Genomic DNA, 90,605 nt, shown 5'->3' with positions numbered 1-90,605 from the left:
GTCACTCGTCCCCGACTCGCCCTCACTCGTCCCCGACTCGCTCTCACTCGCTCCCGGACCGCCCTCACTCATACCCGATGCGCCCGCTTCTGTCCCACGCCGCTCGCCCTCACCCGCCGAGCCGATATAGACTCTGCGCTTGACGGCGGCTGTGAGCACACGCGTCGGCTCATCGTCGCTCGCCCTGCGCGTGTCGCCCAGATAGGTGGACAAGCTGATCGTCTCGGCGTTGCTCCCTTGCTCCCGCAGATACTGACGCACCAGCGCATGGGAACCGAAGGTCGGCGAGAGCAGCGCCACACAGCGCAGGGAGGCGAGGAGCTCGGGCTGCAGCTCTGCCAGCACAGGCAGATAGGCATCGGCAGTCACTGCCAGCAGCAGCGTATCCCAGCTGCCCCGGGCTGTCGCGTATCCAGCGAAGCACCCGTCGAGACGACATTCGCCCGCCAGCGCTGTCAGCGTCGGCTTGCCTGCCTCGGCGGACAGCAGGTTGCCGTTATGCTCGAGCGCTTCGAAAAACGGCGCGGACCGGACGGATTGTCGTCCGACGATCGCGACGGAGCTGCCATGCCAACGCTTGAGCAAGACAGCGAGCTGGACGGCTGCCGGTCCAGTGCCGGCGATGAGTACGCGCGTCAGTACGCTCATCGGCTCGCCCTATCTCCGGCTATCGCCGACACTACGGCCCTCCGATAGAGCGCGACATCGAATACATGCTCCGGCCTTGCCGTCGTCTCGACGAGCTGCCACTTGGACGCGTCAGTCTGTTCCATCGGGTAGTTGAACGCAGACTTCAAGCCGTCGCCGAAGCGCATGATGACGACCGCATCCGGGTGCGCAACGCTATGCAGCCCGTCCAGCAGCTCGTACTTCACAGCTACCGTGGAGCTGAAAATAATATGCGATGCCTCGCCAATACTCTCCAGCCGGTCCAGCGTCGTGTGCTCCAGACGGATCGGCAGCTCGGGTCCGAGGCGGGCGATGATCTGCCGCCCCAGCTCGACCGACTCGCCGTCGATATCGATGCCGACGACGCGGGCTCCCGTGCGCCGGGCGATCAGCAGCGGCGTCATCGGAAAGGCGCCTGAGCCGACGAGCACGACCTCGGAGATGGGGGAGCGGGCGAAGCGTCCGAACTCTTCCTCGATCGAAGCCTCGATGTTGGCGAAATAGTCGCGTTTGGCGTCGCCGCCTTGCAGCAGCTTGCGCGCGCGGATCTTTTCCAGCTCGGCTACGCAACGGGCGGACACCTCGCGCAGCTCCAGGATCGACGGCTGCAGCTGCGCGAGCTGACCCGGCTCCAGCGCTTGCCAGGCATGGCGATGCTCTGCCCGGGTTACGAAGTCGGCGAAGCCATCGAGCAGACGCTGCAGCATGTCTTCCCGCGCAGGATCATGGCTCGCAGAGGCGGAAGCCTGTCGGAAACGCTCCAGATAAGAAAGCAAAGGGGAGTGGATATTCATAGTCGTCACAATATTCCTCCTGACAGTAGTGGGTAGTGGACGCTTGGGCGAACATAAGCAGTCCCTGTGGCTACGATACTGACGCGACTCTTGATGTGAACCGAGACGAGGCGCTGGCCGGTACAAGCGACAGTGACGCCGATCGTCCCGCCGGGCTGCTCGAGGTCGAGCTGGACGGGGGCCTCCTCACGCCAGGCCAGATAGCTGCCGAGCGAGGCGGAGCCGGAGCCGCAGCCTTGCTCCCAGATCAGGCTATCCAGCGCGGGGAGATAGATGAGCGGCGTCATCTCGCGCGTCGCTAGCTGGTAGAGCATGACGCCGACCAGCGCTTCGCCTGAGGCGACGCCCAGCAGTCTGGCCAGACGCTCGGCTGCCGGCAGATCGAGCGGGCAACGCTCGAGATCGACGACGAGGTGGAACGAGCCGCAGTAACGGACGATGCCGACCTCAAGACTGCGCCCCTCGAACGGAAGGGAGACTTGCTCGATGGCCCGGGGGAGCGGCATGACAGCTTCGCATACATAGTCGACCTCCGTTCTCTCGACCCGGCAGGCGATGGGGGCTGCTGCACCGGTTACCTCTATCGCCAGCTCCCATGGGTCGCCCGGAGGCAGCTGTCGCTCGGAGGCGAGGCAAGCAGCGAGCGAGAGTGCCGCATTGCCGCAAAACTCGCCGCCCGCCATCGACAGTCTGGCGCTGACCCCGGGTTGCGTCGATGCAGAGACGAAGCCGACTTGCTCCGCGTGGAGGTGAGCGTACGCCATCATCTGTGCAGCGACGGGGGCATGCTGCTCTTGCGGCAGCTCGCTCAGGACGAGGATGGTCATATTGCTCGCGGGAGAGCATTTGACGAACGTAACAGCTTCCATCGGAAGAGGCACCTCCATAGAGGGAATGTTGTGTTTATACGTAATTATTACGAATAAACACGGTTCCATCATAGTAATATATTGTAAGTTCGTCAACTGTTTTTTCTGGCGGTTAGGATAGGGAGGCAAACCACGAAAAAATCATTGACAAATGATAATAGTTATTATTACTATTAAGTGGTCTTGGTTTCGATTTCTATTCTTGGAAGAGGAGTGCAATCATCAATGAACAGAAAAAAAGCGGTCCAACTGCTGACGCTCGTGCTCGCTATCGTGTGGATAGCAGGCTGCAGCGGCACAGGAGAAGGCAGCAATAACGGGGGAGCCGGCAACAACGCCGCAGCGAGCGGCGCCGAAGGCAAGAGCGGCGTTGCTGGCGAGAGCAACAACGGAGAGGAGTCTGGCAAGCCGTCGGAGCTGATCTATGCGGTAGCCAAGGATACGAACGATATGAATCCGCATCTGTACCCCGGCTCGATGCCGGCGCAAGGCATGGTCTACGAGTCGCTCGTGGAAAACACGGCAGACGGACTCAAGCCGCTGCTGGCCGAATCCTGGGACATCTCCGAGGATGGCAAAACCTACACGTTCCACCTGAGGCAAGGGGTGACGTTCCACGATGGGGAGCCGTTTAACGCCGAGGCGGTCAAGCTGAACCTCGAAGCGGTGCAGGCCAATGCCGAGAAGCACGCGTGGATCAAGCTGTCGACGCAGCTGGAGCAGGTGACGGCGCTCGATGAATACACGGTCGAGCTCAAGCTGAAGGAAACCTACTATCCGACGCTGCTGGAGCTGTCCATGACGCGGCCTTACGTCTTCCTCTCGCCCAAGGACTTCAAGGACGGCGGCACAAAGGATGGCGTCAATGGCTATCACGGCACTGGTCCCTACAAGCTGGTCGAGCAGGTGACCGATCAGTTCGCGCGTTTCGAGGCCAATGACGCTTACTGGGGCGGGGCGCCGCAGGTGAAGCAGATCACCGCGAAGGTACTGCCGGCAGGAGAGACGACCTATCTGGCGCTGCAGAAGGGCGAGGTGAACTTCGTCTTCACAGATGACCGGGGCACCGACAGCATCGATATCGACGCGATGCAGCGGCTCGTCGATTCCGGCGACTATCAGATCGTCCGCAGCGAGCCGATGAATACGAAGCTGCTGGTAGCGAACAGCAGCAACACCGCCAGCCCGGTTAGCGACAAGGCGGTGCGACAGGCGATTTGGCAGTTGATCGACCGCGAGACGATCAGCAAGACGATCTTCAGCGGCACAGAGACGCCCGCAGAGACGTTGTTCTCGCGTAATGTGCCGTACGCAGACATCGAGCTGACGCCGCGCGCCTATGACCCGGCGGCAGCTCAAGCGCTGCTGGAGGAAGCAGGATGGACGAGCGGCGGCTCGGATGGCATCCGCGCCAAGGACGGCAAGCCGCTCGCGATCAAGGTCTACTATGACGTCAACTCCTCCTCGCAGAAGACGCAAGCTGAGATGCTGCAAAGCGAGGCGCTCGCAGCCGGCATGAAGCTGGAGCTGGTTGGCGAGGAATCGCCATCGATCGCCAATCGCCGCTCTACGGGCGACTATGAGCTGCTGTTCAACCAGACTTGGGGGCTTGCTTACGACCCGCAGAGCACGGTGACCGCATTTGCCGCCGCCTCTTCCTACCGGTATACGACGAGCGGCATCCCGCAAGCGGAGGAGCTGTACCGGATGATCGAAGAAGTGATGATCTCCACCGACGAGGCGACGCGCAAGCAGCTGTACAAGGACATTTTGACGATCGTGCATGACGAGGCGCTGTTCATCCCGCTGACGAACGGAGCGGTGACCGTCGTGGCGCCCGCCAATCTGGCAGGCATCGCCTTCAAGCAGACCCAGTTCGAGCTGCCATTTGAGCGGATGAGCTTCAAGTAAAGGAGAGGAGCCGCCATGCTCTCATATATGATCAAAAGGGTCGGCGTGGCGTTGCCGCTCTTGGTCGTCATCTCGTTCCTGACCTTCGGCCTCAATCAGCTCTCGCCGATGGACCCGGCCGAGGTCGTGCTGCATGCGCAGGAGATACCGGCCATCACGGAGGAGCTGATCGCCCAGACCCGCGCCGAGCTCGGGTTGGATCGTCCATTTCTTGCCCGTTATGGGGATTGGCTGCTGAGCAGTCTGCAGCTCGACTTCGGCGAGTCTTACATTACGGGCAAGCCGGTCTGGTCGCTCCTCGGACCAGCGCTGGTCAATACGGTGAAGCTGACCTTGATCTCCTCCTTCATCATTATCCTGCTCTCGATCGGATTGGGCGTGCTGTGCGCGCTTCGAGAGGGCAAGCCGGTCGATCTCGCTGTACGAGGACTGTCGTTTCTGTTGACGTCGATGCCCTCGTACTGGCTGGCCGCGCTCATGGTCTGGTATTTCGCGGTGAAGCTGGATCTGTTCCCGACGAGCGGCATGTCCTCGGCGAGCAGCTACGTACTGCCTGTATCGGTGCTGGTCATCGGCTATGCCGGCATCTACTTCCGCACCGTCCGCAGCTCGATGCTGAGCAACCTGCATGCGGATTATGCGCTCTATGGCCGGGCGTGCGGGCTGTCCGAGCGACAGGTGACGATGCGCGTGCTGCGCAACTCGCTGCAGGTGTCCGTGTCGGTATTCGGATTGGCGATTCCGATCATCCTGGGCAGCACGGTCGTCGTGGAGAATATTTTCGCATGGCCAGGTCTCGGCACGCTTACCGTCAACTCGATCCTCGGCCGCGACTTTCCGATTATCCAGGCGTATGTGCTCGTGCTGGCGGTGTCGTTTGTGCTGTTCAATACGTTGTCCGATCTGATCAATGCGGCCTTGAACCCAAGGCTGAGGAAGGAGTTATAGATGCGCTTGCTCCACCGTTTGTTGCAAGACAGACTGGCCGCACTCTCCCTGATCGTCGTCGCAGCGACGATGCTGATCGGCCTGGCCGCGCCGCTGATCGCGCCGCATCCGCCCAATCTGGTCAATATGGAGCTGCGATTCGCCGGCGCTTCCTGGTCATACTGGCTCGGCAACGATCACCTCGGCCGCTGCGTGCTCTCGCGACTCATCTACGGCATCCGGCCCAGCGTGCTATGGGTGCTCGTGGCGTTGCTCGCCTCGGCCGGACTCGGCGCATGCGTCGGCTTCCTCTCCGGCTACTATCGCGGTCGGCTCGATGTCTGGCTGATGCGGCTATGCGATGTGATGCTATCCTTCCCCGGCTATGTGATGACGCTGGCGATCGTCGGTATCCTTGGCGCGGGGATGACCAACATCCTGGCCGCCTTTGTGCTCATGAAGTGGGCATGGTTCGCCCGAGTGACGCGGACGGCAGTGATGCAGGTTGCCGACGCCGACTATGTCAAGTTCGCCAAGCTGACGGGCGCCAGCGGTCTCCGCATCATGACCCGCTATATCGCGCCGGTCGCGACTCCCGATCTGGCGGTGATCGCCAGCAGCACCTATGGCTCGATGATCCTGCAGATCTCGGGGCTCTCCTTCCTCGGCCTTGGCATCCAGGCGCCGCATGCGGAGTGGGGGATGATGATGAATGAAGCCAGATCGGTCATGTTCACCCGCCCGGAGCTGATGCTCGTGCCGGGCGTAGCGGTGATCCTGCTTGTCTCGGCGGTTAATTTTTTGTCGGACTCCTTGCAAAAGGCGCTCGATCCGAAGCTGATGCGCGCGATGCGAAGCGCCGAATCGGGCTTAGGCAAATGGCTGAGAGGACGAGTAAGGAAGGAGGCGGCATAAGCTGATGAATGTACTGGAGGTCGAACAGCTGCGGATATGGCAGGCCGCTGGCGGCCAGGCGCTCGTGTCCGGCAGTTCCTTTGCAGTGAAGCAAGGTCAATGTGTGGCGATCGTCGGCGAGAGCGGCAGCGGCAAGTCGCTCACTTGCAAGGCGATCATGCGGTTGAATGGCAGATCGCTCCGGCAATCGGGGCGAATCCTGCTCGGCGACGTCGATCTCGGCGAACTGCCGCTCCAGGACATGCGTCGCTATCGGGGCAAGCGGCTCTGTATGATCATGCAGAACGGTATGAGCGCCTTCGACCCTTCCCAATCGGTCGGAGCGTTCCTGCAATCGGTGCTGCAGGTGCACTATGACTGGCCGCGCAGCCAGATGCAGGAGAGTCTCGCAGTGGCATTGCTGAGCGTCGGCTTGCGCGAGCCGCTTGCTGTCTTGAGGCGTTATCCGCATGAGCTGTCCGGCGGCATGCTGCAGCGTCTCATGATCGCGCTGGCGATCGTGCTCGAGCCGGACGTGATCATCGCGGATGAGCCGACGACGGCGCTCGACGCCGTGACGGCTTACGAGGTCGTAGAGCAGTTCGTCCAGCTGCGCGAGCGGGCAGGCGGAGCGATGATCTTCGTGTCGCATGATCTGGGCGTCGTCCGGCGGCTCGCTGACGAGATCCTCGTCATGAAGGATGGCGAGATCGTCGAGCGCGGGGACACGAAGCATATATTCAGCGCAGCTCGCCACCCGTACACCCGGTATCTCGTCTCGTCCAAGGAGGAACTGAGCCGACACTACACGCAACTGATGGGAGGGCGGACCGATGCTCAAGGTTGAAGGCGTCAGCCATAGCTATCATAAGCAAGGCTGGCTGACCCGCGGCGGACAACAGGTGCTGCATGACATCAGCTTCGAATGGCGCCGGGGCGAATCTCTGGGCATCATCGGCGAGAGCGGCAGCGGCAAATCGACGCTCGGCCGGCTGCTGCTCGGGATCGAAAAGCCGAATGCGGGGACGGTACGCTATGGCGGTATGCCCGTCACCCGCCGAGCGGTCCGACGCGGCGCGATCAGCGCGGTGTTCCAGGATTATCGCTCGTCGATCCATCCGTTCTACACGGTGCAGGAGGCGCTCATGGAGCCATTGCGTCTGCTGAAGCTGGATGCCTCGCCGCGCCGTCTGGCTGAGTTGCTCCATCAGGTAGGGCTGGCTAGCTCCTACCTTGCCAAGTATCCGCATGAGCTATCGGGCGGGGAGGCGCAGCGCGTCTGCATCGCCAGAGCTGTCGCGGCCCAGCCGCAATGTCTCCTGCTCGACGAGGCGATCAGCTCGCTGGACGGTTCGGTGCAGATGCAGGTGCTGCGTCTGCTGCAGGAGCTGAGGTCGACGCTGGATCTTGGCTACATCTTCATCACGCATGATATCCAGGCCGCAGCTTATCTGTGCGACCGAGTGATGATCATCCGACAAGGCCGGATCGTCGAGTTGGTTGAGACAGCGAAGCTGCCGCATGTCCGCTCTCCATATGCGCGGGAGCTGCTGCGCAAGGTGGTGGATTAAAGAGGCAGGTGGTCGAGAGGAGGGAGTCCGAGTAGAGGCTCCCGTCTCCAATGAAAGGAGAGCTGGCCGTGAAAGGCGCATTATCGTGGCCGTTTCTGCGGCTGTACGCGTTGACGCTGCTGTACTTTAGCGCCAACGCAATTTTGAATGTGATGATCCCTCTGAAGGGCGAGGCGATGGGCGCATCCAATACGACGATCGGCGTCGTCATGGGCGCGTATCTGCTGACGACGATGCTCTTCCGGCCGTGGGCCGGACAAGTCATCCAGCGTCATGGACCGATCCGGGTGCTGCGTATTATTTTGGTCGTCAATGGCGTAGCATTGCTGCTCTATGCGTGGACGGGCCTGGGGGGCTATGTGCTGGCGCGCGTGCTGCAGGGCGTCTGTACGGCCTTTTTCTCCATGGCGCTGCAGCTCGGCATCATCGACGCCTTGCCGGAGGAGGACCGCTCGCAGGGCATCTCGATGTACTCGCTATGCTCCTATCTGCCCGGCATCTTCGGACCGCTGCTGGCGATCGGCATGTGGCAGAGCGAGCTCGACCTGTTCGCCGTCTCGATGATCGCGATCGCCGTGCTGACTGGGGCCGTCGGGTATACGGCCCGCATCGAGCGCCAGCCGGAGGGGCAGAGTCTGGAGCAATCGGGGGAGGCGGGAAGCGGTAGAACAGGTCGTCCAGCCGCCGCGATGTGGCGTTCGATGACGCGACTGGCGACCCATCCGGAGCTGAGACGCTGCAGCCTTATCATGCTTGGCGCCTCGATCGTGTTCGGCGCGGTGACGACGTTCGTGCCGCTGTATGCGACTCAGGTGCAGGGCGGCAGCGCCGCGCTCTATCTCGGGCTCCAGGCTGCGGTCGTCGTCGCGGCCCGCTTCACGCTGAAGGGGCGTATCCCGTCCGATGGCCGGTGGCGGCCGCGCTTCGTCGGCGGGACGCTGGCGATGATGACCGCCTCGGCGCTGGCGATTGGTCTCGCAGACCAGGGCGGGGTGTGGCTGTTCTATGCAGCTGCCGTGTTAATGGGGATCGCCCAGGCGCTCGTCTACCCGACGCTGACGACGCATCTGAGCTTCGTGCTGCCCAAGGCGGAGCGCAACGTGCTGATCGGCTTGTTCATCGCGACCGCTGACCTCGGCGTATCGCTTGGCAGCATCGTCATGGGCCCGGTGGCGGACATGACCGGCTATGCTGCGATGTATCTGATCTGTGCGGGGATCGGCGCAGCAGTGATGGGGGTCGCTTTGCTGCGAGCCGGATCGGCCCGGCCCGCTGCGGAGCCGGGGCCCGGCGGGGGGAGCGTATTGTAGGGAGGCTGGAGGGAGTCTTCTTGCCGGACAGTTGGTCGTCTGAACGTCGTCATGCTGCCGGCCCCACACACTGGCAATTGGTCCTGACCGAGAGGATACCCCCGTGTTCAAGCGTATGGCCGGATCGGTCATACGTTTTTGGGCTGTCATTTCTTTTTTGACAAGCTGGCTGCGATTATTCTACGCTGGAGGGGAAACCATCGGAAGCAGGCAGGCTGCTTCCCGGGAGGAGATTAACATGGGCAAACTTATCTTCGTCGTCGGCGCTGCGGGCGCGGGCAAGACGTCCGTTGCGCGGGCGCTGGTCAGCCGTCGTCCGGCCGCCTTCCTCGATATGGATACCCTGCTGCGTCCGGCTGCGGAAGCGATCATGACGATGGCTGGGCTCGATCCGATGGATCGCGACTCGCCGCTCTACAAGGCGCGCTGCCGCGACCTCGGCTATCGCATCACGATGGACGCGGCGCTGGAGAATGTGGCGCTTGGGCTAGATGCCGTCGTGATCGGGCCATTCACTCGGGAGACGTCGGAGGCGGACTGGCTTGACGCCGAGCTCGCCCGCATCGGCGCGCCGCGCGAAGCGGTGCGGGTGATCGTCGTGACGCTGCCGGATACGGCGAGCTATGAAGCCCGCATCCGGCAGCGCGGCTTGACGCTCGATGACTGGAAGCTGGAGCATTGGGAGACGTTCAAGACAACGCTCGCCGAGCGCCAGATCCGCTGGCCGCTGCCGCCGTCTGCGATCCTGCGCTACGACAACGCCGGCCCGCTCGACGAGCAGGCGCTGGAGCGGCTGGAGCGCTTCGTATGGGGCGGATGAGCGGCTTGGCGTCGAGGGCGACGAAATTGGCGCCGTAGGGCAAGAAAGTTTTGTTGAAGCACTGTCGGAGGCGCAAAACGTCGCCGTAGGGAAAGAAAGTTTCGTTGGAGCGTCGTTGGCGGGATGGATTGGCGCCGTAGGGAAAGAAAGTTTCGTTGGAGCGTCGTTGGCGGGGTGAATTGGCACCGTAGGGAAAGAAAGTTTCGTTGGAGCGTCGTTGGCGGGATAGATTGGCGCCGTAGGGAAAGAAAGTTTCGTTAGAGCGCCGTCGGGGGCACAAATCGGCGTCGTAGCACAAACAAGTTTCGTTGAAGTTGTGTAACAGTACGGTATTTTAACGTGATAAAAAGATTGAAATGAGTAGATTAGTCTGGTACTATTTTCTTGAAAAGTACATAATTTTAACGCGCGTGAAGCACACGCCGCACATTTCCAGTGGAGATGGTGCGGCTTTTTTGCGTCTAGCGGGTGAGAGGAGGCGGACAAGTGGAGTCATTTGAAGAGGCTTACGAGAGTTTTCTGAAAGAACAGAAAAGCAGAGCAACTGGTGCTCGTCTCGAGCGATTAAACAAGGTCGGAGCGGGCGAGAAGCGATTGTTAAAAGAAGTAGTTTGGCCAATTTTCAAGTCATTTTCAGGTTTTCATTTGGAGTATGAACGACTAGGAGTAAACGGCGTAAAGCTTTATTTGGACGTTTTTTACGAGCCGCTTGGCATTGTTTTTGAATGCGATGGTTTTGTGGTGCATGCGGAGCTGATTACAAGGGAGCGCTTTACGTTTGAAAGAGCACGTGTGCGCAGTATGGCTATGCAAGGGTATATCTATCTACCTTTTAGTTATGACGAGTTGGACCAACGTTCCGAGGGCTGCCGCAGATGCGTATATGAACTGCTCGGACGGCTCGGTTCAAGTCCAACTGCAGCATACCAGGCACTGGGTGTACAGGAAAGGGAGATTTTGCGGCATGCCAACGTTTTACAGCGATCCTTCACACTATCCGATGTGTCCAGATGTCTGCATCGAAGTCACGTTACATGCCGCAAATACTTGTACAAACTGATGGAAAAGCAACTCATCTCACCGGTGGGTAGGGCTACGAAAAGGCACCGCTACTACGAGTTGAGCGACCGGGCTCGTGAATTATTGTGCGCGATTCAATAGGGCACAGAGTCTCACGAGCGCAGGGGATATTAACGCTTCGCCATAGCAAACGCAGCGACTGTTAACGCCCCGCTTCGCCATAGCAAACGCAGCGACTGTTAACGCTCCGCTCCGCCGACTGCCTGAGGCAGCTCCACCTCGAAGAGCTGCTCAGGGAGCGGGATGCGGACATCCGTCTTGGCCGCGCCTTCTTCGCCGGAGAAGAGCTGCGGCGTGAAGATGAGGCGGGTGGCGGAGGCATCCGGCAGCGCGTAACGGTAGTGGCTATGCTTCGCCATCGATGTTCCGCCAAGCACCTGGAGCGGCTGACCGTCCTGATCCGTCGCCTCGAACCGGATATCGTAGGTGGAGCCGCCGAGATGCCGGTAATTGAGTTGCACGGATAGAGGGGTCCAGGTGAGACTGTCGATCTCGAACAGCCCGTCGCCCAGCTCGATCCGGTGGCCGATTGGTACAGTGGTCGTTGCAGCGGCAAGCTGCTCCGCCGAGCTGGCTATGGTGAACGCCCACTGCCCGTGAATCGTGGTTCCGTCTGCTGCGCTCAGCCGACGGTAGACGACGGTCAGCTCCAGCTCGCCACTCGGCTCGTAGGTCCCGAGGTCGAGCGTAGCGATCGAGGACATCGCCCCCTCCGGCGTCTTATAGACATCACCGCCACCGCCCGGCGTATAGATCTGCTCGCCATCGATATAGATCGCGTCGGGCCAGAGCGGCACAGGCGCCAGCGCATGCGACTCCGAGGCGGCTGTTGTCGTCACGACAAGTCTGCCGTTATCGAGCAACACCTCGTCGAGCCGGATCGAGACCCCCTCGTCGGTGACGGTCTCGCCGACCGTCGTCTTGAACTCGCTGAGCACCGGCTCGGGCACATGGAGGTACGTCTCCATGAGCTGGCCGACGCCAGGCAGCTTGGCGAGCAACGGCATGGCAGCCGTCACTGCCCGCTCCAATGGCAGGAGGCCTGTACTCATCCCGAGCCCGACGGCGATTACGCCGATAAGAGCAGCATGTCTGAGCCGTCTGCCTCGCGGCTGACGTCGGAGGCGCAGACGTCGCTGCAGCTGGCGGCGTTCTCCCGCGCCCAGCGGCTCCTCTTCGTACAATCGGAGATCGATATCCGCTCCGTTCAACAGCTTATACAGCTCTTTATTCATCCTCGTACACACCCTTCATTTCAACTCGCTGAATCTAATCTCGCAGATGACCTAGCAGCGCCCGCAGTCGCTTCCTGCCTCGAGAGAGGCGGTTGTAGATCCAGGAGTGCTTGACTCCTCTGGCTGCCGCCAGCTCCTGGACGCTGCGGTCCCGGACATAGTGCTGGATGAACAGCTCCTTGTCCTCCGGGCTGAGATGATCCAGCAGCCCGTCCCACTCCTGTTCGCTCATGGCGTCATCTGCGGCAGTATGCTCCAGCTCGGAAGCATCGTACAGGAGACGGGCATTCCGTCTGGCGTAGCTGCGCTGATAGTCGATCGCTTTGTATTTGGCGACGGCGGCGATCCAGTTGACGAGTGTGTTTTTGCTGGCGTCGTAGCTGTCGATATGCGTCCAGACCGCCATGAGCACGTCGCCCATACATTCGTCGGCGGCGTGGCGATCCTGCAGATGATAGCGGATGATGCTGCGGATCAACGCGCCATAGCGCTCGATGACGAGCTGCAGCGCCGACTCCTGCCTTCTGAGCAGGCGCTCGACCAGCGCCGCTTCCTGTTCCTTCATTTTATTATCCCCTCATTTCCCGCAGCGGCATGGCGTCCGCAGGCTTACTATAGGATTATACGACGCAACCCTCGCACTTTCTCTCACTCCCCCACAAATAAAAGAACTGCCCCGGGAGCCAAGGCGGCCCAGAAGCAGTCCTATTTGTCACCTATAACTTCTTACGACGATTGATCTTCAACCCCCTGCGACCGATACTCCGAGGGCGTCATGCCCGTCACCTTTTTGAACACCTGGGTGAAGTAGCGCGGGTCCTGGTAGCCAACGAGCGGGGCGAGCTGGTACACCTTGACCTCGGTGTTGGCGAGGATGTAGCGGGCCTTGTCGATGCGGCAGCGGGTCAGGTATTCGAGGAAGGTGAGACCCGACACTTGCTTGAAGAGCGCGCAAAAATGGCTCGTGCTCAGACCGACAAAATCCGACACCTCGTCGATGCCGAGGTCGTTGCGATAGTGGTTGTCGATATAACGCTGCGCCTTGCCGATCAGCGCGGTGCCGTCCTCTTGCTCGCGGGACTTGAGCTGCTGCTCCGTCCAGTCGCGATAGGCGTCCTTGAGCGCCAGGATCGCCGCCTCCAGCGTATCGGCCTCCTCCATCTGCTGCAGCGTCTCGTCGAGCGGCAGCTCGCTGCCGAGCTGGAGCTGGGCGAACTCGCGATGGGAAATGACGGCGATTTCCGTCATGAAGCGCAGCAGCGCCTCGCGTGTCATACCGCTGCTCTCCAGCTCGTCATGCAGCTGGTCGAGCAGACCAAGCAAGCGGAACAGATCGAGCGCGCGGATCGCCTGCATCAGCTCGTCCTCGATCCATCGCGGATAGGCGAGATGATCGGCGTCGCCGCTCGTCTCCTCGTCGCCAGGAAGATCGGCGAACACCGCCTGCTGGCCGGCGAAGAACCGCTGATACAGCGCGCGCTGCGCGCTGCGGTAAGCGGCATTGAGCTGATCGAGCCCCCGCACCGGTCGACTGAAGCCAACCGAGCAGGAGAGCTTGGCGTACGTATCGAGGTGACGGACGATCTCCTCGCCGAGACGGCCCTTGCGGGCGTCGGCATCGGCAGGGAAGAGCAGGATCCACTCGCCGCTATGGAAGGGGAACATCGCGAGCGCTTCGTTTTGCCCGGACCATTCCTCCAAGATGTTGCGCACGGCGAACAGCCACAGTCGCTTCTCGTCCGGGGTCCATTGCTTGTTGACCGACGAGAATCGGTCGAGCTGGACGATCGCCATCTGATAGGGCTGCTCCAGCAGGCTCATCTCAAGCCACTTCAGATGCTGCAGCGGACGCGAGCTGCCCTCGGTGAGCTCGGCCAGCAGCCGCTCGCGGGCGAGCAGCGACAATGCCTGGACCGAGTGCATGAGCTGGTCGCTCTCCTCGCGGGCCCGGCGCTCGGCGTCCAGCTTGGCGACCGACTTGCGGATGATCGCGGTGAGCTCGTCATGATCGATCGGCTTCAGCAGGTAGTCCGAGGCGCCCTCGCGGATCGCCCGCCGAGCATATTCAAAGTCCCCGTACCCGCTGATGACGATGAAGATGAGGCGGGCGTCGCAGCTGCGCACTTCGGACATGAGGGCGATCCCGTCAATGGAGGGCATGCGGATGTCGCTGATGATCATATCGGGCTTACGCTCGTGATAGAGCTGTAGCGCCTCCTCGCCGTTGCGCGCCTTGCCGACGATCCGGACGCCCAGCTCCTCCCACGGCACGGCGGCCTCCAGCGAACGCAGGATGATCGGCTCGTCATCGACGAGCAGGACAGTGTATGGCGTCTGGTTCATCTCGTATCTCCCCCTGTACTGTTTCGTAGCTGCCAGTAGGCCCGGGAGGCAGCGTCGAGCAACTGCAGCGCCTCCTCCGGCTCGATGGCTAGACTGAGAAGTTGGTCATTGATCGTCAGGAAGGTCCGTCTCACCTCCGGCGACAGGACGTTGTCGTAGGCGATGAACATCGGCGGGTTGTCTTCCATCAAGCGATGCAACTGGGCAAATACCGGACCGGTCCGCGCCGGATCGAAGGCGATCGGCATCGATGGCAGCCGCAGCCCCTCATAGACGATACGCTGCTGCACCTCCTCCGTATACAGCCTGCGCATCAGCTCGAGCGCCAGCTCCTGCCGGATGCCCGTAAGCTCGGAGGAGAGGCCGATGCCGATCGAATAGCCGCCCGTGATGCTGCGCGGCCCGCCGGTCCGCAGCGCCGGGAACGGCATGACGCCGATCTCCGAGGCGTTCAGCTTCGCACCCGGTGCAGTCAGCAGCGTAATGTCCCAGTTGCCGTTCAGATACATCGCTGCTTGACCGCTGGTGAAGAGGGCGATCGCCTCCTCCGTCGAGACGCCGTCAGGCTGGGCGTTAAACGCGCCGCGGCGAGCCCAGTCCTGCAGACGCGTCAGCGCGTCGAGGTAGGCGGGGTTCGTAAATTGCACGCCGTCCTTTCCTTGCGTCAGCTCGTCGATCAGGTCAGGGCCCGCTAGTCGATCCATCAGGTAATGCGTATAGATCGCGCCCGGCCATTGCTCTTCGTTGCCCAGCGCGAAGGGGATGATGCCGCTCTCCAGCAGCTTGTCGATGACGCTATCCAGTTCCTCCAGCGTGGCGGGCGGTGTCAGGCCAAGCTCGCGGAATATGGCGCGATTATAATAAAAGGGCTCCGCATGCCCTTCGATAGGCAAGCCATAGATGCGGTCGTCGAGCGTCCACAGGCTGAGGTCGCGGAAGACGAGGCCTTGATCGTCGACAAACGCAGTCAGATCCATCAGTCGCTCCGAGCGGGCATAAGGCTCGAACTCGGCGCCACCGAACAGGATGAACAGATCCGGCGGCGTGCCGGTGACCATCTCGCTTTTGAGCTTTTGCTCGCGATGGATCGTCTGATCGATCCCTTCAAAATTCACCTTGACGTTGGCATGCTGCTGCTCGAACGTCCGCACGGCATCCTCGAAGATCGCCAGGATCGGTCGATCATGCTCCTTGGTCCAGAAGTGGCGGAACGTCAGCGTCACCTTCTCGGGATCGGCGACGACCGGTTGCTCCCGACCGCCGGTGAAGCTATAGAGGATGACGGCGACGAGCGCCAGACTGTAGAGCGCGAACAGCAGAATCTTGTTGCGGGTTTGGACCGTCATTGTCTTCCTCCTCACGGGCTGATCTTCGGGACGCGGATGCGGATGATCGATCCTGCGCCAGGGGAGGAGCAGACCATCATGCCATACGGCGCGCCAAAGCGAATACGGAGACGTTCATGAACATTGCGCAGTCCGACGCCGCTGTCCTGATGCTTGGCATCTGTCCTTGCGGGCTCCCGCTGTCCCAGCCGCAGCAGGACGTCGGTGTCGAAGCCGGGACCATTGTCCGATACTTCGATCCAGATCTCCTCCGGTCCTTCGTAGGCCCGGATATGGATGATGCCCTTCTGCTTCATCGGTTCGATCGCATGGTAGAGCGCATTTTCGACGATCGGCTGGACGATCAGCTTCTGGGTCAGATAGTGCTCGAGATGCTCCGGCAGCTCCAGCGTATAGTCGAATTGGTCCTCAAAACGGAATTTCTGGATGTTCAGATAATGCTTGACATGCTCGAATTCGGTGCGGATCGGGATCAGCTCCTTGTTCTCGCTGATGCTGATCCGCAGCAGACGTCCGAGCGAGATGACCATCCGGCTAATATCCTTGTTGCCCTGGAGGACGGCCATCGAGTTGATCGACTCCAGCGAATTGTAGATAAAGTGCGGGTTGATCTGGGCGACGAGCGCCTGCAGCTCGGCTTCCTTCTTGAGCTGCTGCTCGGCCTCGACCTGAGCGAGCAGGTCGCGGATCTGGCCGCTCATCCGGTTGAAGCCATGCACGAGCATGTCCGACTCGTCGCTCGGCGCGCCTCGGCTCTGGATCGGCTTGAAGCTGCGCTGCTCGACCCGGGACATGCCGCTGACGGTATCGCTGATGCTGCGGACGAGCCGCCGCACGAAGAAGCGGTCGAACATAAAGGCCGTCAGCAACGAGAACGCGCCGAGCAGCAGCGCCGTATTGCGGATCGGCACCGACTCGGCTTGCAGGGCAGTGGTAGGCGTAATCGCGATCAGATACCACTGCGGGTGATGCGACGGCAGATAGGTGATGAGCGAGCGTACGCCTTGGTATTCGTCGATATAGTAGCTCTTGCCGTCATGCTCCGCGTCCTGAAGGAAGGGGAAGTCGACGCGCTCGCCGATATGCTCCCCGGACTTGTCGTAGACGATCTGACCTGCCCGATTGACGAGCAGCACGTCGCCTTGCTCAAGCGTCGCCGTCTCCCAGAATACCTGATCGAGCAGCTCGGGCTTGATCGTCAAGACGAGCGCGCCGATATTCTCGAGCGAGTAGTAGTCCTTGATCACGCGCGCGTGGACGAGTACAGGCGTGCCGCCGCTGATCGAGCCGTTCTCCCCTGGACCGGACCAGACGGGCCGCCCGGCCTCGAGGTTCATCTCGTCATACCAAGGCTCCTCCTGCAAGGGGAACGTCACGTCCGGCAGATTATAGCCATAGACCGGCTGATCCTTCGCATAGAGCGCGTACGACTGGATCATCGGATGATGGATGAGCAGATTGTTGATCTCCTGCCTGCGGTCGTAATCCGGCGGGGAGGCGGGGTCCTTGAGCGTCTGCTGGATGACCGGCTGCGTGATGGCGGAGCTAGAGATCGTCGTCACTTCGCTGAGCGCGAACTTGAGCTTGCGGTCGGTCTCCAGGAGCGAGATCGAGTAGAAGTGGCTGGACTTGGTCTCGATGACGTCCGAGAATCGGAAGTACGAGATCGCGCCCATGACGATAACCGGAATAAAGACAAGCAGGATGTTGGCGAGCATAATATTGTGGCGCAGCTTCAGTAGGGTCAACTCCCTTATAACCTAGTGAAAAGAGGGCCTGCGGGTAGTGGATCGAATCCTCCGACACATTCGTGGGCGTCTGCCTCTACTATTCCTCCAACCGCGCTGCTTGTCAATAGATTCCTGAAATGGGTGCTAGAATCCGAAGCTAGCTCTTGACCGCCCCTGAGGTCAGACCTGCGATGAACCAGCGGCTGAAGCCGAGGAAGACGAGCAGCAGCGGCAGCGTCGCCATGAAGGTAGCGGACATGATCATGCCGTAGTCCAGGCCGTCCCGGGTGGTGAACAGCTGCTGCAGGGCGATCTGGATCGTATAGTTGCTGCGTTCCTTGAGGACGACGAGCGGCCAGAAGAAGTCGTTCCAGATGTTCATGAACGTAAAGATGCCCAGCGTCGCCAGCGCCGGCGTAATGATCGGCACGACAACGGTCGTGAAGATTCGCAGATGGCCAGCCCCGTCGATCCGCCCCGCCTCCAGCAGCTCGGCATGCACCGAGGTGGCGATATACTGACGCATCCAGAAGATGCCGAAGGCATTGACCATCGCCGGTACGATCAGCGCCTTGAACGAGTTGATCCACTCCAGCTTCGTCATGATGACATAGGTCGGCAGGATGCTGAGCTGCTGCGGCACGAACAAGGTGCAGAGCACGAAGAAGAACAGGAAGTGCTTGAACGGGAAGTCGTACTTGGCAAAAGCGTACCCGGCGAGCGAGCAGAAAAACAGCACCGATATCGTAACGGCTGAGGAGACGAACAGCGAATTGCCGAGCGCCGTCCAAAAATCCATCATCCCTGTCGCCCGGGTGAAATTCGGCAGGAACTGGTCGCTGATCGTAATCGTCGGCGGGATCTTGGAAGCTGCGCCGCGCGGGTTGGAGGCGATGACGAACATCCAGTAAAAAGGAAAAATCGAGATAAAGGCACCAAGCCCAAGGAAAATATAATAGCCGATCTTGCTCGGCAGGCTTGGCTGATCGCCAATGCTCCTCATAGCGCACCTCCATCCGTATCGCCGCTCATGCGCCGCGACGCCCAAATATTAAACATCGAGAAGATAATAGTGAACAGCAGCAGCAATACGGCGGTAGCGGAAGCAGTGCCGAAGAAGCTGTTGCCAAACGCTTCGGTATACAAGTAGACGACCATCGTCAGACCTTCTTGGCGAGTCGAGCTGGTGCCGCCCTGACCGAGGAAGACGAAGGGCTCCGTAAACAATTGCAGCGAGCCGATCGTAGACATGAGCACTGTAAATACAATAAACGGCTTGAGCAGCGGCAATGTAATGCTCAGGAGCTGCTGGAAGCGGCTCGCGCCATCGATGCGGGCGGCTTCGTACAGATCGGTCGGGATACTTTGCAGGCCGGACAGATAGATAATCGTGTTGTAGCCGGTCCATCGCCACATGACCATCGTTGCGATGGCGAGCTTGACGCCCCACCAGTCCGAATTCCAGGCCATCGGATCGATGCCGAGTTGTCCCAGCAGCCAGTTGGCCATGCCGCCATTGCTGAAGAGCGCGCTGAACACAAGCGTAACCGCGACGATCGACGTAATATTGGGCATGAAGTAGAGGACGCGCAGCGTCTTCTTGAACTTCGTAATCGACGAGTTGAGGAAGACTGCGAGCAAGAGCGCCAGGATGAGCTGTGGGATCGTCCCCATCGCGCTGATTAGCAACGTATTCGTAAAGGAAGTCCAGAACAGCGGGTCCTCCGTGACAAAGCGATAATTCTGGAAGCCAACAAAGCTCATCGGGCTTAGCGCGTCCCACTTGTAGAAGGACAGATAGACCGTAAACAAAATCGGGTACAAGCCAAAGATGGCGAACAGTAGAAAAAATGGCGAGATGAACAGATAGGCGGTCAAGCTGCTGCGTCTGCGTTCCGTGAGCCAGCCTTGCTTGCGGACGGCTGCGCCGCGAGCGGGGGCAGCGGGTTGGGACTGGGGCATGAGACACCTCCATACGATTTCAGTACGATTTCAATGCGGCGAGTCCGCAGGATAAATATCCCGCGAACTCGCACTTGTGCTGCTATAATTGAAGTTCAATACGTTCGCAGACGACGATGACTCTAGCTGCGAGCGACGATGCGTTCGATTTTCTCGATGGCCGTGTTCCACTCTTTCTCGGGATCGGCATTTTGCTCCTGGACGTTCTGGAGCGCTTCCTTGATGATCGCGTCAGTCTGATCGTGCAGCGGTCCGTAGTAGACCGGTTTTACGCGACCTGCTGCTGTAGCGAACTGGGAGGCCGATGCCTGACCGCCGAGGAACTCATCGGTGAAGCTTGTGAACTCGGACTCTTCGAACAGGGCAGGGATCGAAGGCATCAGACCTTTTTCCACGAACGATTTCATCTGATTTTCCTTGTTCAGCATCCAGCTGATGAAGGCGAATGCTTCCTCCGGATGCTTGCCTTCCTTCGGCAGCGACAGGAACGATCCGCCCCAGTTGCCGGCGCCTTCAGGAAGCTGGGCGATCCGCCATTTGCCCCCGGTATCCGGGCCATTGCTCTTGATGTTGCCGAGCATCCAGGCCGGTCCAGGCATGACGGCAAATCCGCCATCGTTAATCGATTGCGACCACTCCGGAATCCAGAGGGCGTTGCTCGCTACCCAGCCTTCCTGGATGCCTTTGACGGTGAAGTCATACGCTTTTTTGACTTGTGGATTTGTAGCTCCGATAAACGAGCCGTCGTTTTTGTCATAGTAGATTTGTCCGTCGGCTTGGTCGCGCAACGCGTTGTAGATCAGATCGCGCGAATCGACGAATGTCTTGCCGGTTTTGTCCTTGAACTGTTTGGCTACGGTAGCGAATTTGTCCCACGAATCGATGGCTGCCGTGAACGCGTCCGGATCGGTCGGCAGGCCGGCTTCCTCGGCGAGATCGACGCGGTAGTAAGCGACGGTTGGCGCAATATCGGTCGGCAGGCCGATTTGGAAGGCGCCGTCGGTGGAAGAGGCTTGCTGCCATTTCCAGTCCAGGTACGTGTCCTTCAGATCGGCTGCGCCGAGATCGTTCAGATTGTGGAATTTGTCCTGGGCGTTGATGAACCGCTCCATGAAGCCGATCTCGAGCTGGAAGATGTCCGGCGCGCCGGAGTTGGCGGAGAGGGCGGTCGTCAGATTGTTATGATGCGCCGTCTGGTCGCCGGTGTTTTGGATCGTGATTTTGATGTTCGAGTGCTCGGCCATGTATTCCTTGGCGAGCTCCTCGTAGTTGACGTTGCCGAGCGTCCAGAAGCTAAGCTCGATCGTTTCTTCTTTGGATGTGGCTGGCGGATCATTTTGTTTTGTCGGCTCGGTGCCGCCGGTTTCTACCGGATCTGTAGTTGCGGGCTTGTTGTTGCCGCTGCTGCAAGCAGCGAGGAGGACGAGCAGCACGCTCAAGGCGAGCAGCATCCATGGTTTGGACTTGCGGATAGACATAGTGGTAAGACCCCTTTCGATTCGATGAATGGTTACATCTCCCACTATATAAGAGCGCAGCGCAATTGAAGAGGCGACAGACTTCTGATTTGAGGTTGAAATTATTCTGAATTAGGAAAAAAGAGGAAAAACCCTGAGGCCAAATGCGGCATCAGGGCGAGTGGATCAATGGGTCTTAAGCGTTGTCGGTGACGCCGGTGTAGATGAGAATGGCATCCCGAAGGAACTGAGCGGTCCCTGGCTGGTCCTTGTCATAATAGGCGGTGAAGCGCTCGTCCTCGACATACATCCGTGCTACGCCGGCATGCGCTTCCTTGGTGTATTGGCCCCAGTAGCCGCTAAGCCATTGCCGATGCAGGTCGGCGGCGCGCTGCGCCAGCTCGGAGGCAGGGTCGCCCGCAGCGACTGCTTGCGCGAGCGTCTCGTTTAATTCGGCGTTCAGTCGTTCATGAGCCTCGTGCTGCTCCGGCGTCATGTTCAGGAGCGCCAGATTGGCGCGATCGACCCTTTTTTCGCCGTATTTGGCACGGATTTCCTCGCCGTATTTACGCTCGTTTTCGGCGATCATTTCTTGTTTGAAGCCTTCGAATTTTTGCTGATCGGTCATAGTCATTCTTCCTTCCTGTTGGGCTATCGTATGCTCTACGGTATGGATGAGCAGATCCAGTTGCTTGCGTTTGGCCAGCAGTTGTTTGTGATGCGTCTGCAGCGCCTGCCGCCCGTCAAAGGATGGGGAGGTGACGATCGACTTGATCTCCTCCAGGGGCAGACCAAGCTCGCGGTAAAACAAAATTTGCTGCAGTAAATCGACCTCGGCTTGTCCATAGATCCGGTATCCCGATGTGTTGACGCGGAGCGGCTTGAGCAAATCGATCTCATCGTAATAACGCAGCGTGCGGGTGCTGATGCCGGCCAGTCGCCCCAGCTTTTGCACGGTGTATTCCATGGGCTACGCCTCCTTGCTTGCTGTGCACAGCAGCTTTGTTGTCGGCTGCAACTGTAGTCTACACCTTTACGCAACGTCAATGTCAAGCGGTTATATTTACGTTGACCGTTAGTGTTACGCAAGGTAATATTTGGGGTAATGGCTATGGGGACAATCGTATCCCGCGATATGGACAGCTATAGAGGAGGAGTAGGGTCATGGAGGAAGAGAACAAAGTTGCGATGCCGATCCTTGGCGCGCTTGTGGCAGCGCTGGTAGGCGGGGCGTTGTGGGCGACCGTGACGGTGATGAGCGAGCGGGAGTGGGGGCTTGTAGCCTGGGCGATCGGCGGGTTGACCGGCTATGCCGTCGGATTTCTGGCAGATCGCCGGGCGACGCAGCTGCATCAGATCATCGCTGTTGTCGCCAGCTTGATCGGCATTATGCTGGGCAAGTTTTTTGCCTTCGGCTATATCGTCAATAACGGTATGTCCGGCATGTTCGATTCCTACGTCGTGTCGATGTTTATGGAATTGCTGCCTGAGATGTTCTCGATGTTCGATATTTTGTTCGTGCTGTTCGCGGTCGTGACCGCCTGGCGTCTGCCGGCAGCGATGACGGCTAAGGCGCAGCAGGAACAGACGCCACAGCCCATCACCCCTGTAAATGATCGGGAGAACTTGTAGAGTCAAACGTTGAAGCCTAACACCGCTATCACGCGCGAGCAGTTCGCGCTTTATTCGGGGTTAAGAGCGATTGCACAACGGGCATCGATCCCGCTTCGGTCCAGCACCGAAAAGAAGGCACCGTATCCGCTTGATCAAGCGGGCACGGTGCCTTCTATTTATTATAGTAGCGTAGCGGGTCATTTAGCGGGTCAGAATGTCTGCCGGTCAGCACCGCGAGGGTGCGCGGCCTGAATCGCGTTTCGCGCGACTCCTGACAACGTTCGTTGTAGGAGAACCTGCCTTCGAGCTGGCGCCACGCACCGTCGACCTGCATCGACTCCGGCTTAGGCGGTCGGTGCCTCGAGGCCCAGACCTTCGGCGACCAGTCTGCCGTACTCGGGATCGGCCTTGTAGAAGTGTGCGATCTGCCGCAGCTTGATCTCCTCGCGCTCGACCGGAGCCATCGCCCCGACGATGTTGCGGACGAGACGCTGGCGTTCCTCGGCGCTCATCAGCCGATACAGATCGCCGGCTTGCGTGTAATGGTCGTCAGCGTCATAGGCGACGCTATCTGCGACGCCGTCAACCGCATACGGTGTGGTACGGTCGGCTGGCGATTCCTGCGGTCCGCCGTAGCTGTTGGGTTCATAGTAGACCGAGCCGCCGCCATTGCCATCGGACCGCATCTGCCCGTCGCGCTGGTAATGATGCACCGGCGACTGCGGCCGATTGATCGGCAACGTATTGTGATTGGCGCCTACCCGGTAGCGATGGGCGTCGGAGTAAGCGAACAGCCGACCCTGCAGCATCTTGTCCGGCGACGCTTCGATACCTGGCACGAACGAGCCAGGCGAGAAGGTTGCCTGCTCGACCTCGGCAAAGTAGTTGTCCGGATTGCGGTTCAGCACCATCCGGCCAAGCTCGATGAGCGGATAGTCCTTCTGGGACCAGACCTTGGTCACGTCGAACGGGTCGAAGCGATACGTATCGGCATCGGCCTCCGGCATAATCTGCACATAGAGCTTCCAGGCGGGGAAGTCGCCGGTGTCGATCGCTTTGAACAGATCCTCGATGTGATAGTCCGGCTGCTCGCCGGCCAGCTTGGCCGCCAGCTCGACGTCGAGGTTGCGGATGCCCTGCTCAGTTTTGAAGTGATACTTGACCCAGACGGCTTGACCTTCGGCATTGACCCACTTGAACGTGTGGCTGCCGAAGCCATGCATATGGCGCAGCGTCGCCGGGATGCCGCGGTCAGACATGAGGATGGTCACTTGGTGCAGCGATTCGGGAGAGAGCGACCAGAAGTCCCAGACGGCGTTCGGATTTTTCAGATGGGTCTGGGGATGACGCTTCTGCGTATGGATGAAGTCCGGGAATTTGATAGCATCGCGGATGAAGAAGACGGGCGTATTGTTGCCGACCAGGTCATAATTGCCCTCGTTGGTATAGAACTTGACGGCGAAGCCGCGCGGGTCGCGGACGGTATCCGACGAGCCAAGCTCGCCTGCCACCGTGGAGAAGCGGATAAACATCGGCGTTCGCTTGCCGATCTCGGAGAGGAAGTCGGCTTTCGTATAGCGGCTCAGGTCCTGCGTAACCTCGAAGTAGCCGTGCGCGCCTGCGCCCTTGGCATGGACGACCCGCTCAGGCACACGTTCGCGGTTGAAGTGGGCCAGCTTCTCGAGCAGATGCACGTCCTGGATCAGTGTCGGCCCGCGCCGTCCGGCCGTCATCGAGTGCTGGTTGTCGCCAACCGGGGCGCCCCAGCTTGTCGTTAGTTTGTTCTTTTCGCTCATTGTTGTCCACCTCGCTACAGATTCGTTTGTCTGCTATTTACTATAAACGAAGCCTAATTGAAAATCAATACTAAATTATAATTATTATAAATAAAGAGCCCCATCCAATAAATGACGGGGCCAATGGTTATAAAATAAAACTACCCTCAAACAACTACTTGAACGCCGTGAACGGCACCGGGAACTGCGGGATGCCCTCGGCGTAGGCGGTGTAATCGTAGACGCCGAAGTAGACGACAAGTGCGTCATGCTTCAAGAAAAAGCGCTGCTCAGCAGGATCGATCGAGGTGAATGGCTCCATGAACGTATACGCGCCTGCAGCAAGCTGACGCTCGATCGCGTCGTTGATAATGTCGACATAGTTGGCGTTGCCCTCGGCGGCCTGCTGCAGCGTCAGCTGTTCGCCGGTCGTCAGATCGAAGGTGTATGCGACGCGGTCTGTGATGCCATGCGCGCCGCCGGTATACAGATAATAGTCCACATAAAGGCTAAGCTTGTCTTGCTCGTTATAGGTGATGAGGTACGTCCCGTCAAATGTCGAGGCGGGTACGCTCAGGTCGGGGCTCTCCGCCTCGAGCTGGGCATTGTCCGCTTCGGCAGTCGCGAGATCGCCGGCACCGGCTTCGGCCCGCTCCTCGGCTTGCTGCTTCAGGAAGTCGTTGATGCGCGCTTGCGCCTCGGCGTTGGCATAACCGGAGATCTGCGGATAGTGTACGAGCAGAGACGGCTCGCCCTCGGCGGACTCGATCTTGGCGGTCTCGATCGTCAGGTCGTTCTCGACGATCTTGGTGATGCTGACGGTACGGCTAGGAGCGTCATATCCGATGCCGTAGCCCATCCGTTCGAGCAGGAAGCGCACCGGCATATAAGTCGTGCCGTCCTGGATGATGGGAGGTTCGCCGTACATCGTCTGACCGTTCAGCGTGTAGGTCGTCGCGTAGGTGTCCGAGAGCTCGACGGTCATCGTACGCTTGTTGCCCTCTACGGTAACTACACGTGTGGTCGGACTCCAGTTGGTCGTCAGGCCGAGCTGGTTATTGAGCGAGCGCAGACCGATGTAGGTTGAGCCGTCGACATTGATCGTCGGCAGCTCGACATGTGTGCCGTCGACCGTATAAGCCTGCGTGATGACACGGTGCTGCGTCGTCTCTTGAGCAGCAGCCTGAGGGATTGGCGCAGCCACTAAGGGAACGGAGAGCGCTATGGCAGTAGCCAGGGCAATCACCGGAGTTTTTTTGTTGCGTTTTTTGAAAGGTACGTGTTTCATCATGGGGAAATCATCCTTTCGTTTGTAGGTTCATTCGGACTGACGGTTCGCTTCGAAGGTGTAGACATTCTTCCAGCTTGCCCCGCCGTCATCGGACGTATAGAGGCGGGCAGGCGCATCGGCGTCATTGGTCAACAGCCATACATGGTCGGCATCCGCCGCAGCGATCAGCTGCGTGCCATAGCCTGGCCATGCGTCGTCCAGTTCGGTCCAGGTCGCGCCGCCGTCGGTCGTCTTGCCGACCGAATTGGCGTCGTCGCAAGCCAGGCACTGGCCGCCCATCCAGGCCGTCTGCGGATCGACGACATAGAGCGCGCCCGGTGAGGTGCCGCTGCCTTTAGGTACGTCCGGCTTGTCGCCGATCGCATAACCTGGGGCAGGACCGGATCCTGCTCCGTCGTGGGCGAGCACCGGCAGCCATTTGCCGTCCTGGCCGAGATGGAACAGCGAGTAGGAGGTTTGCGTCATGCCGCTGTCGCCGATCAGTTGCACCCAGGCATCGTCCTTGCCGGCTGAGCGGATCAATGCGCCGTTCAGCGGCGCATCGGAGTCGCGGGACATGACGACATGCCACGATTGACCGCCATCGGTCGTACGGATGATATCAAAGCTGCCCTCGTGTTCGGCCGTTACCGCCCAGCCATGATTCTTGTCATGGAAGTAAGGGGCGCCAACCGTCGATTTGGGCACCGGGAACATCGTCCACGTTTTGCCGCCGTCCACAGTATGCGCATTGTCGCTGAAGCCTTCCTTGGCCGACACGAAGTGGAAAAATTCAGAAAACGGCACCGTGCCTGTCTCCGTCCAGCTCTTGCCGCCGTCTGTACTGTGCATCAGCTTGAGCGGTTGATCGTCGCCGGTGCGCAACGACGCCCACACTTCCCGTTCGTTCAGCGCGAACAGTTGATCAACTGCAAAGCGCGTCTCCAACTGGGTGCGCCATGTCGCGCCGCCGTCGTCGGTTCGTGCGATCCAGCCCTCGCCGCCGATCCAGCCGATCTTGTCATCGGCGAGCCGCAGAGCCGTTACCGGTCCGTGGATGGCATCGTTCTCAGACGCCGCAGCTGACTCGGAGGCCGGTTCGTTACTGGTGGTCGGCTCGTCGTCATTGGATTCGCTGGCCGCAGCAGTCCCGTGACCGATGTCCGGGGTCGACGTTGCGTCACCGACGCCGCTGGAATACCCCTTGTCCGGCCCGCTGACGGCACATCCGGAAGCAGCCAGCGCGACCAAAACAATCAGCAGCGCGCACCAGATTCTCGTTTGCTTGCGCATGGGGGAACACTTCCTCTCTCACTGAATAAGACGGCGCTCAGACGGTTTAGGTTGTATGCTCTGTGACGTCCTCTACGTATCTTTCACCGAATTGGGGGGAATTCAAGCAATAAAAAAAACGGCCCAGGGTGCGCGGGCCTTATAAATGCGGTTGATGTCGAGGGTCAATAGATGGGAGCAAAAAAATGCGAAAAAAATTTTAGCGATTTTTCTTTAGACGAGTCATGAAGAGGAAAGTGGTTGCCCCGATAGCGGCCATGACTGCTATCAATCCGAAGATGGGATAAATGCCCGGGAGGAGGACAGAAAGTCCAACAAGAATGCCGCCGAGCATGAGGCTGCGGGATGCAAAGGAACCGATCTGCTGTTGCAGACGAGGGTCGTCTTTGCGAGAGCCCAAGCCTAAAAGATAAAGCTCTCCCAAAAAATTCAAGCCAAGAAGCTTCATTTTGAGTACCGTTACAACTACAGCCCAGGGCTTATCCTGGTCGGGAGCAGATTTTTTCTGAAGCATACTGCGTTGCAGGCGCGGAAAGTAATTTCCGACGAGCATCAAATAAATCGCAAACATCAGCGCGACAAGCTTAACAACTGTATCCTGGTCGCTCAACGACAGGTTCCCATTCGAAGGCAGCTCCAGCATGAACGCATGGATAACCAACAGGAAGCCCAGTAAAAAAATAAGCCACCAATCGAAAAGTCTTTTTATCCGCTGCATATCAAAATAATTGCGCCCAACGAATGAAGCCAATCGGAACATGGCAAAAATAAAGAGCATGACGAGCGGAATAAAGGCGGCGACAACGGTTTTCTGCGTCATCCAATCTACATCGCTAAACGTGTCCAACCGTTCAGGCAATGCAGGATAGGCCCAAAAGCTCATCCCGATCGTAATCAGAATTAAAGCGAACGGAATCCATAGTCCGCTCCATGCCTGTTGCTGTCTGGCGTTCTCCATACGTATCACTTCTCCTTTTCGGATTGAAAGTTAAGGATCCATTGCAGTACGTCCTGAAAAACAGTGGTGTTCAGCGAATAAATGATAAAATTTGCTTTTCGTTCATCCCATACCAGCTCAGCTTCCTTTAAGATATTGAGATGGCGTGAAATACTCGGCTTGCTCATGTCGAAATGATCGGCGATTTCGCCGGCGGTTAAGTCCTGTTTCTTTAACAGGTCCAATATTTTCCGCCTTGTCGGATCGGCTAAAGCTTTAAATGCTTTGTTAATAGACATCAGCAACCCCGCCTAAAATAATTAATTTCTGTATTTAGCTAATTAGCTAAATACAATATAACATGGACGTTGGCAGATTGTCAAAACGAGGAGCGACAGGAAAGGGCAGCCAGCGTCCATCGTGTGATGAACGAAAGCTGCCCTGAACCTGACCTGTCTACATCTTAAACTTGCCAGCCGTCTCCTTCATCGCGGCAGCCATCTCGTCAAGTCTGGCTGCCGCCGCTGCGATATCCTCCATGACGGCCAACTGCTCCTCGCTGGAGGCTGACACCGATTGGGCGGCGCCAGAGGTGTGAGAGGCGAGTCGCTCCATCTCCTGCAGCGAAGCCGCGATCTGCTGGGAGCTGGCCGACATCTGCTCCGCCGCCGCAGAGGCTTCCTCGACCTGGTGAGCGACGCTGCGCGTCGCCTCCAGGATGCGGCCGAACGCTTCGCCCGTCTCGTGAATCGAGGCCGAGCCGGAGGCGACCTCCTCCTTGCTCAGGCCCATCGAGACGACGGCGCGGTTGATATCCTGGGTGATACTCTCCAGCAGATCGGCGATCTGCCCGGACTGTTGGGCCGATTGCTCAGCGAGCTTGCGGATCTCGGAGGCGACGACGGCGAAGCCTCGGCCATGCTCGCCGGCTCTGGAAGCCTCGATCGCGGCATTAAGCGCGAGCAGGTTGGTCTGGCTGGCGATGCCGGTGATTGCTTCGACGATCCGGCTGATCGAGACGGACCGTTCGCCGAGCTGATTGACGATCCCATCGAGCTCATCGACGGTGCGGCTGACCGAGCTCATCTGTTCCTCGGACCTGCGGATCAGCTGAGCGCCTCGCTCGGCCTGCTCGAGCGTGTCCGTCGAGGATTCGTAAGCCTGCGAGGAGGTGCTGGCGATTCGCTGGATGCCGCCCGCCATCTCTTCCATCGCTCGCGAGCTCTCCTCGATGCTGCTGGCCTGGGTCTCGGCGTTGGCGGATACCTCGGCCACCGCCTGCGAGGTCTGCTGGATCGCGGCCGTCGTCTCGCCGATGATGCCGGAGAGGCTGCGCGATGAGGCCGAGAGCGAGCCGGCGCTCAGCATCTGATTGCCCGCGAGGTCTCTCAGATTGCGCAGCAGATGGTTAAACGAACGGGCCAACACGCCGAGCTCATCCTTGCGCTCGGCGCTGAGCTCCTCGCCGGAGAGGTCGCCGTCCGCCATCTGCTCGGCTCGACGGGACATCGCGACGATCGGTCTGGCGATATGTCGAGAGAACAGATAGACCGTGACCAGACCGGCGACGACGCAGAGGGCCAGCGTCAGCAGCATCTGCTCGAGGATGCGTTCCTGCCCACTCGTAAAGTCGTCCATATAGGAGCTGGCGGAGATGATCCAGCCCCATACCGGTGCCTCTTGTGCATAAGCGACCTTTAGCGCCATTTTGTCCGAGTTCGGCAGTGCAGCCTTATAGTAGAGAATGCCTCCGCCATCGATTCCTGTATCGATAATCCTCTGTATGTAGTTGTCGCTGCTGCCCGCCTGATTCTCGAGCGCATTTTGGCCTTCGATGTTAGGATGAGCGAGCATCTTGCCCTGGGCGTCCAGAGCGAAAAAGTAGCCGTTCGGGCCTAAGTCCAATGCCTTGTTAATCGGACGAGTGCCGTCGCCCTGCAGCGGTCCGAGCAGCATGATGCGGAAGGTTTCCTGAGCTGCCTCAAGGGTGAGCGTTCCGCTCTGGACCGAGCGGTCCAACGCGACCATCGTCTCGATCGCCATATTAACATTGGTTCGGAGTCCGTTTTCGATCAGTTTGTCCGTCTCCTGGCGAGCCGTTTGGTACCCGACAAGCCCCATGACGATGATAGGTACAGTTAGCAGCAAGATGGACATCCACATCAGTTTTTTTCGTATAGTGAGTTTTAGCATGAGCGCTCCCGCCTTTCGACATGATTCGATAGTATGTACATCTTTAAGACTAATACTTTTGAACCAGAAAATCAAAAAAGTGACGTTTCCTGTGATGTTCATCCAACTAATATGTGTCGGAAGTGTGAACGCAGGACTGTCGACGGCGGGACCAGACAACAAAAAAAGCCTTCAAGAGCGAGGGCTCTCAAAGGCTAAAATGACATAATGGCAGGCGTTGCTCAGGATTGGCTAAGTCTGTTGATGCGGTCGTCGAGATCCGGGTGCGAGGAGAACAGCTTCATCGCTTTGGGCGTAGTGCTGATCTTCATCGTGTTGAGCGAGGTCTGGCTCGTGTCGACCTGATTGATCGTCCGCTTCAGCGACTGGAGCGCGTGGATCATCTTGTCCTTGCCGGCATAAGCGGCCGCGCCAGCGTCGGCATGGTACTCGCGGTAACGGGAGAAGGCCATAACGACCAGACTGCCGAGGATCGAGAAGACGATCTGGAAGACGATGATGCAGGCGAAATGTACGATATGACGCATGCTATCACTTTTCACGAGGTTGGAGACAATATATGCAGCGATACGCGACAGGAAGACGACGAAGGTATTGATCACGCCTTGCAGCAGGGTCATCGTCACCATATCGCCGTTGGCGATGTGGGCGATCTCATGGGCGATTACGCCTTCGACGGCCGCATCGTCCATCTGCTCAAGCAAACCGGTGGACAAGGCGACGAGCGAGCGTTTTTTGGTCGGGCCGGTGGCGAAGGCATTGACCTCAGGCGAGTGATAGATACCGACCTCGGGCATATCCGTCAGTCCGGCCGTGCGGCTGATGCGATGGACAGTCTCGACGATCCGACGCTCGTAATCGTTGAGCGGTCCGTCCGGATTAAGCACCTGGACGTTCATTGCCTTTTTGGCCATCCAGCGGGACATAGCAAGCGAGATCAAGGCTCCGGTGAAGCCGATAATCGCGCTGAAGATGAGCAGCGCTGTAAAGTCGATGCCGCCTTCCTCGCGGATGTACCCCTGGATACCGAAGATCGAGAAAATAATGGAAATGGTAGTGATGACCAGGACGTTGGTCAGGATGAACAGCATAATTCGTTTGAACAACCGATATTCCCCCTCCAATGAAAAGTTCGTGTGTGCCACTTCCTGTATCTATAGCTTAGCATTCGCAAGCCGCCGCGTCCAACCGTCAGACGTGAAAAAAACAGGTTTGTCCGCATCTCTTTATTCATATGTCGTGTTTCCCCTATGTATTCGCCAGGTTTGACCTATCTTCTTTCGATTGAACCCGTTTACAATGAAGGGAAGCAAGGTGTGCCTCAATTAATCAAGGGAGTGGAGAATGAATGGAAATGCAGTGGCAGGCCCAGTGGATCTGGGGCGGCGAAGAAGAAAGCCCGCGCAACGAGTGGCGGTGCTTCCGCAGGGTAGTCGACGTGCCGGAAACGGGCTGGCAGGATGCGGAGCTGACGATCACGGCGGATGCAAGGTATCAACTGACGGTGAACGGCGTCCCAGTCGGCAGAGGGCCCGTCCGCTCGTGGCCAGAGGAGCTGGCCTATGATACTCATCGTATCGGCCATCTGCTGGAGCCGGGCAAGCCGGCGACCGTCGCCGTATTCGTCAATCATTACGGTATCACGAACTTCTATTACTTGCTTGGTCGGGCCGGGCTGCTGGCGCAGCTCGATCTGCTGGACGGGGACGGCGGCCGGCAGACGCTGCTCGCAACCGACGCCTCGTGGCGGACCTCGCGCCATCTCGGCTACCATCGTCGCTCGCAGCGGATGTCCTGCCAGCAGGGCTTCGCCGAGTACGTCGATGCGTCCGTCTGGGACGATGCGTGGAAGCAGCCTGCCTATGCAGATGACGCATGGGAGCAGGCGCGCGCGTTAGGGCCGGCGGGCATGGAGCCATGGCCGCGTCTGCAGCCTCGCGATATCCCGCCGCTGACGGAGGAGACGATCTGGCCGGTGCGGGTGGAGTCGCTCAAGCAGGTGCGCTCGCTGAGCTGGTCGACGACGGTGGATATGCGCACGCTCATGGACCCCGAGAGCATCCATCATGCCAATCCTACCGGCCACACCGGCTATGTGGCGACGGTGCTGCACGCCTCGCAGGCTGCCCAGGCGACGCTCGTGTTCACCCATGCCCAAGAGATGTTCCGCGCTTGCTCGATCAACGGTCAGCTTATCGAGGCGTCTGCCTATTACGGGACGGAGCCGGAGAAGCGGGTAGAGGTCGCGCTGCAGGCCGGAGACAATCTGCTGTTGATCGACACCTCGGGCGGCTCGCATGTGGGCAAGCTGCATCTGGGCATCGACTGCGCAGTCGAGCTGGAGATCCGCAGCCCGCTCGACGGCTCGACAGAGGCGCCGCTTACGGCGATCGGTCCGTTCTCGACGACGGTCCATATCGACCATCAGCCCCAGCAGCATCTGGACTTCGAGGACCCGGCCTATACTGAGGTGATCCGCCAGGTCGCGAAGCCGGAGGATCTGGCTGCGCTCGGCTCGCGTGTGCGCCCGATCGATCCGTTGTTCGTCAGCGAGGCGGATGTGCTCAGCCTGTCGATCTATCGGGGAGCGGAGCAGCCGCATCCGGTGCCGGAGCAGCTGCAGCAGCTGGTAATGCCGCACGCGCTGCCTGGCGAGCTGCCGCAATACGAAGGCTGGGATACGGAGATCGTCATCGATTTTGGCAAGGAATGGTCCGGTTATCTGGCCTTCGAGCTCGAGGCGGCCGCAGGCACGGTCATCGATCTGTACGGCTACGAGTACCAGATGGGCGAGTACCGGCAGGATACGTACGGCCTCGACAATACGATCCGGTATGTGTGCAAGGGGGGCAGGCAGCGCTACGAGTCGCCGATCCGCCGCGGCTTCCGCTACGTGATGATGACGGTGCGCGAGGCATCGGCGCCGGTCCGCGTCTACGGCATGCAGGTGATCCAGAGCAACTACCCGGTCGCCGAGGTCGGCAGATTCCAATGCTCCGACGCGCTCCTCAGCGAGATCTGGGAGATCAGCCGCCATACGACGCGTCTGTGCATGGAGGATACGTTCGTCGACTGCCCGGCCTATGAGCAGGTGTTCTGGGTCGGCGACAGCCGCAACGAGGCGCTCGTCAGCAACTATGTATTCGGCGTCACCGATATTATCAAGCGTTGTCTGCGTCTCGTGCCGGGCTCGCGCGGCCAGACGCCGCTCTATGCGGATCAGGTGCCGAGCGGCTGGAGCAGCGTCATCCCGAACTGGACGTTCTTCTGGGCGATCGCTTGTCAGGAGTACTATGACCAGACGGCCGATCTGGACTTTGCGGTCGAGATGTATCCGCATATCGCCTATACGCTGGAGCATTATATGCACTATCTGAACGCCGACGGTCTGCTCGACATCAAGGGCTGGAATCTGCTGGACTGGTCGCCGATGGATCAGCCGGGCGAGGGTGTCGTCACGCATCAGAATATGTTCCTGGCCAAGACGCTGCGCGTCGCCGCCGAGCTGGCGGAGCTGTCCGGCGAGGGCGAGGCTGCGAAGCGGTGGCAGACAGCGGCAGATACGCTCTCGGACGCGATCAACGCGCATCTGTGGGACGAGGAAAAAGAGGCGTATCTCGACTGCATCCATACCGGCGGTCGCCGCTCCGACATCTACAGCATGCAGACGCAGGTCGTGGCGCATCTGACCGGCGTCGCCCAGGGCGAGCGCAGAGAGCGGCTGTCGGGCTACATGCTGACGCCGCCGCGCGAGTTCGTGCAGATCGGATCGCCGTTCATGTCCTTCTTCTATTACGAGACGCTGGCTGCTGGCGGCCAGACGGCGCGCATCCTCGACGATATCCGGGCGAACTTCGGCGAGATGGTACGTTACGACGCGACGACCTGCTGGGAGATGTACCCAAGCTTCCGCGAGAATCGCGCCAATCCCGACATGCTGACGCGCAGTCACTGCCATGCCTGGTCGGCTGCGCCGGCGTACTTCCTCGGCACGCAGGTGCTGGGCGTGCAGCGGACCGCGCCGGGCTGGCAGAGCGCGCTTGTAGCGCCGCAGCCATGCGGGCTTGCCTGGGCGAGGGGATCGGTGCCGCTGCCGGGCCGCGGACGCATCGAGGTCGATTGGAAGCTGACGGGCGAAGCCGGGGACGAGCTGCGGATCAAGGTCAAGCATCCGAAGGATGTCCGTATCGAGGTGAAGCTGCCTGAAGGGTACACTGGCGACATCGAGATGATCGCGATCTGACAGCCAGCCTAGCAGGATGATGCTTTCGTTCCTTAACCCGACATGTAAGCTGTGCTATAATGGATTGATATGGCACGCTTAGCGGCATTGAGGTAAGGAGGGGTTACGATGGTTGCTGCTACAGCCGACAGAAGTCCCAAGGAAGAGCGCTTCGTCGCCAGATGGAGCTCTATTCGCGAGCGGGGCAAAGGCAGATATATCGTCCTGCGGGGCGTTGTGGGCGGTCTGCTGCTCTTCGCGATCTGGTTTGGCGTGAGCCTGCTGGAGATTCGTCTGTCCGAGTTCAAATCCGCGCTTTTTACCTGGCCTGATTTTCTGAATCGCAGCTTGATCTGGCTTGTCTGTTATCAGTTGATCGGTTTTTCGCTTGCTTTCTCCGCATGGAGGGCCAAGGAAAATCGCTACGACGATCTCACTTGACGGCAAGCCCGTCCGGCATTACAGGGTCGCTCCCCGGTCATCTTTAGGATGATTGGAGGAGCGACTTTTGCTTTGCGCGGGCAGGATGCGGTTTTCTTTCCAGCGCCGATTCATTATACTGATAGATATGAACGTCGCACGCAGCAAGCGTGACGGCGCATAGAGACAGGAGTGGACTGCAGCATGAGCTACAAGATTGTATTTTTCGATATCGACGGAACCTTGGTCAATGAGGACAAGGTCGTGCCCGAGGACGCCAAACGCGCGGTCGCGGAGCTGAAGGCGACTGGCGTCGAGCCGGTCATCGCGACAGGACGCGCGCCTTACTTCATCCAGCCGCTGCTCGAGGAGTTGAACATCGAGTCGTATATTTGCCTCAATGGCGCATATGTGGTCTACAAGGGGGAGCCGCTGCTAAAGCGCGAGATCGCCAAGGCGAGCGTAGAGGCGCTCGTCCGCATGGCTCGCGAGCACGGGCATAGTCTCGTGTTCCAGGGGGAGCACGGGTACTATGCGACCCATCAGGATCATCCGTTCGTCACGCGTGCAGTGGATTCGCTGAAGGTTGCGCAGCCCGGCTACGATCCGGACTTCTGGGAAAAGGAGCACGTATACCAGGTATTCCTGCTCTGCGAGAGCGGCGACGAGCATCTGTACCAAGGTCGACTCGGCGAGCTGAAGCTGATCCGTTGGCATGAGCATGCGATGGATGTGCTGCCCGAGAGTGGGTCCAAGGCGCTCGGCATCGCCGCGCTGCTGGAGAAGCTGGGGCTGACGGCAGCCGATGCCGTAGCCTTCGGCGATAATCTCAACGACAAGGAAATGCTGGACTTCGTCGGGCTCGGCATCGCGATGGGCAACTCGCATCCGGAGCTGCTGCCGTATGCGGACTATGTGACCGCGCATGTCGATGAGGCCGGTATCCGCCGCGGACTCGAGTACGCCGGACTGTTGCCTGTACAGCCGGCAGTAACCGGTTAGCGCAGCGAGCACCCTCGGGAAGGAGGAGGTGAATCAGCTTGAAGGATGACGACAAGGAGCGGGGCGCAGAGGAGGAGACGGCAGCTTCTGCCGCTGGCGATGCTGCCGACTCGGACCAAGAGCGCGGTGAGTCGCCCGGCGAAGGACCGAGCGCCGGAGGCGAGGCGGACAAAGGCGAGCCATCGGCAGACGCTCCCTCCGCTGAAAAGGGAGACGCGCCGGCTCGCAGATGGGCCGATGCGGCAACGCCGAGCCCGACTGGCGCAACGGATGCGCCTGAGCGAGGCGCCCAGGCGGGGACGCGCTCGGCCAAGGTGGTGCCGATGATCCGGCGTCTCCCTGCCGATCGTCAGTCGGGCGAGCCCGAGCGGCAAGCGGGCGAGTCGGCCCGAACGGCGCGAGCGGACAGTGGACGCGGCGAGTCTGCAGGCGGCAAGGTGGTGCAGCTGCGGCCGAGGACTGCGGAGACGACGGCCCCTTCGGAGGGGCGGGACCGCCGGGAGGCATCGCTCGACCCGGAGTCGGAGGCATTCTGGGAAGAGGCGGATGAGGATGACGGGGAACTGGCCGAGGAGCAGAAGCGTCGCGGCAGACGCTTCAAGCGGATCATCCTCAGCTTGCTGGCGTTGGCGCTGGTCGCCAACATCGTCGCCTTCTGGCCGAGGATCTACAATATGGAGACATTGCCCTTCCTGTTCACCTCGCGAGAGTTGTCCAAGGATGAGCAGATCCAGGCCTACAAGGAAGCGGTCGTCCTCATCAGCACGGATCGCGGCAAGGGCACGGGTTTCTACATCCCGGAGGGCTACATCGTCACCAATCATCATGTCGTCGAGGGTCGGATGCTGCAGAACGTACAGTTCCTCTCGATGAGCCAGACCTACTCGGCGACCATCGTCGCTTCCGATGCCTCGTCGGATCTTGCGATCCTCAAGCTAAGCGGCGACTACCCGGACGATCTGCCGACGCTGCCGCTGAGCGAGGGAGAGTGGCAGGAGGCGATGCCGGTGACGATTATCGGCAATCCGCTCAACTTCAGCGAGATCGTCGGCCAGGGGACGGTGATCGGAGAGATGCAGCTGAACGGCTGGACGCGCCCGGTGCTGGCGCTCGATGTGCCGGTCTTCAAGGGCAACAGCGGCAGTCCGGTGCTCGACGAGAGCGGGAGCGTGATGGCCGTCGTCTTCGCGACGACGGAGATGCGTGACGGAGAGCAGACCAAGACGATCGGTCTGGCGATCCCCGTCGAGCGGGTGCATCGGCTGCTGGAGCGGCTGTAGAGGCGTTCGGAGACGATTTTTTTTGGGAAAGCAGGGAGAGGTATGGGGGTTGACCTTCAACGGGTTGCCGACAGCTTGGCTTATCAAGCCTATGAGATTGCGACCGTTCATCGGCTGGTGATCCAGCCGGACAGCCAGCTCCTCCAATACAGGACGGCATTGCACGGGTATTTGTTCGTTGTGCGGGGCCGGGCGCGGATGACCTTGAATCGCGAGGTTTATCGTCTGCAGCCCGGCTCTATTCTTCATGTCCCTCCCGGGACACATATCGATTCGATCGTGGAAGGGACCTCAGAGCTGGAATATTACACGGTCATGTACAAGCCGCTGTTATGCAGCGGAGGGGACGCTTGGACACAGGACGAGGTATTCGTGCTGGAGCCGGGCGAGTTGCCCGAGATTGTCGAGAAGCTAAGCTTGCTGCATCAGGCGGTCCGACGGACGGATCGCCTGCGTGCGCTGCGCGCCAAAGCAATCTTCCTGACGCTGATGGAACAGGCGTTGACAGCCTGCGTATTGCGGCAGCAGAGTCAACAGAGTCCGCATGAAGGCATCGACGCGGTCATCGATTACGTGCATAGTCATTACATGGATGCGCTGACGCTGGAGGGCTTGGCCTTACGATGCGATATGTCGGCCAGGCAGTTCTCCTATTATTTTCACAAACGTACAGGCTACCGTCCGATCGATTACGTCATCCATTATCGGCTGGAGCGAGCCAGGGAGCTGCTGATGTCCGGGCACTATGCGATCCGGGATGTCGCGGCGAGCGTAGGCTACGCCAACCCGCTGTATTTCAGTCGCGCCTTCAAGCGCAAATACGGCTCGGCGCCTACCTCGTACAGAGAACGATAGACAATTGTCCATGCCCGTTTGGAGATTTGTGCATTTCGTTGCGGCGCCGTTCCTGTTACACTGTTATTGATAATAATAATCATTGTCGATAACATTGACTTATCGTGCAACTTGGGAAAGGTAGATTAAGGTGATCGAAGCAAGAAAGCTGTGTATCGGGTTGTCCCTGTCCTCCACCTGGCTGAAAGGCGACAATTGGCGCAGGCCTGAGAGTAGAGTCGAAGAGCTTTACAGCAGCGATCTGTATGCGGACCTGGCTGTGAAGGCCGAGCGCGCCAAGCTTGACTTTGTCTTCAAGCCTGACGCGTTGCATCTGAATATCGAAGCGCTTGATCAATCGGCAGGGTTTGGCAGTCTCGATCCGACCGTGTTGATGGCGACCATCGCCAGGGAAACTCAGCGGATCGGTCTGATCACGACCGCCTCCACCAGCTTCAACGCTCCTTATCTGGTCGCGCGGCAGCTCCAGTCCCTCCATTGGGCGAGCAACGGTCGCGCCGGCTTGAACATCGTCACGTCGATGGACGGCGCCGCCAACTTCGGCGACAGGCCGCTGCCTCCCTCAGAGGCTCGCTATGCGGGGGCGGCCGAGTTCGTCGAGGTGGTGCGCAGGCTGTGGGACAGCTATCCGCATGAGACACTGCGGCTCGATCGGGCGTCCGGACGCTTCGGCGACAGCTCCGGCGTGCATCCGATCGACTATCGGGGAGAGCACTATCATGTACGCGGACCGCTTAATGTCCCGTCTCACCCCGCAGGAGGTCCGCCGCTGCTACAGGCCGGAGCCTCTCCGGCAGGCCGCGCATTCGCGGCAGCGACAGCGGATGCGGTGTTCGCAGCCAGTCCAGACTCTGCAGCCGGCATCGAGCTTAGGCGCGATCTGCGACAGCGAGCAGCTGATGCCGGTCGTCGACCCGATGAGGTGCGTGTGCTGCCGGGACTTTATTTTTTCTTGGCGCGCACCCGCGCCGAGGCGATGGAGCTGCACCGGGAGGCGCATGTCCATCTGGACGAGGAGCGCAGATATGCGTCGGTCGAGAGGCTGCTCGGCATCGATCTGCGCGAGACTCCGCCGGATCGGCCGGTCACCGAGGCGATGCTGGACGATCCGTCTGCGGCGCGGCCCGTATGGAGCCGTACGCATGCCGAGCAGCTGCGGGCGCTCGTGCGGCGCGAGCAGCCGACGGTGCGGGCATTGCTGTCGCGTCCGGAGGTGGTCGGCTCGGGCCACTGGGTCGTGGCGGGGACGCCGGAAGATGCGCTGGAGGCGATCGTCGCGCGTCGCGAAGCAGGCGCGCTGGACGGCCTGATCGCGCTGCCCGGAGGCTCGCTGTCGTCACTGGACCTGTTCCTGGAGGAGGTAGTGCCGATGCTGGCGGAGCGGGGGATGTTCCGAGATGCCTACACCGGCACGACCTTGCGCGAGCATCTGGACATGGGATAGGCCAACTGCCAACAAGAATATCATATTAGGAAAATGAGGGATAACGATGTCTACAGAAATTATGGATGTAACGATTATCGGCGGCGGACCTGCGGGTCTGTATGCCGCTTTTTATAGCGGCTTGCGGGAGCTGAAGGCGAAAATTATCGAATACCAGCCCTTCCTGGGCGGCAAAGTGCATGTCTATCCCGAGAAGATGATCTGGGATGTCGGCGGCCTGACGCCCGTGCCTGGCGCCAAGCTGATCGAGCAGCTAGTGACGCAGGCGATGACGTTCCAGCCCGAGGTCGTCCTCGGAGAGAAGGTCGAATCGATCGCAAGAGACGCCGAGGGCATCTTCCTGCTGCATACGGCCTCCGGAGCCATCCATCGCTCCCGCACCGTCATCCTCGCGGTCGGCGGCGGGATTCTGAAGCCGATCAAGCTCGATATCGAGGGGGCCGATCGCTACGAGGTGACCAATCTTCATTATACGGTCAAGTCGCTTGCCCGCTTCAAGGGCAAGACGGTGCTTATCTCGGGCGGAGGCAATTCAGCGGTGGATTGGGCCAACGAGCTGGCTCCGATCGCAGACAAAGTATACTTGACCTACCGCAGCGATGCGCTCAAGGGCCATGAGGCCGAAATATCCAAGCTTGGCAAGAGCGGGGTTGAGGTGCTGCTCAATACGACGATCACGACGCTGGTCGCGGACAAGGATCAGGGCCGTGTCGCCTCGGTGACGCTTGCTCGCACGGAGGACGCGGCTACGATGCAGCTTGCGGTGGATGAGGTGATCATCAATCACGGCTACGAACGGGACAAGGAGCTGCTCGCCAACAGCGAAGTGCAGATCGAGATGAAGGACTTCCGTGTCGCGGGCACGCCGACAAGCGCGACCTCGGTGCCAGGCATCTACGCTGCCGGAGACGTGCTCTATCATGAAGGCAAGCTGCACCTGATCGCGGGCGCCTTCCAGGACGCGGCGAACGCCGTCAACGAAGCCAAGCAGTTCATCACGCCGGAAGCTCACGCCTATGGCATGGTGTCCTCCCACAATGAACTGTTCGCCAACAAAAACCGCGAGCTCATGAAGGAGTTATATACGAAATAGAGGAGATAACAAATGAAAAAGAGACGTAATGAGCTAAGCGTGCCTATACTCATCCTGGCATTCGCCCTGGCGTTGAGCGGCTGCGGCGGCGCAGCCGACAAGGGGGAAGCGCCCAAACAAGCGCAAGCAGCGGAAAACAGCAGCAACGCGAAGGATGCGACTGCGGCTGCGCAAGGAAGCGATAATGCCGAGCCCGAGATGACGGACGGTTGGCCGCGCACGATCGTCGATGCTGCCGGTATCGAGACCGTGCTGGAGGCCAAGCCCGAACGGATCGCTGTGCTGCATCCGCTCTATCTGGATTACTTTTTTGCGCTCGGGCAGCCGCCTGTCGCATCCGCGAGTGCTGGAGAAGCGCTAGCCGAGTTCGTCACGCTGCAGCCGTATGCAGCAGGGGCGGATATCCTCGATCTGGGCAGCGGCCGCGATCTCAATCTGGAGACGATCATGGAGGCCGATCCCGATGTGATCGTCACCTTCCAGGGACACATCGATGCCATTTACGACGACTTGGTTCGTATTGCTCCCGTCATCCAGATCGGCTATAGCGACGATTGGCAGGATGCTACCCGGCTATGCGCTCGCATCATCGGCCATGAGGAGCAGGCCGAGCAGTATATCGAAGAGACCAAGCAATTGATCGCGCAGACCAGGTCGCAACTGGCCCCGCTAGAGGATCTGACTTATGCGTTGGTGCGTGTAGACGGCAAAGCCAACTTCGTCGCGCAAGGCAAAAACAACACCGTCTATTATAATGAGGAAAGCGGCTTCGGCTTGCATGCGCCTGAGAGCTATCCGGAGGATAGCGCCAATCTGTCGCTGGAGTCGCTGGCCGCTATGGACCCCGACGTGCTGATCATCCAGCATGATCTCGATACGGCAAGGGCGGCAGTCGAGGCATTGGAGCCGATGGCGGTATGGCAGTCGCTCAAGGCGGTACAGAACGACCGGGTGCTGCTGCTGGACAACTCGTTGAATTCCTCGAGTATCCTGGCCGTTCGCTCGGCTGCGGAGCACTTCTCGAAGCTGGCGGATTAGTCGGTGTCGTCCTGCACTTGCTCCCCTAATCGCACCAGCAATGGTATACTGGTCAGAGAGAACATTGCCTATGGCAAGATCAGGGAAAGGGGAGCAAGAGAACCAATGCCCAAGCTGGCACTAAGCGTATTGATGTTTGCGGTAATTATCGTCGTGGTCGGCGGCGCGTTCCTGCTTCATTGGCTGGCTGGAGTCGCAGTCGTCGTATTGTTGGTAGGCTACGGCTACTATAGCAATCGGCCGATGCTGTACTCGATGAGAGCCAATGCCGCTTTTATGCAAGGCCAGGAGGACAAGGCGCTGGCGCTGCTTGAGAAAACGGCCGCTCTGCCCAATGCCGGAGCGCAGGTGCTGGCTCATTATGGCTATCTGCTGCTGCGCAAGGGCGAGCTGGCGCGAGCCGAGCAGGTGTTCCGGGACGGCTTGACCAAGGCGAAGCGCCGCGAGGACGAGATGCAGATCAAGATCAACCTTTCGACCGTCTACTGGCTGCAGCACAGACGAGAGGAGGCGCTGACGCTGCTCGAGGCCATCTTTAACAAATTTAAGAACACGATGGTCTATGGCAACCTCGGCTATCTCAAGCTGCTCAGCGGTCAGCATGAGGAGGCGCTCGCCTTTAACCTCGAGGCCTACGACTACAATAGCGAGGACCAGACGATCCGCGACAATCTGGCGCAGACGTATTATATGCTGGGACGTTATGAGGAAGCCGAGGAGATGTACAAGCAGGTCATCGCCAAGTCGCCCAAGTTCGCGGAGCCTTACTATTATTATGCGCGTACGCTCAAGCAGTTGGGCAAAGTTGACGAGGCGCGCGAGCAATGCGAAGCTGCATTGGGACGGCCTGCGGCGCTGATCCCGTCGACATCGCCCGAGGAGGTGCGCCAACTGGCAGCAGAGCTGGATGAGGTGCCGGCGCACAGAGAGGAGCAGACGGAATGAATATCGAGCAACTGCAAACGGCAGGCGCTCCGGTGGCGCTGGTCCGCAGCTGGCCGTCAGTTATCGATGACGAGCAGACGGCTCTCGATCTGATGATGACGGTGCGGTACGAGACGGGCTGCGATCGCATCATCCTGCCGAAGGAGCGCTTCAGCGAACGTTTCTTTGATCTGAGCACGAGGCTGGCGGGAGGGATCCTGCAGAAGGCTGTGAACTATCAGGTGAAGCTGGCGATTGTCGGAGACTTCTCGCAGGTGACGAGCAAGAGCTTGCGCGACTTTATTTACGAGTGCAACGAGGGGCGGCAATGCTTATTCCTGCCGTCCGAGGAGGAAGCGGCAGAGCGGCTCGGGCGGTTGACCTGAGCGGATTGGCGGGCGTTAGGATCAGGCAACCTAAGTCACCGGTCCAGAATTGTTCGCCGCATGGATGACACCAACAAGCCGCCCTTCGGGTGATCCCGGGGGCGGCTTGTTGGGCAGCGATGACAGGCTGAGCGGCTAGTCTTCAGGCTTGCTTGGCTTCCTCGTGCTCTTCCTGGATCTTGTATAGCCCATTGATGAGCGGGTCGGATGGATCGCGATTCATCAGGTGCAGCGTCATCAGATACTGCAGCGGCATCGCGCAGGCGTTGTTGCCATCCTTGAACTGCGGGAATCCCGCTTCGAGGACAGGACCGGCTTGCTTGTGCATATTGAAGCCGACTTGCACTTTGTCCGAGCCGAATTCTTCTCTGACAGCGGTTGCGCAGAAGGGAACGACCTGCTCGTCGAGCAGCTTTTTGGCCGCCTCCTGATCCGCAGGCGGAGCGAGCAGCGGGCGGCTGACGCCGGCTTCGATCATATCGATATAGAAGGACGCGAGCCACTGACTGGCCCGTCCGGGATCCTGGTGTTTTTGGAGCATTTCATTCATGAAGAAGCCGCAGGCATATTCCTTGTCACCTTCTTTTTCTTTCAGCCGGTAGACGAACATCGGCCCGAAGTTCGGGTGATTGATAATCTGACCCTCCACCTGGTAGGCGTCGAAGTCAGTCTGGAGCATCTGCAGCGAGCGGGAATGAATCGCGACGATGATTTTTTTCGCTTCTTCCTCGCGTTTTTTTTCTTCTTCGGTTTTTTCTTTTACATTGTCCATGGTCATTGCTGACCTCCTTCCCTTATCCATTCTACCACGTTAGGACAAGATTGGGAGGTATCAATCGCACGAAAATTTACGGTTCGACAAGAAAATTCCGGTCGCCGATCTGGATGCTGTCGTCATCGACATGGATAAAGAACAACGCATGCTCGGTTTCGCCAAGCGAATTGGTGAGGGAAATCGTGTTGCCGCTGATCCGGTACGTGCCGCTCGCATCGCTTCCGGCCGCTCCGGTAGTCGGCGCTCCGCCTTCGACGGAGCCTAGCATCAGATTGCTGCTCTCATAGGTGCCATCTCTCCTCAGCACGATGTCCTCTTGCCAGGAGGTGGACCCGGCAGAGATGCCGACCAGACCGCTGAACCCTTGATGCGTATACTGTTGGTCGAGCGTCAGATCCTCTTGCACCGGCAGTACCGGCGCCAGTTCGACATCGTCGATGATCAAGGTGTCGTCGACAACCTCGATGGTACGCGTCTCCCCATCCTCCAGGAGCAGCTCTCCGTTCTCGATCCGGTATGGCTGACAGGCGGCTTCGGCGCAATCGATCGTCTCCGGGCCGCCCGAGGGCGGAGCGTCGAGGAACAGCTGCCCATCCGGCAGGAAGGTGACGATGTTCCAGCACATGCCGCCGCATTCGCTGCCGTCATAGTCGGGGCTGAAGCCGTAATACATGCCTTGCAGACGGTCCAGCTCCACTTGGCCCGGCTCGGCGGGGCGGTAGGCGGATGCGGCGCCGCCGTTATCCTTGGACGAGTCGGCGCAACCCGCAGCCAGGAGCGACAAAGCAAGCAACGCGACAAGCGCGACAGAACCTCGGACGGCATACGAAGCGGATAAGTAACGCTTCATTTTATTTTTCATCGGCACCAATCCTCCACGAGTCGAAATATTTGGGAATAATCGCACCTTTTTAACCATTAACGCGATCGAGTAAACAGGATGCTTCAAAAAAAACGAACCGTTCTGCGTAAAAGGCTCGCTGGCGATGTTCGTTTGTAGCAGGATTCGTGTAAAAAAATTTTATGTAGATTAAGCTCTTGTTTGTAACCTGCGTTACATTTCTTGGTTAGCTCTATGGGCTATAATATTACGTGACGATATGACCATATCTATGCGAGATCGTTACGGGATACATAGGCTAATAATTATGAAGGAGTGACCAGAAATGGCAGAGTTGATTAAAATAAGAGGCAGCATATTTATTGGCGGGATGTTATATTTACCCCCTATTACAGACCCGAATACGGGTATGACTTACGAATTTCAAGGAGATGACAGAGAATTTACGCCCCATGCAGCCAACACGGGCAGGTGTCGCGTAGAGCAGGAAGCGACTATCGACTTCGTGAAGCAGCGAGTGTCCGCCTTTGCAGATACGGGGATTACCGTCCTCAGGCTGACAGCGCCTGATGGCTCTGTTCACTACAAGGAGGGCAAGGCGGCTACAGACGGGATTGTCATCGAGGATGAGCAGTGGACCGAGGATGCCGTAACCTTAACTATGCGTGCAAGCGCGGCGAACCCGCTCACTCCGGACGCAGCTCCCGTTGATTACTGTCTGTATGTCACTGCGTATAGGAACGGAGAGGTGAAGGTATCGGGCTGTCACGACGGATTTCCTTGCTTTGAATTTTATAAACAGATCGATTTTGGCGAATTTCAACTACTGTACACCCATGATTTCAGAAAGACGGGGGACACTCCCCAAGCAATGGCTGGCGACATGGAGTACCGATTTGATGTATAATAGGTTGGACAACCTTGCGCGCAGGGCTTGACTTTTGCGGGCGGGATAATTAATATTAGTTTAGAATGAGTTTAATAATCAATTACCTTTAGGAGGGAACCATCACATGTCTCTGATTGGAAAAGAAGTCGCCCCGTTTAAGGCGCAAGCGTACCACAACGGCCAGTTCGTCGAAGTTACCGAAGCTAACCTCAAAGGAAAATGGAGCATCGTATGCTTCTATCCTGCGGACTTTACCTTCGTCTGCCCGACTGAGCTCGGCGACCTGCAAGACCAATACGAAGCGCTGCAAGCGCTCGGCGTCGAAGTATACTCGGTGTCCACAGACACGCACTTCACGCACAAGGCATGGCATGACAGCTCCGAGACGATCGGCAAAATCAAATATATCATGATCGGCGATCCATCCCACACGATCTCCCGCAACTTCGACGTCCTGATCGAAGAGGACGGTCTGGCAGATCGCGGTACCTTCATCATCGACCCGGACGGTATCGTCCAGGCTGTAGAGATCAACGCCGGCGGCATCGGCCGCGATGCCAGCACGCTGGTCGGCAAAGTGAAAGCTGCGCAATATGTGCGCAACAACCCAGGCGAGGTATGCCCGGCCAAATGGCAAGAAGGCGGCGCTACGCTGAAGCCAGGTCTGGATCTCGTAGGCAAAATCTAAGACTGCTGTCATCCTTTTAACGACACGATAGACGTGCCGGAGAGGTCAAGCGTAGCGGGAGTTCCGCTACCTTGTGCCGCTCCGGCCGTTTTTTAACAAAAATCACGGCTTAGAGAGGTGAACCCGATGGCACTTGATGCAGATATCAAACAACAACTGAATCAATATCTCCAGCTGCTCGAGAGCGACCTGGTGCTCCAGGTGAGCGCCGGCGACGACAAAGGCTCGACCGATATGCTGGAGCTGATCGACGAGCTGACATCGCTGACCCCGCGTATTACCGTTGAGAAGACCGAGCTGCCGCGCACGCCGAGCTTCCAGGTGAACCGGCCCGGCGAGTCGAGCGGCATCGTCTTTGCCGGGACGCCGCTTGGTCATGAGTTCACGTCGCTGGTGCTGGCGCTGCTGCAGGTGAGCGGTCGCGCCCCCAAGGTCGACCAGAGCGTCATCGACCAGATCAAGGCGATCCGCGGCGAATACCGCTTCGAGACGTATGTCAGCCTGAGCTGTCATAACTGTCCCGATGTGGTGCAGGCGCTCAACGTGATGAGCGTGCTCAATCCTGGCATCTCCCACACGATGATCGACGGCGCCGTCTTCAAGGAAGAAGTCGAGAGCAAGGAAGTGATGGCTGTACCGTCGGTATACCTGAACGACGAGTTCTTCGGCGGCGGGCGCATGAGCATCGAGGAGATCGTGGCCAAGATCGGCGGCGGTCCCGACGCTTCCGAATTCGAAGACAAGGAGCCCTATGACGTCCTCGTCGTCGGCGGCGGTCCAGCCGGCGCGAGTGCGGCTGTCTATGCGGCGCGTAAGGGCATCCGCACCGGCATCGTCGCCGAACGCTTCGGCGGCCAGGTGATGGATACGCTGGGCATCGAGAACTTCATCAGCGTCAAGTACACCGAAGGTCCGAAGCTGGCGGCGAGCCTGGAGGAGCATGTCAAGGAATACAAGGTCGATATCATGAAGCTGCAGCGGGCGACCCGCCTGGAGAAAAAAGACCTCATCGAGGTCGAGCTGGAGAACGGCGCGGTGCTGAAGAGCAAAACCGTCATCCTCTCCACCGGCGCGCGCTGGCGTAATGTCGGCGTCCCCGGCGAGGCGGAGTTCAAAAACAAAGGCGTCGCCTACTGTCCGCACTGCGACGGGCCGCTCTTCGAGGGCAAGCATGTCGCAGTCATCGGCGGCGGCAACTCCGGCATCGAGGCGGCGATCGATCTGGCCGGCATCGCCAGCCATGTGACCGTATTGGAGTTTGCGCCGGAGCTGAAGGCCGACTCGGTGCTGCAGGAGCGGCTGGGCAGCCTGCCGAACACGACCGTCCATAAAAACGTCCAGACCAAAGAGATTACCGGCACGGACAAAGTGAACGGCATCACCTATGTCGATCGCGAAAGCGGCGAGGAGCATCATGTGGAGCTGGAGGGCGTGTTCGTCCAGATCGGTCTGGTGCCGAATACCGACTGGCTTGGCGATACGCTCGAGCGCAACCGGATGGGCGAGATCGTCATCGACAAGCATGGCGCGACCAGCCTGCCGGGCGTATTCGCTGCCGGCGACTGTGCCGACAATCCGTACAAACAGATCATTATCTCGATGGGCTCTGGCGCCAACGCTGCCCTGGGCGCATTCGACTATCTGATTCGTCATTAATCTTGCTGCCGCAGCCTTCCCGAGGAGCGCCTCATGCTCCCGGAAGGCTGTTTTTATTTGTGTCCTGCCGCAACTGGCTGAGGTACCCTTTTTGATACTATCCCACATGATTGTGCCTACTTACATTAAAAAGGTTTATAGCTCATAATAAGAAAGTGGCCTCGTGCCGGGAGAACGGCTCGCAAGAAACTCAGCATGAAACGACGACAACAGGAGAAACTAAGCGACGAGCGAAGCGCTGCTGTACCTGGTAGCCCGAACTGTCGGGAGGAAACCTCCGCGAGCTGGCACCTGCCCTGTTGGCGGGCCGCAACCTTACAGATGGAATAGGAGTGAATGTAGTGAGCAACAAGTTTCTGGATCTGGTGAAACAAAGACGCAGCTACTATGCAATTAGCCCTGAGGCGGTAATCAGCGACGACAAGCTGGAGCAATTGATTGCCGATGCAATCAACTATACGCCATCCTCGTTTAACTCTCAAAGCTCCCGTGTAGTCATCCTGCTCGGCGAGAACCATAACAAGCTGTGGGACGGCATTACAAAAGAAACACTGCGCGCGATCGTACCGGCTGACAGCTTCGCAGCAACCGAAGAGCGCCTGGCTGGCTTCAACAACGGCTACGGCACGATCCTGTTCTTCGAGGATCAAGATGTCATCAGCCACCTGCAAGAGCAGTTCGCGCTCTACAGCGACAACTTCCCGATCTGGTCCAACCAGTCGAGCGGCATGCTGCAGTTCGTCGTCTGGACTGCGCTGACGGAGGAAGGCTACGGCGCTTCGCTGCAGCACTACAACCCGCTGATCGACGAGCAAGTAAAGGCGGAGTGGAACATCCCTGCAAGCTGGAAGCTGCTCGCTCAGATGCCATTCGGCAAACAAGCTGCACAGCCAGGCGAGAAGGAATTCGCGCCGATCGAAACCCGTCTGAAAGTCGTCAAGTAATGCCACAAGGCTTGCATGATGCGAGCCATAAAGTAACGACCGCCGTCCACTTGCGTGGATAGCGGTCGTTTTTGTTAGGGCGTCTGCATACTCCGACAGACACGCTCCAGGCGTCAAGCGCGGGACGTTACTCGCTTACGCGCTCCGTCGTCAGTTGCTGGTTGCGCTTCTCCATATGCTCGAGATGGTTGGCGCCCCATTCATGCATGCTATCGAGCAAGGGGATAATGGTGCGCCCATACTCGGTCAGAGAGTATTCTACCTTGGGCGGCACCTGCGGGTAGATGACCCGCTTCACCAGGTCCTGCTCCTCGAGCTCGCGCAGCTGCAGCGTCAGCATCCGCTGGGTAATATCCGGCATAAGCCGCCGCAGTTCATTAAAGCGCTTGGTGCCTCCGAACACGAGCTGCATGAGGATAATGGGCTTCCATTTGCCGACGATCGTATCGAGCGCGACGACGATTTTGCAATGCTCCGCTTTCTTTTCCATGCGATTGCCCTCCATCTCGAGAGTATTGACGACGATCCCTTACAGTATCATTATCGTTACTATAACACATTTGGGTACTGCTGTGCATAAGTACCGAGCAGCATTGCGAGCGGAGACTGTTTTGTTTGGGAACGTTTGGGTAAAATACTCTAATGACTGTATTCCAGGACAGGAGGAGACGACCGGATGAAACTGACCAAGGAGCAGCGCATTACGCTGCACGGCTTCAATAATCTGACCAAATCGCTCAGCTTCAACATGTACGATATCTGCTACACGCGCACAGCGAGCGAGCGCAAGGCCTATCTCGCTTATATCGACGAGCAGTACAACGCCGATCGACTGACCAATATCCTCAAGGCGGTCGCCGATATTATCGGCGCTCACGTCCTTAATATCGCCAAGCAGGACTATGACCCGCAAGGCGCCAGCGTAACGCTGCTCGTCTCGGAGGGACCGGTCGCAGGCGCGCCCAACGAATCGTTCGACGAATCGCCGGGACCGCTGCCGGAGACCGTACTGGCGCATCTGGATAAAAGTCATATCACCGTCCATACGTACCCCGAATACCATCCCGATGAGGGCATCAGCACGTTCCGCGCCGATATCGATGTCTCGACCTGCGGCGAGATCTCGCCGCTCAAGGCGCTTAACTATATGATCCACTCCTTCGACACGGATATCATGACGATGGATTACCGGGTGCGCGGCTTCACGCGCGACATCAACGGCCACAAGCTGTTCATCGACCATGAGATCAGCTCCATCCAGAGCTATATCCCGGATCATGTCATCGAGCAATACGATATGATCGACGTCAATGTGTATCAGGAGAATATCTTCCATACGAAGTGCAAGCTCAAAAAGTTCGAGCTGAACGACTATCTGTTCGGCTACACGAAGGACAAGCTGAGCGAGCGCGAGCAGGCCGAGATCACGGCGTCGCTGAAAGCGGAGATGGACGAGATCTTCTACGGCAAGAACATGTACGATTGACCGAATCGCCCTCAAAATGGAGCTTGCGTTCACGGGATCGATCTTCCGATCGTAGTCATCGAAGCGGTTGAAGATGTGGTATGATAGAGTGTGCAGAGCGAAACGACATAAGGGGCGATACATCCGATTATGGCACAAGAAATCGAACGCAAATGGCTGTTGGAGGCAGGCGAGCTGAACGTACCCGGCGAACTAAAGGTGATCCGCGAGCAGCGAATCGAACAGACGTATCTGGCGATCCACGAAGCCGAGGAGCTGCGGATCCGGGCGATTACCGATCTTGGCTCCGGCGAGGTCATACATACCCATACGTTCAAGCGAGGGTGGGGCATCGCGCGCGAGGAGGTCGAGTACACGATCTCCGAGGGCCTATACGATCAGATGATACGGCTCTCCGGGACGACGCCGCTCCTCAAGGTGCGAACGACAGCCGAGCTCGACGGACTGCATCTGGAGATCGATCGCTACGAGCAGCTCGACATGACCGTCGTCGAGGTTGAGTTCGGCAGCATGGCCGAGGCCGAGCGGTTCGAGCCGCCCGCCTGGTTTGGCCTCGACATTAGCACGAACCGCAGCTACAGCAACAAAAAAGTATGGCAGGATCTTAATCCAGGACGGTAAACGACGAGCAAAATTTGCCTTGGTCTGAAGGGACCAAGGCTCTTCTCTATGGCTTAATGTTCAACCTAACTTGCCGTGGAAACTCCTATCGTTCATACTAGGAGAAGAGAATCAGCTATGAAAGCAGATATAGGGGATGGGATGGAGTTGCGAGATTCGGCAGAGGCGGTCCATACGAGACGGTGGCAGACCATCGTCAAATACGGGGGCGTTTTTTTGTTGTTCCTCAGCGCGCTAGTCGGCGCGCGCTGGGCATGGACGCTAGCCTTCGAGACGGTGAAGGGGCCGCCAGCCGTGTCCGGCGTGCTGGATCTGAGAGGGCAGGGCGTGGAGTCTGCGCCGATCTTCCTCGATGGCGAGTGGAGCTTTTACCCGGGCGTATTGCTAAGCGGCGCAGGGACGCGACCAGAGCCGGCATTGGCGAGGGCGATCCAGGTGCCGGGCAACTGGAACGAGGCGGTGACAGGCGACGGCGGCGATTCCGCTTATGGCTATGGCACGTACCGGCTGCTGATCCGAACCGACCCGCTTGAGCGTCCGATAGCCTTGTGGCTCAACGGCATCGAAGCCTCGTCGGAGGTCGAGATCAATGGCGTCCCGGCAGGCGCAAGCGGACATCCGGCTGCGGACCCGGCCGAGTATACGCCGCTCAAAAAATCTTATCTAGCTTCGTACTATGAGGCAGGCGAGACGGAGCTGGAGGTGCTGATTCGCGTCGCCAACTTTGACAAGAAGCATCAGGGCGGAGTGCTGCAATCGATCCGTTACGGTCCGCAGGAGGTCATCGAGCGGATGAGGGGGCTGTCGATGCAATTTCAGGTCGGCATCTTCTTTATCCTGCTGCTGCATGGACTGTACGCCTGCATCCTGTTCCTGATCCATCAGGACCGGACGCTTCTATATATGGCGATGCTGGTCGGAGCGGTTGGCCTGCTCATCGTGAGCGGTTACGACCAGGTATTGCTGGACTGGCTGCCGTTAAACTATACATTGATCGCCAAGCTGCGGCTCATCCTTTTTTTGTGGCAAAATGCGCTGCTCTTGCTCATTTTCCGTCGACTGATCCAGGCGCCGGTTCGGCGCGTCGCGTTGCAGGCGTTGATCATCGGCGTGGGGGCAATGACCGCCTGCCTCCTGCTCGTTCCCGAATCCCTAGTGTTGGGCCCAGATATGAGGCAGGCCGTGTTTTTGCTCGGGCTCGTCCCGATTGTCTGGCTATTGCCAGTACTGGTGCGGATGATCGGCAAGCTGCGCAATGACCGGGACCTGTGGTTCCTGCTGCTGACCGCTTCCGGCTTCCTGGCGAATCTGGGCTGGCGGGGGCTGCAGAGCGGAGAAACCTACTCCGGTCTGTATTATCCGGTGGACGTGCTCGTGACGATCGTCGGATTTTCCACCTATTGGTTCAGCAAGTATTTCCGCAATGCTCGCGAAAATGCGCAGCTCAACGAAAAGCTGAAGCGCGAGGATGCGCTGAAGGATCAATTCCTGGCCAACACCTCGCATGAGCTGCGCACGCCGCTACACGGGATTATGAATATCGTGCAAGCGGTCGTCCATCGTCAGCAGCCGGACCGCGAGGGCAGGGAGGATCTGGAGCGCGTCATTCAGATCAGCCGGCGCATGTCGCATATGCTCGATAATCTGCTGGATATGGTCCGTCTGAAGGAGGAGAGAATCCGGCTGCATCGCGAGCGGCTCTCGATCCAGTCGATCCTCCCTGGCGTACTGGGGATGCTGCGGCTGATGCTGGAGGGCAAGTCGATCGAGCTGAGGATGGATGTCCCGGCGTCGCTACCGTCCGTGCTCGGCGATGAGGAGCGGCTCGTCCAGGTGTTGTACAACCTGGTGCACAATGCGATCAAATACACCGCGCAAGGCAGCATCACCGTATCGGCAGTCGAGGGGGGCGGCAACGTCCGCATCGAAGTGGCGGATACGGGCATAGGCATGGATGAAGCGACTCTGCAGCGCATCTTCTTGCCCTATGAGCAAGCCGAGGTCGGCAGGCGAGACGGGCGCGGACTGGGGCTTGGCCTCAGTATCTGCCAGCAGCTCGTCGAGCGGCATGGCGGCGAGCTGACCGTGCGCTCGAAGCCGGGAGAAGGCTCGGTGTTTGCCTTCGAGCTGCCTGTCGCCGAGGGGATCGAGTCGGCAGCGGAGGCGGCCGCAGGCTTGGCGGACGAGCGGCTGGCTGCCTGGGGAGGCGAGATACAGGCAGATCAGCTGGCGTATGGCGATATGGATGATCCTGCGGGGCAGACTGGCGATCTGAATAGCTTGTCCGAGGAGGAGCCCGAAGGGGGGCGCCTCCACATCCTGACGGTGGACGATGATCCGGTCAATCTCGGCGTCCTCTCGCGCATGCTCGGCGATCGTCTCTATGAGGTCAAGGGCGTCACCTCCGGGGAGGAGGCGCTGGCTCTTCTGGAGGGCGGGGGCTGGGATATGCTCATCACGGATGTGATGATGCCTGGCATGTCGGGCTATGAGCTGACCGAGCGGGTCCGCGAGCGGCATAGCGAGCTGGACCTGCCGGTGCTGCTGCTCACTGCGCGCGGGCAGCCTGCGGACATCTATACCGGATTCCGCGCGGGGGCCAATGACTATCTGACCAAGCCGGTCGATCCGGTCGAGCTGCGCTTCCGGGTGCGCGCGATCGCGGCGATCAAGCATGCGATGCAGGACCGACTCCGACTGGAAGCCGCCTACCTGCAAGCGCAGATCCAGCCCCATTTTCTGTTCAATACACTCAACAGCATCGCTTCGCTCATCCATATCGATACCGAGCGGATGGCGCTGATGATCGACGCCTTCGCCTCTTATCTGCGGATCAGCTTCGACTATCTCAATACGGGCGAGCTGGCGGTGCTCTCGCGCGAGCTGGAGCTGGTGGAGTCCTATCTGTACATCGAGAAGGAACGCTTCGGCAATCGCCTGACGATCGTCTGGGAGGTCGACGCCCGCATCGGCATCCTGCTGCCGCCGCTCTCGATCCAGCCGCTCGTAGAGAATGCCGTACGTCATGGCCTGCTCCGCAAGGCTGCTGGAGGGACGCTGCGGATCCGGGTCATCCGGGAGGCCGATGAGGTGCTCGTCGAGGTTGAGGATGACGGCGTCGGCATGGAGGAGCAGACGGTCCGACAATTGCTGGGCCCTACTCGCGGAGATCGAGCGGGCATCGGCGTAGCCAATACGCATCGCCGCTTGATCCAGCTCTACGGCAAGGGGCTGACGATTGTCAGCTCGGTCGGCAACGGGACGAAGGTGTCCTTTGCCATTCCGGGCGGTCAGGCAACGGATAGGATACCGCAGCAGCCGCAACAACATAACGATGAGGCGACATAAACATAAGGTGCGGCGATTCTGAATCAGGACAAGAGAGGAGACAGGATGGATGCGAGCGATCATACTCGATCTGGATGGCACATTGCTCAATTCGAGCAAGCAGGTGAGTCGCCGCGCAGAGGACGCAATCCTCTCCTGCGCCCGCAGCGGCATGCGGATCGTATTCGCTACGGCGCGGCCGCCGCGCACGGTGGCGCGTCTGCTGCCAGCGTCGCTGCGAGAGGCAGGGGCCTTCGTCTATTATAACGGCGCTCAGATCCACTGCCCGCATACTGACTTCGCGCATCACGAGGCGATCAATCCAGAGCTTGTCGCAGCGCTGATCGATCACTGTCTGGCCGTCGATCCGGATGCGGATCTCGGACTGGAGGTGCTGGATGTGTGGTATGCGCTCCGCGAGGTAGAGGAGCATGTGCGGATGAATGTGACCGGCGGGCCGATCGTCCAGAGTCTGGAGGAGCTGAAGCGGCATGCGGCGACCAAGGTACTGGTGTCGGGGTACGCGTCGGTCGAGGCGCTGCTCGCGGCATTCGGGGAGCGACTGAGCATCGTCGTCACTGATCAGGGGACGCTCGTACAGATCGCTTCGGCTCAGGTGTCCAAGGAAGCGGGCGTCCGCATGCTATGCAAGCGCTATGGCATCGCGATGGCGGATACGCTCGTGTTCGGCGACGATTACAATGATCTGGGGCTGTTCCGCGTCTGCGGCTGGCCAGTCGCGATGGGCAATGCGGTGCCGGAGCTGAAGCAGGCCGCGCGCGAGGTAACGGCTACTAACGATGAGGACGGCGTCGCGCTCGTCCTGGAACGGTGGATTGGAGGAGAGGTACAGTGAGAGAAGAAGAGGAACTGGCTTTGGTGCTGCGAGAGGACGAGCAGCTGGGCGCGATTGAAGGCTGGTCGCGGATCGCCAAGGGCTACTCCGGCGATCGGCTCTATGTCGGCAGCTGCGAAGGCAGGCAGTGTCTGCTGCGCATCTATGACGGGGAGCGGCAGGCGGCCAAGCAAGCCGAGTACGAGCATCTGCAGCACTTCGCGACGCGCGGCATCCGGTGTCCCGAGCCGCTCAAGCTGGCGATGACGGGAGATCGTCAGGTCGGCTATATGCTGGCGACATTTATCCCGGGCGAGGATGGCGAGACGGCGCTGTCGCAGCTGTCGACCGAGGCGCAATATGCTGCCGGACTGGCTGCTGGCAGCGAGCTCCGGCTGCTCCATCAGCTGGCGGCGCCGCCGGAGTGGCCCGACTGGCACGAAGCCAAGACGGCCAAGCATCGCAGATATGTCGAGCAGTATCGGATCTGCGGCGTCAGGCTGCCGGGCGATGAAGCAGTACTCGCTTATATCGAGCGTAACCTGGATGCGATGAGAGATCGGCCCAATCTGTTCCAGCATGACGACTACCACCCCGGCAACCTGGTTTTTCGGGATGGCGCATTCGCCGGCGTCGTCGATTTCGGCCGCTGGGATTGGGGCGATCCGGTGCACGAATTTCTGAAGGTTGGCATGTTCACCGTAGAGACGAGCATCCCGTTCGCGATCGGCCAGATTCGCGGCTATCATGACGGGCGGGAGCCGGACGCGGCGTTCTGGCGGCTCTACGCGCTCTATATGGCGATGGCGGTCGTCTCCTCCGTCGCTTGGGTCGTGCGCTTCCACCCGCAGGAGACGGACGAGATGCTGGTCCGTCTGGGCCGTGTGCTGGACGATCACCGTGGCTTCGAGCTGGAGCGGCCAACGTGGGCAGACATTGTCTTCTGATTGGAATAACGCGCAGTATGCGCGCTTATCGCAGTACAGGACTTTCTGGCTATGCCAGAGGGCTCCTGTACTATTTTTTTGGCGCGGTGTTGACAGTATGAAATTAAATATGTCATAATGACAATATCAAAAAGAGAAAGCGAGGCGCACGTCGTACCTATGATCGAGAATGAAACGAACTACTCGACCGCCAACTACCGCACGCCGGACGGCGCGCCGTCGGACATCGTCATCTTCACGATCCTCTCCGAGGAACGCGTCGGAGCCAAAAAAACGTTGCCGCTCCGCGAGCTGTATGTACTGCTGATCCGTCGCAACATCTGGCCGTTCGAAGGCTGCTGGGCGCTGCCGGGCGGCTTCACCCGAGAGGGCGAGACCGTCCATGCTTGCGCAAGGCGCGAGCTGGAGGAGGAGACGGGTGTCGCCGATGTCCACCTGTCCTATATGAACGTCTACAGCGAGCCGGGGCGCGACCCGAGGGGGTGGATGATCTCGCACGCCTTCCTGGCGCTGGTCCGCGAGGAGAGGCTGCGCGAACGGCGGGCAGCCGCCGACGCCTCTCAGGTACAGCTCTTCAAGGTGGAAGAGGCGCTGGCGATGGAGCTGGCATTCGATCACGGCCGCATCCTCCGGGACGCGCTGGCAGCGGTGCGGCGCCAGATGCTGACGACGACGATCGCTCGCGAGTTCCTCCCCGAGGAATTCACGATCAGCGAGCTGTACCAGGTCATCCAGACCGTCGTGCCGGAGTTCGCCGAGCGCAACTTCATCCGCAAGATTACCTCGACCCGCAGCCGCGAGGGGCTGATCGAGGAGGTCCGGGACAGTCGGGGCGAGCTGAAGCAGACCAATAAATATTCGCAGCGCGCAGCGCAGCTGTACCGTTTCACCGGGATGGAGCCGGGGTTATCCATTTATAGCTGACCAATAGTAAAGGGAGTGAGCACAATGTTGAAGCTGAACGGGCAAGAAATCGCCATGCGCACCTTCCCCAACGGGGAGACGCTGCTCGGCGGCGAGCAGGTGCTGGCGGCAGCAACGGAGGACAATGTCATCGTCTGGAAGTACGAGGACGACAGCGATCTGATCAAGCTGATGTTCCTGAAGCGATATCTCGACGAACGCGGATATCGGACATCGCTGACGATCGCCTATATGCCCTATAGCCGGATGGACCGAGTGGAGGGCGCTTCCGCCTTTACGCTCAAGTATACCGCAGAGTTCATCAACCGTCTGCAATTCGCCAGCGTCCAGGTGATCGAGCCGCATTCCGATGTAACGACCGCGTTGCTGGACCGCTGCGTCGCCAGCTACCCGACGTTGTCGCTGCTGGAGGATGTGATGGCCAGGGTTGGCTTCGACGGCGAGCGCGACGCGCTGTTCTTCCCGGATGCGGGCGCGCAGAAGCGGTACAGCAAGCTGCGCGGCTATCGCGAGCTGGTCGGCTTCAAGGTACGGGACTTCCAGAGCGGCCAGATCCAGCGTCTCGATGTGGTCGGCGAGCCAGCGGGGCCGGACTTCAAGGCGATCATCGTCGACGACCTCTGCTCCTACGGCGGCACGTTCCTGCTGAGCGCGGAGAAGCTGAAGGCGCTCGGCGCCTCCGAGATCTACCTGCTGGTCGCCCACTGCGAGCGCTCGATATACGACGGCAAGCTGCTTGCCAGCGGCCTCGTCGATCGCGTATTTACGACCGACACGATCCTGAGCGAGCCGGGGCATGAGCGGATTCACATCTACCCGATTATCTAATTACAATTAGGGAGGAATTAAAATGAGCGAAAAATATATCTATCCTGCGACGCTGCTGTGCGACTTTTATAAGGTGAGCCACAAAAATCAATACCCGCAAGGCACGGAGCTGGTCTACTCGACCTGGACGGCTCGCACGAGCCGCCTCGAGGGCGTCGATGAGGTTGTAGCCTTCGGCTTCCAGGCGTTCGTGAAGGAGTATCTGATCGATTACTTCAACGACAACTTCTTCGCCAGAACGCGCGAGGAGGTCGCCGCCGAGTACAAGCGGGTGCTGAAGCATGCGCTCGGGATCGCCGACCCGGATGCGTCGCATATCGAGGCGCTGCACGACCTCGGCTATCTGCCGGTCAAGGTGAAGGCGATTAAGGAAGGGACGCGCGTGCCGATCAAGGTGCCGATGCTGACGATCGAGAACACGAAGCCGGAGTTTTTCTGGGTGACCAACTATCTCGAGACGCTCATGTCGTGCGAGCTATGGATGCCGGCGACGAGCGCGACGATTGCTTACGAGTATCGCAAAATTTTGGAAAGCTATGCGCTGCGCACCAACGGCGATACCTCAGGCGTGCCGTTCCAGGGCCATGACTTCTCGATGCGCGGCATGGCGTCGCTGGATGCCTCGAAGGCCTCGGGCGCAGGCCATCTGATCTCGTTTACCGGCACAGACTCGATCCCGTCGATCCTCTACGTCGAGGAGTTCTACAACGGCAACATGGAGCAGGAGCTGATCGGCAGCTCGATCCCGGCCACCGAGCACAGCGTCATGTGCGCCCACGGCACAGACGAGATGACGTCGTACCGTTATCTGATCAATGAAGTGTATCCGAATGGCTTCGTCTCGATCGTCTCGGATACGTGGGATCTGTGGAAGGTGATCGACGAGGTGGTGCGCGGACTGAAGGACGATATCATGGGCCGCGACGGCCGCGTCGTCATCCGGCCCGACAGCGGCGACCCGGTGAAGATCATTTGCGGCGATCCCGACGCGACGGATGAGCGGGTGCGCAAGGGCGTCATCGAGCTGCTGTGGGACATCTTCGGCGGCACGGTGACCGAGAAGGGCTACAAGCAGCTCGACAGCCATATCGGCGCAATCTACGGCGAGGCGATCACGCTGCAGCGCTGCCGGGAGATCTGCGAGCGTCTGGAGGCCAAGGGCTTCGCTTCGACCAATATGGTGTACGGCATCGGCTCGTTTACGTACCAGTACAATACGCGCGATACCTTCGGCTACGCGCTGAAGTCGACGTTTACGATGATCAACGGCGAGGAGCGCAAGATCTACAAGGATCCGAAGACCGACAGCAACAACTTCAAGAAGTCGCAGACCGGCCTCGTCCATGTGTACGAGGAGGAGGGCGTCATCCGCGCCGAGGACAATCTGGGCGTAGCGTCGTACGAGGCTCGCGCCGACAAGGATCTGCTGGAGGTTATCTTCGAGGACGGCAAGCTGCTGCGCAACGAGCGGTTCGCCGACATCCGGGCGCGGCTGCTGGCCGGGCTGCAAGCGTAAGAGAGAGGGAGGCGAGGGAGGATGAATCAACTGCAAGCGATCCGCGGCGGGCTGCTCGGCCTCGCCATCGGCGACGCGCTGGGCGTGCCGGTCGAGTTCCGACCGCGCGCCGAGCTGCGAGAGCGTCCGGTGCGGGAGATGCGGGGCTACGGCACGCATCATCAGCCGCCCGGCACTTGGTCCGACGATGCGGCGCTGACGTTCTGTCTCGCCGACAGTCTGTGTGGCGGCTTCGACATCGAGCGGATCGCCGCCGCCTCGCTTCGCTGGTACGAGGAGGGCTGGTGGTCGCCGCATGGCGAGGTGTTCGACATCGGCATCGCGACCCGGCAGGCGCTGACGCGGCTGCGCGAGCAAGGGGTGCCCGCCGAGCAGGCAGGGCTGGCTGACGAGTATAGCAACGGCAACGGCTCTCTCATGCGAATCCTGCCGTTAGTCTATCTGCTGCGAGGTCAGCCTCTCCGGCACAAGGAGCCGTATGTCCGTGCCGTCTCCTCGATCACGCATAGCCATCCCCGCTCGATCCTCGGCTGTCTGATCTATGTCGAGCTGGCGGATCATCTGCTGCAAGGGCATCCGCCGCTGGAGAGCTACCGGCGGATGCAAGCGTCCGTCACGGAGCTGTGCTGGGACGAACCGGAGCTCGCGACGTATCGCCGCCTGCTCGCAGAGGACATCCGCGAGCGGAGCGAGGCGGAGATCGCCTCCTCGGGTTATGTCGTGCATACGCTGGAAGCGGCGCTCTGGTGCCTGCTGACGAGCGAGAGCTACGAAGAGACAGTGCTGAAGGCCGTGAATCTGGGCGAGGATACAGATACGACCGGCGCTGTGGCGGGCGGTCTGGCCGGCCTGTGGTATGGTGCGGATGCGATTCCGGGGGACTGGCTGGCCGCGGTCGTCCGCCGCGCGGACATCGAGTCGCTGTCCGGGAGGCTGTCGGAGCAGCTTGGCAGTTCAGTACTGTAAGGAGGAAGGAGAGGAGATGAGCCAACGTTTGCATGGTGCTCCTATTGTTGAATATCCGGACCGGAAGCGAATGTTTCTGTTCGCGTTCGGTTCGCTTGTTTTTGTGTTGATTGGCGGATGGATGATCGTCTCGGGCGTTCGGGGGGAGGAGCCGCTGCTGATTGCTGTTATCGGCCTGGCGGCGGTACTCTTGTTTGGCCTGGCTTTGCTCTTCTACCTTTACCATCTGGTGAAGCGTCAGCCTACGCTGCGGGTGGATGAGGAAGGGCTGCTGGACACCTCGAGCCTGATCGCAGCAGGGCGTATTTCGTGGGGGGAGATCAGCGAGGTGCGGTTGTATACTTATCACGGCGAGAGATTCATCGGCATCAATCTACACGATCCCGACGGTTATCTGGTCAGACAGGGATGGCTCATCCGGCTGTTTATGCGATGGAACAAAAGGCTGGTGGAGGCGCATGTCAATATCGCCCAGACCGGCATCGCTACGCCGCTCCACGTCCTCTACGAGGAAGTGAGGCGGCGATGGTTGCAAGCGACGCATGCGGCGGAAGGCAAGGCGTCCGACTAGACATGCCCTAGAACGTCATCTAGAATGCCCAGTTGCCCTGACGGAAGACAGGCTCGCGGGTACCGTCGGCGAGGATGCCGTCGATGTCCATATCGGCCGAGCCGATCATGAAATCGACATGGGTCAGGCTGTCGTTCAGCCCTTGCGCCTCCAGCTCCTCCTGGCTCATCGTCTTGCCGCCCTCGAGACAGAAGGCGTAGCCCTTGCCGATCGCCAGATGGTTGGACGCATTCTCGTCGAACAGCGTGTTGAAGAAGACGAGTCCGCTCTGCGAGATCGGCGAGCTATGCGGCACGAGTGCGACCTCGCCGAGATACTGCGAGCCCTCATCGGTCTCGACGAGTCCCTTGAGTGTGTCGGCGCCTTGATCGGCATCGTAGGAGGCGATCTTGCCGTCCTGGAAGGTGATCCGGATATTCTCGATCAGGTTGCCGCCGTAGCTGAGCGGCTTCGTGCTGGTGACGGTGCCGTTGACGCCGGTCTTGAGCGGCGCGGTGAATACCTCCTCGGTCGGCATGTTGGCGATGAACAGGCTGCCCTGGGCGTTGTGGCTGCCGGCGCTTACCCACAGATGGGCGGGCGGCAGCTCGATCGTCAGATCGGTGCCCGGCGCGGTGTAGTGCAGCGCTTTATACTTGCGCTCGTTGAGCCGGGCCGCCTTGCTGTCGAGCAGGTCGGTATGGTCTCGCCATGCTTGTACCGGATCGTCGAGATCGATGCGCGTCGCGCGGAAGATCGCGTCCCAGAGCCGATCGACTCGCTCCGCCTCCGGCGCCTCGGGGAATACCTTGTCCGCCCATACCTGCGAAGGGACGGCGACGATCGACCAGCTCACCTTGTCGGACATCGTATAGGTGCGGAATGGCTGCATCGCCTTGCCCGCGGCAATATTGGCCGACTTGATCCGCTTCGGATCGATGCCCTGGAGCAGGTCCGGATTGGCGGCGATGACCGAGAGGAAGGCGGCGTTGTCCGCAGCCAGCGCTTCCCAGCCGTCGGCCCGCCACTGCGGGAAGTAATCGAACGAGTCGTCCGGCGCCAGCTCATAGCGGGTCCGCGTCACCTCATCGTCATTCCACTCGACATGGACGTAGCTGGCTCCGGCCTCGTACGCCCGCTTCACGACGAGCCGCACATAAGGCGCGGCGACGAGCGAGGCGCTGACGACCAGCTTTTGTCCCGGCTGCACATTGACGCCGACCTCTACGGCCAGCGCCGCATACTTCGCTAATTTCTCCTGGAAACTCATCGTATATCCCTCCATCGATTGGCGCATGCGCCATAGGTTCGTATGTATCTCCTGATGCTACAGCTTATTATATCGCAGTATCCCGGCTAAGCCAAAGCATGCTATAATCGTACGTATGAGAAAACTGAAGAAATGCTATATCGAAATTACGAGCGTCTGCAATCTTGCCTGCACGTTCTGTCCGCCCACCCAGCGGCAAAAAACATTCCTGTCAGTGGACGACTTCCGCATGCGGCTCGAGCAGATCCAGGGCTACGCCGATTCGATCTACCTGCATGTCAAGGGCGAGCCGCTGCTCCATCCGAAGCTCGATCAACTGCTGGACATCAGCCACGAATACGGGATCAAGGTCAATATTACGACCAACGGCACGCTGATCGCCAAAAACCGCCACAAGTTGCTCGGCAAGCCGGCGCTGCGGCAGATCAACTTCTCGCTGCACAGCTTCGACGGCCATCCGGGCTCGCAGGACAAGGCAGGCTATCTCGCCGATATCCTCGACTTTACGAGAGAGGCTATAGCGACGAGCAAGCTATTTATCTCTTATCGGCTGTGGAATCTTACGACGGATAACCAGACCAATCTGGAGCGCGAGCGCAATCGGGAGCTGCTGGCGATGATCGAGACGGCCTTTGCGCTGCCGTATCGGATCGAAGAGCGGTTCGAGCGCGGCCAGGGGCTCAAGATCGCCAAGCAGGTGTATCTCAATCAGGATCATGAGTTCGAGTGGCCATCGATGGACGCCCCCGAGGACGACGGACGGGGCTTTTGCTACGGATTGCGCACGCAGGCGGCGATCCTCGCCAACGGCACCGTCGTGCCTTGCTGTCTCGATGGGGAGGGTGTGATCGACCTCGGTCGTCTGGGCGAGCAATCGTTCGGCGAGATCTTGTCGGGGGAGCGGGCAACCCGGATTGTCGAGGGCTTCTCGAGACGGGAGGCGGTGGAGGAACTGTGCCGCCGCTGCGGCTACCGCCGTCGCTTTGGCATGGAGCAGGACATATCCTAGAGGCGGAGAGGCATTGCCCCCGCACGCACAAACGCTGCAGTATCGGATAACCGATGCTGCAGCGTTTTGTGCTTTCATCTATAAGAGCTTGCATAGATAGTGTGCTGAAGACTCGTTGGTATGATGCGGCTATTAAGGCGTCGTCGAATCGCCTTCAGTTGCTGGCGCGTCATCCGGATCTGTCAGCGTGCCGTCATCAGCATCCGTGTCGGCATCGGCATCCGTGTCGGTCGCGTCGTCAGACGGGAGCGGATCGCTTGTCACCGGATCGTTCGTTGCCGGATCGTTGGTGGCTGGATCATTGGTAGCCGGATCGTTGGCTGGCGTGTTCACATCGACATTGGTATCGGCCGGCGGCGGAGTGGCTGGATCGTTATTTGCGTTGTTGCCGCAGCCAGCGCCGACGAGCATGATGGACAAGGCGAGGATAAAAAGACCCGTTTTTGTTTTAGACATGTACAAGACCTCCGTTTTGTTTGTGTTTTTCATATGATTTTTGTCGATTCTAGGATGATTTTAGTACAATAATGCGCCGTTACTTTTGTTTCCCCTCCTTTCGCTTGCCCTTAATCTAACCTTGTAATCTGAAAATAAACTTAAAATGAAATTAAAAACCCATTAAATGAGAGTATTCTAAGACCCGTTTTCCATACTAAGTGTTTTCTCATTTTTCGATTTTTCGTGGAGGTCGGTACCGGAAGCATCACAAACCCCGGTTAACGCCAGGATTCGATCGGCCGCTGACATGCCATGCAGCTTAAGGGGCGTTCCTGCACGGAAGCGCGCAATTGCGACCGAATGCTGGGCAGTCCGTCGGTCGCCCCGCTGCAGCGGAGTCCGATATAATAGATGGATATGGATACGTTCCAGGGAAGGATAGGTGTAGCCGGAATTGGAACCATGGAAACGAACGCTTTGGATTCTCTGGGGCGGCGTACTGCTCTGCAGTGCGAGCTACACGATGGCTGTGCCGTTTCTGCCGTTATTTCTATTCGATCTTGGGGTGGAGGAGGACGCGGTCAATCTGTGGGCCGGGGCGGTGCATTCCTCGGCTTTTTTGGTCGGCGCCGTGATGGCGCCGTTGTGGGGATCGCTGGCTGACAAGTACGGCAAGCGCAAGATGGTGATCCGGGCGGGCCTGTCGCTAGCGGTCATCTACGCGCTGATCGGCCTCGTGCAGACGCCCTGGCAGTTGATCGTCGTCCGCATGCTGCATGGGCTGGTCGGCGGCTTCGTCCCCGCCTCGATGGCGATCGTCGCTTCCGCCGCTCCCGGCGCCAAGCTCGGCTGGAGCCTTGGGATGATGCAGGCCGGGACGATGACGGGCGGCATCCTGGGACCGCTGATGGGCGGACTGCTGTCGCTCTGGTTCGGCCAGCGACTGTCCTTTGTCGTCGCAGCAGCGCTCATCCTGCTGGCCACGCTAGCGGTCATCGTCTGGGTGCGGGAGGGGAACGCGCCGTCTGCTAAGGCCAAGGAGAGCAAGCTATGGCGTGATGTAAAGGAGGCGCTGCAGGATGGCCTGCTGACCCGGATGCTATTGTTGCTGCTCGTCTTCCAGCTCTCGCTGAACATGATCCAGCCGCTGCTGACGCTGCATATCGCCGAGCTGCAGGGCGAGCTGACCGGCGCCGTGCTGACGTCAGGGCTCGTATTCGCCTTGATCGGCGTCGCCGGCATCCTCGCCTCGCCGTTCTGGGGAAGAATGGGCGAGCAGCGCGGGTACGGCCGGGTACTGACGTTTTGCTTGCTTGTCTCGGGTGTGGTGATTTCGACGCAGTATTTCGTCCACGAGCTATGGGTATTTACGGCGGTGCAGTTTGTGTTCGGACTGTTCATGGCCGGCATCGTGCCGAACATCAACACGCTGGTCGTCCAGCATACGAGCGAATCGTTCCGCGGCCGCTCCTTTGGCCTGACGACCAGCGCCAACCAGTTCGGCGCGATGATCGGGCCGCTGATTGGTGGCGGACTCGGGTTTTTCCTCGATATCCGCTGGATCTTCGTGACGACGGGGCTGATCATGGCCGCTGCGGCCTTGTCGATGCTCTCGCGACGCCGCAGAGGCGCGGAGGATGGCAGTAAGCCCGGTCGGCGGCAGGAGCAAGGACAGGGGGCGTAGAGCGCAAGAGATGTTAACTCCGAGCAATCAAAGAGCCTCCAACGCCGATATTGGTGTTGAAGGCTCTTTTGGCTGCGCCCGTCAGAGCGTTCGCGCTTCAGCTCTCGTCGATTCCAGGAGCATCGGCAGTCTGGGCCAGACGGACCGGCAGGTTCAACGTAAAGGTGGAGCCGACATGCTCGGTGCTCTCCACGGCGATCGTGCCGCCCATCAGCTCGACGATTTTTTTGCAGATCGCCAGACCTAGCCCAGTCCCGCCGTATAGCCGGTTGATGGCGGGATGGAGCTGGGAGAAGGAGATGAACAACTGATCGAGCTTCTCCTCCGGGATGCCGATCCCGGCGTCCTGAACGGTCAGTGTCAGCATAGCATGCTGCTCCTCGGCAAACGGTTCGATATCCGCGAATACGGAGACGACGCCGCGTTCCGAGAATTTGACGGCATTACCGATCAGGTTGACCAGCAGCTGACGAAGCCTCGCGCTGTCGCTCAAGAGAAGGCTGGGGATCGTCGACGGAATCGAGGTCGTCATCGTCAGTCCCTTCTCCCGGGCTCGCGCCTCGAACAGCTGCATGGAGCCGCGGATCACCTCGCGGATGTCGACAGGCTCCTCCTCAAGCTTCATCTTGCCGGCCTCCATCTTGCTGAAGTCCAGAATCTCGTTGAGGATGCGGAGCAACGTTCCGCTGCTCTCGTAGATAACGCGCGTATAGTGCTGTTGTTCGTCTGTAAGCTGCGTCTCCCGAAGCAGCTCGGTCATGCCGACGATGCCGTTCATCGGCGTGCGCAGCTCATGGCTGATGATGGCCAGGAACTCCGACTTGGCCTGATCTGCTAGTTCGGCCGACTCCTTGGCCCGGATAATCTCGCGCTCGCCGGTCTTGTCACGGAAGACGACGACGGCGCCCTTGCGCTCGCCCTTGTCGTAGATCGGCGTAACTTGATAATCGACGAGCATGCTCGTCCCGTCGGCCCGCCAGAAGACAGCCTCCTCGCGTCCCCTCGCTTGACCGTCCAGGAGCGTCTCGCGCACAGGCGATATCTCCGGCGAGCGCTGCAGGCCGTCTGGCGTCTGGAATAGCTGCTCGAAGTGCGGGTTGCTCAGCCATTGGCTGGAGGTATAGCCGAGCATAGCCGCGCCTGCCGGGTTGATGAACATCGACTTGCCCTCGGCGTCGACGCCGAAGATCCCCTCGGAGACGGAGTTCAGGATGAGGGTGTGCTCGTAGCTCAGCTTCTCGATCTGCTCCAGATGCCGCTTGCGCTGTGTAATGTCGCTGGAGATGCCGAAGACGCCGACGATCCGGTCATTGACGACGATCGGCACGTTGGTGACGCTAATATCGACCAGATGGCCCTCCTTGTGGATGATCGAGATCTCATAGTTCTGCGGGTAGCCTTCGCGCGCCAGATTAAAGTGATGCAGCGTCTTCTCCATATCCTTCTCCGGCACGATCGGGCCGAAGTACATGCCGGTAAGCTCTTCGATCGTATAGCCTGTCAAGATCTCCATGCTGGCATTGGCCGTCAGGTAGGTTCCGCCAAGATCCATGGAGTAGACGCTCGCCGGATTGTATTCAAACAGCGATTTGTAACGCTGCTCGCTTTCCTTGAGCTTTTCCTCCATCAGCCGTTGCTGGGTAATGTCCTGGGCGACGCCGATCAGCTGCATCGGCTGGCCTTGTTCGTTATGGAAGGCTTCCCAGCGCATGTGAAGATACGCGATCGATTGGTCGTCATGGACCACCCGGAACGTCGAGGATTGCCCGGTGCCATCGGTTGCCGAGGCGCAGAACGCCTGCATGACGCCGTCGATATCGTCCGGATGGATACGCCCGATCAGGACGTACGGATCGGCTTCCTCCGGAAGTGAGGCAACGCCGAAAATATGGCGGATTTCCTCGGAAAAATTAAGCCGCCGATTTTGCAGATCGTAATCCCAGGCGCCGATTCGAGCGATCCGTTGCGCTTCGGAAAAGGTAAGATCATTTTTTTTTCGCTCCGTGACGTTGCGCCCGATCGAGATCACCTTCTCGATGTTGTCGTTGTCGTCCCTGAGCAGCTGGAAGGAGGTCTCGAACCAGAGGTAATGGCCGTCCTTGTGCCGGATGCGACGCGTGAACGTCTCGGTTTCCGAGAACAGCTTGAGCGGGTTGCTCATCTCCTGGGCGTCGTCAGGGTGATAAAACGCTTTGCGATTGCTGCGCAGCATCTCCTCCTCCTCGTAGCCGAGCAATGTTGTTACCGAAGGGGAGATGAATTCGATCGTGCCGTCAGGACGGCTGATCGACAGCAGATCGGTTGTGTGCTGCGTGATCAGCTTGTAAAGCTTTTGATTTTCGAGCAGCTTCTTTTCCTGAGCTTTTTTGTCGGTGATATTGACATACTGGATCATCAGACAATCCCCGTACTCCTCGCCCGGACACTGGATGAGCGAGATGTGCAGCGCGCACCATACGATACGCCCGCTGCGATGGATAAATCGCAGCTCCAGCTCATGCACCGGCATAGTTTGCCTGGAACGCAGCAGGTCATTGTATACTTCGCGGCAATCCAGCTTGCCAACGTCGTTAGGATGAGTAATCAGGGGGCAGCTGAGCTGCAACAGCTCTTCCTCGGTATAGCCCAGCATATTGCACAGATAATGATTGGCAGATTGCCAGCTGCCGTCCTCGAGGCTGACGAGAGCAATACCGATGGGCGCATAATTATACATTTGCTCATATAAGGTAGCTTGTCGAGGCTGATTAATCATGGGATGCGCCTCCTTAACTTATAGTCGATGGTGAAGATGCGTCCATGTCATCATCGGATGGCTATGCTTCATTACCCATTTTACACAGGATGTAAAAGGGCCGCCAGATAGAAAATTTGACCGCCGTCAGGTCGTGCTGACGGGCACAGGCAAAAGCCCGCGCAAGCCTGTCCCATAAGGGACGGCGGCGCGGGCTGCAAGAAATAGGGGCGCTGTGAATCAATGCGAGGTCAGCAGCGTGACAAACTGGATGCAGACGGGCTTGGAGACGGTCAGCTCGATCCCGGCAGGACTCAGCCTGCCGCTCGCTTCATCGCGTCGGAACGTGACGATGTGATTGCCGTCCCGGTTGGCGACGAGCACATGCCGACCATCCGGCGAGAGCGCGAAATTGCGCGGATGCCCGCCGAGCGTCGAGACGATCTCGACGAGCGAGAGCTCTCCCGTCTCAGCGGAGATCGCATAGACTGCGAGGCTGTCATGGCCGCGGTTGGAGCCGTAGAGGAAGCGGCCGTCCGGCGAGATGTGGATATCTGCGCAGCCATTCTCGCCATCGAAGCCCTCGGGCAGCGTCGAGACGGTCTGGAGCGCGGTCAGTTCGCCCCGCTCCTCATCGAAGCCAAAGGCGGTGATCGTGCCGTTCAGCTCATGGATGACATAGCCGTAGGGGAGCGACGGATGAAAGACGAAATGCCGTGGCCCGGAGCCCGGAGCGACGGACACTTCCTGGTGGAGCTCCAGACGGTAGCGCTCCGTATCGAGCTTGTAGACGAATACTTTGTCCAGGCCGAGGTCGGACGCGACCGCCCACCGATTGGTGCGGTCTACGAATACCGAGTGAACACGCGCCTGGCTCTGGGCGGGATGGACGCTCTTGCCTTCGTGGCGATGCTGGTCGGCCGATGGTCCGACCGAGCCGTCCTCCAGCACCGGCGAGAGGCCGAGCAGGCCGCCATGGTAGCTCGAGACGATCAGGCAACGGCCGGCTCGGTCCAGCTCGACATGACAGGTCGGCGCAGGGAGAGACTCCTCCTTGTTGATGAGGCTCAGCTGCGCTTGTACGGGATCGAGGCGGAATGCCGACAGATAACCCTTCCGTTGACCGGAAGGGTCGGTTTGCTCGCTAATCGCGTATACGGTCAGCTTGTCGCCGTCGATGGCGGCGAAGGTTGGATTCTGCAGTCCGCTAATCGCTTGCAGCTGGCGCAGGCTGCCGCTGGCCGCGTCGTATTCGCACAGATAGAGACCAGGGTCTGCGGCATCGGCATACGAGCCGATGACCGCCAAGGTTTTGTGTTCGGGCATGCTAGTCATGCGTTGAGCTCAGCTCCTTCGTGTGATGATCCAGGTACAGTCGAGACGGCCTCCGCCTGACGCAGCAGCTGGCGCTTCTTGTCCGCGAGCATGGCATGCAGCTGCTCGGTCGCCAGCCCGTGCAGGACGAGCCGGTAGCCAGCCTGCAGCGTGATCAGCGGCACCATCGGATGCTTGTTGTTGACCAGCGCCAGCCGCTCCGGCTCGCCGACGATCGTCGCGGCATAGATGCCGATGATCTCGTCGAGCTGCAGCGAGTTGGAGGCGCGCCAGAAGTCATTGTCGCTGAGGAAGAGCTGGTAGATCGGCGTAAAAAACTCGATCGCCGTCACCAGGTCGATCCGGTTGGTCCAGCGTCGGGGCAAGGTCTCGAACGGATACGGGTCCAGCGAGATGGCGTCCATGTTCAGCTGCTCCTGCCGGGTGATCTGCAGATTTTTGGTCTTCAGCTCTTTGTTAAGATTGATGATGAAGTTGTAGATGTTCAGATCGTGGGTGAGGAACAAGTCGTCCTTTACATCTTCGAGCTGGTACGGCTTCAGCGGATTGAGCTTGACGTCGACGCCAGGGACATTGTCCCGGATAAACTGCAGCACCTCGCTGCCGAGGATGAAGTGGCGCAGGATCATCATGTTCGCCTCCGGCGTGACGAACGTCTTCAGTCCCCAGTGCAGGATGCGATGCAGCACCTTCGAGGAGGTAAAGCTGTTCGGCAGAATGGTGCGGAACAGCTTGATCCCGATGATCGACAGCCTGGCGAACGGGCGCAGGAGCGGCAGCAGGAACTGCCGCGACTTGCGGGACGAATCCTTCAGGAACGCCGCTTTGGCTTCTTCGTTAAACGCAATGCTGCGATCGAGGAAGACGGCCAAAAACGGGTTCGGGTCCTTCGGGTTGTGCTCCATCTCATAAAAGTAGTCCGGCGTAGACATTACGCTTCCCTCCCATCATACTAATCATTATCCAGTTCTTCAAGCTGCAACACATAGAGGCGCGCGGTTACCTTGGCGGTCTTGACGATGCGGCGGGCGATCTCCTCGGTGAGCATCTCCGACTGGATGCCCGTCTCCAGACGCTCAAAGTGATTGACGTCGCTCTCGCTGTGATAGAGCAGGAACGAGACGTGCTCGTCGGGCAGTTGAAGCTGCGCCTGGATCTGCTCGCCCCAATAACGCGCCATCCGGCAGCCGAGGCCTTCGATGATCCACATGGCGCCGAGCAGGTCGAACGGGTTTTCGCGGCTGGCGCGGTGGAACATGTAGGCCGAGAGCGCCTCGCTGCCGATATTCTTCTCGCCGCTGTTGATCCGTTTGGCCGAGCCGCCGACGGCCAGATAGTTGCGCTCGAGGATCTGATAGTCCTTGTGCTCGTCGCTGGCGTGCGAGATAAAGGCCGACCGCAGGTCGATCCGGTCGATCGAGATATTGGAGGCGGCCCGAGCGATCCATTGGGAGCCGTCGACGACCTGCTGGCGGATGTTGTAGAGCAGCCGCAGGTAATCCTCGAGCGTGAAGCGGCCCCGATTCAGCTTGTCGATAATCGGCACCCGGTTCAACGTCTTCTCGAAGTCGATCCATACCTGGACGAGCTGTCGGACGAGCCAGTGCTGCAGCGAATTGCTCGCATCGTAGCGAAGCTCCGGGGCGGCCGGCTCGCGGAGCAGCGGCGCTTCGAGCGGCGGCAGCGTCTGCGCGCGCGGACCGGCGTGCAGCGGCTGATCCGGCAAGCTGACAGCCGCGGCGTCGGGGTCTGGATGGGCGTCTGTGGTAGCGCCCCGATTCGCAGACGCGGCGTCGGAGCCGATCGGTGCGTCAGGCGTGGCGATATTTGCCGATGAGCCGGGATCGCTCGCCAGATCTGCAGCGTCCTGTGAAGCAGCCGATGTGCCAGCAGTGCTCGCAGCGTTCATTGCGCTAGCAGCAGCATGGGGCATCGTCTCGCATTCGACGGGCAGCTCGGCGTGATCATCTGCATCGACGACAGTCAGGTACATGAAGGTCGTCAGGAAGCGACCGCTCTCCGGCACCATGCACAGGATGCGCTCCCCGCGCGAAAGCTTGCCGCCAGCGAGCAACTCCTCCAGCATGATGAAGATCGAGGCGGAGCCGGTGTTCCCCTTGCTATAGAGATTGGTGAACCACTTCTCCTCCGGGATCGACGCGCCGCCCAGCTCCAGCAGACGGAATACCTCGCTGCGGAAGAAGTGGGAGGAGTAATGGCAAGCCATCCAGCTGATGTCCGCCGGATCGAGCTTGCCTTCGTCGACGAGCGCGAAGAAGTCGCGCACGCCGAGCTTCGGCATCTCGTTGACGAGCCGGATATCCTGCTTCATATTAATCGCGCCAGCATCGGCGGCTTCACGATAGGTCGGGTAATCTAGCCAGCTTTTGTCCATATGGCCGTCCATCGTCTTGTTGGCTCCCGCATACATGCAAGTGTCATAGTCGCTCGCATAGGAGCGAATGTCGATCCACTCGATGCGCAGCGACAGGCCGCGTCGCGCCGGCTGGCGCTGCAGCAGCATCGCTCCAGCGCCGTCGGAGAGCATGAACCGCAGGAAGTCGGTGTCGAACGGGATCTTGCCGCTGTCCTTCCAGATCTGCTGGTCCTCATAACGACTGCTCTTAAAGATGCGGCTCGGGAATTCGCTGGCGCAGGCAAGCGCATGCTGCTTGCCGCCTGCCTTCACCTGGAGGTAGGCCGAGCGGATCGCGGCGACGCCGCTGCCGCAGACGCCGTGCAGATTGGCGATCTCCATGACCGGCAGCCGGGCGGCGGCCTGGACCATGCTGGCGAAGCCCGGGATGATCAGTTCGCTATGCGTCGTCGCCGTCGCGAGATAGTCGATATCCGCATGCTGCACGGAGGAACGGCCGATCGTCTCATGGATGGCGCGCGCCGCCATATCGGTGTTGCTGTACACCGTATTTTGCGACTTGTCGATCGCGTAGTAACGGGTGCGGATGCCGTTCTCCTTCAAGATCCGGGACTTGGTGCGCGACGGCTTGCCGCCGATGCGGCCGAGATAGTCCTCCATCTCCTCGTTGCCGACGGGCTCGCCGGGCAGGAAGGCGCCGATGGACGTAATATAGACAGGGCGTTCATCATAACGTTTCGTGGAATTCATGACGATCACATCCTCTGGTAGATTGGGTAATATTACGTAAGCATTCGCTTGGTTGATGACCCTTATATTACCGTGATTCGCACATACTCGACAGACCTAAGTTTTCCTGGTACCCCATGGGAGGGGGCGAGTCGACAACGGTCGGGAGGTATGGTACATTGGGGCAAATGACATACGATACGCAAGGGAGATGAGCAACAATGGAACTGTTCGAAGCGATCCGCTCGCGCCGCAGCATCGGCCGAGTCAAGCAGGAGCCGGTGTCAAGAGAGACGATCCTGGAGCTGCTGGAGGCGGCGAACTGGGCGCCTAGCCACCATGCGACGGAGCCGTGGTCCTTTATCGTCATGACAGGCGAGGGCCGGGGACGGCTCGGCGACGGCTATGCCGCAGTGGTCCGGGCGGAGCTGACTAGTGCGGCTGGAGACGGCGCTCCGTCGCTGACGGAGGAGGAGCTGGCCGAGATCGAGGCGCGCGCTGCCAAGGCGCATGCCAAGGCATATCGCGCGCCTGTCGTGATCGCCGTCGTGTGCAAGCCGTCCAAGCTGGACAAGGTGATTCGCATCGAGGAGTTGGCCGCCGCTCACGCTGCCACTCAGAATCTGCTGCTGGCAGCGCATGCGCGCGGCCTTGCATCGATCTGGCGCTCGGGCGAGCCGATGTATCATCCGCTTATGAAGGAAACATTCGAGCTGGATACGGACGACGAGATCGTAGGCCTGATCTACCTCGGCTATCCGGAGATCCCGCTACACCAGGGCAAGCGCGGGCCATTAACGGACAAGATCGTCTGGCTGGAGAGCTAATAGTAGCGCAAGAAAGTTTCGCTCTAGCGTTGCCGTGGGCGGGGAATCGGAGCCTTAACGCAAAACTTTCGTTCTAGCCCCAGCGTGTTTCCGCCGCCATCGGCTCCCCATGCAAATGCCGCGCTCCGAGCGCGGCATAGCCATCAGCGTTAGTCGTTAGTGTAGCCCTTCTAAACAAACAGACCGCCTTCCCGACCCGGAGGCGGTTTGTTTGCGTTGCGCCGTGTCGCCAAAAACAAAAAGTGATTTTGACCCCTCTGCCGAGTCGGTTTCTCTATCCTGTCTGCACTTGCGGTTCCTTTATAATGAGGGCAATCGAAGTAAACAAGAGACGGGGGAGCGATTCCGATGCGCAAAACGATTCATGCCTACATCTTCACCTTTCCGAGCATCTTTCTGACGCTCACGCTCGGCGTCTATCCGATATTTTGGGCGCTGCGGTATATGTTTTTTGACTACCAGGGCTTCGGCGAAGCCCGCTTCATCGGGCTCGAGAACTTCGCGCGGGTCGGCCGCGATGCGCAGTTCTGGGCTTCGGTGTGGAATACGTTCGTCTATACAGGAGGCAAGCTGATCCTGACGCTGCCGATGTCGCTTATCCTGGCCGTCATCCTGAACCGCGCGCTGCGCGGGCGGCAGCTGCTGCGCTCGGTCTATTTCCTGCCGACGATCTTCAGCGCCTCGGTTATGTCGATCGTGTTTTACATTGTCTTCAATTCGTACAACGGTATCATCAACCAGTTCCTGATGAAAATGGGACTGGGCTCGCTGGACTGGCTCGGGGCCAAGTATGCGATGCTGACGGTCATCCTGATCGCCGCCTGGGGCGCGGTCGGCAACTATATGCTGTTGTTCCTGGCCGGTCTGCAGAACATCCCGGACGATGTGTACGAGGCGGCCTCGCTCGATGGCGTCAATCCGCTGCAGCGTCTATGGTACATCACGATGCCGATGCTCGGTCCCGTCATGCAGATGATCATCATGCTGGCGATTACGACCTCGCTCAAAGGCTATGAGAGCATCATGGTGCTCACCGAGGGCGGTCCGTTCGGCAAGACGGAGGTTATGTTCCTCTATCTGTACAAGCTGTTCTTCCCGCTCGTCTCCGATAGCGCCAGCGTGCAGAACATCGGCTACGGCAGCGCGGTTGGCTTTACCTCGGCGCTTATCGTAGGTCTCATCACCTTTATTTATTTCAAAATTTCCAAGAAGCTCAGCAACACATACTAAGGAGGTAATGTCCATGCTTGGTTCCCGTTTGCTCTCCCGTTCGGTACTGTGGGCATTCCTGCTCATCACGGCCTTTCTGATGCTGTTCCCGATCCTGATCGCAGTGCTCGGCTCCTTCAAGACCAATCTGGAGGTGACGACCGGCGCGACGCTGCTGCCCTCGAGCTGGCAATTTCAGAACTACGCCCACGCCTGGACGAAGGCCAACTTCGCCCAGTTTACCTGGAACAGCATCTTCACGAGTGTATTCGTCACGCTAGGCACGTTGCTGATCACAGCGATGGCCGCCTATGCGGTCGACCGGGTCGACTTTAAGGGCAAGCGCTTCTACATCGTGCTGCAATCGATGACGTTGTTCATCTCGATTGGCGCGGTCGTGCTGAAGCCGCAATTTGACCTGATGGTTGCCTTAAACTTGCAAACGACGCTGTGGGGTGTCATTATTATTCTCATTAGCGCGCATGCGACGGCCTTTTTCATGATGATCGGCTTTTTCAAAGGCATCCCGCGCGAGCTCGACGAAGCGGCGCTGATCGACGGCTGCAATTTTTACTCGATTTTCTGGCGCATCATCCTGCCGCTGCTCAAGCCGGCGCTTGGCGTCGTCGCCTTGTTCACCTTCCGCGGCGCTTGGAATGAGTACATCCTGCCGCTCGTCTTTTCGATGTCGCGCCCGGATCTGCAGACGCTGCCGGTCGGTCTGGCCAATCTGCGCTACGGCTTTGGCGCCGCCTCCGAAAATCAATACTTGCTCGCTGGCGCGTGCATCTCGATCCTGCCGATGCTGATCGTCTACATCTTGGCCAATCGCTCCTTCATGCAGGTCAACGTAGGCGCAGTAAAAGGCTAGCTAGCGGATGATATAGCGCACGGCGCACGGCAACCTGGAGGTATCTGGATGAAATCCTTATTTTTGAGCTTGTCCCTCAAACGCAGAACCTGGATTGCCTTCGTCGCCCTGACGATGATATGCATTACCGTTACTGGCTTGTTTGCCTATTACTTTGCCGCTCAGGTGATCGAGCGCAATGCGATGCAAATGAGCCAGAATACGCTTAACAAAACCGCTCAGGTACTCGATGAGCGGTTAAGAAACGTTATCGTGGCGACCTCGACGTTCATGATGAGCGATGCGTTCCAGCGGGCGATGAACGATGTGCTGGCCAAGCAGAGCAGCAGCTATTTCAGCCACTTGTCCGAGCTCCAGACGCCGTTCTCCCAGATGAAGCTGAACGAGCTGTCAATCGAGTCGATGCTCATCCATACGCCGATCGGCGATTTCTACCCAACGGAGAAGGCGCGACGACCGATCGCGGTCGCGGACAGCATGGTGCTGCAGCAAGTGAAGGCGGCCGAGGAGCCGTGGAATACGGTGTGGATTGTCGGCCATCAGGAAGAACTGTTCAGCCGCAGCCATCCGGTCATTACGCTGGTGATGAAGCCGCTGGTCAATATGCCGCTGCCGGATGTGTACATCATCGTCAATCTGCGCGAGGATGTCATCAGGGGCCTCTTGATGGACAATCTGGACACGCAGAAGATCGAGCAAGTGCTCATGGATCGCCGGGGGGAGCCGGTGTTGCTCAGCCAGAGCGGTACGGCCTATCGGCTCAATGAGACGGGACTGGGCGAGCTGGAGATGGGGGAGCGCGGCCACTTCGAGTACAAGGACGACGCCGGCCGCGACATCCTCTCCAATCACGCGACGCTGTCGATGCAGCCCGCCTGGAAGCTCGTCAGCTTCCAGGACAAGGCGGAGCTGCTGGCGCCGATGACCAACATCCTCTGGTATATCCTGATGATCATGGGCGGTTGTGTCGTGCTCGCCTTCATCCTCTCGAATCTGCTCAGCGGCGTGCTGCTGCGTCCGCTCTACAAGCTGCGCAGTCTGATGATGCGGGTCGAGCAAAACCAGCTGGACGTCCGTTTCGAGAGCGAATACGAGGACGAGGTGACGCAGGTCGGCTACAAGTTCAACCGGATGCTGGAGCAGATCGGCACCTTGATCGAGGAGGTCAAGCTGTCGGAGACGGAGAAGCGCAAATCCGAGATCAAGGCGCTCCAGGCGCAGATCGACCCGCATTTCCTGTACAATACGCTTAATACGATCTTCTGGAAAAGCGAGATGGGCGAACATGAAACCGTCCAGGAGATGATCGTCTCGCTGTCGATGCTCTTCCGTCTCGGGCTGAACAACGGCAACGAGATAACGACGCTAGGCCAGGAGCTGAATCATGTCGAGCAATATATGATGCTCCAGCAGAAAAGCTATCCAGAACTGTTCGTCTATGATATCCAACTGGCCGACGAACGTCTGCGCCACGTTCCGATCCTCAAAATCCTCCTGCAGCCGCTCGTCGAAAATGCGATCAACCACGGCTTCCAGGAAATCGCCGAACGGGGGCTGATCGTCATCAGCGTCGAGTCGGGACCGGGCGGCATGCTGGAGATCCGCGTCTCCGACAACGGCACCGGTATGGATGTGGACGATGTGCGCCGGCGGATGGGAATGACCGGGGTGGCCAAGGACAGCTATGCGCTCTCCAATGTCGAGAGCCGTCTGGCGCTATATTATGGCGACCAAGCGTCGATGGAGCTGGCGAGCGAGCCGCAGGTGGCGACTACGGTCACCTTGCGCATCCCGCTGGACAAGGAGGACTGAATCAATGAGCGGCAAACCGGTAACCTTATGTATAATCGATGATGTCCAGACGGTGGTGGAGGGCATCCGCACGAAGATCGACTGGGAGAAGCATGGCATCGAGATCGTCGGCACCGCGGCCAACGGCGAGGAGGGGCTGCAGTTGATACGCGAGCGCCAGCCGCAGATCATCCTGACCGACATCCGGATGCCTAAGCTAAGCGGGCTGGACATGGTGCGCAATGTAGGGGCGCCGAACGCCAAGGTGATCTTCCTGAGTGGATACTCGGACTTCGAATACGCCCAGGATTCGATAAGGCTCGGCGCATTTGACTATATCCTCAAGCCGTTTACGCCCAAGCAGATCGCGGACGTCGTGCTGCGCGCCAAGCGGGAGCTAGAGAGCGAGCAGATGGAGCTGAACAATCTCGTCGAGCTGCAGCAGAAGGTGAAGATGAGCATGCCATATTTGCGGGAGGAGTACTTCCGCCTGCTGCTGCAGTGCGTCGGCAACCCCGAGACGATGCGCAAGAAGGGCGAATTCCTGCAAATCGATATGAACGAGGTCGGGTTCCTCGTCTTCATCGCCCAGATCGATGAGCTCGAGCAAGAGATCCAGCGGCTGCCGGCCGGGGAGATCGAGCTGATCCGCTTTGCGGTGCACAATATCCTCGAGGAGACGATCCACAAGCATACGAAAGGCATCGTCGTGCGCGAAAACCTGCATCGGCTCGTCGCCATCGTCAACATCCCGCAGCACATCGACATGCGTCAGGTCGCCGAAGAGTGCCGTCAGCATGTGGAGCGCTACACGAAAAAAACGGTGACGATCGGCCTGGGCACCGGCGTCAAACGGATGGAGGAAATCCATCTGTCCTATGAGCAGGCGAAAACGGCGATGAGCTACCAATTCTACTCCGGCGGCAACAGCGTCATCCACTTCCGCGATATGGAGCCGCAAGGCGTCAAGCGGCCCCGCTATGCGACAGAGAAGGAGACGGAGCTGATCTATTGCCTGCGCTCGGGCAACCGGGAGGGGGCGCTCGAGCAGCTCGGCGAGATCTTCGACGAGCTGTCGCGATATCCGGTGCCGCCCAATCCGGACCTGATCGTCCATCTGTTGTACGGTCTGGGCTTCGCGATTTTCCGCGTCGTCGCGGAGAAGGCTGATGCGGACCAGCTCGCCTTGCTAGAGAGTAAGCTGGCAGCGATGAAGGATGGCAAGAACGCCTCGCTCGCGGAGCTGCGCGAGCGGCTGCAAGATATTTGCGAGCTCAGCTGCGACTGGATGCAGCAGCGCCAGCGTAGCGACAGCAAGCAGCTGATTCATCAGGCGATCGAATATATCCGGGCCAACCTGGGCAGCGAGCTCAGCTTGCAGGAATGCGCCAATGTCGTTCACCTGAGTCCGAGCTATTTTTCCAACCTGTTCAAAAAAGAAACCGGCATGACCTTCATGCCCTATGTGACGGCGGCGCGAATGGAAAGGGCCAAGGCGATGCTGCTCGCCGGCGAACAGGTGCAGGAGATTACCTATGCGCTAGGCTATAAGGATCGGCCGTATTTTAGCGAGCTGTTCAAAAAACATACGGGGATGACGCCGACGGAATTTCGACAAAAGTGATTTTGCCCACCTCATTTCGTAGATTTGTCCTTCCTGCTCCTGCGAGATTCGATGGTAGACTTAAGTCATTCCGGTTCGCCTGGAAACGGCGAGGACAACGGAGCATACAAAAGGGAGGTTCGTTCTGGACATGATGAAGAAATGGGCAAAGCTCAGCACGATTGCACTGATGGCGGTCAGTCTGGCGGCATGTTCCTCAGGTAACACGAATAGCGGTACTGGCGGCAACGGCGGCGCCACGACCCCACAAACAGGCACAAATGAAAGCGGTGCAAAGGGCGATCCGATAAAGCTGAACTTCTGGACGATGGATCGCCATGATATGGAATTTATGCAAGAGAAGGTCGACGCATTCAACAGCACGAATACCGACAATATCGAAGTCGAAATGACCGTCATGGCGGACAACTATAACCAGGCGGTCGAGGTTGCATTCTCCAGCAATCAGGCGCCGGATATTTTCAAGGTATATGACTTCGTCACCTATGTGAAAAAAGGCTATATGACGCCGTTGGACGAGCTGATGGACGACGAATTCAAGGCGCAGTTTGAAAGCGTACTCGCCGAGAACGTCAATATGCTGGGTGGCAAAATCTACTCGCTGCCGAATACCGGTCAATACTGGAGATTGATCTACAACAAGGATCTGTTCGAGCAAGCGGGACTGACCGAAGCGCCAAAAACGCTCGACGAGATGGTCGAGGCGGCCAAAAAAATTACCGAGGTCGGCAAAGCAAACGGCGCGTATGGCTTCGCCAGCAACTTCAAAAGCGGCTCCGGCTTTACACGTCCGGCCTTCGCGATCGCTACGCTGAGCAAAGGCGAAGGGCTGGAGGGCTACAACGTCAACAAAGGCGAATTCGACTTTAACGTATACCGTGAAATCGCCGAGGCGCTCCATCAGATGAAGGTGGACGGCAGCATGATGCCAGGCGTCGAGACGCTCGATATCGACCCGCTGAGAGCGCAGTTCGCCCAAGGCAAGATCGGCATGTACATCAACCACTCCAGCGAGCCGGCCGTTTACACCGACCAATTCCCAACCGAAGTGAACTGGGAAGCGGCGATGGTGCCTTCGATCGACGGCAACCCGCAAGGCGCGCTCTGGGTTAACGCCGGCAACTATCTGGGCATCAGCGAGAAATCGCCGAACAAGGAAGCGGCCTTCAAGTTCATGCAATATCTGTACGGCACCGAGCTGCGCGCAGAGTATCAGCAAGAAGGCTATGGCCTCTCGGTACTGCCTTATGTTAACAAAGCAGCCAGCGAGCCGCAGCTCCAGGGCATCGGCGGATTCCTCCCAACGGAGTATGATGCGATCTATCCAGCGAGCCCGGTTGCGATCACCGAGTCCCGTCTCGAAGGTCTGAAGTTCACCGACGCCTTCATCCGCTACATCCTGGTCGACGGCGACATCGACGCGACCATCAATGATCTGAACACCCGCTACAACCAAGCGCTCGAAGGCGTGCGCGCGGATGGATCGACAACGATCGGCGCCGACCCGGACTTCAAGGCGCTGGACCTGCGCGGCAGCCTGCTGGTAGGAGAATAAGCTGGGCGCTTGCAGATGTCCCATTAAACATGCAAATAGCTAGAGGAAGTTAGAGAAAGCCCCGAACGTCACCAGACGGTCGGGGCTTTTTTGCCGCAATCGCGGTCTAACCGCCCGCGAGCGCTCATATAATGAACGATAGTTGCAGGCGGAATCGGCGGATTCCGGTTGGATGTTGTTTTTCGTTGGAGGAAAAGTTTGAAATGCGGGGCAGAAGGGGTAAGAATATCATAAGCAGGGTTGAACGGAAAATAAAGGGACACTTTATTTTCTTTTTTTCACCAAGGCATTGGATAAGTTTTCCTTATATTCTCCTATGTCCGACAAATTTCACGTGTGTACCGTCCCTGCGGGACAGGTCAGCCTTATTATGCCCGGGCTGGTCAAGGTCCTGTTCTTTTCTGTTGTCGTTTGTTCCTGCAGCTCGCGCGATCGCCGGTCCGCCCGGCTCGCGCCTGTCTGCTGGCATAGCTAACCCATTTATTCGCCGTAGGAGGAGAGAAGCATATGCTGGAGAAAAACGGGAAATGCAATGTCGTCTTTTTGGGAACGAGCCTGCCGAGAGAATGCGGTATCGCTACGTTCACACAGGACCTGGTCGACCAGTTTGCACAGATACAGGATTTTAATACGCCCCGCGTCGTGGCGGTGAATAATAACGAGACGTATGCGTACTCCGATCAGGTCATCCTGCAGATCGATCAGCACAAACGCACCGATTATATCGAGGCAGCCGACCGATTGAACGCATCCGGTGCGGATCTGCTGGTCATCCAGCATGAATTCGGCATCTATGGCGGCGAGAGCGGCGAGTATATCCTCGGACTGGCCGAAGCGTTGACGATTCCCTATATCGTCGTCTTCCATACCGTGCTCACGGAGCCTTCGTCCAAACAGCAATATATAATGAAGCAGCTCGCCGACGGCAGCGCCCGGGTCATCACAATGGCGCAAAATACGGTGGAGCATCTGACGAGTATCTACGGCGTGGACCTGGCTCAGATCGAGGTTGTCCATCACGGCGTGCCGTTCGTCGCCACAGGCAGTCGGGAGCAGCTCAAGGCGCTCTATGGCTTCGAGGATCGTAAGGTCATCTCGACATTCGGCTTCCTCAGTCCAGGCAAAGGCATCGAATATGCGATCGAGGCGATGCGCGGAGTCGCCGACCATCACCCCGAGGCGCTCTATATTATATGGGGCAAGACACATCCTGTCGTCAAGCGCGAAGTCGGCGAGGTGTATCGCAATCGGCTCAAGGATCTGGTCCGCCAGTACGAGCTGGAAAACAACATCCTGTTCGTCGACAAGCTGCTAACGCAAGAGGAGGTCATCGAATCGCTCGTCATGTCGGATATCTACCTGACGCCCTATCTTGGCAAGGACCAGGCGGTTAGCGGCACGCTTGCTTACGCGGTCGGCTATGGGCGCGTGATCGTATCGACGCCGTATCGCTATGCGACGGAGATGCTGGCGGACGGACGCGGTCTGCTGGCGGACTTCCGCAGCGCCGACGCGCTGAAGCGCAACATCCTGGAGCTGTTGGAGCATCCGGAGCGGATGGCACAGATGGAGGCGAACACGCGGGCCCTCGGCGATACGATGATGTGGAGCGAGATCGCCAAGCAATACGCTGCGCTGATTCGGGCAGGGGTCAACGGCTTCAAGCGGCGGAACAGGAGCGTGATCTGATGGCGATCCAGCTTGTCGATACGCTGCGGGCAGACGATTATCTGCGGCGGCTCACGGACGACACCGGGATTTTCCAGCATACCAAGTTCGGCGTGCCGGACCGCTCCAAGGGATATACGACCGACGACAACGCGCGGGCGCTGATCGCGGCTGTACTGATTCACAAGCAGCGCCGGGATCCGGGCTCCCTCGATCTAATCCATACGTATCTGTCGTTCGTCCATCATGCTCAGCAGGAGCAAGGCAACTTCCGCAACTTTATGGACTACAATCGCAGCTTCCTGGAGGAGCGAGGCTCGGAGGACTGTCAGGGGCGTACCGTATGGGCGCTCGGCTCCGCTCTCTCCGAAGCATCCGTGCCGGCCAATCTGCACAATACTTGCCGTTATCTGATCCGCGAAGCGCTGCCGCAGCTCGCCGAGCTGCGCTCGCCGCGGGCGATCGGCTATGCGCTCGTCGGTCTCGGTCTGCTGCTGGAGACGCCGGGCGCGCTCGATTACGCCTTCCCGTATTCGCAAGAGGAGGAGAGCATCCTGCCTCATGACGAGATCGCCGCGCTGGTCGAGCGCTGGGGTCAGCAGCTCCACGACCAATATACGCATTATCGGGGCGAGGACTGGCACTGGTACGAGGACAGCATGACGTATGGCAATGCGATGCTGCCATGGGCGATGCTCAAGGTGGCGGCGCTAACCGGGCGGACCGACCTGCAAGCGACGGCTCGCGAGAGTCTGGCGTTCCTGATCCGCCATACGTTCGCGCCGGAGGGTTACTTCCGGCCGATCGGCAGCAACGGCTGGTACGAGCGGGGAGGGGAGCCGGCGCGCTACGACGAGCAGCCGATCGAGGCGTGCGAGACGATGCTGGCGCTGCTCGAGGCGCATCATCTGACGGGGGAGCCGCGTTACCGCGAGCTGGCTGTAGCCTGTCACGACTGGTATCTAGGGCGCAACTCGCTGGGCGTATCCCTAATCGATCCGCAGAGCGGGGCGTGCTATGACGGCATCCATGCGAGCGGACTTAATCTTAATCAAGGGTCGGAGAGCATCATCTCCTACTCGATCGCAAGGTCGGTGATGGCGGATGAATAAGTTCGCGACGATCCTCGCTGGCGGCGGCGGCACCCGCTTCTGGCCGCTGTCCCGCCAGTCGATGCCCAAGCAGTTGCTCAATATAAGCGGCAACGACATCATGCTCAACGATACGATCGAACGCTTCGGCGATGTCATCCCGGCTGAGCAGACTGTCATCGTCACCAATCAGGCGCAAGCGCCCAAGCTGGAGGAGATGATGCACGCCAGCGTCCGCAAGGAGAATATCCTGTGCGAGCCGGTGTCGCGCAACACGGCGGCCAGCATCCTGTATGCGGCGATTCATATCGAGCATTATCACGGCGATTCGGTGATGGTCGTGCTCCCGTCGGACCACTATATCACCGATCTGGAGCCGTTCCGCCGCACGCTGGAGCAGGCTTGCGAGATTGCGACAGAGACCCGGAAGATCGTCACGATCGGCATCAAGCCGACGTTCCCGTCTACCGGCTACGGTTACATCGCTTACGATCCGCAGGAAGGCAGCGGCGCCCATGAGGTATCGGAGTTCGTGGAGAAGCCGAATTATCAGAAGGCGCAGCAATATGTGCAAGCCGGCACGTATCTGTGGAACAGCGGCATCTTCGTCTGGACGACCTCGGTCATCCTCGAGAGCTTCCGCCGCTATCTGCCTCGTCTGTACAACACGATGAAGCCGCTGCAGGAGGCGCTTGGGACCAAGCATGCCTCCGAAGCGCTGCAGACCGTCTACCCACAGCTGCAGAGCATCTCGATCGACTACGGCATCCTGGAGCGCTCGGACGAGGTGCTGGTCGTGCCTGCCGACTTTGGCTGGAACGATATCGGCACCTGGGATGCGCTCGGGGCGATCTTCCCGCCCGACGAGCAGGGCAATATCGTCAAATGCAACCATGTCGGCATCGATACGCGCAACTCGATCATCTACAGCAACGGTCGGCTCATCACGACGATCGGCATCGAGGATCTGATCATCGCCGATACGGATGACGCGCTGTTGATCTGTCCCAAGGACAATGCGCAGGCGGTCAAGGAGATGGTCGAGCTGTTAAAGGAGAAGGGAATGGACGAATACATCTAAGGGCGTGTGGTCGCAGATTCAGTCAGGTCTGGCGATCGTCGCGCGCGCAGCACAATGAGGCCGCCCCGCTTCGCATCCAGGAAGGATGCGGCGGGGCGGCCTTGTTGTGAGCGAGCCCGAAAAAAACGAACGATGGAGCGTGAAGAGGAGAGGGTGGCTGGAGAAGCGTGTAACGGATAATCGTCTACCTGCGAACGCTAGGAGCGGGGCGCGACGCCCAAAGCACCCACCAGACGAGCAACGGCTGGAACAGCAGACGAATCCATAGGGCGGACTGGCTCGTCTCGTCCTGACCCGGGGCCGGGATGCCGTACATGGCGGCATAGATATTGGCCGGGAAGATGAGGACGAGGTAGATGGCGGTCCAGATGCCAGCCCGCCGACGGGTCTGCGGCAGGAGCAGCAGGATCGCCAGGATCAGCTCCAGTATCCCGGTCGCATAGACGATCTGCAGTCGCAGCGGCACGAAGTCCGGCAGCATCGCGGCGAAGCCGTCGGCTTCGCGGAAGTGGTACAAGCAAGCGGCGATGAATAAGCCTGCGAACAACAGCAAGCCGATCGCGCGCGGCCATGTCGTCTGCAATAGCCGCATCGGCGGCACCTCCCCAGGGCAAGAGTAGCAAAGCTAGCTATATCTTACCCGGATGCCGGTGCTTATTAAACGCAAAAGAGAGCTTCTCCAGGGGGAAGCTCTCTAAAAGCTAGTAGCATGATCCTAATATGGCTTCTGGTGGACGGCTAAGCCTCGCTGCCGTCCGGGCCGTCAGCCAGGTCGACGACGCCGACGACGAGCGCGCCGGCGGCGGCCGTCAGGATGATCCCTTTGGCGCCGCTGCGCAGCTTGGCCCGGTCCTCCTCCTGGATGCCTTCGACGACTTGCTTGCCGCTCTCGTACGCATATTGCGCCGAGTGGACGATGCCGCGCCCCGTATCCTCCAGCGCCTGGCCCATGTCCTGCAGCCCGCTGTCCTGGCGGCCCTTGTCGCCTGTTACCGTCCCGGCCGCCGCATCGTAGACGCCGCCGGCGAACTCGCCGGCCGTGCGGCCGACCTTCTCTGAGGTGCGCTCGACGCTGTCGCCGATGTCCTTGACGAAGCTGCTGCCCGCCAGCTCGCCGACGACGCGGACGCTGCCGCCGACGACACGACCGGTCACCTGTCCAGTTAATTGTCCGAGATCTCGCAGGAATGACATGTCATCACTCTCCCTGTCTTCTTGTTGTCTTCTATTATAGAGGCGCTCCAGCCGTCCGACAACACGACCTGAGACGGGGAAGTCTGCTGGTTACGCGTCATGTCATGAAGGGATGTGCCGCACCGACCCCATGAACAGCAGGGCGGAGGTGCGCTCATCCTCGATGGCGAAGAAGAAGGGCCGATCCATGACCATATCGAACGGGTCCTCGGGCGGCGCGCTGCCGGCTTCCATCTCAATGCTCGTCACCGCTGCCGCCTCGGTTCCTTTTTCATCAACCTCGATGAACGTCTTGTGCTTGGCCTCGCCGATGAATACAGGGACGTCCAGATCGATCATCGGCTGGAACTGGGCGCGATCGATATCGAAGGCTCGCTCCATGCCAAGCGCTTGCAGCGTGCTGTTGAGCGTCTGCTCGAACTCCAGCTTGAACTTCGGCAGGCCGATGTGACCGACGGTATAGCTCATCGCGTCCAGCATCGTCTGCCAACGCTCCGGCTCCAGATTGGCGATCAGCTCATCGAGCGTCAGCTCCTCGTCCGGCAACAGGATGACCATGCCGAGTCCACTGTCTTTGTAGGGGAGCCGGATCGCCTGGTAGCCGTCCATATGGACATAAGGGAAGCTGCCGCCATTGTGCATCATCGAGACTTGTTGTTGCTCGCCAGATGCGTTCGTGAAGTCGGCAGGCATGGTGCGGTCGGCCTCGAATTCCCGTTGCCAGGTGCCCTTAAAGTAGACTGTGTTAATCAGATAGAGGATGGTGTTGGCCGGGATGGACGAATCGACGATGCTGTCGATCTTGCCTGCCGTCTGCTGCTTCACCCAGTCGTTGATGCGCTTGACGGCTCCATCGCCGCTGAAGTCCAGCGACTCGATCTCGGCGTTATAGTAGCTCTTGCTTGCGTCGATGAATTCCTTGCGGAACTCCAGGGGCGTGCGGCCCCAGAGGGAATTGGCCAGCGATACCTGGACGTTCTCGCTGCTGTGGGACAACAGATCTGCCAGTACCTCATAGCCGTGGTTGCGCTCTTCGGAGGTGCGGCCGCTGCTGTGCAGCGCCGTCTCCATCTCGACCAGCGTATCCCCGGCTGCGCCGTTCATCGTCATCGCCAGTGCGGTCGCGATGCTGATGGGCGAGATCGTATCATTGGCTTGCGGGCTGCTCTTATGCTGCTGCAGCTCCCGATAGAGGTCGAAGGCGAAGCTTAGTTGGCTCTGGGCAAATGCGGCGTCCAGATCCTCGGGCTGGTAGACGGCTTTGCTCGGCGACGAATCCATCTTCTCTACAGCATAGCCGGAGCCGCCGCTGCAGCCGCTGAGCATCAGAGCGAGACAAAGTCCGGTTGCGGGCCATCTGGCCCAACGCAAGCGTGGTTGTTTCATCAGTAGGTGCCCCCTTATTGTCTTTGCCCATATAGACGTAACCGGGACGAAGCAAGTTGCAGAAGGAAATGGAGGAAAAATGTAGAATAGTCTGGATATCCAGTGACATTCTGGAAAATAACTAGGGCGTGTCTGCATACTCGGAGGGGAGCAGATTGGGCTGAATTTTCGTTCCATGCAAGGAACTTTTGTGAAGGCGTACCGGGGGTACGGCAAGCAAAAGTGACGCCGCAGGGGGCGGAAAGGCGGTCTAAGATGCCTCTGAGCGGGTTTGCAGACACGCCCTAGACAGGCAGGGGTAACTATGTGGCGGAAAATCGTATCGCTGGCGCTGGTGTGCATGCTCATCCTGAGTGCAAGCGCAGCGGCACACTCGGGTCGGACCGACTCGCGAGGGGGGCACAATTGCTCGCAAAAATCGAAGGACAAAGGACTATGCAGCGGCTACCATTATCATAATGGCGGCTCGTCGGGCGGCAGCTCCGGCAGCAGCTCGAAGAGTGGAGGGTCCAGCAGCAGCTCTGGCAGTAGCTCGAAGAGCAGCGGGTCAAGCAGCTCCTCGTCAAAATCGGCAGGCGGCAGCTCATCATCGTCCGCATCTATTCCGAAGACATCCGATATCATCATCTATATCAACGACAAGCGCTTCTACCCCGAGCCCAAGCCGATCACAGTCGACGGGGCGACGCTGCTGCCGATCCGCAGCATCGGCGAGGCGCTGGGGGCGCAGGTCGCCTGGGAGGAATCGACCTCGTCGATTACAGTGACCAAGGCTGCGAAGACGGTTAAGCTGAAGCTGGGCAGCAAGAAGGCGACAGTCAACGGAAACGAAGAGACGCTTAGCAGCGCGCCGCTTATGCACCGGGATGCTGTATTTGCCCCGATCCGCGTCGTCGCCGAGGGCGTCGGGGCAACCGTCCAGTTCGACAGCGGCGCGAATGCGATGTATATTAGTTTCTCGTAGTGGGGTAAGCTTGCCTTGGTGCAGGGTTATCGCATAATCAAACCTCGTGCAGGACGCAAACAAGCAGCCATCCTCTCCTTGCAAGGGAGAGCGATGGCTGCTTGTTGTCGTGCGGCTGGCTTGCGATCGGCCTGCGCAATAACTAAAAGTCTCATGCGTAGCCTCTTGCTCGATTCGCGCCAAAGAGAGCGCAAATTACTGGATGTGATGAACCGTCCCCATAAACAGCAGGAGGCCGGTGCGCTCGTCGCGGATCGCATAGAAGAAAGGACGGTTGAACTCCAGCTCGAACGTCTCGCTCGGCGCAGAAGATGGACGTATCTCGATGCTGGTCACTGCTGCGGCGATCGTACCTTTCTCGTTGACCTTGATCGTAGCCTTATGCTTGGCTTCGTGCAGAAAGATGTCCCCGGGGGCCCCCGCCATCCGACTGAAGTCGGCGCGGTCACGGTCGAGCGCCAGATTCATGCCAAGCGCCTTCAGCGGATCATTGAGAGCGATCTCGTCCTCTGCCGTAAACTTCGGCAGCCGCAGGTCGCCCGCAGCCAATCCGAAATCTTGCAGCCACGTTTTCCATGCCTCCGGCGTCAGCCGCGTCAGCCATTCCTCCAGACCAAGCGAGGCATCCGGCAGGAACAGATACATGCCGAGCGTTTGATCCTTGTAAGGCAACCGCACCGCCTCGAAGCCATCGCCATCAAGATATCCTAACTGTTCGTACAGATGCATCATGTCGACTTGCTCGCTCTGGCCGTCCGCACGCGTGAACGGTCGCTTCGACGTGTTGTCCTCAGGGAACGGATACGCCCAATTCGCGTCCAGATAGACGGCGTTCAGCAGGAACATGATCGTATCTGGATCTAGCGGCGGCTCGACGATCGAATCGATCTGCCCCTCCGTCTGCTTGCTCACCCAATCGTTGATCCGCTCTGGCGTCTCCGGAGCGCCCATGTCCAGCGCAGCGATCTCGGCTCCGAATGACTCGCGGGCCGTCGACAGGAAGTTGTCCTCGAAGGTTATCCGCTCATTGCCCCATAGCGAGTTGGCGATCAGGACGCGCGCCTCCTCGCCGCTGTGCGTCAGCAGATCGTGCAGTACCCGATAGCTGCGATTGCGTTCCTCGTCCGTCAGCCCGTCCAGATGGAGCGCCCGCAGCATCTCCTCCTGCGTCTCGCCCTCTGCGCCGTTCGCCGTCATGGCCAGCGCCATGGCGACGCTGATCGGCGAGAGCAGCCGATTGGTCCCGGACGTGGCACCGTCGGACTCGCGGAACAGATCGATCGCAAAGGCCAGCTGCGCCTCCGTCAGCTTCGGGTTGACATCTTCGGGCTTGTAGGTCGCCTGCTCCATGTTGTTGCTCCTATTCTCCCCAGGTGGTGTTGCGCCTGTCGTACCGCCATTGTTCTCCGGCGTCGACACCGTCGATCTGCCGCTCTCCTCCGACGGGCCTTTGACGGTGAAGCCGCAGCCCTGGAGCAGCAGCGGCACCAGCAGAGCGCCGACGATGAGGCCCCGTGTGGCGAAGTTTCGTCTGTCGGCGATGAGGCCCTGCATGCCATTCCAGCGTCGTTGAGACATCCTATCCCCTCCTTCGTTGTCCTTATAGACGGGAGGGGGCTGGCGAAGGTTGCACGGCGGAACGACGTTACTTGACGCCGAGCCTCATCCGGTAGCCGAGCAGGAGCGGCCGGGTCTCGTCGGCGAACCATGCATGGACGAGCGCGGAGAAGGCGTCGAGCGGCTCGTCGAGCTCTTCCGAGCCAAGCTTAAACGCCGTCTGCAGACCGCCCTGGCTGAGCAGCAGCCCGATCAGCCGCTCGGCGGTGAAAGGGGACGCATGGTGGAAGACGATCTCTCGCACATAACGGAAATGGCCGCTGTCCCGAATCGTCTGCAGATGGCTTGCCTTGTCCCGCTTGCGGGCAAGCTGCTCCGGTTGTTCCCGCTCTGCGATGATCCTATCCGCCTGGGCGAGCAGCGCATCGTAGGCCGACTCGACCGGCCAGTCGACGACAGGGGGCCAGTCGCAATCGTAAGCGGCGAACACGCCGCCCGGGCGCAGCACTCGAGCGAACTCGGCGAGCGTGCTCACCGGCTCCATCCAATGAAACGACTGCGAGCAGGTGATGACATCCGCCGTCTCCGACGCCAGCGGCAGCTCGTGCGAATAGCCGGCAGCGAAGCTCATCCGGTGCTGCAGCTGCTGCGCCTGCAAGCGTCGCTCGGCGATGCCGCGCATATCGTCGCTCGGCTCGATGCCGAGGATGCGGTCGGCCCGCTCCTGCCAGAGGAAGGAGGACAGCCCGGTGCCGCAGCCGACATCGACGACCAGCCCGGGAAGTCTGCCGAGATAGCCTTCGATGAGCTCGGCGACGATCGGCGGCGCGGCCGGGCGGTGGGTATCGTACGTATCCTGGAAGCCGGTGAAACGGTCGACATTGTTCTGATTCAGTCCTTCTGAACGCATGAGGCAAGCTCCTTTCACCTTAATAACGCCGGATCGTCTGCTTGACCTTGCCGACGATGCGGACCTTCTCGAGCTCGGTGCCTCGGAGGATGCGCGGCGGGTAGGCGGGGTTGGACGATTGCAGCATGAGGCCGTCCTCCAGCTTGTACACCCGTTTCAGCGTCCCTTCCTCTCCGTCCACCAGGACGACGGCGATGTCGCCGTATTCGACCTCGGGCGTCTCGCGCACTAGCGCCAGATCGCCGGGCAGGATACCGTCTCCAGTCATCGAGTCGCCCTTCACTCGCAGGTAGAAGTACCCGCCGCCCCGCACATCCTGGGCATCCGTCCACTCATCTCCCTCGTAATCCTCATACGCTGTTCCATTGGGGCCGGCCGTGACGGTGCCGATGATCGGGATGCGGATCGGCTGTCCGACCGGATACGTCTCGAGCATCGGCTCGCCGGGCGCGAGCACGTCCAGCAGATCCTTGCTCGAGCGCGAGGTCGAGGCCTTGAGCTGCTCGAAGAGCACCTTGGGCGTGCCGGCCAGCTCGTCGATCGCCTCCAGCAGCCGGCTGATCGTCGTCTCGTCATGGCGAGCATCGGCGAGGTAGATTTGCAGCAGCGACTTGTCCGCCAGCACGTCCTCCGTTGGGGGGGAGGCGAGCCGGTCAGCCGCTTGCTCCAGCAGCGCCGCCAGCTCATGGGCGACGAACGGGTAGATCCGATTGTCGCGGCTGATCTTCGTCAGGGTGAAGTCCATCTGCATCCGCTTCTTGACTTGACGCTCGTACAGCTCCTTGTGATCGGCGTCCAGCTTCTCCAGATTGGCTTCGGCGATCAGGATCGTCGCGTCGCCGCC

General features: G+C 59.4%; 79 protein-coding genes. 45 read left to right on the top strand and 34 right to left on the bottom strand.

The features are described from left to right. The 3 genes from PA598K_RS20820 to PA598K_RS20810 form a co-directional block, all read right to left on the bottom strand. Positions 1-648 (bottom strand): opine metallophore biosynthesis dehydrogenase (locus PA598K_RS20820; RefSeq protein ID WP_128658819.1); only part of this gene is annotated, 648 nt, incomplete at its 3' end. Next, positions 645-1,463, bottom strand: coding sequence for a class I SAM-dependent methyltransferase (locus PA598K_RS20815; RefSeq protein WP_376739054.1), 819 nt, complete (start codon positions 1,461-1,463; stop codon positions 645-647). The genes PA598K_RS20820 and PA598K_RS20815, both read right to left, overlap by 4 nt. Before the next feature lie 5 nt (positions 1,464-1,468). Beyond that, a complete protein-coding gene (locus tag PA598K_RS20810; protein WP_128658810.1) occupies positions 1,469-2,332 on the bottom strand; it encodes a diaminopimelate epimerase in 864 nt (287 codons plus the stop codon). Positions 2,333-2,557: 225 nt separating this feature from the next. On the opposite strand from PA598K_RS20810, the gene cntA reads away from it, so the two are divergent. The 8 genes from cntA to PA598K_RS20770 all read left to right on the top strand — a co-directional run bounded on the left by cntA (position 2,558) and on the right by PA598K_RS20770 (position 10,926). After that, positions 2,558-4,243 (top strand): staphylopine-dependent metal ABC transporter substrate-binding lipoprotein, encoded by a 1,686-nt coding sequence (gene cntA / locus PA598K_RS20805; protein ID WP_128658809.1) that lies wholly within the window; start codon positions 2,558-2,560, stop codon positions 4,241-4,243. A gap of 15 nt (positions 4,244-4,258) precedes the next feature. Further along, entirely contained in the window at positions 4,259-5,191 is a 933-nt protein-coding gene (gene opp1B / locus PA598K_RS20800; RefSeq protein WP_128658808.1) for a nickel/cobalt ABC transporter permease, read from the top strand. Further along, positions 5,192-6,085, top strand: a complete 894-nt coding sequence (cntC, locus tag PA598K_RS20795; protein WP_128658807.1) for a staphylopine uptake ABC transporter permease subunit CntC — start codon at positions 5,192-5,194, stop codon at positions 6,083-6,085. It begins immediately after the preceding gene. A gap of 4 nt (positions 6,086-6,089) precedes the next feature. Beyond that, positions 6,090-6,911, top strand: coding sequence for a staphylopine uptake ABC transporter ATP-binding protein CntD (gene cntD / locus PA598K_RS20790; RefSeq protein WP_128658806.1), 822 nt, complete (start codon positions 6,090-6,092; stop codon positions 6,909-6,911). After that, complete coding sequence (locus tag PA598K_RS20785; RefSeq protein WP_128658805.1) at positions 6,898-7,635, top strand: ABC transporter ATP-binding protein; 738 nt, start codon at positions 6,898-6,900, stop codon at positions 7,633-7,635. The genes cntD and PA598K_RS20785 overlap by 14 nt, the downstream gene beginning before the upstream one ends. Before the next feature lie 68 nt (positions 7,636-7,703). After that, entirely contained in the window at positions 7,704-8,945 is a 1,242-nt protein-coding gene (gene cntE, locus PA598K_RS20780; RefSeq protein WP_128658804.1) for a staphylopine family metallophore export MFS transporter CntE, read from the top strand. 238 nt (positions 8,946-9,183) lie between these two features. Beyond that, positions 9,184-9,765, top strand: a complete 582-nt coding sequence (locus tag PA598K_RS20775) for an AAA family ATPase (protein ID WP_128658803.1) — start codon at positions 9,184-9,186, stop codon at positions 9,763-9,765. A gap of 486 nt (positions 9,766-10,251) precedes the next feature. Further along, on the top strand, positions 10,252-10,926 hold the full coding sequence (locus PA598K_RS20770; RefSeq protein WP_128658802.1) for a hypothetical protein: 675 nt from the start codon (positions 10,252-10,254) through the stop codon (positions 10,924-10,926). Between the two features lie 98 nt (positions 10,927-11,024). Here PA598K_RS20770 and PA598K_RS20765 read toward each other — a convergent pair whose 3' ends face one another. The 9 genes from PA598K_RS20765 to PA598K_RS20725 all read right to left on the bottom strand — a co-directional run bounded on the left by PA598K_RS20765 (position 11,025) and on the right by PA598K_RS20725 (position 21,885). Continuing rightward, a complete protein-coding gene (locus PA598K_RS20765; RefSeq protein WP_128658801.1) occupies positions 11,025-12,080 on the bottom strand; it encodes a DUF4179 domain-containing protein in 1,056 nt (351 codons plus the stop codon). Between the two features lie 34 nt (positions 12,081-12,114). Next, positions 12,115-12,645: a sigma-70 family RNA polymerase sigma factor gene (locus PA598K_RS20760; protein WP_128658800.1), complete on the bottom strand. Its 531-nt coding sequence runs from the start codon at positions 12,643-12,645 to the stop codon at positions 12,115-12,117. 161 nt (positions 12,646-12,806) lie between these two features. After that, complete coding sequence (locus PA598K_RS20755) at positions 12,807-14,423, bottom strand: response regulator (protein ID WP_128658799.1); 1,617 nt, start codon at positions 14,421-14,423, stop codon at positions 12,807-12,809. Beyond that, positions 14,420-15,769, bottom strand: a complete 1,350-nt coding sequence (locus tag PA598K_RS20750; RefSeq protein ID WP_128658798.1) for an ABC transporter substrate-binding protein — start codon at positions 15,767-15,769, stop codon at positions 14,420-14,422. The genes PA598K_RS20755 and PA598K_RS20750 overlap by 4 nt, the downstream gene beginning before the upstream one ends. A gap of 11 nt (positions 15,770-15,780) precedes the next feature. Continuing rightward, positions 15,781-17,508, bottom strand: coding sequence for a cache domain-containing sensor histidine kinase (locus PA598K_RS20745; protein ID WP_128658818.1), 1,728 nt, complete (start codon positions 17,506-17,508; stop codon positions 15,781-15,783). Between the two features lie 148 nt (positions 17,509-17,656). Beyond that, complete coding sequence (locus PA598K_RS20740) at positions 17,657-18,502, bottom strand: carbohydrate ABC transporter permease (RefSeq protein ID WP_128658797.1); 846 nt, start codon at positions 18,500-18,502, stop codon at positions 17,657-17,659. Then, positions 18,499-19,461 carry a carbohydrate ABC transporter permease gene (locus PA598K_RS20735; protein ID WP_128658796.1) on the bottom strand — a complete coding sequence of 321 codons (963 nt, stop codon included), beginning with the start codon at positions 19,459-19,461 and terminating at the stop codon, positions 18,499-18,501. The genes PA598K_RS20740 and PA598K_RS20735 overlap by 4 nt, the downstream gene beginning before the upstream one ends. A 122-nt stretch (positions 19,462-19,583) precedes the next feature. Then, on the bottom strand, positions 19,584-20,939 hold the full coding sequence (locus PA598K_RS20730) for an extracellular solute-binding protein (protein WP_185602134.1): 1,356 nt from the start codon (positions 20,937-20,939) through the stop codon (positions 19,584-19,586). Between the two features lie 175 nt (positions 20,940-21,114). After that, positions 21,115-21,885: a MerR family transcriptional regulator gene (locus PA598K_RS20725; protein ID WP_128658795.1), complete on the bottom strand. Its 771-nt coding sequence runs from the start codon at positions 21,883-21,885 to the stop codon at positions 21,115-21,117. 197 nt (positions 21,886-22,082) lie between these two features. Here PA598K_RS20725 and PA598K_RS20720 point away from each other — a divergent pair, with 197 nt between their 5' ends. Next, positions 22,083-22,550, top strand: coding sequence for a hypothetical protein (locus PA598K_RS20720; RefSeq protein WP_128658794.1), 468 nt, complete (start codon positions 22,083-22,085; stop codon positions 22,548-22,550). Positions 22,551-22,876: 326 nt separating this feature from the next. Here the strand turns inward: PA598K_RS20720 and katA are convergent, their stop codons facing one another. The 7 genes from katA to htpX all read right to left on the bottom strand — a co-directional run bounded on the left by katA (position 22,877) and on the right by htpX (position 31,106). Continuing rightward, the gene (gene katA, locus PA598K_RS20715; RefSeq protein ID WP_128658793.1) at positions 22,877-24,328 is read right to left on the bottom strand and encodes a catalase KatA; all 1,452 of its coding nucleotides are present in this window, start codon (positions 24,326-24,328) and stop codon (positions 22,877-22,879) included. Between the two features lie 154 nt (positions 24,329-24,482). Next, positions 24,483-25,598 carry a stalk domain-containing protein gene (locus tag PA598K_RS20710; RefSeq protein ID WP_128658792.1) on the bottom strand — a complete coding sequence of 372 codons (1,116 nt, stop codon included), beginning with the start codon at positions 25,596-25,598 and terminating at the stop codon, positions 24,483-24,485. Positions 25,599-25,625: 27 nt separating this feature from the next. Next, on the bottom strand, positions 25,626-26,870 hold the full coding sequence (locus PA598K_RS20705; protein WP_128658791.1) for a WD40/YVTN/BNR-like repeat-containing protein: 1,245 nt from the start codon (positions 26,868-26,870) through the stop codon (positions 25,626-25,628). A gap of 199 nt (positions 26,871-27,069) precedes the next feature. Further along, entirely contained in the window at positions 27,070-27,828 is a 759-nt protein-coding gene (locus PA598K_RS20700) for a hypothetical protein (protein ID WP_128658790.1), read from the bottom strand. A gap of 5 nt (positions 27,829-27,833) precedes the next feature. Beyond that, on the bottom strand, positions 27,834-28,100 hold the full coding sequence (locus PA598K_RS20695; RefSeq protein WP_128658816.1) for an autorepressor SdpR family transcription factor: 267 nt from the start codon (positions 28,098-28,100) through the stop codon (positions 27,834-27,836). A gap of 163 nt (positions 28,101-28,263) precedes the next feature. After that, positions 28,264-30,000 (bottom strand): methyl-accepting chemotaxis protein, encoded by a 1,737-nt coding sequence (locus PA598K_RS20690; protein WP_185602133.1) that lies wholly within the window; start codon positions 29,998-30,000, stop codon positions 28,264-28,266. 221 nt (positions 30,001-30,221) lie between these two features. Beyond that, positions 30,222-31,106: a protease HtpX gene (gene htpX / locus PA598K_RS20685; RefSeq protein ID WP_128658788.1), complete on the bottom strand. Its 885-nt coding sequence runs from the start codon at positions 31,104-31,106 to the stop codon at positions 30,222-30,224. Positions 31,107-31,348: 242 nt separating this feature from the next. Between htpX and PA598K_RS20680 the strand changes: the two genes are divergently transcribed. From PA598K_RS20680 to PA598K_RS20635, 10 genes are all read left to right on the top strand, one after another. After that, positions 31,349-34,243, top strand: a complete 2,895-nt coding sequence (locus PA598K_RS20680) for a family 78 glycoside hydrolase catalytic domain (protein WP_128658787.1) — start codon at positions 31,349-31,351, stop codon at positions 34,241-34,243. A 108-nt stretch (positions 34,244-34,351) separates the two neighbouring features. Beyond that, a complete protein-coding gene (locus PA598K_RS20675; RefSeq protein ID WP_128658786.1) occupies positions 34,352-34,663 on the top strand; it encodes a hypothetical protein in 312 nt (103 codons plus the stop codon). Between the two features lie 183 nt (positions 34,664-34,846). Further along, positions 34,847-35,644 (top strand): Cof-type HAD-IIB family hydrolase, encoded by a 798-nt coding sequence (locus PA598K_RS20670; protein WP_128658785.1) that lies wholly within the window; start codon positions 34,847-34,849, stop codon positions 35,642-35,644. Positions 35,645-35,682: 38 nt separating this feature from the next. Then, positions 35,683-36,924 (top strand): S1 family peptidase, encoded by a 1,242-nt coding sequence (locus tag PA598K_RS20665; RefSeq protein WP_128658784.1) that lies wholly within the window; start codon positions 35,683-35,685, stop codon positions 36,922-36,924. A 42-nt stretch (positions 36,925-36,966) separates the two neighbouring features. Further along, complete coding sequence (locus tag PA598K_RS20660; protein WP_128658783.1) at positions 36,967-37,779, top strand: AraC family transcriptional regulator; 813 nt, start codon at positions 36,967-36,969, stop codon at positions 37,777-37,779. A 130-nt stretch (positions 37,780-37,909) separates the two neighbouring features. Continuing rightward, positions 37,910-39,223 (top strand): NtaA/DmoA family FMN-dependent monooxygenase, encoded by a 1,314-nt coding sequence (locus PA598K_RS20655; protein WP_128658782.1) that lies wholly within the window; start codon positions 37,910-37,912, stop codon positions 39,221-39,223. A 46-nt stretch (positions 39,224-39,269) separates the two neighbouring features. Next, positions 39,270-40,316, top strand: a complete 1,047-nt coding sequence (locus PA598K_RS20650) for an NAD(P)/FAD-dependent oxidoreductase (RefSeq protein WP_128658781.1) — start codon at positions 39,270-39,272, stop codon at positions 40,314-40,316. A gap of 12 nt (positions 40,317-40,328) precedes the next feature. After that, positions 40,329-41,354 carry an iron-siderophore ABC transporter substrate-binding protein gene (locus PA598K_RS20645; protein ID WP_128658780.1) on the top strand — a complete coding sequence of 342 codons (1,026 nt, stop codon included), beginning with the start codon at positions 40,329-40,331 and terminating at the stop codon, positions 41,352-41,354. A gap of 105 nt (positions 41,355-41,459) precedes the next feature. Next, positions 41,460-42,299, top strand: a complete 840-nt coding sequence (locus PA598K_RS20640; protein ID WP_128658779.1) for a tetratricopeptide repeat protein — start codon at positions 41,460-41,462, stop codon at positions 42,297-42,299. Further along, positions 42,296-42,664: a DUF4180 domain-containing protein gene (locus tag PA598K_RS20635; protein ID WP_128658778.1), complete on the top strand. Its 369-nt coding sequence runs from the start codon at positions 42,296-42,298 to the stop codon at positions 42,662-42,664. The genes PA598K_RS20640 and PA598K_RS20635 overlap by 4 nt, the downstream gene beginning before the upstream one ends. Positions 42,665-42,806: 142 nt before the next feature. On the opposite strand, the gene PA598K_RS20630 is transcribed toward PA598K_RS20635, so the two are convergent. Both PA598K_RS20630 and PA598K_RS20625 read right to left on the bottom strand, forming a co-directional pair. Beyond that, positions 42,807-43,442, bottom strand: a complete 636-nt coding sequence (locus tag PA598K_RS20630) for a hypothetical protein (RefSeq protein WP_128658777.1) — start codon at positions 43,440-43,442, stop codon at positions 42,807-42,809. Positions 43,443-43,512: 70 nt separating this feature from the next. Then, complete coding sequence (locus tag PA598K_RS20625) at positions 43,513-44,301, bottom strand: hypothetical protein (protein WP_128658776.1); 789 nt, start codon at positions 44,299-44,301, stop codon at positions 43,513-43,515. A gap of 304 nt (positions 44,302-44,605) precedes the next feature. Here PA598K_RS20625 and PA598K_RS20620 point away from each other — a divergent pair, with 304 nt between their 5' ends. The 4 genes from PA598K_RS20620 to PA598K_RS20605 all read left to right on the top strand — a co-directional run bounded on the left by PA598K_RS20620 (position 44,606) and on the right by PA598K_RS20605 (position 48,457). Continuing rightward, positions 44,606-45,187 (top strand): DUF3238 domain-containing protein, encoded by a 582-nt coding sequence (locus PA598K_RS20620; protein WP_128658775.1) that lies wholly within the window; start codon positions 44,606-44,608, stop codon positions 45,185-45,187. Between the two features lie 106 nt (positions 45,188-45,293). After that, the gene (gene ahpC, locus PA598K_RS20615; RefSeq protein WP_128658774.1) at positions 45,294-45,857 is read left to right on the top strand and encodes an alkyl hydroperoxide reductase subunit C; all 564 of its coding nucleotides are present in this window, start codon (positions 45,294-45,296) and stop codon (positions 45,855-45,857) included. Positions 45,858-45,983: 126 nt separating this feature from the next. Further along, complete coding sequence (ahpF, locus tag PA598K_RS20610; protein ID WP_128658773.1) at positions 45,984-47,513, top strand: alkyl hydroperoxide reductase subunit F; 1,530 nt, start codon at positions 45,984-45,986, stop codon at positions 47,511-47,513. A 341-nt stretch (positions 47,514-47,854) separates the two neighbouring features. Beyond that, positions 47,855-48,457 carry a nitroreductase family protein gene (locus PA598K_RS20605; RefSeq protein WP_128658772.1) on the top strand — a complete coding sequence of 201 codons (603 nt, stop codon included), beginning with the start codon at positions 47,855-47,857 and terminating at the stop codon, positions 48,455-48,457. Positions 48,458-48,584: 127 nt separating this feature from the next. On the opposite strand, the gene PA598K_RS20600 is transcribed toward PA598K_RS20605, so the two are convergent. Beyond that, complete coding sequence (locus PA598K_RS20600; protein ID WP_128658771.1) at positions 48,585-48,947, bottom strand: winged helix-turn-helix transcriptional regulator; 363 nt, start codon at positions 48,945-48,947, stop codon at positions 48,585-48,587. A 186-nt stretch (positions 48,948-49,133) separates the two neighbouring features. Here PA598K_RS20600 and speD point away from each other — a divergent pair, with 186 nt between their 5' ends. The 10 genes from speD to PA598K_RS20550 all read left to right on the top strand — a co-directional run bounded on the left by speD (position 49,134) and on the right by PA598K_RS20550 (position 60,478). Then, positions 49,134-49,943 (top strand): adenosylmethionine decarboxylase, encoded by an 810-nt coding sequence (speD, locus tag PA598K_RS20595; protein WP_128658770.1) that lies wholly within the window; start codon positions 49,134-49,136, stop codon positions 49,941-49,943. A 129-nt stretch (positions 49,944-50,072) separates the two neighbouring features. After that, on the top strand, positions 50,073-50,564 hold the full coding sequence (locus PA598K_RS20590; protein WP_128658769.1) for a CYTH domain-containing protein: 492 nt from the start codon (positions 50,073-50,075) through the stop codon (positions 50,562-50,564). A 117-nt stretch (positions 50,565-50,681) separates the two neighbouring features. Beyond that, positions 50,682-53,912, top strand: coding sequence for a hybrid sensor histidine kinase/response regulator (locus tag PA598K_RS20585; RefSeq protein WP_128658768.1), 3,231 nt, complete (start codon positions 50,682-50,684; stop codon positions 53,910-53,912). Positions 53,913-53,961: 49 nt separating this feature from the next. Then, complete coding sequence (locus tag PA598K_RS20580) at positions 53,962-54,747, top strand: Cof-type HAD-IIB family hydrolase (protein WP_128658767.1); 786 nt, start codon at positions 53,962-53,964, stop codon at positions 54,745-54,747. Beyond that, entirely contained in the window at positions 54,744-55,673 is a 930-nt protein-coding gene (locus tag PA598K_RS20575; protein ID WP_128658766.1) for an aminoglycoside phosphotransferase family protein, read from the top strand. The genes PA598K_RS20580 and PA598K_RS20575 overlap by 4 nt, the downstream gene beginning before the upstream one ends. A gap of 159 nt (positions 55,674-55,832) precedes the next feature. Next, positions 55,833-56,597, top strand: coding sequence for an NUDIX domain-containing protein (locus PA598K_RS20570; RefSeq protein WP_128658765.1), 765 nt, complete (start codon positions 55,833-55,835; stop codon positions 56,595-56,597). A 24-nt stretch (positions 56,598-56,621) separates the two neighbouring features. Next, positions 56,622-57,425: a ribose-phosphate pyrophosphokinase gene (locus PA598K_RS20565; protein ID WP_128658764.1), complete on the top strand. Its 804-nt coding sequence runs from the start codon at positions 56,622-56,624 to the stop codon at positions 57,423-57,425. Positions 57,426-57,447: 22 nt separating this feature from the next. Then, positions 57,448-58,941 carry a nicotinate phosphoribosyltransferase gene (locus PA598K_RS20560; protein WP_128658763.1) on the top strand — a complete coding sequence of 498 codons (1,494 nt, stop codon included), beginning with the start codon at positions 57,448-57,450 and terminating at the stop codon, positions 58,939-58,941. Between the two features lie 21 nt (positions 58,942-58,962). Then, entirely contained in the window at positions 58,963-59,907 is a 945-nt protein-coding gene (locus tag PA598K_RS20555; RefSeq protein WP_128658762.1) for an ADP-ribosylglycohydrolase family protein, read from the top strand. Positions 59,908-59,923: 16 nt separating this feature from the next. Next, a complete protein-coding gene (locus tag PA598K_RS20550) occupies positions 59,924-60,478 on the top strand; it encodes an STM3941 family protein (protein WP_128658761.1) in 555 nt (184 codons plus the stop codon). Between the two features lie 19 nt (positions 60,479-60,497). Here PA598K_RS20550 and PA598K_RS20545 read toward each other — a convergent pair whose 3' ends face one another. Continuing rightward, positions 60,498-61,727: an aminopeptidase gene (locus PA598K_RS20545; RefSeq protein WP_128658760.1), complete on the bottom strand. Its 1,230-nt coding sequence runs from the start codon at positions 61,725-61,727 to the stop codon at positions 60,498-60,500. Positions 61,728-61,842: 115 nt separating this feature from the next. On the opposite strand from PA598K_RS20545, the gene PA598K_RS20540 reads away from it, so the two are divergent. Next, positions 61,843-62,736 (top strand): radical SAM/SPASM domain-containing protein, encoded by an 894-nt coding sequence (locus tag PA598K_RS20540; RefSeq protein WP_128658759.1) that lies wholly within the window; start codon positions 61,843-61,845, stop codon positions 62,734-62,736. Between the two features lie 132 nt (positions 62,737-62,868). Here PA598K_RS20540 and PA598K_RS20535 read toward each other — a convergent pair whose 3' ends face one another. Continuing rightward, complete coding sequence (locus tag PA598K_RS20535) at positions 62,869-63,192, bottom strand: hypothetical protein (RefSeq protein ID WP_128658758.1); 324 nt, start codon at positions 63,190-63,192, stop codon at positions 62,869-62,871. 436 nt (positions 63,193-63,628) lie between these two features. On the opposite strand from PA598K_RS20535, the gene PA598K_RS20530 reads away from it, so the two are divergent. Further along, positions 63,629-64,858 carry an MFS transporter gene (locus PA598K_RS20530; protein ID WP_128658757.1) on the top strand — a complete coding sequence of 410 codons (1,230 nt, stop codon included), beginning with the start codon at positions 63,629-63,631 and terminating at the stop codon, positions 64,856-64,858. 97 nt (positions 64,859-64,955) lie between these two features. Here PA598K_RS20530 and PA598K_RS20525 read toward each other — a convergent pair whose 3' ends face one another. The 4 genes from PA598K_RS20525 to PA598K_RS38105 form a co-directional block, all read right to left on the bottom strand. Then, entirely contained in the window at positions 64,956-67,613 is a 2,658-nt protein-coding gene (locus PA598K_RS20525) for a PAS domain S-box protein (protein ID WP_128658756.1), read from the bottom strand. Positions 67,614-67,832: 219 nt separating this feature from the next. Continuing rightward, positions 67,833-68,927, bottom strand: coding sequence for a lactonase family protein (locus tag PA598K_RS20520; RefSeq protein ID WP_128658755.1), 1,095 nt, complete (start codon positions 68,925-68,927; stop codon positions 67,833-67,835). Further along, complete coding sequence (locus tag PA598K_RS20515) at positions 68,924-69,859, bottom strand: DUF6999 family protein (protein ID WP_128658754.1); 936 nt, start codon at positions 69,857-69,859, stop codon at positions 68,924-68,926. The genes PA598K_RS20520 and PA598K_RS20515 overlap by 4 nt, the downstream gene beginning before the upstream one ends. A 20-nt stretch (positions 69,860-69,879) precedes the next feature. Then, positions 69,880-72,054, bottom strand: coding sequence for a 3-oxoacyl-[acyl-carrier-protein] synthase III C-terminal domain-containing protein (locus PA598K_RS38105; RefSeq protein ID WP_260405519.1), 2,175 nt, complete (start codon positions 72,052-72,054; stop codon positions 69,880-69,882). Between the two features lie 200 nt (positions 72,055-72,254). On the opposite strand from PA598K_RS38105, the gene PA598K_RS20500 reads away from it, so the two are divergent. The 9 genes from PA598K_RS20500 to PA598K_RS20460 all read left to right on the top strand — a co-directional run bounded on the left by PA598K_RS20500 (position 72,255) and on the right by PA598K_RS20460 (position 83,750). Further along, complete coding sequence (locus PA598K_RS20500) at positions 72,255-72,860, top strand: nitroreductase family protein (protein WP_128658753.1); 606 nt, start codon at positions 72,255-72,257, stop codon at positions 72,858-72,860. A gap of 348 nt (positions 72,861-73,208) precedes the next feature. Next, a complete protein-coding gene (locus PA598K_RS20495; protein WP_128658752.1) occupies positions 73,209-74,090 on the top strand; it encodes a carbohydrate ABC transporter permease in 882 nt (293 codons plus the stop codon). A gap of 13 nt (positions 74,091-74,103) precedes the next feature. Beyond that, a complete protein-coding gene (locus tag PA598K_RS20490) occupies positions 74,104-74,940 on the top strand; it encodes a carbohydrate ABC transporter permease (RefSeq protein WP_128658751.1) in 837 nt (278 codons plus the stop codon). A 48-nt stretch (positions 74,941-74,988) separates the two neighbouring features. After that, positions 74,989-76,752: a cache domain-containing sensor histidine kinase gene (locus tag PA598K_RS20485; protein ID WP_128658750.1), complete on the top strand. Its 1,764-nt coding sequence runs from the start codon at positions 74,989-74,991 to the stop codon at positions 76,750-76,752. A 4-nt stretch (positions 76,753-76,756) separates the two neighbouring features. Continuing rightward, positions 76,757-78,355 carry a helix-turn-helix domain-containing protein gene (locus PA598K_RS20480; protein ID WP_128658749.1) on the top strand — a complete coding sequence of 533 codons (1,599 nt, stop codon included), beginning with the start codon at positions 76,757-76,759 and terminating at the stop codon, positions 78,353-78,355. Positions 78,356-78,485: 130 nt separating this feature from the next. After that, complete coding sequence (locus PA598K_RS20475; protein WP_128658748.1) at positions 78,486-79,910, top strand: ABC transporter substrate-binding protein; 1,425 nt, start codon at positions 78,486-78,488, stop codon at positions 79,908-79,910. 507 nt (positions 79,911-80,417) lie between these two features. Beyond that, complete coding sequence (locus PA598K_RS20470; RefSeq protein WP_128658747.1) at positions 80,418-81,599, top strand: glycosyltransferase family 4 protein; 1,182 nt, start codon at positions 80,418-80,420, stop codon at positions 81,597-81,599. Next, positions 81,599-82,690 (top strand): glycosyltransferase, encoded by a 1,092-nt coding sequence (locus tag PA598K_RS20465; RefSeq protein ID WP_128658746.1) that lies wholly within the window; start codon positions 81,599-81,601, stop codon positions 82,688-82,690. Before PA598K_RS20470 ends, PA598K_RS20465 begins: the two co-directional genes overlap by 1 nt. Next, positions 82,683-83,750: a mannose-1-phosphate guanylyltransferase gene (locus PA598K_RS20460; protein ID WP_128658745.1), complete on the top strand. Its 1,068-nt coding sequence runs from the start codon at positions 82,683-82,685 to the stop codon at positions 83,748-83,750. Before PA598K_RS20465 ends, PA598K_RS20460 begins: the two co-directional genes overlap by 8 nt. Positions 83,751-83,934: 184 nt before the next feature. Here PA598K_RS20460 and PA598K_RS20455 read toward each other — a convergent pair whose 3' ends face one another. From PA598K_RS20455 to PA598K_RS20445, 3 genes are all read right to left on the bottom strand, one after another. Further along, a complete protein-coding gene (locus PA598K_RS20455) occupies positions 83,935-84,342 on the bottom strand; it encodes a DoxX family protein (protein WP_128658744.1) in 408 nt (135 codons plus the stop codon). A gap of 146 nt (positions 84,343-84,488) precedes the next feature. After that, the gene (locus PA598K_RS20450) at positions 84,489-84,944 is read right to left on the bottom strand and encodes a hypothetical protein (RefSeq protein WP_128658743.1); all 456 of its coding nucleotides are present in this window, start codon (positions 84,942-84,944) and stop codon (positions 84,489-84,491) included. A gap of 102 nt (positions 84,945-85,046) precedes the next feature. Beyond that, positions 85,047-86,330: a serpin family protein gene (locus PA598K_RS20445; protein ID WP_185602132.1), complete on the bottom strand. Its 1,284-nt coding sequence runs from the start codon at positions 86,328-86,330 to the stop codon at positions 85,047-85,049. A gap of 304 nt (positions 86,331-86,634) precedes the next feature. Here PA598K_RS20445 and PA598K_RS20440 point away from each other — a divergent pair, with 304 nt between their 5' ends. Then, the gene (locus tag PA598K_RS20440) at positions 86,635-87,294 is read left to right on the top strand and encodes a copper amine oxidase N-terminal domain-containing protein (protein WP_128658741.1); all 660 of its coding nucleotides are present in this window, start codon (positions 86,635-86,637) and stop codon (positions 87,292-87,294) included. Positions 87,295-87,489: 195 nt separating this feature from the next. Here PA598K_RS20440 and PA598K_RS20435 read toward each other — a convergent pair whose 3' ends face one another. The 3 genes from PA598K_RS20435 to PA598K_RS20425 form a co-directional block, all read right to left on the bottom strand. After that, a complete protein-coding gene (locus PA598K_RS20435; RefSeq protein ID WP_128658740.1) occupies positions 87,490-88,872 on the bottom strand; it encodes a serpin family protein in 1,383 nt (460 codons plus the stop codon). Positions 88,873-88,939: 67 nt separating this feature from the next. Next, positions 88,940-89,761 (bottom strand): class I SAM-dependent methyltransferase, encoded by an 822-nt coding sequence (locus PA598K_RS20430; protein ID WP_128658739.1) that lies wholly within the window; start codon positions 89,759-89,761, stop codon positions 88,940-88,942. A gap of 19 nt (positions 89,762-89,780) precedes the next feature. After that, on the bottom strand, positions 89,781-90,605 hold an 825-nt coding region (locus tag PA598K_RS20425), incomplete at its 5' end, for a LexA family protein (RefSeq protein ID WP_221414160.1).

Origin of the sequence: Paenibacillus sp. 598K (assembly GCF_003851045.1) — a bacterium.
GTDB lineage: Bacteria > Bacillota > Bacilli > Paenibacillales > Paenibacillaceae > Paenibacillus_D.
The sequence above is the reverse complement of the archived record's forward strand: the minus strand, read 5'-3'. Positions and strand labels throughout refer to the sequence as shown.

Excerpts from the sequence above, each read along its gene's own strand:
- PA598K_RS20495 (WP_128658752.1), top strand. The coding sequence starts at position 73,209 with ATGCGCAAAACGATTCATGCCTACATCTTCACCTTTCCGAGCATCTTT.
- PA598K_RS20730 (WP_185602134.1), bottom strand. The coding sequence starts at position 20,939 with ATGTCTATCCGCAAGTCCAAACCATGGATGCTGCTCGCCTTGAGCGTG.
- PA598K_RS20785 (WP_128658805.1), top strand. The coding sequence starts at position 6,898 with ATGCTCAAGGTTGAAGGCGTCAGCCATAGCTATCATAAGCAAGGCTGG.
- PA598K_RS20765 (WP_128658801.1), bottom strand. The coding sequence starts at position 12,080 with ATGAATAAAGAGCTGTATAAGCTGTTGAACGGAGCGGATATCGATCTC.
- PA598K_RS20565 (WP_128658764.1), top strand. The coding sequence starts at position 56,622 with ATGTTGAAGCTGAACGGGCAAGAAATCGCCATGCGCACCTTCCCCAAC.
- PA598K_RS20675 (WP_128658786.1), top strand. The coding sequence starts at position 34,352 with ATGGTTGCTGCTACAGCCGACAGAAGTCCCAAGGAAGAGCGCTTCGTC.
- PA598K_RS20585 (WP_128658768.1), top strand. The coding sequence starts at position 50,682 with ATGAAAGCAGATATAGGGGATGGGATGGAGTTGCGAGATTCGGCAGAG.
- PA598K_RS20450 (WP_128658743.1), bottom strand. The coding sequence starts at position 84,944 with ATGTCATTCCTGCGAGATCTCGGACAATTAACTGGACAGGTGACCGGT.
- PA598K_RS20525 (WP_128658756.1), bottom strand. The coding sequence starts at position 67,613 with ATGATTAATCAGCCTCGACAAGCTACCTTATATGAGCAAATGTATAAT.
- PA598K_RS20635 (WP_128658778.1), top strand. The coding sequence starts at position 42,296 with ATGAATATCGAGCAACTGCAAACGGCAGGCGCTCCGGTGGCGCTGGTC.
- PA598K_RS20430 (WP_128658739.1), bottom strand. The coding sequence starts at position 89,761 with ATGCGTTCAGAAGGACTGAATCAGAACAATGTCGACCGTTTCACCGGC.
- PA598K_RS20550 (WP_128658761.1), top strand. The coding sequence starts at position 59,924 with ATGAGCCAACGTTTGCATGGTGCTCCTATTGTTGAATATCCGGACCGG.
- PA598K_RS20775 (WP_128658803.1), top strand. The coding sequence starts at position 9,184 with ATGGGCAAACTTATCTTCGTCGTCGGCGCTGCGGGCGCGGGCAAGACG.
- cntD (WP_128658806.1), top strand. The coding sequence starts at position 6,090 with ATGAATGTACTGGAGGTCGAACAGCTGCGGATATGGCAGGCCGCTGGC.
- PA598K_RS20500 (WP_128658753.1), top strand. The coding sequence starts at position 72,255 with ATGGAACTGTTCGAAGCGATCCGCTCGCGCCGCAGCATCGGCCGAGTC.
- PA598K_RS20735 (WP_128658796.1), bottom strand. The coding sequence starts at position 19,461 with ATGCCCCAGTCCCAACCCGCTGCCCCCGCTCGCGGCGCAGCCGTCCGC.
- PA598K_RS20515 (WP_128658754.1), bottom strand. The coding sequence starts at position 69,859 with ATGTCTACGCCGGACTACTTTTATGAGATGGAGCACAACCCGAAGGAC.
- PA598K_RS20580 (WP_128658767.1), top strand. The coding sequence starts at position 53,962 with ATGCGAGCGATCATACTCGATCTGGATGGCACATTGCTCAATTCGAGC.
- PA598K_RS20600 (WP_128658771.1), bottom strand. The coding sequence starts at position 48,947 with ATGGAAAAGAAAGCGGAGCATTGCAAAATCGTCGTCGCGCTCGATACG.
- PA598K_RS20670 (WP_128658785.1), top strand. The coding sequence starts at position 34,847 with ATGAGCTACAAGATTGTATTTTTCGATATCGACGGAACCTTGGTCAAT.
- PA598K_RS20625 (WP_128658776.1), bottom strand. The coding sequence starts at position 44,301 with ATGAAAAATAAAATGAAGCGTTACTTATCCGCTTCGTATGCCGTCCGA.
- PA598K_RS20720 (WP_128658794.1), top strand. The coding sequence starts at position 22,083 with ATGGAGGAAGAGAACAAAGTTGCGATGCCGATCCTTGGCGCGCTTGTG.
- PA598K_RS20710 (WP_128658792.1), bottom strand. The coding sequence starts at position 25,598 with ATGATGAAACACGTACCTTTCAAAAAACGCAACAAAAAAACTCCGGTG.
- PA598K_RS20750 (WP_128658798.1), bottom strand. The coding sequence starts at position 15,769 with ATGACGGTCCAAACCCGCAACAAGATTCTGCTGTTCGCGCTCTACAGT.
- ahpC (WP_128658774.1), top strand. The coding sequence starts at position 45,294 with ATGTCTCTGATTGGAAAAGAAGTCGCCCCGTTTAAGGCGCAAGCGTAC.
- PA598K_RS20470 (WP_128658747.1), top strand. The coding sequence starts at position 80,418 with ATGCTGGAGAAAAACGGGAAATGCAATGTCGTCTTTTTGGGAACGAGC.
- PA598K_RS20465 (WP_128658746.1), top strand. The coding sequence starts at position 81,599 with ATGGCGATCCAGCTTGTCGATACGCTGCGGGCAGACGATTATCTGCGG.
- PA598K_RS38105 (WP_260405519.1), bottom strand. The coding sequence starts at position 72,054 with ATGAATTCCACGAAACGTTATGATGAACGCCCTGTCTATATTACGTCC.
- PA598K_RS20760 (WP_128658800.1), bottom strand. The coding sequence starts at position 12,645 with ATGAAGGAACAGGAAGCGGCGCTGGTCGAGCGCCTGCTCAGAAGGCAG.
- PA598K_RS20660 (WP_128658783.1), top strand. The coding sequence starts at position 36,967 with ATGGGGGTTGACCTTCAACGGGTTGCCGACAGCTTGGCTTATCAAGCC.
- PA598K_RS20740 (WP_128658797.1), bottom strand. The coding sequence starts at position 18,502 with ATGAGGAGCATTGGCGATCAGCCAAGCCTGCCGAGCAAGATCGGCTAT.
- speD (WP_128658770.1), top strand. The coding sequence starts at position 49,134 with ATGAAACTGACCAAGGAGCAGCGCATTACGCTGCACGGCTTCAATAAT.
- PA598K_RS20650 (WP_128658781.1), top strand. The coding sequence starts at position 39,270 with ATGTCTACAGAAATTATGGATGTAACGATTATCGGCGGCGGACCTGCG.
- PA598K_RS20545 (WP_128658760.1), bottom strand. The coding sequence starts at position 61,727 with ATGAGTTTCCAGGAGAAATTAGCGAAGTATGCGGCGCTGGCCGTAGAG.
- PA598K_RS20460 (WP_128658745.1), top strand. The coding sequence starts at position 82,683 with ATGAATAAGTTCGCGACGATCCTCGCTGGCGGCGGCGGCACCCGCTTC.
- PA598K_RS20570 (WP_128658765.1), top strand. The coding sequence starts at position 55,833 with ATGATCGAGAATGAAACGAACTACTCGACCGCCAACTACCGCACGCCG.
- PA598K_RS20680 (WP_128658787.1), top strand. The coding sequence starts at position 31,349 with ATGGAAATGCAGTGGCAGGCCCAGTGGATCTGGGGCGGCGAAGAAGAA.
- PA598K_RS20555 (WP_128658762.1), top strand. The coding sequence starts at position 58,963 with ATGAATCAACTGCAAGCGATCCGCGGCGGGCTGCTCGGCCTCGCCATC.
- PA598K_RS20520 (WP_128658755.1), bottom strand. The coding sequence starts at position 68,927 with ATGACTAGCATGCCCGAACACAAAACCTTGGCGGTCATCGGCTCGTAT.
- PA598K_RS20540 (WP_128658759.1), top strand. The coding sequence starts at position 61,843 with ATGAGAAAACTGAAGAAATGCTATATCGAAATTACGAGCGTCTGCAAT.
- PA598K_RS20485 (WP_128658750.1), top strand. The coding sequence starts at position 74,989 with ATGAAATCCTTATTTTTGAGCTTGTCCCTCAAACGCAGAACCTGGATT.
- PA598K_RS20475 (WP_128658748.1), top strand. The coding sequence starts at position 78,486 with ATGATGAAGAAATGGGCAAAGCTCAGCACGATTGCACTGATGGCGGTC.
- PA598K_RS20810 (WP_128658810.1), bottom strand. The coding sequence starts at position 2,332 with ATGGAAGCTGTTACGTTCGTCAAATGCTCTCCCGCGAGCAATATGACC.
- PA598K_RS20620 (WP_128658775.1), top strand. The coding sequence starts at position 44,606 with ATGGCAGAGTTGATTAAAATAAGAGGCAGCATATTTATTGGCGGGATG.
- PA598K_RS20440 (WP_128658741.1), top strand. The coding sequence starts at position 86,635 with ATGTGGCGGAAAATCGTATCGCTGGCGCTGGTGTGCATGCTCATCCTG.
- PA598K_RS20480 (WP_128658749.1), top strand. The coding sequence starts at position 76,757 with ATGAGCGGCAAACCGGTAACCTTATGTATAATCGATGATGTCCAGACG.
- opp1B (WP_128658808.1), top strand. The coding sequence starts at position 4,259 with ATGCTCTCATATATGATCAAAAGGGTCGGCGTGGCGTTGCCGCTCTTG.
- katA (WP_128658793.1), bottom strand. The coding sequence starts at position 24,328 with ATGAGCGAAAAGAACAAACTAACGACAAGCTGGGGCGCCCCGGTTGGC.
- PA598K_RS20435 (WP_128658740.1), bottom strand. The coding sequence starts at position 88,872 with ATGTCTCAACGACGCTGGAATGGCATGCAGGGCCTCATCGCCGACAGA.
- PA598K_RS20690 (WP_185602133.1), bottom strand. The coding sequence starts at position 30,000 with ATGCTAAAACTCACTATACGAAAAAAACTGATGTGGATGTCCATCTTG.
- PA598K_RS20455 (WP_128658744.1), bottom strand. The coding sequence starts at position 84,342 with ATGCGGCTATTGCAGACGACATGGCCGCGCGCGATCGGCTTGCTGTTG.
- PA598K_RS20755 (WP_128658799.1), bottom strand. The coding sequence starts at position 14,423 with ATGAACCAGACGCCATACACTGTCCTGCTCGTCGATGACGAGCCGATC.
- PA598K_RS20815 (WP_376739054.1), bottom strand. The coding sequence starts at position 1,463 with ATGAATATCCACTCCCCTTTGCTTTCTTATCTGGAGCGTTTCCGACAG.
- PA598K_RS20645 (WP_128658780.1), top strand. The coding sequence starts at position 40,329 with ATGAAAAAGAGACGTAATGAGCTAAGCGTGCCTATACTCATCCTGGCA.
- PA598K_RS20590 (WP_128658769.1), top strand. The coding sequence starts at position 50,073 with ATGGCACAAGAAATCGAACGCAAATGGCTGTTGGAGGCAGGCGAGCTG.
- PA598K_RS20630 (WP_128658777.1), bottom strand. The coding sequence starts at position 43,442 with ATGACCATGGACAATGTAAAAGAAAAAACCGAAGAAGAAAAAAAACGC.
- PA598K_RS20700 (WP_128658790.1), bottom strand. The coding sequence starts at position 27,828 with ATGGAGAACGCCAGACAGCAACAGGCATGGAGCGGACTATGGATTCCG.
- PA598K_RS20490 (WP_128658751.1), top strand. The coding sequence starts at position 74,104 with ATGCTTGGTTCCCGTTTGCTCTCCCGTTCGGTACTGTGGGCATTCCTG.
- PA598K_RS20640 (WP_128658779.1), top strand. The coding sequence starts at position 41,460 with ATGCCCAAGCTGGCACTAAGCGTATTGATGTTTGCGGTAATTATCGTC.
- cntC (WP_128658807.1), top strand. The coding sequence starts at position 5,192 with ATGCGCTTGCTCCACCGTTTGTTGCAAGACAGACTGGCCGCACTCTCC.
- cntA (WP_128658809.1), top strand. The coding sequence starts at position 2,558 with ATGAACAGAAAAAAAGCGGTCCAACTGCTGACGCTCGTGCTCGCTATC.
- PA598K_RS20725 (WP_128658795.1), bottom strand. The coding sequence starts at position 21,885 with ATGGAATACACCGTGCAAAAGCTGGGGCGACTGGCCGGCATCAGCACC.
- PA598K_RS20560 (WP_128658763.1), top strand. The coding sequence starts at position 57,448 with ATGAGCGAAAAATATATCTATCCTGCGACGCTGCTGTGCGACTTTTAT.
- PA598K_RS20445 (WP_185602132.1), bottom strand. The coding sequence starts at position 86,330 with ATGAAACAACCACGCTTGCGTTGGGCCAGATGGCCCGCAACCGGACTT.
- PA598K_RS20535 (WP_128658758.1), bottom strand. The coding sequence starts at position 63,192 with ATGTCTAAAACAAAAACGGGTCTTTTTATCCTCGCCTTGTCCATCATG.
- ahpF (WP_128658773.1), top strand. The coding sequence starts at position 45,984 with ATGGCACTTGATGCAGATATCAAACAACAACTGAATCAATATCTCCAG.
- PA598K_RS20705 (WP_128658791.1), bottom strand. The coding sequence starts at position 26,870 with ATGCGCAAGCAAACGAGAATCTGGTGCGCGCTGCTGATTGTTTTGGTC.